The organism is Janibacter sp. DB-40, assembly GCF_029510815.1.
Taxonomy (GTDB): Bacteria; Actinomycetota; Actinomycetes; order Actinomycetales; family Dermatophilaceae; genus Janibacter.
Genome location: NZ_CP120360.1, coordinates 397,702 through 510,437, shown reverse-complemented (window position 1 = coordinate 510,437; position 112,736 = coordinate 397,702). Strand labels below are relative to the sequence as shown.

At 71.3% G+C, this 112,736-nt stretch carries 107 protein-coding genes, 2 tRNA genes, 1 pseudogene and 1 riboswitch (2 of these 111 only partly in view); of the genes and pseudogenes, 42 read left to right on the top strand and 68 right to left on the bottom strand.

Annotated elements, in window-relative coordinates; genetic code table 11:
• Positions 1–504 carry the 3' end of a 2-oxoacid:ferredoxin oxidoreductase subunit beta gene (locus PVE36_RS02470; RefSeq protein WP_277454352.1) on the top strand. The gene continues 597 nt to the left of window position 1, outside the view, so only the last 504 of its 1,101 coding nucleotides appear in the window; its start codon lies beyond the left edge, outside the window; the stop codon is at positions 502–504.
• A gap of 194 nt (positions 505–698) precedes the next feature.
• Here the strand turns inward: PVE36_RS02470 and PVE36_RS02465 are convergent, their stop codons facing one another.
• Positions 699–1,994, bottom strand: coding sequence for a D-arabinono-1,4-lactone oxidase (locus PVE36_RS02465; RefSeq protein WP_277454351.1), 1,296 nt, complete (start codon positions 1,992–1,994; stop codon positions 699–701).
• On the bottom strand, positions 1,991–3,148 hold the full coding sequence (locus PVE36_RS02460; protein WP_277454349.1) for an alanine racemase: 1,158 nt from the start codon (positions 3,146–3,148) through the stop codon (positions 1,991–1,993). Before PVE36_RS02460 ends, PVE36_RS02465 begins: the two co-directional genes overlap by 4 nt.
• Positions 3,149–3,338: 190 nt before the next feature.
• Here PVE36_RS02460 and PVE36_RS02455 point away from each other — a divergent pair, with 190 nt between their 5' ends.
• Together PVE36_RS02455 and rarD are read left to right on the top strand one after the other, a co-directional pair.
• On the top strand, positions 3,339–5,387 hold the full coding sequence (locus PVE36_RS02455) for a PhoX family phosphatase (RefSeq protein ID WP_277454347.1): 2,049 nt from the start codon (positions 3,339–3,341) through the stop codon (positions 5,385–5,387).
• Between the two features lie 9 nt (positions 5,388–5,396).
• Positions 5,397–6,335 (top strand): EamA family transporter RarD, encoded by a 939-nt coding sequence (gene rarD, locus PVE36_RS02450; RefSeq protein WP_277454346.1) that lies wholly within the window; start codon positions 5,397–5,399, stop codon positions 6,333–6,335.
• 12 nt (positions 6,336–6,347) lie between these two features.
• Here the strand turns inward: rarD and PVE36_RS02445 are convergent, their stop codons facing one another.
• The 17 genes from PVE36_RS02445 to PVE36_RS02365 all read right to left on the bottom strand — a co-directional run bounded on the left by PVE36_RS02445 (position 6,348) and on the right by PVE36_RS02365 (position 25,878).
• The gene (locus tag PVE36_RS02445; protein ID WP_277454345.1) at positions 6,348–7,358 is read right to left on the bottom strand and encodes a polyprenyl synthetase family protein; all 1,011 of its coding nucleotides are present in this window, start codon (positions 7,356–7,358) and stop codon (positions 6,348–6,350) included.
• On the bottom strand, positions 7,355–8,920 hold the full coding sequence (gene nuoN, locus PVE36_RS02440; RefSeq protein WP_277454344.1) for an NADH-quinone oxidoreductase subunit NuoN: 1,566 nt from the start codon (positions 8,918–8,920) through the stop codon (positions 7,355–7,357). The genes PVE36_RS02445 and nuoN overlap by 4 nt, the downstream gene beginning before the upstream one ends.
• Positions 8,920–10,605, bottom strand: a complete 1,686-nt coding sequence (locus PVE36_RS02435; protein ID WP_277454342.1) for an NADH-quinone oxidoreductase subunit M — start codon at positions 10,603–10,605, stop codon at positions 8,920–8,922. The genes nuoN and PVE36_RS02435 overlap by 1 nt, the downstream gene beginning before the upstream one ends.
• The gene (gene nuoL, locus PVE36_RS02430) at positions 10,605–12,521 is read right to left on the bottom strand and encodes an NADH-quinone oxidoreductase subunit L (protein WP_277455738.1); all 1,917 of its coding nucleotides are present in this window, start codon (positions 12,519–12,521) and stop codon (positions 10,605–10,607) included. Before nuoL ends, PVE36_RS02435 begins: the two co-directional genes overlap by 1 nt.
• A 42-nt stretch (positions 12,522–12,563) precedes the next feature.
• On the bottom strand, positions 12,564–12,863 hold the full coding sequence (gene nuoK, locus PVE36_RS02425) for an NADH-quinone oxidoreductase subunit NuoK (protein ID WP_277239136.1): 300 nt from the start codon (positions 12,861–12,863) through the stop codon (positions 12,564–12,566).
• Complete coding sequence (locus PVE36_RS02420; protein ID WP_277454338.1) at positions 12,860–13,681, bottom strand: NADH-quinone oxidoreductase subunit J; 822 nt, start codon at positions 13,679–13,681, stop codon at positions 12,860–12,862. Before PVE36_RS02420 ends, nuoK begins: the two co-directional genes overlap by 4 nt.
• Positions 13,678–14,328, bottom strand: a complete 651-nt coding sequence (nuoI, locus tag PVE36_RS02415) for an NADH-quinone oxidoreductase subunit NuoI (protein WP_277454337.1) — start codon at positions 14,326–14,328, stop codon at positions 13,678–13,680. The genes PVE36_RS02420 and nuoI overlap by 4 nt, the downstream gene beginning before the upstream one ends.
• Positions 14,321–15,724 carry an NADH-quinone oxidoreductase subunit NuoH gene (nuoH, locus tag PVE36_RS02410; protein WP_277454335.1) on the bottom strand — a complete coding sequence of 468 codons (1,404 nt, stop codon included), beginning with the start codon at positions 15,722–15,724 and terminating at the stop codon, positions 14,321–14,323. The genes nuoI and nuoH overlap by 8 nt, the downstream gene beginning before the upstream one ends.
• A complete protein-coding gene (locus PVE36_RS02405; RefSeq protein WP_277454334.1) occupies positions 15,721–18,090 on the bottom strand; it encodes an NADH-quinone oxidoreductase subunit G in 2,370 nt (789 codons plus the stop codon). The genes nuoH and PVE36_RS02405 overlap by 4 nt, the downstream gene beginning before the upstream one ends.
• Positions 18,087–19,412 carry an NADH-quinone oxidoreductase subunit NuoF gene (nuoF, locus tag PVE36_RS02400; RefSeq protein ID WP_277455737.1) on the bottom strand — a complete coding sequence of 442 codons (1,326 nt, stop codon included), beginning with the start codon at positions 19,410–19,412 and terminating at the stop codon, positions 18,087–18,089. Before nuoF ends, PVE36_RS02405 begins: the two co-directional genes overlap by 4 nt.
• Before the next feature lie 5 nt (positions 19,413–19,417).
• The gene (gene nuoE, locus PVE36_RS02395) at positions 19,418–20,281 is read right to left on the bottom strand and encodes an NADH-quinone oxidoreductase subunit NuoE (RefSeq protein WP_277454333.1); all 864 of its coding nucleotides are present in this window, start codon (positions 20,279–20,281) and stop codon (positions 19,418–19,420) included.
• Positions 20,281–21,633 carry an NADH-quinone oxidoreductase subunit D gene (locus PVE36_RS02390; RefSeq protein WP_277454332.1) on the bottom strand — a complete coding sequence of 451 codons (1,353 nt, stop codon included), beginning with the start codon at positions 21,631–21,633 and terminating at the stop codon, positions 20,281–20,283. The genes nuoE and PVE36_RS02390 overlap by 1 nt, the downstream gene beginning before the upstream one ends.
• A complete protein-coding gene (locus tag PVE36_RS02385; RefSeq protein WP_277454331.1) occupies positions 21,633–22,487 on the bottom strand; it encodes an NADH-quinone oxidoreductase subunit C in 855 nt (284 codons plus the stop codon). The genes PVE36_RS02390 and PVE36_RS02385 overlap by 1 nt, the downstream gene beginning before the upstream one ends.
• A complete protein-coding gene (locus PVE36_RS02380; protein WP_277454330.1) occupies positions 22,484–23,071 on the bottom strand; it encodes an NADH-quinone oxidoreductase subunit B in 588 nt (195 codons plus the stop codon). Before PVE36_RS02380 ends, PVE36_RS02385 begins: the two co-directional genes overlap by 4 nt.
• 18 nt (positions 23,072–23,089) lie before the next feature.
• Entirely contained in the window at positions 23,090–23,452 is a 363-nt protein-coding gene (locus PVE36_RS02375; protein WP_185990642.1) for an NADH-quinone oxidoreductase subunit A, read from the bottom strand.
• An 81-nt stretch (positions 23,453–23,533) separates the two neighbouring features.
• The gene (locus tag PVE36_RS02370; protein WP_277454326.1) at positions 23,534–24,844 is read right to left on the bottom strand and encodes a geranylgeranyl reductase family protein; all 1,311 of its coding nucleotides are present in this window, start codon (positions 24,842–24,844) and stop codon (positions 23,534–23,536) included.
• A gap of 341 nt (positions 24,845–25,185) precedes the next feature.
• Positions 25,186–25,878, bottom strand: coding sequence for a demethylmenaquinone methyltransferase (locus PVE36_RS02365; protein ID WP_277455736.1), 693 nt, complete (start codon positions 25,876–25,878; stop codon positions 25,186–25,188).
• 40 nt (positions 25,879–25,918) lie between these two features.
• Between PVE36_RS02365 and PVE36_RS02360 the strand changes: the two genes are divergently transcribed.
• Positions 25,919–27,220, top strand: coding sequence for an isochorismate synthase (locus PVE36_RS02360; protein WP_277454325.1), 1,302 nt, complete (start codon positions 25,919–25,921; stop codon positions 27,218–27,220).
• A gap of 19 nt (positions 27,221–27,239) precedes the next feature.
• On the opposite strand, the gene menD is transcribed toward PVE36_RS02360, so the two are convergent.
• From menD to PVE36_RS02325, 7 genes are all read right to left on the bottom strand, one after another.
• Positions 27,240–28,988 (bottom strand): 2-succinyl-5-enolpyruvyl-6-hydroxy-3-cyclohexene-1-carboxylic-acid synthase, encoded by a 1,749-nt coding sequence (gene menD / locus PVE36_RS02355; RefSeq protein WP_277454323.1) that lies wholly within the window; start codon positions 28,986–28,988, stop codon positions 27,240–27,242.
• A complete protein-coding gene (locus PVE36_RS02350; RefSeq protein ID WP_277454322.1) occupies positions 28,985–30,472 on the bottom strand; it encodes a hypothetical protein in 1,488 nt (495 codons plus the stop codon). The genes menD and PVE36_RS02350 overlap by 4 nt, the downstream gene beginning before the upstream one ends.
• The gene (locus PVE36_RS02345) at positions 30,469–30,780 is read right to left on the bottom strand and encodes a hypothetical protein (protein WP_277454321.1); all 312 of its coding nucleotides are present in this window, start codon (positions 30,778–30,780) and stop codon (positions 30,469–30,471) included. Before PVE36_RS02345 ends, PVE36_RS02350 begins: the two co-directional genes overlap by 4 nt.
• A 95-nt stretch (positions 30,781–30,875) precedes the next feature.
• A complete protein-coding gene (locus PVE36_RS02340; RefSeq protein WP_277454320.1) occupies positions 30,876–31,859 on the bottom strand; it encodes an o-succinylbenzoate synthase in 984 nt (327 codons plus the stop codon).
• Positions 31,856–32,260 carry a VOC family protein gene (locus PVE36_RS02335; protein WP_277454319.1) on the bottom strand — a complete coding sequence of 135 codons (405 nt, stop codon included), beginning with the start codon at positions 32,258–32,260 and terminating at the stop codon, positions 31,856–31,858. The genes PVE36_RS02340 and PVE36_RS02335 overlap by 4 nt, the downstream gene beginning before the upstream one ends.
• A 29-nt stretch (positions 32,261–32,289) precedes the next feature.
• Positions 32,290–33,282: a GTP pyrophosphokinase gene (locus PVE36_RS02330; protein WP_277454318.1), complete on the bottom strand. Its 993-nt coding sequence runs from the start codon at positions 33,280–33,282 to the stop codon at positions 32,290–32,292.
• 44 nt (positions 33,283–33,326) lie between these two features.
• Positions 33,327–34,199 (bottom strand): hypothetical protein, encoded by an 873-nt coding sequence (locus PVE36_RS02325; protein ID WP_277454316.1) that lies wholly within the window; start codon positions 34,197–34,199, stop codon positions 33,327–33,329.
• 164 nt (positions 34,200–34,363) lie between these two features.
• Between PVE36_RS02325 and PVE36_RS02320 the strand changes: the two genes are divergently transcribed.
• Positions 34,364–35,320, top strand: coding sequence for a 1,4-dihydroxy-2-naphthoyl-CoA synthase (locus PVE36_RS02320; RefSeq protein WP_277454315.1), 957 nt, complete (start codon positions 34,364–34,366; stop codon positions 35,318–35,320).
• A 77-nt stretch (positions 35,321–35,397) separates the two neighbouring features.
• Positions 35,398–36,822 carry an SLC13 family permease gene (locus tag PVE36_RS02315; RefSeq protein ID WP_277454314.1) on the top strand — a complete coding sequence of 475 codons (1,425 nt, stop codon included), beginning with the start codon at positions 35,398–35,400 and terminating at the stop codon, positions 36,820–36,822.
• 46 nt (positions 36,823–36,868) lie between these two features.
• Here the strand turns inward: PVE36_RS02315 and PVE36_RS02310 are convergent, their stop codons facing one another.
• Positions 36,869–37,447, bottom strand: a complete 579-nt coding sequence (locus PVE36_RS02310; protein WP_277454313.1) for a hypothetical protein — start codon at positions 37,445–37,447, stop codon at positions 36,869–36,871.
• A gap of 104 nt (positions 37,448–37,551) precedes the next feature.
• On the opposite strand from PVE36_RS02310, the gene menE reads away from it, so the two are divergent.
• The gene (gene menE, locus PVE36_RS02305) at positions 37,552–38,745 is read left to right on the top strand and encodes an o-succinylbenzoate--CoA ligase (protein WP_277454312.1); all 1,194 of its coding nucleotides are present in this window, start codon (positions 37,552–37,554) and stop codon (positions 38,743–38,745) included.
• A 21-nt stretch (positions 38,746–38,766) separates the two neighbouring features.
• On the top strand, positions 38,767–39,657 hold the full coding sequence (locus PVE36_RS02300) for a 1,4-dihydroxy-2-naphthoate polyprenyltransferase (RefSeq protein ID WP_277454311.1): 891 nt from the start codon (positions 38,767–38,769) through the stop codon (positions 39,655–39,657).
• Between the two features lie 12 nt (positions 39,658–39,669).
• Here PVE36_RS02300 and PVE36_RS02295 read toward each other — a convergent pair whose 3' ends face one another.
• The 7 genes from PVE36_RS02295 to rsmI are packed head-to-tail and all read right to left on the bottom strand — an operon-like array spanning position 39,670 to position 45,572.
• Entirely contained in the window at positions 39,670–39,993 is a 324-nt protein-coding gene (locus PVE36_RS02295; RefSeq protein ID WP_277454310.1) for a DUF4229 domain-containing protein, read from the bottom strand.
• Positions 39,994–40,000: 7 nt separating this feature from the next.
• Positions 40,001–40,957: a c-type cytochrome biogenesis protein CcsB gene (gene ccsB, locus PVE36_RS02290; protein WP_277454309.1), complete on the bottom strand. Its 957-nt coding sequence runs from the start codon at positions 40,955–40,957 to the stop codon at positions 40,001–40,003.
• Entirely contained in the window at positions 40,954–42,537 is a 1,584-nt protein-coding gene (locus PVE36_RS02285; RefSeq protein ID WP_277454308.1) for a cytochrome c biogenesis protein ResB, read from the bottom strand. The genes ccsB and PVE36_RS02285 overlap by 4 nt, the downstream gene beginning before the upstream one ends.
• Positions 42,537–43,313, bottom strand: coding sequence for a cytochrome c biogenesis protein CcdA (locus PVE36_RS02280; protein ID WP_277454307.1), 777 nt, complete (start codon positions 43,311–43,313; stop codon positions 42,537–42,539). Before PVE36_RS02280 ends, PVE36_RS02285 begins: the two co-directional genes overlap by 1 nt.
• Positions 43,310–43,903, bottom strand: coding sequence for a TlpA disulfide reductase family protein (locus tag PVE36_RS02275; RefSeq protein ID WP_277454306.1), 594 nt, complete (start codon positions 43,901–43,903; stop codon positions 43,310–43,312). The genes PVE36_RS02280 and PVE36_RS02275 overlap by 4 nt, the downstream gene beginning before the upstream one ends.
• 7 nt (positions 43,904–43,910) lie before the next feature.
• A complete protein-coding gene (locus PVE36_RS02270; protein WP_277454305.1) occupies positions 43,911–44,696 on the bottom strand; it encodes a histidine phosphatase family protein in 786 nt (261 codons plus the stop codon).
• 18 nt (positions 44,697–44,714) lie between these two features.
• Entirely contained in the window at positions 44,715–45,572 is an 858-nt protein-coding gene (gene rsmI, locus PVE36_RS02265; RefSeq protein WP_277454304.1) for a 16S rRNA (cytidine(1402)-2'-O)-methyltransferase, read from the bottom strand.
• Between the two features lie 59 nt (positions 45,573–45,631).
• Here rsmI and PVE36_RS02260 point away from each other — a divergent pair, with 59 nt between their 5' ends.
• The 4 genes from PVE36_RS02260 to PVE36_RS02245 all read left to right on the top strand — a co-directional run bounded on the left by PVE36_RS02260 (position 45,632) and on the right by PVE36_RS02245 (position 50,464).
• A complete protein-coding gene (locus PVE36_RS02260) occupies positions 45,632–47,188 on the top strand; it encodes a phospholipid carrier-dependent glycosyltransferase (RefSeq protein WP_277454303.1) in 1,557 nt (518 codons plus the stop codon).
• Between the two features lie 115 nt (positions 47,189–47,303).
• Positions 47,304–48,821 carry a TM0106 family RecB-like putative nuclease gene (locus tag PVE36_RS02255; RefSeq protein ID WP_277454302.1) on the top strand — a complete coding sequence of 506 codons (1,518 nt, stop codon included), beginning with the start codon at positions 47,304–47,306 and terminating at the stop codon, positions 48,819–48,821.
• Between the two features lie 37 nt (positions 48,822–48,858).
• Entirely contained in the window at positions 48,859–49,677 is an 819-nt protein-coding gene (locus tag PVE36_RS02250; protein WP_277454300.1) for a DUF3152 domain-containing protein, read from the top strand.
• A 73-nt stretch (positions 49,678–49,750) separates the two neighbouring features.
• Positions 49,751–50,464, top strand: a complete 714-nt coding sequence (locus tag PVE36_RS02245; RefSeq protein WP_277454299.1) for a Crp/Fnr family transcriptional regulator — start codon at positions 49,751–49,753, stop codon at positions 50,462–50,464.
• 67 nt (positions 50,465–50,531) lie between these two features.
• On the opposite strand, the gene PVE36_RS02240 is transcribed toward PVE36_RS02245, so the two are convergent.
• From PVE36_RS02240 to PVE36_RS02225, 4 genes are all read right to left on the bottom strand, one after another.
• Positions 50,532–50,957: a cupin domain-containing protein gene (locus tag PVE36_RS02240; protein ID WP_277454298.1), complete on the bottom strand. Its 426-nt coding sequence runs from the start codon at positions 50,955–50,957 to the stop codon at positions 50,532–50,534.
• A gap of 71 nt (positions 50,958–51,028) precedes the next feature.
• Entirely contained in the window at positions 51,029–51,934 is a 906-nt protein-coding gene (locus PVE36_RS02235) for an NADP-dependent oxidoreductase (protein ID WP_277454297.1), read from the bottom strand.
• Between the two features lie 98 nt (positions 51,935–52,032).
• Entirely contained in the window at positions 52,033–53,976 is a 1,944-nt protein-coding gene (locus PVE36_RS02230; RefSeq protein WP_277454295.1) for a cation-translocating P-type ATPase, read from the bottom strand.
• 36 nt (positions 53,977–54,012) lie between these two features.
• A complete protein-coding gene (locus tag PVE36_RS02225; RefSeq protein ID WP_277454293.1) occupies positions 54,013–54,249 on the bottom strand; it encodes a heavy metal-associated domain-containing protein in 237 nt (78 codons plus the stop codon).
• A 144-nt stretch (positions 54,250–54,393) separates the two neighbouring features.
• Here PVE36_RS02225 and PVE36_RS02220 point away from each other — a divergent pair, with 144 nt between their 5' ends.
• Genes PVE36_RS02220 through PVE36_RS02205 form a run of 4 tightly spaced genes read left to right on the top strand, consistent with a single transcriptional unit; the run spans position 54,394 to position 58,684 of the window.
• Positions 54,394–55,638, top strand: coding sequence for an MFS transporter (locus PVE36_RS02220; RefSeq protein WP_277454292.1), 1,245 nt, complete (start codon positions 54,394–54,396; stop codon positions 55,636–55,638).
• Positions 55,639–55,687: 49 nt separating this feature from the next.
• A complete protein-coding gene (locus PVE36_RS02215; protein WP_277454291.1) occupies positions 55,688–56,803 on the top strand; it encodes a PQQ-dependent sugar dehydrogenase in 1,116 nt (371 codons plus the stop codon).
• Between the two features lie 46 nt (positions 56,804–56,849).
• On the top strand, positions 56,850–57,656 hold the full coding sequence (locus PVE36_RS02210; protein ID WP_277454290.1) for an HAD-IIA family hydrolase: 807 nt from the start codon (positions 56,850–56,852) through the stop codon (positions 57,654–57,656).
• A complete protein-coding gene (locus tag PVE36_RS02205) occupies positions 57,653–58,684 on the top strand; it encodes an MsnO8 family LLM class oxidoreductase (protein WP_277454289.1) in 1,032 nt (343 codons plus the stop codon). The genes PVE36_RS02210 and PVE36_RS02205 overlap by 4 nt, the downstream gene beginning before the upstream one ends.
• On the opposite strand, the gene PVE36_RS02200 is transcribed toward PVE36_RS02205, so the two are convergent.
• From PVE36_RS02200 to PVE36_RS02190, 3 genes are all read right to left on the bottom strand, one after another.
• Positions 58,620–59,018 carry a hypothetical protein gene (locus PVE36_RS02200; RefSeq protein WP_277454287.1) on the bottom strand — a complete coding sequence of 133 codons (399 nt, stop codon included), beginning with the start codon at positions 59,016–59,018 and terminating at the stop codon, positions 58,620–58,622. The two genes, PVE36_RS02205 and PVE36_RS02200, sit on opposite strands and share 65 nt — an antisense overlap.
• Before the next feature lie 103 nt (positions 59,019–59,121).
• Positions 59,122–60,015, bottom strand: coding sequence for an SDR family oxidoreductase (locus tag PVE36_RS02195; protein WP_277454286.1), 894 nt, complete (start codon positions 60,013–60,015; stop codon positions 59,122–59,124).
• A gap of 121 nt (positions 60,016–60,136) precedes the next feature.
• The gene (locus tag PVE36_RS02190; protein WP_277454284.1) at positions 60,137–61,222 is read right to left on the bottom strand and encodes an aromatic acid exporter family protein; all 1,086 of its coding nucleotides are present in this window, start codon (positions 61,220–61,222) and stop codon (positions 60,137–60,139) included.
• A gap of 161 nt (positions 61,223–61,383) precedes the next feature.
• Between PVE36_RS02190 and PVE36_RS02185 the strand changes: the two genes are divergently transcribed.
• Positions 61,384–61,947: a DUF2231 domain-containing protein gene (locus tag PVE36_RS02185; protein WP_277454283.1), complete on the top strand. Its 564-nt coding sequence runs from the start codon at positions 61,384–61,386 to the stop codon at positions 61,945–61,947.
• Between the two features lie 158 nt (positions 61,948–62,105).
• Here the strand turns inward: PVE36_RS02185 and PVE36_RS02180 are convergent, their stop codons facing one another.
• The 4 genes from PVE36_RS02180 to PVE36_RS02165 all read right to left on the bottom strand — a co-directional run bounded on the left by PVE36_RS02180 (position 62,106) and on the right by PVE36_RS02165 (position 66,466).
• Complete coding sequence (locus PVE36_RS02180; RefSeq protein ID WP_277454282.1) at positions 62,106–62,849, bottom strand: dienelactone hydrolase family protein; 744 nt, start codon at positions 62,847–62,849, stop codon at positions 62,106–62,108.
• 103 nt (positions 62,850–62,952) lie between these two features.
• Positions 62,953–63,747: a dienelactone hydrolase family protein gene (locus PVE36_RS02175; RefSeq protein WP_277454281.1), complete on the bottom strand. Its 795-nt coding sequence runs from the start codon at positions 63,745–63,747 to the stop codon at positions 62,953–62,955.
• A 732-nt stretch (positions 63,748–64,479) separates the two neighbouring features.
• Positions 64,480–65,148, bottom strand: coding sequence for a GAF and ANTAR domain-containing protein (locus tag PVE36_RS02170; RefSeq protein ID WP_277454280.1), 669 nt, complete (start codon positions 65,146–65,148; stop codon positions 64,480–64,482).
• Positions 65,149–65,386: 238 nt separating this feature from the next.
• Positions 65,387–66,466, bottom strand: a complete 1,080-nt coding sequence (locus PVE36_RS02165) for a hypothetical protein (protein WP_277454279.1) — start codon at positions 66,464–66,466, stop codon at positions 65,387–65,389.
• Between the two features lie 405 nt (positions 66,467–66,871).
• On the opposite strand from PVE36_RS02165, the gene PVE36_RS02160 reads away from it, so the two are divergent.
• Genes PVE36_RS02160 through PVE36_RS02150 form a run of 3 tightly spaced genes read left to right on the top strand, consistent with a single transcriptional unit; the run spans position 66,872 to position 69,704 of the window.
• On the top strand, positions 66,872–68,416 hold the full coding sequence (locus PVE36_RS02160; protein WP_277454278.1) for a replication initiator: 1,545 nt from the start codon (positions 66,872–66,874) through the stop codon (positions 68,414–68,416).
• The gene (locus PVE36_RS02155) at positions 68,413–68,625 is read left to right on the top strand and encodes a helix-turn-helix domain-containing protein (RefSeq protein WP_277454277.1); all 213 of its coding nucleotides are present in this window, start codon (positions 68,413–68,415) and stop codon (positions 68,623–68,625) included. Before PVE36_RS02160 ends, PVE36_RS02155 begins: the two co-directional genes overlap by 4 nt.
• Entirely contained in the window at positions 68,622–69,704 is a 1,083-nt protein-coding gene (locus PVE36_RS02150) for a tyrosine-type recombinase/integrase (RefSeq protein WP_277454276.1), read from the top strand. Before PVE36_RS02155 ends, PVE36_RS02150 begins: the two co-directional genes overlap by 4 nt.
• Positions 69,705–69,762: 58 nt before the next feature.
• On the opposite strand, the gene PVE36_RS02145 is transcribed toward PVE36_RS02150, so the two are convergent.
• Positions 69,763–69,838: transfer RNA gene (locus PVE36_RS02145), tRNA-Ala, on the bottom strand.
• 86 nt (positions 69,839–69,924) lie between these two features.
• On the opposite strand from PVE36_RS02145, the gene PVE36_RS02140 reads away from it, so the two are divergent.
• Entirely contained in the window at positions 69,925–71,202 is a 1,278-nt protein-coding gene (locus PVE36_RS02140) for an AI-2E family transporter (protein WP_277454275.1), read from the top strand.
• 44 nt (positions 71,203–71,246) lie between these two features.
• On the opposite strand, the gene PVE36_RS02135 is transcribed toward PVE36_RS02140, so the two are convergent.
• Genes PVE36_RS02135 through PVE36_RS02125 form a run of 3 tightly spaced genes read right to left on the bottom strand, consistent with a single transcriptional unit; the run spans position 71,247 to position 74,199 of the window.
• Positions 71,247–72,107, bottom strand: a complete 861-nt coding sequence (locus tag PVE36_RS02135; protein WP_277454274.1) for a hypothetical protein — start codon at positions 72,105–72,107, stop codon at positions 71,247–71,249.
• A gap of 41 nt (positions 72,108–72,148) precedes the next feature.
• A complete protein-coding gene (locus tag PVE36_RS02130; RefSeq protein WP_277454273.1) occupies positions 72,149–72,802 on the bottom strand; it encodes a GNAT family protein in 654 nt (217 codons plus the stop codon).
• Positions 72,799–74,199 (bottom strand): UTP--glucose-1-phosphate uridylyltransferase, encoded by a 1,401-nt coding sequence (locus tag PVE36_RS02125; protein ID WP_277454272.1) that lies wholly within the window; start codon positions 74,197–74,199, stop codon positions 72,799–72,801. The genes PVE36_RS02130 and PVE36_RS02125 overlap by 4 nt, the downstream gene beginning before the upstream one ends.
• 22 nt (positions 74,200–74,221) lie before the next feature.
• On the opposite strand from PVE36_RS02125, the gene PVE36_RS02120 reads away from it, so the two are divergent.
• The gene (locus tag PVE36_RS02120; RefSeq protein WP_277454271.1) at positions 74,222–74,785 is read left to right on the top strand and encodes a 5-formyltetrahydrofolate cyclo-ligase; all 564 of its coding nucleotides are present in this window, start codon (positions 74,222–74,224) and stop codon (positions 74,783–74,785) included.
• Here PVE36_RS02120 and PVE36_RS02115 read toward each other — a convergent pair.
• Positions 74,782–77,355 carry a penicillin acylase family protein gene (locus PVE36_RS02115; protein ID WP_277454270.1) on the bottom strand — a complete coding sequence of 858 codons (2,574 nt, stop codon included), beginning with the start codon at positions 77,353–77,355 and terminating at the stop codon, positions 74,782–74,784. The genes PVE36_RS02120 and PVE36_RS02115 overlap by 4 nt on opposite strands.
• Positions 77,356–77,398: 43 nt before the next feature.
• Between PVE36_RS02115 and PVE36_RS16175 the strand changes: the two are divergent.
• Positions 77,399–77,539: pseudogene (locus PVE36_RS16175) on the top strand (FmdB family zinc ribbon protein); the annotation flags it as partial.
• Positions 77,540–77,553: 14 nt separating this feature from the next.
• Here PVE36_RS16175 and PVE36_RS16170 read toward each other — a convergent pair.
• The gene (locus PVE36_RS16170; RefSeq protein ID WP_346780649.1) at positions 77,554–77,730 is read right to left on the bottom strand and encodes a hypothetical protein; all 177 of its coding nucleotides are present in this window, start codon (positions 77,728–77,730) and stop codon (positions 77,554–77,556) included.
• Between the two features lie 71 nt (positions 77,731–77,801).
• Between PVE36_RS16170 and PVE36_RS02105 the strand changes: the two genes are divergently transcribed.
• The gene (locus PVE36_RS02105) at positions 77,802–78,233 is read left to right on the top strand and encodes a hypothetical protein (RefSeq protein ID WP_277454268.1); all 432 of its coding nucleotides are present in this window, start codon (positions 77,802–77,804) and stop codon (positions 78,231–78,233) included.
• 112 nt (positions 78,234–78,345) lie between these two features.
• Positions 78,346–78,717, top strand: coding sequence for a large conductance mechanosensitive channel protein MscL (mscL, locus tag PVE36_RS02100; protein WP_277454267.1), 372 nt, complete (start codon positions 78,346–78,348; stop codon positions 78,715–78,717).
• Positions 78,718–78,878: 161 nt separating this feature from the next.
• On the opposite strand, the gene PVE36_RS02095 is transcribed toward mscL, so the two are convergent.
• Positions 78,879–79,310: an Lrp/AsnC family transcriptional regulator gene (locus tag PVE36_RS02095; RefSeq protein WP_277454266.1), complete on the bottom strand. Its 432-nt coding sequence runs from the start codon at positions 79,308–79,310 to the stop codon at positions 78,879–78,881.
• Between the two features lie 142 nt (positions 79,311–79,452).
• On the opposite strand from PVE36_RS02095, the gene PVE36_RS02090 reads away from it, so the two are divergent.
• Positions 79,453–80,475 (top strand): ornithine cyclodeaminase, encoded by a 1,023-nt coding sequence (locus PVE36_RS02090; RefSeq protein ID WP_277454265.1) that lies wholly within the window; start codon positions 79,453–79,455, stop codon positions 80,473–80,475.
• Positions 80,472–81,458 (top strand): arginine deiminase-related protein, encoded by a 987-nt coding sequence (locus PVE36_RS02085; RefSeq protein WP_277454264.1) that lies wholly within the window; start codon positions 80,472–80,474, stop codon positions 81,456–81,458. The genes PVE36_RS02090 and PVE36_RS02085 overlap by 4 nt, the downstream gene beginning before the upstream one ends.
• Before the next feature lie 3 nt (positions 81,459–81,461).
• Here PVE36_RS02085 and PVE36_RS02080 read toward each other — a convergent pair whose 3' ends face one another.
• Genes PVE36_RS02080 through PVE36_RS02065 form a run of 4 tightly spaced genes read right to left on the bottom strand, consistent with a single transcriptional unit; the run spans position 81,462 to position 85,273 of the window.
• Positions 81,462–81,641, bottom strand: coding sequence for a hypothetical protein (locus tag PVE36_RS02080; protein ID WP_277454263.1), 180 nt, complete (start codon positions 81,639–81,641; stop codon positions 81,462–81,464).
• The gene (locus tag PVE36_RS02075) at positions 81,634–82,593 is read right to left on the bottom strand and encodes a hypothetical protein (protein ID WP_277454262.1); all 960 of its coding nucleotides are present in this window, start codon (positions 82,591–82,593) and stop codon (positions 81,634–81,636) included. The genes PVE36_RS02080 and PVE36_RS02075 overlap by 8 nt, the downstream gene beginning before the upstream one ends.
• Positions 82,590–82,874, bottom strand: a complete 285-nt coding sequence (locus PVE36_RS02070; protein WP_277454261.1) for an AAA domain-containing protein — start codon at positions 82,872–82,874, stop codon at positions 82,590–82,592. Before PVE36_RS02070 ends, PVE36_RS02075 begins: the two co-directional genes overlap by 4 nt.
• Entirely contained in the window at positions 82,871–85,273 is a 2,403-nt protein-coding gene (locus PVE36_RS02065) for a DUF4011 domain-containing protein (protein WP_277454260.1), read from the bottom strand. Before PVE36_RS02065 ends, PVE36_RS02070 begins: the two co-directional genes overlap by 4 nt.
• 176 nt (positions 85,274–85,449) lie before the next feature.
• Between PVE36_RS02065 and PVE36_RS02060 the strand changes: the two genes are divergently transcribed.
• The 8 genes from PVE36_RS02060 (at position 85,450) to mnhG (ending at position 92,108) form a co-directional block, all read left to right on the top strand.
• Positions 85,450–85,521 (top strand) — tRNA-Arg (locus PVE36_RS02060).
• A gap of 68 nt (positions 85,522–85,589) precedes the next feature.
• Positions 85,590–85,928 carry a DUF1801 domain-containing protein gene (locus tag PVE36_RS02055; RefSeq protein ID WP_277455735.1) on the top strand — a complete coding sequence of 113 codons (339 nt, stop codon included), beginning with the start codon at positions 85,590–85,592 and terminating at the stop codon, positions 85,926–85,928.
• A gap of 95 nt (positions 85,929–86,023) precedes the next feature.
• Positions 86,024–88,846: a Na+/H+ antiporter subunit A gene (locus tag PVE36_RS02050; RefSeq protein WP_277454259.1), complete on the top strand. Its 2,823-nt coding sequence runs from the start codon at positions 86,024–86,026 to the stop codon at positions 88,844–88,846.
• Positions 88,843–89,286: a Na(+)/H(+) antiporter subunit C gene (locus PVE36_RS02045; RefSeq protein ID WP_277454258.1), complete on the top strand. Its 444-nt coding sequence runs from the start codon at positions 88,843–88,845 to the stop codon at positions 89,284–89,286. The genes PVE36_RS02050 and PVE36_RS02045 overlap by 4 nt, the downstream gene beginning before the upstream one ends.
• Positions 89,283–90,917, top strand: a complete 1,635-nt coding sequence (locus PVE36_RS02040) for a Na+/H+ antiporter subunit D (protein ID WP_277454257.1) — start codon at positions 89,283–89,285, stop codon at positions 90,915–90,917. The genes PVE36_RS02045 and PVE36_RS02040 overlap by 4 nt, the downstream gene beginning before the upstream one ends.
• Entirely contained in the window at positions 90,914–91,495 is a 582-nt protein-coding gene (locus PVE36_RS02035; protein WP_277454256.1) for a Na+/H+ antiporter subunit E, read from the top strand. Before PVE36_RS02040 ends, PVE36_RS02035 begins: the two co-directional genes overlap by 4 nt.
• Entirely contained in the window at positions 91,492–91,758 is a 267-nt protein-coding gene (locus PVE36_RS02030; RefSeq protein ID WP_277238983.1) for a monovalent cation/H+ antiporter complex subunit F, read from the top strand. Before PVE36_RS02035 ends, PVE36_RS02030 begins: the two co-directional genes overlap by 4 nt.
• Positions 91,755–92,108: a monovalent cation/H(+) antiporter subunit G gene (mnhG, locus tag PVE36_RS02025; protein ID WP_277454255.1), complete on the top strand. Its 354-nt coding sequence runs from the start codon at positions 91,755–91,757 to the stop codon at positions 92,106–92,108. The genes PVE36_RS02030 and mnhG overlap by 4 nt, the downstream gene beginning before the upstream one ends.
• Before the next feature lie 214 nt (positions 92,109–92,322).
• Here the strand turns inward: mnhG and PVE36_RS02020 are convergent, their stop codons facing one another.
• From PVE36_RS02020 to PVE36_RS02010, 3 genes are all read right to left on the bottom strand, one after another.
• The gene (locus tag PVE36_RS02020) at positions 92,323–93,207 is read right to left on the bottom strand and encodes a C40 family peptidase (protein ID WP_277454254.1); all 885 of its coding nucleotides are present in this window, start codon (positions 93,205–93,207) and stop codon (positions 92,323–92,325) included.
• 1 nt (position 93,208) lies between these two features.
• Positions 93,209–93,382: riboswitch (cyclic di-AMP (ydaO/yuaA leader) on the bottom strand.
• Between the two features lie 132 nt (positions 93,383–93,514).
• On the bottom strand, positions 93,515–94,237 hold the full coding sequence (locus tag PVE36_RS02015; RefSeq protein ID WP_277455733.1) for a metal-dependent transcriptional regulator: 723 nt from the start codon (positions 94,235–94,237) through the stop codon (positions 93,515–93,517).
• Positions 94,237–95,463, bottom strand: a complete 1,227-nt coding sequence (locus tag PVE36_RS02010; RefSeq protein ID WP_277454253.1) for an MFS transporter — start codon at positions 95,461–95,463, stop codon at positions 94,237–94,239. Before PVE36_RS02010 ends, PVE36_RS02015 begins: the two co-directional genes overlap by 1 nt.
• Positions 95,464–95,506: 43 nt before the next feature.
• Here PVE36_RS02010 and PVE36_RS02005 point away from each other — a divergent pair, with 43 nt between their 5' ends.
• From PVE36_RS02005 to PVE36_RS01995, 3 genes are read left to right on the top strand one after another with little or no spacing between them, the layout of a single operon-like run.
• Entirely contained in the window at positions 95,507–96,262 is a 756-nt protein-coding gene (locus PVE36_RS02005) for a hypothetical protein (RefSeq protein ID WP_277454252.1), read from the top strand.
• A gap of 26 nt (positions 96,263–96,288) precedes the next feature.
• On the top strand, positions 96,289–97,029 hold the full coding sequence (locus PVE36_RS02000) for an SDR family NAD(P)-dependent oxidoreductase (RefSeq protein ID WP_277454251.1): 741 nt from the start codon (positions 96,289–96,291) through the stop codon (positions 97,027–97,029).
• A complete protein-coding gene (locus PVE36_RS01995) occupies positions 97,029–98,330 on the top strand; it encodes a hydroxyacid-oxoacid transhydrogenase (RefSeq protein ID WP_277454250.1) in 1,302 nt (433 codons plus the stop codon). The genes PVE36_RS02000 and PVE36_RS01995 overlap by 1 nt, the downstream gene beginning before the upstream one ends.
• A gap of 287 nt (positions 98,331–98,617) precedes the next feature.
• Here the strand turns inward: PVE36_RS01995 and pdxH are convergent, their stop codons facing one another.
• The 3 genes from pdxH to PVE36_RS01980 all read right to left on the bottom strand — a co-directional run bounded on the left by pdxH (position 98,618) and on the right by PVE36_RS01980 (position 103,433).
• A complete protein-coding gene (pdxH, locus tag PVE36_RS01990; protein WP_277454249.1) occupies positions 98,618–99,322 on the bottom strand; it encodes a pyridoxamine 5'-phosphate oxidase in 705 nt (234 codons plus the stop codon).
• A gap of 98 nt (positions 99,323–99,420) precedes the next feature.
• A complete protein-coding gene (locus tag PVE36_RS01985) occupies positions 99,421–101,454 on the bottom strand; it encodes an acyltransferase (RefSeq protein ID WP_277454248.1) in 2,034 nt (677 codons plus the stop codon).
• Positions 101,451–103,433 carry an acyltransferase family protein gene (locus PVE36_RS01980; protein ID WP_277454247.1) on the bottom strand — a complete coding sequence of 661 codons (1,983 nt, stop codon included), beginning with the start codon at positions 103,431–103,433 and terminating at the stop codon, positions 101,451–101,453. Before PVE36_RS01980 ends, PVE36_RS01985 begins: the two co-directional genes overlap by 4 nt.
• Positions 103,434–103,603: 170 nt before the next feature.
• Here PVE36_RS01980 and PVE36_RS01975 point away from each other — a divergent pair, with 170 nt between their 5' ends.
• From PVE36_RS01975 to serC, 3 genes are read left to right on the top strand one after another with little or no spacing between them, the layout of a single operon-like run.
• The gene (locus PVE36_RS01975) at positions 103,604–104,713 is read left to right on the top strand and encodes a citrate synthase 2 (protein ID WP_277454246.1); all 1,110 of its coding nucleotides are present in this window, start codon (positions 103,604–103,606) and stop codon (positions 104,711–104,713) included.
• 13 nt (positions 104,714–104,726) lie between these two features.
• Positions 104,727–105,590, top strand: coding sequence for a hypothetical protein (locus PVE36_RS01970; protein WP_277454245.1), 864 nt, complete (start codon positions 104,727–104,729; stop codon positions 105,588–105,590).
• A 34-nt stretch (positions 105,591–105,624) separates the two neighbouring features.
• Positions 105,625–106,746, top strand: a complete 1,122-nt coding sequence (serC, locus tag PVE36_RS01965; RefSeq protein ID WP_277454244.1) for a phosphoserine transaminase — start codon at positions 105,625–105,627, stop codon at positions 106,744–106,746.
• A gap of 136 nt (positions 106,747–106,882) precedes the next feature.
• On the opposite strand, the gene PVE36_RS01960 is transcribed toward serC, so the two are convergent.
• The 6 genes from PVE36_RS01960 to PVE36_RS01935 form a co-directional block, all read right to left on the bottom strand.
• Positions 106,883–108,193: an MFS transporter gene (locus PVE36_RS01960; RefSeq protein ID WP_277454243.1), complete on the bottom strand. Its 1,311-nt coding sequence runs from the start codon at positions 108,191–108,193 to the stop codon at positions 106,883–106,885.
• Entirely contained in the window at positions 108,190–108,636 is a 447-nt protein-coding gene (locus PVE36_RS01955) for a MarR family transcriptional regulator (RefSeq protein ID WP_277454242.1), read from the bottom strand. Before PVE36_RS01955 ends, PVE36_RS01960 begins: the two co-directional genes overlap by 4 nt.
• A 246-nt stretch (positions 108,637–108,882) precedes the next feature.
• Positions 108,883–110,364 (bottom strand): NCS2 family permease, encoded by a 1,482-nt coding sequence (locus PVE36_RS01950; RefSeq protein ID WP_277454241.1) that lies wholly within the window; start codon positions 110,362–110,364, stop codon positions 108,883–108,885.
• Positions 110,365–110,400: 36 nt separating this feature from the next.
• A complete protein-coding gene (locus PVE36_RS01945) occupies positions 110,401–111,141 on the bottom strand; it encodes a DUF3027 domain-containing protein (RefSeq protein ID WP_277454240.1) in 741 nt (246 codons plus the stop codon).
• 1 nt (position 111,142) lies between these two features.
• A complete protein-coding gene (locus PVE36_RS01940) occupies positions 111,143–111,538 on the bottom strand; it encodes a cold-shock protein (protein ID WP_277454239.1) in 396 nt (131 codons plus the stop codon).
• A gap of 114 nt (positions 111,539–111,652) precedes the next feature.
• Positions 111,653–112,567 (bottom strand): aldose 1-epimerase family protein, encoded by a 915-nt coding sequence (locus PVE36_RS01935; RefSeq protein ID WP_277454238.1) that lies wholly within the window; start codon positions 112,565–112,567, stop codon positions 111,653–111,655.
• Between the two features lie 83 nt (positions 112,568–112,650).
• Here PVE36_RS01935 and PVE36_RS01930 point away from each other — a divergent pair, with 83 nt between their 5' ends.
• Positions 112,651–112,736, top strand: the 5' portion of a protein-coding gene (locus tag PVE36_RS01930; protein ID WP_277454237.1) for an MFS transporter. Its footprint extends 1,243 nt past the window's final position; 86 of the gene's 1,329 nt are visible here — the first part of the coding sequence; it begins with the start codon at positions 112,651–112,653; its stop codon lies off the right edge, out of view.

The following is a 112,736-nucleotide window of genomic DNA, read 5'->3' as shown; positions in this document are numbered from 1 at the left end:
CACCTCACCGAGGTGCTCAAGCAGGCCGCGGCCCACCGCGGGACGTCACTGGTGGAGATCTACCAGAACTGCCCGATCTTCAACGACGGCGCGTTCGAGCTGATCAAGGACGTCGAGCAGAAGAAGGCGCGGCTGGTCCACCTCGTCGACGGCGAGCCGGTCACCATCGGCGACGAGGGCGAGCGCGAGGTCCTCGTGCGCGGCGAGGGCGGCTCGGTCACCTTCCGCCCCGAGGGCGAGGTCTCCGCCCACGGGCTGGCCGACCAGGTCGTCGTCCACGACGTGACCCTCTCCGACCCGAGCCAGGCGTTCTCGATCAGCCGGCTGGACTCCGAGTCGATGACCCACGTGCCGATGGGCATCTTCCGCGCCGTCGACCGCCCGACCTACGACGACCAGACCCGCGCGCAGGTCGACTCCGCCGTCGACCTCGCCGGCGGTCCCGCGGATGACGCCGACCTGCAGGAGCTGCTCATGGGCAACGACACCTGGACGGTCGAGTAGTCGCAACTGCCTAGGCTCCTGCAGGCCCCTTCGCAACTGCTTAGGCTCCTGTAGTCCCCCCTTCGCAACTGCCTAGGCTCCTGCAGGCCCCTTCGCAACTGCTTAGGCTCCTGTAGTCCCCCCTTCGCAACTGCTTAGGCTCCTGCGGGTCCCCTTCGCAACTGCTTAGGCTCCTGCGAGGGGAGGGAGGGCGGTCAGTCGCCGAGGACGCGGGTGAGGTAGTCGTTCGACAGGACGCGGTCCGGGTCGAGCCGGTCGCGCACCGCGCGGAAGTCGGCCATGCGCGGGTACAGCCCGGCGAGCTCCTCGGCACCGAGGCGGTGCATCTTCCCCCAGTGCGGCCGGCCGGCGTGCGCGGCGACGACGTCCTCGAAGGCCGCGAAGTACGCCCGGTGATCGCCCCGGTGGTACTGGTGCACGGCGATGTAGGCATTCGCGCGCTCGTACCCCGTCGACAGCCAGATGTCGTCCGGGGCAGCGACCCGCACCTCGACGGGGAAGGAGACCGGCTCCCTCCGCCGCTCCACCCAGGCCGCGAGCTCGGTCAGCACGTCCGCGACGGCCTCCCTGGGCACGGCGTACTCGGACTCGACGAAGCGCACCGCGCGCGGCGTGCAGAAGACCTCGTGCGAGGGGCCGGTGTAGGAGCGCCCGGTGAGCGCCCGCGCCGCGATCGCGTTGAAGGGCAGGACCGCTCGCGGTGCCCTGACCAGCAACCGGTTCGCGGCGCCGAAGACGGTGTTGGCCAGGAACTCGTCGTCGAGACGGCGACGCCAGGGCGCGAGCGGCTCGTCCACGTCGTCCCCGACGAGGTCATTGGCCTTGGTCTGCACGCGCCGCGTGCCGGGGAACCAGTAGAGCTCGAAGTGCCGGTGGGCGTCGAAGTGCTCCTGGATCCGGGGCAGCACGGCGTCGAGGGAGTCGGGACGCTCGACGGCGCGCAGCCGGTAGGCGGGTACGCAGGCCAGCTCGATCTCGGTGATGACGCCGAGCGCACCGAGCCCCAGGCGGGCGGCACCGAAGAGCTCCGGCTCGCTCGCGTCGACCCACCGGCTCTCCCCGTCCGGGGTGACCAGCCGCAGCCCGGTGACGGCGCCGGTCAGGCCGGGCAGGGTCGCGCCGGTGCCGTGGGTGCCGGTGGACAGCGCGCCCGAGATGGTCTGGGCATCGATGTCGCCGAGGTTGGGCATGGCCAGGCCGAGCAGGTCCAGGGCCCGGTTGAGGTCGCGAAGGGGGGTCCCCGCCAGGACGCGGACGCGGCCGGTCCCCCGCTCGGCCGAGACCACCCCGACGAGGTGCTCGAGGCTCAGCTGCAGGTCGGTCGGTTGCGCGATGGCGGTGAAGGAGTGACCGCTGCCGACGGGCCGGACCCGGCGCCCCCGCTCCGCGGTGTCGCGCACCATCCCCGCGAGGTCCCCGGCCGTGCGGGGGCGCAGCACCTCGGGCGACGCCGCCACGGTCCCCGCCCAGTTCGTCCACGTCGTGCTCATCCGAAGTTCTTTCCCTCGCCGCGGTAGGTCGGCACGACGTCGACGACCTCGTCGCCGTGCACCACGAGGTACTCGTCGAACCGCTCGGCGAGCTCACCCGCCTTGGCGTGCCGGAACCACACGCGGTCACCGATGAGGAGGTCGCGGGCGGCCTTGCCGCGCAAGGGTGTCTGCACCTCGCCGGCGCCCTCGGAGCCGATGAGCTCGAGCCCCTCGGGGTGGTGCACGGACGGCACTCGACTCCTCCCCGCCGCGCCGGAGGCGATGTACCCACCGGAGAAGACGGTGACGATGCTCCTCGCGGGTCGGCGGACGACGGGAAGCGCGAAGGCGACGGCCGGCTGCGGGCTGAACGCGACATAACCGTCGAAGAGCGTCGGCCCGATCAGACCGGAGCCGGCGGCGAGCTCGGTGAGGGCGGGGTCCGCACCGGTCACCTCTAGCGAGCCGGTCCCACCGCCGTTGACGATGCGAAGGGGGCCGACCACACCCTCGACGGCCCTGCGCACCGCTCCGCGGCGTCGTCGCAGGGAGGCATCGCTGCGGGCCTTGACCAGGCGCACCGCCGCCGAGCTGTCCGGCAGGCCCGCGATCTGGGCGTCGTAGAACATCAGCCCGTCGACGACCAGCCCGGCACGGTGTGCGGCCGCGGCGACGGCGGCCGCACGCCGCGGTGAGCGGGTCGGACTGCGGCGCACGCCCAGGTGCGCCGGGCCGACCCGCAGGGAGGCGTCGACGTCGATGACGACGCGCACGGGGGCCCCGGCGGGCAGCCAGCGGCGGAGGGCATCGACGTGCTCGACGGAGTCCACCGTGATCGCGATCTCCCTGAGCGCCCGCTCGTCCCGGGCGAGCGCGGTGAGCGCGCCACGATCGGTCGTCGGGTAGGCCACGAAGAGGTCCGTCAGCCCGGTCCCGGCGAGCCACAGCGCCTCCGGCAGCGAGTAGGACATGACTCCGGCGAAGCCCTCGTGCGCCAGCGCCCGATCCAGCAGGTGGCGCACCCGGATCGACTTGCTCGCCACCCGGATCGGCCGGCCGGCGGCGCGGCGGGCGAGGTCGGCCGCGTTGGCGTCGAAGGCGGCCAGATCGACGAGGGCGAAGGGGGCGGCCCGCCCACGCGTCGCGCGCTCCCAGGCAGTGGCACGGTTCATGTCCGTCATATTACTCACGGGTCACCTGACTCCCCCCGAACCGCACGGTGCCACCACCACGGACCTCTCGCGTTCGACGAAGCGTCACCTGCCGGTCACCTCGATGCCGCCCGGTGTGGGCCTCGCTTTCCTACATTGCCAGCGTTCACCGTTCCCTCGCCCGGGCGACCGGGCTCTGTCAGGAGATGTCATGACGCCACCCCGCACCGTACGTACGACGCTGCCCCTGCTGACCACCCACCGCGATGGCAGCCGCCAGGCGGCGACGTGCCACTGGAAGTGCGGCAACGCGTGCAGCCAGCCGGTCCCCAACACCTCCACCAACGAGTACTTCGGTGACGTCGTCGGCGCCTCGCGGCGCTCCGTGCTCAAGACCGGCGGAGCCGCAGCCGCTCTCGTCGGGGTGTCCGGCGCCGTGTCCGCGGGCACGGCCCCACCGGCTGCCGCCGCCGGCGCGAGGAAGGCACCCTTCGGCTTCCAGCCGATCACGCCCGTCCCCGCGGGCACCGACGAGGTCGTCGTCCCCGACGGGTTCCAGTGGGCACCGATCATCGCCTGGGGTGACCCGGTCCTCGCCGGCGCCCCGGCATTCGACTTCGAGAACCAGACCGCTGCTGCCCAGGCGGGGCAGATGGGCTACAACAACGACTACGTGGGCGTCCTGCGCAACGGCAGCACCAACGCGGCGGTGCTCGTGACGAACAACGAGTACACGAACAACAACCTGATGTTCCACGGCTACAGCAGTCCGGACGCCATGACGGACGAGCAGGTGAAGATCACCCTCATGGCCCACGGCATGACGGTCGTCGAGCTGACCCGCCGCGACCCGAACAGCAGGTGGAGCTACACCAAGGGCGCCCCGCTGAACCGACGGATCACGGCCGAGACCCCCTTCGCCATCACCGGCGCGGCCCGCGGTCACGAGCTGATGCGCACGAGTGCCGACCCGAAGGGCGAGATCGCCCTGGGCACCATCGGCAACTGCGCCGGCGGCACCACGCCGTGGGGGACGGTCCTCTCGGGCGAGGAGAACTTCAACTCCTACTTCACCCAGCCCGATGGCGCGGCGGGCGACCTCATCGGCCGGGGCGCGGAGCGCTACGGCCTCGCCGGCGGCAGCTCCGCCCAGCACGACTGGGACCGCTTCGACCGCCGCTGGGACCTCACCCGGGAACCGAACGAGGCCCACCGGTTCGGCTGGATCGTCGAGGTCAACCCCTTCGACCCGACGTCCACGCCGCGCAAGCTGACGGCCCTCGGACGCCTCAAGCACGAGGGCGCCAACGTCACGATCAATGCCGACGGGAAGTGCGTCGCGTACATGGGGGACGACGAGCGCTTCGACTACATGTACAAGTTCGTATCGAAGGGCACCTACGTCGAGGGCGACCTCGAGAACAACATGCGGCTGCTCGAGGAGGGCGACCTCTACGTCGCGAAGTTCGTCGGCGACGGGACCGCCGACGGGGAGCACGACGGCACGGGACGGTGGCTGCCACTCGTCGTCGACGGCGAGTCGAAGGTCGAGGGCATGTCCGTCGCGGAGGTCCTGATCTTCACCCGACTGGCCGCCGACGCGGTCGGCCCGACGAAGATGGACCGTCCCGAGGACGTCGAGGTCAACCCGATCAACGGGCGCGTCTACGCCGCGCTGACGAACAACTCCCGACGCGCTCCCGGCGAGGTGGACGAGGTCAACCCCCGCGCCGAGAACAAGCACGGCCAGGTCCTCGAGCTCACCGCGCCCGGTGGCGACCACACGGCGTCCGACTTCGCCTGGAAGCTCGTCCTCGTCTGCGGCGACCCCGCCGACCCGCAGACCTACTTCAACGGCTACGACCCCTCCGAGGTCAGCTCCATCTCCTGCCCGGACAACGTCGCCTTCGACGGTTCCGGCAACCTGTGGGTCGCCACCGACGGGAACAACCTGGGCAACTGCGACGGCATGTACCTCATGCCGCTCGAGGGCGAGCACAAGGGACACCTGCAGCAGTTCCTCTCGGTCCCCGCCTACGCCGAGTGCGCCGGTCCGCTCATCGAGTGGGACGACAAGGTGATCTTCGCGGCGGTCCAGCACCCGGGCGAGGCCGACGGTGCCACCACGACGAATGTCGCCTCCACCTTCCCCTACAAGGGCAACACCCAGCCCCGACCGGCGGTCATCATGGTGTGGCCGCAGGCGAACAAGGGCCGGAAGGGCAAGGGCACGAATGGAACCAGCAGGGCCACCGGCTAGCCTCGGCGTGTGACTCGTGAACGCCACGGGCTCGGCGTCGTGGCCGCCTGGCTCGCCTATGGCATCTGGGGACTCTTCCCGCTGTACTTCCACGCCCTGCGCCCGGCGGGCGCGGACGAGATCCTTGCCCACCGGATCCTGTGGACGCTCGTCCTCTGCGTCTTCATCCTCGTGCTGCGCCGGGAGCTGGTCGACCTGCTGCGCCAGCTGCGCGGCCGGCTCGCGCTCGGTGTCGGGATCGCGGCCTACCTCATCGGCATCAACTGGTTCGTCTACGTCTATGCCGTCAGCACCGGGCGCACGAACGAGGCGGCCCTGGGCTACTTCCTCAACCCGATCGTCACCGTCGCCCTCGGTGTGCTCGTCCTGGGCGAGCGTCTCCGGCGACTGCAGTGGGTCGCCGTCGGGATCGGTGCCGTGGCCGCCCTCTACCTGGCCTTCGCCGGGGGCGGGCTGCCGTGGATCTCCCTGGTGCTCGCCGGATCCTTCGGCGGGTACGGCCTGACCAAGAAGCGACTCGGCGCCACCCTGCCCGCCCTCAGCTCCCTGTCCGCGGAGACGATCTTCCTCGCCCCACCCGCGCTGGGCCTGGTGTGGTGGCTCTCGGCGACCGGCGAGTCGACCTTCACGACCGAGGGGACGTGGCACCTGCTGCTCCTCGTCTCGGCAGGGGTGGTGACGGCCATCCCGCTGCTGCTCTTCGCCGAGGCGGCGCGGCGGATCCCGCTCGTGACGATCGGGCTGATCCAGTTCATCACCCCCGTGCTGCAGCTGATCGTCAGCGTGACGATCCTTCGGGAAGAGCTCAGCGTGGAGCGCTGGATCGGCTTCGCGATCGTCTGGGTCGCACTGTTCTTCCTCAGCGTCGACTCGCTCACCACCGCCCGTCGGCGGCGGCGGCCGTCGGTCGAGGAGGCCGAACCCCTGGAGCCGGTCGAGCCGCTGTGACGGGACGTCGGGTCAGCCGACGCGGTGGACGACGCCGTCCATGAGGGCGATGAGGGCGGTCTTGGCGTCGCCGTCCGGGAGCGGCGCCAGCGCCTCGACGGCCCCGCGCCCGACGGCGAGGGTCTCCTCGCGGGCCGCGGCCATCGCGCTGTGGTCGCGCAGCAGCTCCAGTGCCCGGTCGAGACGGTCCTGGTCCCTCAGGTCCGAGCGGAGCAGCTCCTGCAGCTCGGCATCGGCCGGGTCCGTGGAGGCGAGTGCGTTGAGCACCGGGAGGGTGCGCTTGCCCTCGCGCAGGTCGGTGCCCGGCGTCTTGCCGGTCTCCCCCGACTCGCTCGCGATGTCGATGAGGTCGTCGGCCAGCTGGAAGGCCACGCCCAGCCGCTCGCCGTACTCGGTCGCTGCCGCGACGACGTCCGGGGAGCAGCCGCCGTACATCGCCCCGTAGCGGGCGGCGGTGGCGACGAGCACCCCCGTCTTGTCCGCGAGCACCCCGCGGTAGTACTCACGCGTGTCCTGGCCCTCCGGGCAGGGACGGTCGTCGCGGATCTGCCCGGAGCACAGCCGGATGAAGGTCCGTGCCTGGATCTTCACGGCCTCGGGGCCGAGGTCGGCGATGATGTCCGACGCGGTGCCGAAGAGCAGGTCGCCGACGAGGATCGCGGTCGAGTTGTCGTACCGCGCGTTGGCGCTCGGCGCCCCCCGGCGCAGGTCGGCCTCGTCCATGACGTCGTCGTGGTACAGGCTGGCCAGGTGGGTCAGCTCGACACCCGCGGCCGCGGCGACGACCCGGTCGTCGATCCCCTCACCGAGCTCGGAGGCGAGCATCGTCAGGACGGGCCGGAAGCGCTTGCCCCCCGCCCTGGCGAGGTGCAGATTCGCCTCCGTGATGAAGTCGCTGTCGTTGCGCGCCCGGTCGACGATCAACCGCTCGACCCGTTCCAGGCCGGCCGTGAGCCGAGCGCTCAGCGCCTCGCTCACCTGCGGCAGGGCGAGGGATGGGGTCGTGCTCGGCGTCCTCGTCATCGCGTGATGAGGACGCTGGACTGCTCGGCCAGCTCGAGCAGCGGGCCGGGGAAGACGCCGAGCGCGATGGTCACGACGACACCGACGGTGATGACCACGAGCGACATCGTGGCCGGTGCGGCCACCGCGACCTCCCCCGTGGGCTCGGTGAAGTACATGAGCACGATCAGGCGGACGTAGACGAAGGCCGTGACGGCCGAGGCGAGCACACCGATGACGACCAGGACCGTCCCGGAGAGACCACCGTGCTCCAGGGCGGGCATGAACGCGGCGACCTTGGCCGTGAAGCCGGAGGTCAGCGGGATGCCGGCGAACGCGAGCATCAGGAGCGAGAAGGACGCCGAGATCCACGGGTGCCGACGACCCAGCCCTGCCCACTGGGACAGGTGGGTCGCCTCGGCACCCCTCTCGCGGACCAGGTGGACGATGGCGAAGACCGCGATGGTCGAGATGCCGTAGGCGACGACGTAGAAGAGCACGCCGGTGATGGCCGTGACGTCGAAGGCGATCAGCGCCACGAGGATGAAGCCCGCGTGCGAGATGGCGGAGTACGCGAGCAGGCGCTTGATGTCCGTCTGGGTCACCGACAGCACGGCGCCGACGACCATCGTCAGGGCGGCGATGACGACGACGCCCAGGTCCCACTCCCACCGGGTCGTCTCCAGCCCGACGTAGAACAGGCGCACGAGCGCACCGAAGGCCGCGGCCTTGGTCGCAGCCGCCATGAAGCCGGTGACGGGGCTGGGTGCGCCCTGGTAGACGTCCGGGGTCCACGAGTGGAACGGGACGGCGCCGACCTTGAAGAGCAGGCCGACGATGACCATGGCGACACCGGGCAGGAGCAGGCCCTCGAAGTTGCCGTTCGAGGTGCTCGTCGCCTCCGCGATGTCGGCCAGGTGCAGCGACCCGGCGTAGCCGTAGAGCAGCGCCGCGCCGAAGAGGAAGAAGCCGGAGGAGAAGGCACCGAGCAGGAAGTACTTCATCGCCGCCTCCTGCGAGAGCAGGCGTCGACGTCGGGCCAGACCCGACATCAGGTACAGCGGCAGCGACAGGACCTCGAGCGCGACGAACATCGTCAGCAGGTCGTTCGACGCGGGGAAGAGCAGCATGCCGGCCAGCGCGAAGAGCGTCAGCGGGAAGACCTCGGTGGTCGCCCAGCCCTTCCGGGCGGCCTGCGCCTCGAGGTTCGACCCGGGGCTGGCCGCGCCCATCGGGGTGAACGCATCGGCGGTCTCCCCACCCAGGCGGTCGGCCATGACGAGCAACCCGAGCAGACCCATGACGAGCAGCGCGCCCTGGAAGAAGCGGGTCGCCTCGTCGACGACGACGGTGCCGCCGACGGTCACCCCGACCTGGTCACCGGTCATCAGCACCAGGGCGGCGAAGGAGACCACGACCGTGGCCAGCGCCACGACGACCTGGGCCAGGTGACGCTTCGGGCGGGGCGCGAAGGCCTCCACGAGCACCCCGACGAAGGCGCCCACGAGGAGCACGATCATCGGCGAGAGTGCCCAATAGCTGATGTCGGGCACCTCGAAGGCAGTGGACAGGACGAAAGGCATCAGTGGTCACTCCCGGAGGTCGTGGCGGCGTCGGCCGGCCCGGAGGGTGCGGTCGGGGCGACGTCTGCGACACCGACGATCTCGAGGGTGCGCTCGACGGCCGGGTTGAGCGTGTCCAGCACCGGCGCGGGGAAGAACCCGAGCAGCACCAGCGAGGCCACGATCGGGGCCATGACGACCTTCTCCCGCAGGCCGAGGTCACGCACCGCGGCGGGCAGATGACGGGCAGGGCGGTGGGCGTCGAGGTCCGAACGCACGTAAGGCACGTCCGCGGTGACCGGGGTCTCGCCCCCCGTCGGGGCTCCGGTGTCGTTCCGCAGGACGTCGCCGTCGTCCGGCCCCCCGATGATCGGCGGCGGCCCGGTGAAGATCCGCTTGTACATCAGCAGGATGTAGAGGGCCGCGAGGACGACGGCCCACACGGCGAAGGCAGTCGCGACGGGGTGCCGCGCCCAGGTGCCCGCGATGACGAGGAACTCGGAGACGAAGGGCGACAGGCCCGGCAGCGACAGGCTCGCCAGACCGGCGAGCAGGAACAGCCCGCCGAGCACCGGGGTGACCCGCTGCCAGCCGCCGTAGTCGTCGATGCGCTGACTGCCGCGACGCACGATGAGCATCCCCGCGAGGAGGAAGAGCGCTGCCGTCGCGAAGCCGTGGTTGACCATGTACAGGTTGCTCCCGGCGTGGGAGGCCGAGGTGAACGCGAAGATGCCCAGCACGATGAAGCCGAAGTGGCTGATCGAGGTGAAGGCGATCAGGCGCATCATGTCCTCCTGGCCGATCGCGAGGACCGCGCCGTAGAGCACGGAGAGGACGGCCAGGACGATGACCACCGGGCTGGCCCACTGGCTCGCCTCCGGGAAGAGCTGCAGGCAGAAGCGGATCATCCCGAAGGTGCCGACCTTGTCAAGCACCCCGACGAGCAGCGTGGCGACCGCCGGCTTGGACGCGGCGGCCGCGTCCGGGAGCCAGGTGTGGACCGGCCACATCGGTGCCTTCACCGCGAAGGCGATGAAGAATGCGACGAACAGCCAGCGCCCGGTGCTCGTGCTCAGCTCCAGGCCGGTGAGGTTCTCGACGAGGAAGCCGTCCGCACCGCCGGGTCCCTGGACGTACAGGGCGATGACGCCGACGAGCATGATCAGTCCACCGGCGAGGCTGAAGAGCAGGAACTTCAGCGCCGCGCCGCGGCGGTTGTCCCCGCCGAACATCCCGATGAGGAAGTACACCGGGATGAGCATCGCCTCGAAGAAGACGTAGAAGAGGAAGACGTCAGTCGCGGCGAAGACGCCGACCATGAAGGGCAGCAGCGACAGGAGGAGGGCGAAGTACCCCTTCTCCCGGGCGCCACCCTCGGGGATGTCGTGCCAGGCCGCGAGGAGGCAGACGGGCATGAGCACGAGCGCCATGAGGATGAGCGCGATGGCGATGCCATCGACACCGAGCGCATAGCTGACCCCGAACTGCGGGATCCACTCGTACTGCTCGGCCATCTGGAACTGCTCGCTCGAACCGCGGGTGAAGCTCGTCGCCGTCGCGACGACGCCCAGCAGCAGCGTGAGCAGGGAGACCCCGAGGGCGATCGGCTTGGCCAGAGCGGAGCTGCGCGAGGGCAGCGCCGCGACCACGACCGCGCCGACGAGCGGCACGACGATCAGCAGGGAGAGCCAGGGCATGTTGTCCATCAGTTGATCACCCACAGTGCTCCGAGGAAGGCGACGACGCCCGCGAGCATCGTCAGGGCGTACGAGCGTGCGAAGCCGGTCTGGGCCCGCCGCAACCAGTTCGCGCTGCGCGCGATCCCGCGAGACAGGCCGCCGACGGCGCCTCCGTCGACGACGTCACGGTCGACCTCGAGCAGCCCACGGGTGAGGCTGATGCCCGGGCCCATGAGCAGGATCTCGTTGAGGTCGTCCTGGTAGAGGTCCTTGCGGGCCGCGCGGGTCAGGGGCGAGCCGACGGGCGCCACGACCGGCACCTCGTCGCGACCGTAGACCAGCCAGGCCCATCCGGCACCGACCACGACCACGACCATCGTCGCGATGATCAGCACCGGTACCGGCAGCACGGGCTCGTGGTGCTCCACGTGGCCGAGGGTCGGCTCCAGCCAGGTGGAGATCGGGGCGACCGTGGCCAGGACGAGACCGAGGAAGGCCGAGCCGACGGCGAGGACCATCATCGGGATGGTCATCGTCAGGGGCGACTCGTGCGGGTGGACGTCCTCGGTCCACCGCTTCTTGCCGTGGAAGGTCATGAAGAACAGGCGGGACATGTAGAAGGCGGTGATCCCGGCACCGATGAGGGCGGTCAGGCCGAAGACCCACGGCCGCCAGCCCTCGCCGATGAAGGCCGCCTCGATGATCTTGTCCTTGCTCCAGAAGCCGGAGAAGGGGGGCAGGCCGAGGATCGCCAGCCAGCCCAGCCCGAAGGTGATCCAGGTGATCTTCATGACCGAGGACAGGCCGCCGAAGCGGCGCATGTCGACCTGGTCGTTCATCCCGTGCATCACCGAGCCGGCGCCGAGGAACATCCCGGCCTTGAAGAAGCCGTGGGTGATCAGGTGGAAGATCGCGAAGGCGTAGCCGACCGGCCCGAGGCCGGCGGCGAGCATCATGTAGCCGATCTGGCTCATCGTGGACGCCGCGAGGGCCTTCTTCAGGTCGTCCTTCGCGCAGCCGACGATCGCTCCGTACAGGAGGGTGATCGCACCGACGACGACCACGGCGAGCTGCGCGTTGGGCGCGGCGTCGAAGAGGACGTGGCTGCGCACGATGAGGTAGACGCCGGCGGTGACCATCGTCGCCGCGTGGATGAGGGCCGAGACCGGGGTCGGACCGGCCATGGCGTCCCCCAGCCAGGACTGCAGCGGGAACTGCGCCGACTTGCCGCAGGCCGCGAGCAGCAGGAGCAGGCCGATGCCGGTGACCGTGGCCTCGCTCGCACCGGAGACGGCCTCGTTGACCGCACCGAAGTCGGCGGTACCGAAGGTCGCGAACATCATCGACATCGCCAGGATCAGGCCGACGTCACCGACACGGTTGACGACGAAGGCCTTGTTGGCGGCGGTGGCGTAGGCCGGGTTGTGGTTCCAGAAGCCGATCAGCAGCCACGACGCGAGTCCGACGCCCTCCCAGCCGACGAAGAGCAGCAGGTAGGAGTCGGCGAGGACGAGCAGGAGCATCGACGCCACGAAGAGGTTGAGGTAGGCGAAGAAGCGCCGCTTGTCCGGGTCGTGCTCCATGTACCCGAGCGAGTAGACGAGGATCAACGACCCGACGAAGGTCACGAGCAGGACGAAGGCCACCGACAGCGGGTCGATGAGCAGCCCGGCCGTCACGTCGATCGACCCACCGGGGACCCAGTCGTAGAGCTCGATCGTGGCGGCCCGCTCGGCGGGGTCCTTCGCCAGCAGCGCGACGAAGATCGCCGCACCGATGACGAAGGAGGCCCAGGACAGGGCGGTCGCCAGGAGGGGGCCGAAGGAGTCGGTGAGCCGGCCGCCGAGGAGCAGCAGGGCGGCACCCAGCAGCGGCAGGGCGACGAGCAGCCAGCCGAGGGCGGTGACCCCCGAGGCCGGCTCGGGCGCGGCAGCGGCGGTCACCTGGGCAGCCGTCGCAGACAGTGCGGTGAGCAAGGTGGCTCCTTACAGCTTCAGCAGGTTGGCGTCGTCGACCGAGGCCGACCGGCGGGCACGGAAGACGGCCATGATGATGGCCAGACCGACGACGACCTCGGCCGCGGCGACGACCATCACGAACATCGCGATGACCTGTCCCTCGACGGAGCCGTGCATGCGGGCAAAGGTGACGAAGGCGAGCGACGCCGCGTTGAGCATGAGCTCCACGCCCATGAAGACGATGATCGCGTTGCGCCGCAGCAGGACGGTCGCGCTGCCGATCGCGAAGAGGATGATCGCCAGGTAGATGTAGTTCAGCGGACTCACTGCTGCCTCCCTTCAGGCGTGCTCTCGGAGGCCGTGCGGCCCAGGGACTCAGTGGACCCAGCCGACTCGTCCGTGCGACTTTCGTGCTCGTCGATCTCGGTGTAGCGGGTCGGTGGCGTGACCTGCTCGCGGGCGACCAGCACCCGGTTGAGCGAGAGCTCGGAGATGCTGCCGTCGGGCAGCAGGGCCGGGGTGTCGACCGCGTTGTGGCGGGCGTAGACGCCGGGGACCGGGAGGCCGGCGAGGTGCTCGCCCTCGCGGAAGCGCTTCTCCATCCACTCCTTCTGCGTCGGCTTGGCGATGATCCGCTCGCGGTGGGCGAAGGTCATCGCGCCGAGGGCGGCGACGGTCAGCAGACCGGCCGTGACCTCGAAGAGCCACACGTACTTGCCGAAGACGAGGTAGGCGATGGCCTCGACGTTGCCCGGGTCGGTGTTGACCGCGGTCAGGTTCGGGTCGCCCGTGTAGGTGATCCGACCGACGGCGCCGACGAGCAGGGCGACCAGGCCCAGGGACAGCAGCACGGTCATGAAGCGCTGGCCCTTGAGGGTCTCGACGAGCGAGTCCGAGTGGTCGACACCGACGAGCATGACGACGAAGAGGAAGAGCATCATCACGGCGCCGGTGTAGACGAAGATGTGCACGATGCCCAGGAAGGGTGCCTCCTGCAGGAGGTAGAACGCGCCGATGACGATCATGGTCGTCACCATGCCGATGGCCGCGTGCACCGCCTTGCGGGCGAAGAGCAGCGCGAGGGCCCCCGGGACGGCGACGGCGCTGAGCAGCCAGAAGAGAACGGCCTCACCGGTGCCGGTCATCGAACGTCCTCCGCGTGGTTCCCGGGAGCCACTGCCTCGCCCGTCGGGGTGCTCCCGCTGTCGTCGACGGCGTGCTCGTCGACCCAGGCGCGCTGCTCGTCGGTCGCGGCAGCCACCTTGCCGTTGTAGTAGTCACGCTCGTTCATGCCCTCGACCATGGGGTGGGGCGCGGAGATCATGCCCTCCTGCAGCGGTGCGAGCAGCTGCTCCTTGGTGTAGATCAGGTCGGCGCGGTTGTTGTCGGCCAGCTCGTACTCGTTGGTCATCGTCAGGGCACGCGTGGGGCACGCCTCGATGCACAGGCCGCAGAAGATACAGCGCAGGTAGTTGATCTGGTAGATGTGCCCGTACCGCTCGCCGGGGCTGAAGCGCAGCCCCCGCTCGTCGTCGTTGTCGGCACCCTCGACCAGGATCGCGTCCGCCGGGCACGCCCAGGCGCACAACTCGCAGCCGACGCACTTCTCCAGACCGTCGGGGTGGCGGTTGAGCTGGTGGCGCCCGTGGAATCGTGGCTGGGTCGGCCACTTCACCTCGGGGTACTCCTGCGTGGCGACCTTCCGGAACATCGTCTGGAAGGTCACCCCGAATCCGGCAACGGGGGCGAAGAGGTCCCCGAAGAACCCGCCCTTGGTCTCGTCGTCAGCCACGGTTGTGCTCCTCCTGCTCGGCGAGCGGTGCGCTGGTCTGCCGGGTGCGCGCCGGCGTGGTCTCGATCGCGGTCCCGTCCCGCGGGGTCTCCACGAGTCGCTGGCCGGGCAGCGGCGGGACGGGGTGCCCACCGGCGAAGGGGTCGACCTCGCCGGGGAGGACGTTGGCCTCCTCGATCTCGTCGGCCTTCTTCTCCGCGCGGGTCTCCCAGATCCACATCGCCCCGAAGACGAGCGCGGCGAGGAAGCCGATGATGATCAGCGAGGAGACCGGGAAGGCCCGACCGAGGACGGAGATCGTGCTGTCACCGAAGAAGCCGGCGTCGGCACCGCGGATGAAGGCCACGACGACCACCCAGGCGACGGCCACGGGCATGAGGAACTTCCACCCCAGGCGCATGAACTGGTCGTACCGGGTCCGCAGCAGGGTGCCGCGCAGCCAGACGAAGCCCCACATGAACAGCCACATCTTCAGGGTGAACCACAGCACGCCCCACCAGCCGGTGTTGAACATGCCGTCGCCGATCGCGGCGATGCCGGGGGGCGCCTGCCACCCGCCGAGGAAGAAGGTGGTGGCCAGGCCGGCGACGGTGAACATGTTGACGTACTCACCGAGGAAGAACATGGCGAAGCGCATGCCGGAGTACTCGGTGAAGTACCCACCGACGAGCTCGCCCTCTCCCTCGGCGAGGTCGAAGGGCAGCCGGTTGGTCTCGCCGACCATGGTGATGATGTACAGCACGAAGGACACGCAGGCCGGGATGATGAACCACAGATCCGACTGCGCGGCGACGATCTCGCTCGTCGACATCGACCCGGCGTACATGAAGACGGCCACCAGGGCCAGACCCATCGCGATCTCGTAGGAGATGATCTGCGCGGTCGCGCGCAGACCACCCAGCAGCGGGTAGGTCGAGCCGGCCGACCAGCCACCGAGGACGATCCCGTAGGCGGCGATGCCGGCGACCGCGAGGACGAGGAGCGCGGCGACGGGAAGGTCGGTCAGCTGCAGCGGCGTGGTGTGGCCGAACAGCTCGACCTCACCGCCGATGGGGACGATGGCGAAGGAGATGAAGGCCGCGGAGGCGAACAGGACCGGCGCCAGGGTGAAGATCAGGGCGTCGGCCGCCTTCGGGCGCACGTCCTCCTTGAGCATCGACTTCATGCCGTCGGCCAGGGACTGGAGGAGACCGAAGGGCCCCACCCGGTTGGGACCAGGGCGCTGCTGCATCCGGCCGATCATGCGCCGCTCGAACCAGATCATCAGCAGGACGCTGATGAGCAGGTAGACGAAGAGCATCAGGGCCTTGACGAGCGAGAGCCACACCGGGGTGTCGCTGAAGTCGGCCACCACCGGCTGCTCGGCAGCCGTGGTCAGGATCGTGAGGGTGTTCACGCAGCACCGCCCTTCATCACGGAGACGATCGCTCCGGCTCGCCCGGAGAGACTGCGCACGTCGCAGCTCTCGGAGTTGGTCGGCAGCCACACGACGTGGTCGACCATCGCGCGGATGTCGGCCGGAAGGGTGATGCGCACGTCGTCGGCGGAGACCGTGACGAGGTCGCCCTCGACGATCCCCAGGGACTGGGCCGTCAGCGGGGAGAGGGCCGCACGCGGCGCCTTGGCGGTGCCGGCCAGGAAGGGCTCGCCGTCCTGCATCGTGCCCTTGTCGAGCAGCGGACGCCACGTCGCCAGGACCGCCTCGCCGGCACCGGGCTCGGGCGCGACGGTCGCGGGAACGTCGGTCAGCGGGCCGCTGGCCGTCGGGGCCGCGGTGGCCTCGATGGCGCGCCGGGCCTCTGTGACCGTACGGGTCCCCAGGAAGGCACCCATCGCGTCGGCGAGCATGTGCAGCACCCGGTGGTCCGGCACGGCGTTGGTCTCGAGGGAGACCTCGAAGGGACGAACCCGTCCTTCCCAGTCCATGAAGCTGCCCGCGCGCTCCGCGTGCGGGGCGACCGGCAGGACGACGTCGGCGTGCTCGGTGACGTTGCTCGGGCGCACCTCGAGCGAGACGACGAATGCCCGCTCGAAGGCCTGGCGGGCTCCGGCCGTGCCGATGTCGTCGGCGTCCACGCCACCGACGACGAGACCGCCGATCGACCCGGCACCGGCGGCCGCGAGGATCCCCGCGGTGTCGAGGCCGTCGCCGGTCGGGAGACAACCGGCGGCGATCGCGCCGCGCTCCCCCGCACGACGTGGGATCCACGCGAGGCGGGCACCGGTGGTCTCGGCGAGGCGGGCTGCGGCGGTCAGGGCACCGGGCACGGTCGCCAGACGCTCACCGACGAGGATGGTCGCGCCCTCCTCGCGCAGTGCGGCGTGGGCCGCGGCCAACGACTCCGGTGCGTCGTCGCCAGCCAGGGCGGCCAGCACCTCGGTCTCGGTGCCGGGGGCGGACGGGATGAGGCTGCCGCCCATCTTGGTCAGGCCGCGGGTCGCCATCGGTGCGACCGCGTGGACCTTCAGACCGTGCTTGCGGTACGCCTTGCGCAGCCGCAGGAAGACGATGGGGCTCTCCTCCTCCGGCTCGAAGCCGACGAGGAGGACCGATCCGGCCTGCTCCAGCTGCCTGTACGTCACGCCACCGGTCTGCGGGGTCGCACCCGCGACGTGGCGCAGGAGGACGTCGCGCTCCTCGGCCGAGTGCGGCCGGGCGCGCATGTCGATGTTGTCCGTCCCGAGGACCTCGCGAGCGAGGGTGGCATAGGCGTGGGCGTCCTCGATGCTCACGCGGCCGCCGGTGAGCACGCCGTGCCCCCGGGCGGCACGCAGACCGTCCGCAGCGGCCGCGAGGGCCTCCTGCCACGAGACGACGCGCAGCTCGCCCCCTTCGTCCCGGACCATCGGGAACTCGAGGCGGTCACCCAGGGAGGCCCAGGTGAAGGCCCAGCGGCCCTTGTCGCAGTTCCACTCCTCGTTGACCTCGGGGTCGTTGCCAGCCATGCGACGCAGGACGGTGCCACGACGGTGGTCGCTGCGGATGGAGCAGCCGGAGGCGCAGTGCTCGCAGATGTCCGGCGTCGAGACGAGGTCGAACGGACGCGAGCGGAAGCGGTACGCCGCACCGGTGAGGGCGCCCACCGGGCAGATCTGGACGGTGTTGCCCGAGAAGTAGGACTCGAAGGGCTTCTCCTCGTAGATCAGCACCTGCTGCAGGGCACCGCGCTCCCCCATCTCGATGAAGGGGTCACCGGCGATCTGGGAGGAGAAGCGGGTGCACCGCGTGCACAGGATGCAGCGATCACGGTCCAGCAGGACCTGGGAGGAGATGTTGATCGGCTTGGGGTAGGTGCGCTTGATGTCGTCGAAACGCGAGGTGGGGCGGCCATTGCTCATCGCCTGGTTCTGCAGGGGGCACTCGCCGCCCTTGTCGCAGACCGGGCAGTCCAGCGGGTGGTTGATCAGGAGCAGCTCCATGATCCCCTGCTGGCCCTTGTCCGCGATCGGCGAGGTGTGCTGGCTGCGCACCTGCATGCCGTCGCTGACCGTCATGGTGCAGCTCGGCTGGGGCTTGGGCATCGGCTTGACGTTGCCCTCGCGGTCCGGGGTGGCCACCTCGACGAGGCACTGGCGGCAGGCGCCGATCGGGTCCAGCAGCGGGTGGTCGCAGAAGCGCGGGATCTCGATCCCTGCCTGCTCGGCCGCGCGGATGATCAGGGTGTTGCGGGGGACGGACACCTCCATCCCGTCGATGGTGACGGTGACGAGGTCGGGCTTGGGGTCGGCCCCGGACGTCTGCTTGTCGCTCGTGGTGGTCATGTGGTCACCTGCACAGTCTCCTGGTTGGCGAAGAGCGTCGCGGCCGCTGGCGGGAAGAGCTCGCTGGCCGGCGTGTGGCAGCCGGCCTCGAACTCCTCACGGAAGTACTGCACGGCCGAGGTGATCGGGCTCGTGGCCCCGTCACCGAGCGCGCAGAACGCACGGCCGAGGATGTTGTCGCAGATGTCGACGAGCATGTCGATGTCCTGCTGGGTGCCGCGACCCTCCTCGATCCGGTGCAGGATCTGGGCGAGCCAGTAGGTGCCCTCACGGCACGGGGTGCACTTGCCGCAGGACTCGTGCATGTAGAAGTCGTTCCACCGGCTCACCGCGCGCACGACCGAGACCGTGTCGTCGAAGATCTGCAGGGCCCGGGTGCCGAGCATCGACCCGTGGGCGGCCACGGACTCGAAGTCGAGCGGCACGTCGAGGTGCTGGTCGGTGAAGATCGGCGTCGAGGACCCGCCCGGCGTCCAGAACTTCAGCGGGTGGTTCGGGTCCCGCATGCCACCGGCCAGGTCGATCAGCTCGCGCAGGGTGATCCCCAGCGGCGCCTCGTACTGGCCCGGGTGCTTCACGTGGCCGGACAGGGAGAAGATCCCGAACCCCTGGGACTTCTCGGTGCCCATGTCGGAGAACCACTCTGCGCCCTTGCCGACGATCAGCGGGACGGAGGCGATGCTTTCGACGTTGTTGACCACCGTCGGACGCGCGTACAGGCCGGCGACCGCGGGGAAGGGGGGCTTGAGGCGGGGTTGGCCGCGACGCCCCTCGAGGGAGTCCAGCAGCGCGGTCTCCTCACCGCAGATGTAGGCGCCGGCACCGGCGTGGACGACGATGTCCAGGTTGTACCCCGTGCCGAGGATGTCCTTGCCGAGGTAGCCGGCCGCGTAGGCCTCCTCGACCGCGCGCAGCAGGCGGCGGTAGACGTGGGCCACCTCGCCGCGCACGTAGATGAAGGCGGTGTCGGACCCGATGGCGAAGGAGGTGATGATCGCGCCCTCGATGAGGAAGTGCGGGGCGGCCATCATCAGCGGGATGTCCTTGCACGTGCCGGGCTCGGACTCGTCGGCGTTGACCACCAGGTAGCGCGGTCCGCCGTCGTGCGGCGGGAGGAAGCCCCACTTCATGCCGGTGGGGAACCCGGCGCCACCACGGCCGCGCAGGCCGGAGTCCTTGGTCACCTGCACCAGGTCGGTCGGGTCCATCTCCAGTGCCGAGCGCAGTGCTCGGTACCCGCCGTTGTCCTCGTAGGTGGCCATGGTCCAGGACTGCGGGTGGTCCCAGAACTTGGTCAGGATCGGGGTCAGCTGCGTCGACATCCCGGTCACTCCCCCTTCTCGTCCGTGCTGTCCGGCGGGGTCTGGTCGGAGACGTTGTCCACGTCGGCGGGGACGTGGCGACCGGCCGCCAGGCCCTCGACCTGCTCGCCCGCCTCGTCGGGCGTGGTCGTGGGCCTCGGCTCCTCGTGCTCGTCACCCGGCGCGGTCCATCCCTCGCGACGGGCCACCTCGATGCCGCGGAGGGAGGCGGGGCCGGCCCCGACCCCTTCGTCCGCACGGCCGTCGGTGAAGCCGGCGAGGAGACGAGAGGTCTCCTTGAAGCTGCACACGCGGTCCGGGCCGCGCGTGGGCTTCACCGGCTTGCCCGCACGCAGGTCGTCGACGAGCTCGACCGTCGACTCGGGGGTCTGGTTGTCGAAGAACTCCCAGTTGGTCATCACGACCGGAGCGAAGTCGCACGCCGCGTTGCACTCGACGCGCTCGAGGGTGATCTTGCCGTCCTCGGTGGTCTCGTCGTGGCCGACCCCCAGGTGCTCGCTGACGGTGTCCCAGATCTGGTCGCCGCCCATGATCGCGCACAGGGTGTTGGTGCAGACGCCGACGTTGTACTCACCGCTGGGGTGGCGCTTGTACTGCGTGTAGAACGTGGCCACGCCCGAGACCTCGGCAGCGGTCAGGTCGAGCAGCTGCGCACAGAACTCGATGCCCCGGCCGGTGACGTAGCCGTCGACGCTCTGGACGAGGTGCAGCATCGGCAGCAGCGCCGAGCGCTTCTGCGGGTAGCGCGCGATGATCTCCTGCGAGTCGGCGGTGAGCTGCTCGAGCACCTCGACGGTGTACGGCTCCTTGCTCTCCGACGAGACGTAGAGATAGCCGAACTCGGTCTGCCTGCCGAACTTGATCGACATCAGCGGTCCACCCCTCCCATGACGGGATCGATCGAGGCGACCGCGACGATGACGTCGGCGAGGAAGCCTCCTTCACACATGGCCGCGACGGCCTGCAGGTTGTTGAAGCTCGGGTCCCGGAAGTGGGCCCGGTAGGGCCGGGTCCCACCGTCGGAGACGACGTGGCAGCCCAGCTCGCCCTTGGGCGACTCGATGGCGACGTAGGCCTGGCCCGGCGGGACGCGAAAGCCCTCGGTGACCAGCTTGAAGTGGTGGATGAGCGACTCCATCGAGGTGCCCATGATCTCGCGGATGTGGTCGAGGCTGTTGCCCTGGCCGTCGCCGCCGATGGCCAGCTTGGCCGGCCACGCGATGCGCTTGTCCGCCACCATCGTCGGGCCGGGGTTGTGCTGCAGCTCGTCGGTGACCTGCTCGATGATCTTCAGGCTCTCGAGCATCTCGTCGATGCGGATGGCCCACCGGTCGTAGGCGTCGGCATTGGTCCGGGTGACGACCTCGAAGTCGTACTTCTCGTAGCCGCAGTACGGGTCCAGCTTGCGCAGGTCGTGCGGCAGCCCGGTCGAGCGCAGCACGGGTCCCGTGACGCCCAGGGCGGTGCAGCCCGTGAGGGACAGGACGCCGACGTCCTTGGTGCGACCCTTCAGGAGAGGGTTCTCGAGCAGGATCGCCGACAGCTCGGCGATGCCCTTGCGCAGCTGCGGGATGGTCTCGCGGATCTTGTCGATGGCACCGTGCGGCAGGTCCTGCGCGACGCCGCCGGGACGGATGTAGGCGTTGTTCATCCGCAGACCGGTGATGGCCTCGATGATCGACAGGATGCGCTCGCGCTCACGGAAACCGATCGTCATCACGGTCGTCGCACCCATCTCCATGCCACCGGTGCCCATGCAGATCAGGTGGCTGGAGATGCGGGTCAGCTCCATCATCAGCACGCGGATGGCGCTGGCCCGCTCGGGGATGTCGTCGGTGATCCCGAGGATCTTCTCGATGGCGAGGCAGTAGGCCGCCTCCTGGAACATCGGGGTCAGGTAGTCCATCCGGGTGCAGAAGGTCGTGCCCAGGACCCAGGTGCGGAACTCCATGTTCTTCTCGATACCCGTGTGCAGGTAGCCGATGCCGGCGCGCGCCTCGGTCACCGTCTCGCCGTCGAGCTCGAGGATGAGGCGCAGGACGCCGTGCGTCGAGGGGTGCTGCGGACCCATGTTGAGGATGATCCGCTCCTCGGGGTTCATCCCGAGCTCGCCCATCTCGCGGTCCCAGTCACCGCCCTCGAGGTGGACGACGTAGCCCTCGGCGAGGTCGTCCGCTCCGGGGGTCGAGTGGACTCCGGTGCTCGTGTCGCTGGATGCCATCAGTTGTACGACCTCCGCTCGTCGGGCGGCGGGACGGTGCCGCCCTTGTACTCCACCGGGATGCCACCCAGCGGGTAGTCCTTGCGCTGGGGGTGGCCCGCCCAGTCGTCGGGCATGAGGATGCGGGTCAGCGCGGGGTGGCCGTCGAAGACCACGCCGAACATGTCCCAGGTCTCGCGCTCGTGCCAGTCGGCACCCGGGTAGACCTCGACGATGCTCGGGATGTGCGGGTCGGCGTCCGGGGCGGTCACCTCGACGCGCAGGCGCCGGCCACCGTGGGTGATCGAGAGCAGGTGGTAGGCCACATGCAGCTCCCGACCGGTGTCGTCGAGGAAGTGCACGCCCGAGACGGACATGCACATCTCGAAACGCAGGTCCGGCTGGTCGCGCAGGGCGCGCATCACGGGCACGAGGTCCTCGCGGCCCACGTGGAGGGTCAGCTCGTCGGCGTGGACGACGACCCGCTGGACGAGGTCGGAGCCGGTCGCCTCGGCGAGGGTGTCGACGGCGGCGTCGTACCAGCCGCCGTAGGGACGCGTGGCGGCTCCGGGGAAGGCGATCGGGGCCTGCAGCCCGCCGTAGCCGGAGGTGTCCTGCCCCTGGCGTGCGCCGAACATGCCGACGCGCTGGCCCCGGATGGCCGGCGCGTGGTCCGGGTCGACCTCGCCCACCTCGGGCGACCCGCCGACGTTGGTGTACTCGACCGGGCGCTGGTCACCGGTGAGGCCCTCGGTCGAGGGGTAGTCCTCGTGGGCGCTGCCTGCCAGACCCGGGCCCTCCGGGTGGACGCCCTTGGGCCTGGGGGCGTCGACGTCCTTGCCCGGCTCGTCCGTGGGCTCGTTCTCCTCCGTCATGCCAGCAGGTTCCTTCCCAGGAGGGCCTCGTGGTCGTGGGTCGGGGCCTGCAGCTCGGTCGGGACCGCCTTGAGGGCGGCAGCCTCGGCCGCGCGGACCGCCGCCTCCCGGTTGACTCCCAACGGCGTGTTCTGGACCTGCTCGTGGAGCGTGATGATCGAGTTGAGCAGCATCTCCGGGCGCGGCGGGCACCCGGGCAGGTAGATGTCGACCGGGATGATGTGGTCGACGCCCTGGACGATCGCGTAGTTGTTGAACATGCCGCCGGAGCTGGCGCACACACCCATCGAGATGACCCACTTGGGGTTGGCCATCTGGTCGTAGACCTGACGCACGACCGGTGCCATCTTGTTGCTCACCCGCCCGGCGACGATCATCAGGTCGGCCTGGCGCGGAGTCGCAGCGAAGCGCTCCATGCCGAAGCGGGCCAGGTCGTAGTGCGGGGTGCCGACGGCCATCATCTCGATGGCGCAGCAGGCCAGACCGAATGTCGCAGGCCACATCGACGACTTGCGCATGTAGCCGGCGAGCTTCTCCACCGTCGTCAGCGCAAAGCCCGAGGGCAGCTTCTCCTCAAGTCCCATTTTTCGTCTCCGTCCTCGTCAGTCCCACTCGAACCCGCCGCGACGCCAGACGTAGGCGTCTGCGATGAAGAACGCGTTGAACAGGAAGAGCACCACGGCACCGAGGGTGAAGGCCCCGAGCTCGTCGAAGGCGACGGCGAAGGGGTAGAGGAACAGGGCCTCGATGTCGAAGATGATGAACAGCATTGCGGTCAGGTAGTACTTGACCGGGAACTTGCCACCCTCAGCGGCCTGGGGAGTCGGCTGGATGCCGCACTCGTAGGCCTGTGCCTTGGCGGCGTTGTAGCGAGCAGGTCCGACGACCAGGCTCGTGCCGACCGAGACGAGCGCGAAGCCGAGGCCGAGCGCGAAGAGGATCAGCAGCGGGATGTAAGGGTTCATCGCTGCACGGCCTCGCTTTCTCTCATGTGATGCACGCCACTGACGATCCTAGGGCAGGCGCTCGTCCTGCCTGCAGTGCCCTCAGGCATTGGGAGCCATCCTGGTCAGGAGGCGCACGAGCCGGTCATCGACACCGCCGCCCTTCTCCTCGGGCAGGTTGGCCATGAGCTTGAGCATGAACTTCATCAGCGTCTCCCGGGGCAGCCCGTACTTCGTCGCCAGGCGCATGATCTCGGGCTTGCCGATGATCTTGGCGAACTGCGCCCCGAGGCGGAAGTAGCCGCCGTGCATGTCCTTCATCCGGGTGACGTAGGACTGCAGGACCCGCTCGCGGTCGGCAGCGGTCGGGCGGGCGAGCGCCTGGAGGATCGTCTCCGCGGCGGCGTGGCCGGCCTCGAGTGCGTAGTCGATGCCCTCGCCGTTGAAGGGGTTGACCATGCCACCGGAGTCGCCGACGAGCATCAGGCCGCGGTCGTAGAGCGGCTGGCGGTTGAAGGCCATCGGCAGCGCGGCCGCGGTGATGTCCCCGCTCATCGTGTCGGCGTTGATGCCCCACTCGGGCGGCATCGTCTCGACCCAGCGGCGCATGACGTCCTTGTAGTCGGTGCGGCCGAAGGCCTCCGAGGTGTTGAGCACGCCCAGACCGACGTTGCTGCGGCCGTCGCCGAGGCCGAAGAGCCAGCCGTACCCGGGCATGAGGATCTTCTCCCCCTTCGGCGTCGTCGACCACAGCTCGAGGTGGCTCTCGAGGTACTCGTCGTCGTGGCGGGGGGTCTCGTAGTAGGCCCGCACGGCGACGGCCATCGGTCGGTCCTCGCGCTTCTCGCGCCCCATCTTCACCGACAGCCGTGAGGAGACGCCGTCCGCGGCGACGACGACCGGTGCGTAGTAGGTCTCGCGCTCACCGGTGGCGCGGCCGCGCTGGTCGACGACCTTGGCGGTGACGCCGATGATGCGGTCCTGGTCGTCGAGGATCGGCTCGGCGACGTTGCGGCCCTCGAGAAGGGTGGCGCCGCTGGCGGCAGCGTGGCGGGCGAGCACCTCGTCGAGGTCGGCCCGGGCACGCACCATGCCCTGGCCCGGGAAGGAGGCGACGTCCGGCCAGTCGAGCTGGAGGGTCATGCCGCCGCCGATGATCCGCAGGCCCTTGTTGTGTGCCCACCCGTCGGTCTCCGACATGGGCAGCCCGAGGTTGATCAGCTGGCGGACGGCACGGGGGGTCAGGCCGTCGCCGCAGATCTTGTCGCGGGGGAAGGTGGACTTCTCCAGCAGGACGACGTCCTTGCCGGCCTTCGCCAACCATGCCGCTGTCGCGGAGCCACCGGGGCCGGCCCCGACGACGATGGCGTCGGCGGTGCGGCCATCACCGGCCGCAGGCAGTGCACTGGTCACGAATGGGTTCCTCGAGGGCTTGTGAAGGATTTCACGATCGCGGGGAAGCCTACCTCTCCATGACGAGGCGAACGACACAGGTGAACCTAACCTCGCGGCGTCGCCGGGGTGCCCGATGGCGAAGGGGTGCTCCCCCGCCGGGGCGGGCAGCCCCCTTCGCACCTGTGCAGGACTTTCCCCCGGTTCGCAGCGGTATCAGACCCTTGCGAAGCGGGGGTTTACCGGGTGACCCGATATTCGGGGGGCAGGTGAGGCGACGGGGCCCTACGGCTTCGCCGCTCGGTCCCGTGCTCGCGCTCGGCCGTGCTGCGGGCCTCCCTCGTCCCTCGCTCGGATCCTCGCTACGGCTTCGTCGCTCGGTGCAGCGCGACGATGCCGCCGGTCAGGTTGCGCCACTGCACATCGGCCCACCCGGCCGCGGCGATCGTCGTGGCGAGCTCGTGCTGGGCGGGCCAGGCCTGGATCGACTCGGCGAGGTAGACGTAGGAGTCGGGGTTGGAGCTGAGCGTGCGGGCCACTGGCGGGAAGGCGGCCATGAGGTACTCCGAGTAGACCGTGCGGAAGGCCTTGTTGACCGGCTGGCTGAACTCGCAGATGAGCAGCCGGCCGCCCGGCTTGGTCACGCGCAGGAACTCCCCGAGCGCCGCACCGCTGTCGACGACGTTGCGGAAGCCGAAGGACATGGTCACCGTGTCGAAGGACTCGTCCGCGAAGGGCAGCCGCGTCGCGTCCGCCGCGGAGAAGTCCAGGTCGGGGTACTGGTGCTGGCCCTGGTGGAGCATGCCGAGCGAGAAGTCGGCCGAGACGACGTCCGCGCCCGCCTTGCGCAGCGGCACCGACGAGGTCCCCGTGCCCGCGGCGATGTCGAGGATGCGCTGGCCGGGCCGCGGCTCGAGCGACTGCAGGACGGCCCGGCGCCACAGGCGGGTCTGGCCCAAGGACATCACGTCGTTCATGAGGTCGTACTTCGCTGCGGTCTCGTCGAACATCGCGGCGACGGCCTTGGGGTCCTTCTGCAGGGTGGCGCGGCTCATGTGCACATCCTCGCACCCGCAGTCGTAGGCTGTGGCGGCCATGACATCTCCATCACCCGACGACGTCCCGGGGCCGCTCGGCCACTCCCGACCCGCCCTGGTCGTACGCACCATCTCCGTCCCCGCGGCGCAGGTCGGCGACCTGCTGGAGCTGCTGCCGGAGCCGGTGGACGCGGGCGACATCGTCTCCTGGGTGCGCAAGGGAGAGGGCCTGGTCGGGTGGGGCACGGTCGCGACCTTCCGCTCGCGCGGGTCGGACCGCTTCGCCCGGGCGCAGGAGTGGTGGCGCACGGTCACCGCCGAGGCGATCGTGCGCGACGACGTGGACGAGCCCGGCACCGGACCCATCGCCTTCGGGTCGATGGCCTACTCGTCGCACTCCGGCACCGAGTCCGTGCTCGTCGTCCCCGAGGTCGTCGTCGGGCGCCGCGGTGACCTGGCCTGGGTGACGACGACCACCACCGCCGCCGCGGTCCCGACGGCCGACGAGCCGCTCGAGTCCCAGACCGCCCCCGTGGACCCCGGGGAGGTCGCCTTCACCGACAGCGACCTGACCAAGGAGCGGTGGGCCGCCGCCGTCGAGGAGGCGGTCTCCCGGATCAACGCCGGGGACCTGGACAAGGTCGTCCTCGCGCGCTCCGTGCAGGCGACCGCGGACGAGCGCATCGATCCCCGCTGGCTGCTCACCCGCCTGGCCGAGGACTACGACACCACCTGGGTCTTCGCCGTCGACGGGCTGGTGGGCGCCACCCCCGAGATGCTCGTGCGCCTCGAGCGTGGCCTCGTGACCTCCCGCGTGCTCGCCGGCACCATCCGACGCACCGGTGACGACAGCCACGACCTGGCGCTCGCCGGGTCGCTCGCCCGCAGCAGCAAGGACCTCGAGGAGCACGAGTACGCGGTGCGCTCGGTCGCGGAGGCCCTGACCGACCACACCTCCTCGATCAACGTGCCGGAGTCCCCCTTCGTGCTGCACCTGAACAACGTGATGCACCTGGCGACGGACGTCGCGGGGGTCGTCGACGACAGCTCCACCTCGCTCGCCCTGGCCGCCTCGCTGCACCCGAGCGCGGCGGTGTGCGGCACGCCGACGGCGGACGCCGACCGGGTCATCGCCGAGCTGGAGGACATGGACCGGGGGCGGTACGCCGGGCCGGTCGGCTGGATGGACGCCTCCGGTGACGGCGAGTGGGGCATCGCGCTGCGGTGCGGCTCCTACGACGCGCCCAACTCCCTCCGCCTCTACGCCGGCTGCGGCATCGTCGCCGGCTCCCGCGCCGAGGACGAGGTCGCGGAGTCGGTGGCCAAGCTGCTGCCGATGCGCACCGCCCTCGGCGGCTGACCCGCGAAGGTAGGGGTCCTCACCCCAGGGCCGCGGTGACGGCCGCCCGGGTGCGCTCGCCCGCGGCGCGCCGGGACCCCGCGGCGATGGGGACCCGGACCACGCGGACACCCGTGGCAGGGGTCGCGATCGAGCGGGTGAGGTCCTCAGGGGTCCGGGCGGTCGTGGCGGGCACGCCGTGCGCGGCGCAGAGACCCTCGATGTCCGCGCCCGTCGGCGTGGTGAAGAGCCGGCGCATCGGCCCGGCGTGCTCGGCCGCCCCGTACTCCAGGGTGTCGAAGATGCTGCCCCCGTCGTCGTCGACGACCACGATCGTCAGGTCCGGCACCGGCTCGTCGGGGCCGATGAGCAGCCCGTTGGCGTCGTGGAGGAAGGTCAGGTCCCCGAGCAGGGCGTAGGTCGGCTCGGCGCGGGCCAGCGCCAGCCCGACCGCCGTCGAGACGCAGCCGTCGATGCCGGCCAGCCCGCGGCTGGTCACGGGGTGCACGTCGGCCCGCGGCCGTGGCACGCCCAGGTGCAGGTCCCGGGCGACGCTGCTGCTGCCGAGGAGCACCAGGCTCTCCCCCGGCACCGCGTCGTGCAGCGTCCGGGCGGTCGTGGGCCCGTCGAGGTCACCGGCACCGCCCAGGGCGTCGGCCACCCGGTCGGCGGCCCCCAGCCATGTCCGGGCGAAGGGGGTGACCCCCCGCTCCTCCGCGTCGCCGGCGAGAGCCGAGAAGGGGTGGACGGCGGCGGCCGTGTGCGTGGCATCGGCCCAGCCCGCCGCGCCGGGCTCGGCCGGCGTCACAACCTCGACGCGCACGCCGGGGCGACGGGCGAGGGCCGGGATCGTGCGCCCGAGGGTCGGTCGGCCGATGACGAGGAGACGGGTGGGCAGGTGCGCGTCGACCCACTCGGTGGCGGCGAGGAGCTGCGCACCGTGCGGGAGGACCAGGGGGTGCGTCCCCGGGCCGGGCTCGGCGATGACCGGCGCGCCGTGGCGGGCCGCCCAGTCCAGCGCGGCGGCACGGTGCTCGGCGCTCGGGAGCTCGCCGATGACGACAAGGGTCTGCGGGTCGTGCGCGAGGGGCGTGGCGGCGGCAGTCGTCACCGGGGCGGGCGCCGGCAGGGTCACCCACGGCGTCCCACCCGGGCGGCCGGCGACCGGGTTCACTGGTTCGATGTATTCGGGCGTGTCCAGAGGCGCACGAATACATCGATCCGCGGACGTGTCCGGCGCGAGGGGGTCGCGGTAGGGCAGGTCGAGGTGGACGGGCCCGGCGAGACCCGACCCGCCGAGCGCCCCGGTGGCGGCCGCCCACGCGCGCGCGGCACCGGTGCGCCAGGCCGCGGCCTGGCGGGGCGGGTCCTGCGGGGTCTCCAGCTCGAGGGCGAGCCGGACGTGCTCACCGAAGATGCCGAGCTGGTCGGTCGCCTGGTTGGCACCGACTCCGCGCAGCTCGGGTGGCCGGTCCGCGGTGAGCAGGAGGAGCGGTACCGCGCCGTGGTGCGCCTCGAGGACGGCGGGGTGGAGGTTGGCGACAGCGGTGCCGCTCGTGGTGATGATGACGGCCGGGCGCCGGCTCTCCTTGGCCAGCCCGAGGGCGAGGAAGGCCGCGCTGCGCTCGTCGACCCGCACGTGCAGCCGGGCCCGACCGGAGGCGTCGAGGTCGTGCGCGGCGTAGGCGAGGGGCGCCGAGCGGGAGCCCGGGCACAGGACGATCTCACGCACGCCGAGCCGGACGAGCTCGTCGAGGAGGACGCGGGCTCCGGTCGTCGAGGGATTCACGGGACCGATCCTGCCACTGCCGACATCCCGGCCGGGACCCGCTCGACCGCGTAGTCGATGACGACCGGGTCTCCCCCTTCGCCGTCCAGAAAGGCGTCCGCGCCCTCGCGCCACGACCGCAGCGACGGGTCGTCGCTCTCGTCGACGAGGTGGGCGGTCTGCGCGTACAGCTCGGTGGCGTGCGCGTCCGTCGCCCCGTCGTCGGGCCCGAGGACGTCGGCCACGCGACGCTCGACGGTCACCCAGCCCTCGCGGTCCGGGTTGTCCGCGCCGTCGAGCCCGGCGACGGGGTCCTCGGTGTGCTCGAGGCTGAGGACCGACACGTCGTCGGGGACGTCCAGGCCCGCGACGGGGGCGCCCGCGGTGACGACGTGGGTGACCCGGAAGCGGCTGCGGAACCGCGGGTCGGCGGCGAGCGCGGCGGCGGTGAGACCGCCCTGGCTACGGCCGCCGAGGAGCACCCGGCTGCGTCCGACGGACCCGGTGCGCCGCTGGGCGTCGGCGAGGGCGCGGGTGACGGCCTGCATCGTCAGGGTCTGCTCTCCCGCGGCGAGGAGGACATTGCTGGTGAGGTCCCAGGGGTTCTCCCCCGCCCGGGGTGCGAAGCTCTGCGTCCCCGGCACGTCGACCACCCAGGTCCACGACCCGTCGGCGCGCGGGACACCGACGACCCGGACCCGGGAGCCACCCGAGGTGGGGCCGCTGTCGTCGACGAGGTCGGCGACACTGCGGGGTGCCCGCCCGACCGTCACGGCGTGTGGGACCACGCGCACCTCGTGGTCGGACTCGTCGAGGGCGATCCCCCCGGTCGCGGCGACGACAACCTGCAGTGCCTCCTGCTGCGTGCGCGGCGGGTAGGGCACACCCAGCCGTCCGGACCGCCACCGCAGCCAGGTCCCCAGCGCGGGTGTGCCCCTGCCGAGGCCGATGACCAGACCGTCGAATCCCTCGGCCACGAACGGGACGAGTCCGGGCGCGTGCACGAGCAGCTCGTCGACCTCCTGGCCCAGGCCCAGGCCGAGACCGACGAGGGCGGCCGTGGCGGGAGCGCCGACCATCGGCAGTCGCGGGAGCAGGAGCGGGGTGAAGAGGGCGGCCGCCAGGGCCGTGGTGGGCACGGAAGCGCCGACAGCAACACCCACCGAGGTGGCTGCGACGTCGAAGAGCGCCTCGGCCGCCTGCTCCCCCGCGCGGTACAGCCCCAGTGCCGCCCGGGTCGTCTCGGCGGTGGCGAGCACCTGCGTCGAGACCCCGACGGCGTCGCGGGCACAGTCGAGGACCGCGGCCTCCGCGGCCAGGTACTCGACCGGTGCGACCACGCCCGCGAGGGCGAGAGCGGGCTCAACCGCGGTGGCGCCGACGCGCACCGCGGTCTCGGCCACGTCCCGGCCGACGACCTCCAGGACCTGCGCCCCGTCCTCGAGCTCCTCGAAGGAGACCGCCAGGCCGTGCGTGCCGCCGGTGACGGTGAGCTCGCGGCTCACGGCAGCGCCGGGTCGGGGCGGGGGACTCGCGCCGTCGCGGGGTCCCCGAGCATGGCCAGGTGCTCGGACGCAGCGGCCGCGAGCACCCGCACCGCGGCGGCCGCGCCCCGCAGGGCGGCGCCGAGGGCGGTGAGGTCGGCCGCGTGCGCCGCGACGAGCTCGCGGTGCCGGTCGGCAGCCGGGCCCCGCCACGAGCGGCTCGTACCGTGCGCGGTCCGTGCGACGAGCCCGTCGACGTCGTCGGCGAGGCGCTCCAGACGGAGGGCGAGCGCGTCGAGGTCCTCGAGCAGGAGCGGGGGGATGTCCATGCCCACAGCCCACCGGCTCGCGGGGTGGGCGGGCGCCCCCTTCGCGCCGGTTGTGGAGCAGCGGCGTCAGTCGGCTCGGGCTGTGGACGTGCGCGTCACAGGTGCGCCAGGGCGGCGGTGACGCGGTCGCGCCACCAGTCCAGCCGTGCCGCGGGAGCGGCGTGGGCGGCCACCAAGTCGGGATCGGGCACGACGTCGCGCACGGGCAGCCGGCCCTGCACCGGCAGGAGCGGGTCGGTGGTGACGTCGGCGCCGAGCAGCGCCGCGGTGCCGAGACCGCAGGCGTGGTCGAGCTCGGGCAGCGCCGCGGCGAGCGCCACCCCGGCCCGCAGGCCGACGCTGGAGTCGATCGCGGAGGAGACGACGGCGGGCAGTCCGCAGTCCGCGACGACCTCGAGGGCACGGGCGACGCCGCCGAGAGGTGCGACCTTGACCACGACGAGGTCCGCGGCGCCCAGCCGGGCGACCTCGAGCGGGTCCTCGGCCTTGCGGATCGACTCGTCCGCGGCGATCGGCACGTCGACACCGGCGCGCGCCAGCTCCTTCCGCAGACGGGCGAGGTCCCGCACATCGGCGCAGGGTTGCTCGGCGTACTCCAGGCCGAAGGGGGCGAGGGCCGCGAGCGCGTCGTGCGCCTGGGCGAGGGTCCAGCCGCCGTTGGCGTCGACGCGGATGCGACCGTGCGGACCCATGGTGTCGCGGACCGCGGCGACCCGGTCGATGTCGTCGGACCGGGTCTGGCCGGTCTCGGCGACCTTGACCTTGGCGGTGGTGCATCCGTCGTAGCGGGCGAGGACCCCGGCCACCTCGTCGGCGGGGACCGCCGGGACGGTCGCGTTGACGGGCACCGTGGTGCGCACCGGGTCCGGCCATCCGGTCCACGCGGCCTCGAGTGCCGCGGCCAGCCAGCGGGCCGACTCCTGCGGGCCGTACTCGACGAAGGGGGCGAACTCCGCCCATCCGTGGGGCCCGCGCACCAGTGCGATCTCCCGCTCGGTGATCCCGCGGAACCGCGTGCGCAGGGGCAGGGTGACGACGTGCAGCCCGTCGAGCAGCTCGTCCGGGGTGGGTGCGCTCATCGGTCGCGGCTGGAGAGCACGCAGAACTCGTTGCCCTCCGGGTCGGCGAGCACCGTCCAGGTGACATCGGGGTCCTGGCCGACGTCGACGCGGGCGGCGCCCTTGGTCAGCAGCTCCTCGATCAGCGCGTCCCGGTCCTGGTCGATGTGCGGGGCGAGGTCGATGTGCAGGCGGTTCTTCACCGTCTTGCCCTCGGGCACCGGCGCGAAGACGAAGGTCGGCGGCATCGCCTGCCACGTCTCCACCGTGTCGACGGGGTCGTCGCTCGTGCCGGGCGGCACGACGTTGACCTCGTACTCGTCCTCGAAGCCGAGCTCCCAGTCGAGGACGTCGGCCCACCAGCGGGCAAGCGTCGCGGCGTCCCGCGCGTCCACGGAGATCTGGTACCAGCGAAGTGCCATGGCCCGACGGTAACCGAGGCCGCGACCGGTCAGCCGGTGAACTTGTCCAGCCTGGCGGCGAGCAGGGGGACCCGGTGTGCATTGCCGTGGAGCTCGACGTACCGCTGTCCGTACACCGACAGCAGGGCGTCATCGAGACGGCGGACCGCACCGGGCGGGTAGCGGTACCCCATCCGCGACTCGATGGCCGCGACGTCGACGTCGCGCAGCACCTCGCGCAGCTCGGACAGCGAGGTGATGCCGAGCTCGAGCAGCAGGCTGCTGATCCACGCGTAGTGGTCGGTGCGGGACCAGCCGGCGTCGGTGAACTGGCCGGCGAGGAAGGCGGCGAGGTCGGTGGGGCTGATCCGTGGGTCGTCGTCCGCTCCCTCTGCCGGCGACGTGAGCTCCTCGCGGTGGCGGTCGCGGATGGCGGTGAACTGCTGGTCGGCCAGCTCGAGGAGCCCCGCGGCGAGGGTGAACCGGCGGTCGAAGTCGGGGCCGTGCTCCGCGCTGACGGATCCCTTGTAGCGCACGTCGTGCTCGAACTCCGCCCAGGCGTGCTGGAGCACGGTGCGGATCTGGATCGACGCCTGGGTCCCGGCGGGGATCCCCGGCTCATCGCGCTCCTCGTCGAGGGCGACGAGGAGGTGCCGGCTCGAGTAGCCGAACCGTCCGGCGTCCGCCGTCTCCTGGCCCATGTCGCGGTCCTCACGCACCTCGAGCTGGGACGAGAGCAGCTGGGCGACCGCCGCGACGTCGGAGAGCACGTAGGTGACGACACGGACACCGATCTGGTCGGTGATGTCGGTGAGCGGCTTCGGGTGAGCGAGCCGACCACCCGGCAGACGGCGGGCTGCCTTGCCCGCGAAGGACTCCACCGACTTGGTGCGTCCGGTCACCGCCAGGTAGTTGATGCCCGCGTCGTCGAGCAGCTGGGTCACGAGGGCGACATAGGCATCCGTGACCGCGCGCAGCTCCTCGCGTCCCGCGGCGTATCGCTGGACGGCCCTGCGGATCCGGGTCGACTGCTTGCTCGCCATGGGGACAGCCTGCCTCACATCACCCCCTCAGGCCGCCCGGCACGTCAGCCGGTCGCCACCTCCCCACGGGCGGCATCGGCCGTGCGAGCGAGGTCACGGTAGGTGATCAGCTCGTTGCGGAAGCGGCTCACGAGCAGGCCCGTGTCCCCGAGGACGTACACCCCCGGGGCATCCGAGGGACTGCGCCCGTGCGGCCACTGGCTCCCGCCGACGAGCAGGGCCAGGCTGCGGGAACGCGCCGAGGGCGCCGTGCCCTCGCCCAGCCCCCGCACGAAGGTCCCGTAGCTGAAGGGGGCGCCGGCCCCGGTGAGCGCATTCGCCTTGACGACGGTGTGGACGATCGTCGCCGTCACCTTGGCCGGTGGGACGTCCCGCCACAGGTGGAGCATCCCCTCGTGTGCGGCCGTCGCGAGAAGCCGGCGGTAGGCCGTCAGCAGCTGCCCGGCCAGGATCGGCGCCGGCTCCAGCAGGTCGAGGTGCTCGTCGACGGCGCACGCGAGGTCGCGGCTCCCGAGCGGCAGCAGGCCGGCCTCGAGCGGCTCCCCCAGGGGCAGCGGCTCGTCGTCCAGCGCGTCCAGGGCCTCCTTGCCGCCGACCACGCGCTCGAGCCAGTGGAGCATCTGCTCCTGCGGCTCCTCCCGGACGATGACGCGCTCGACCCGTGGGGGCGGCGCGGGCTCACGCAGGTGCGCCAGCTCGAGGGCGGCACACTCGTAGCCGCTCCCCGAGACCGGGCGGCTCACCGAGTCCACCACCTGGCCGTCGATCAGGACGACCTCGGTCACCGTGCCCAAGCCGCCCTGGGCACGACCGCCCTCCCGGGGCGGCGGGACCCCGTCGAGCCACGGGTCCCTGCCCCATTCATCCTCAGGCTCCAGCAGCCCACCATCCACTCCGTACAACCAGCGCTCGCCCATCGGTCCGTCCTCTCGTCGGTGACCGATCCCTGCGATCGGCCACCTGCCCAGCCCACCGGCTGCGGGAGGCGAGGGGGACCCCCCTTCGCTCGGCTGTGGGGGTCGACGGACCGCCGACGGGGGTTGTGGAGATCGCGCCAGCGGATGGCCATAGGCTCGGCCCCGTGAGCGCACTGGAGAACGTCAGCGAGACCTTCGACCCGCGGGCCTGGGAGGTGGTCCCCGGCTTCGAGGACCTCACCGACATCACGTACCACCGGTCCACGGAGCTCGGCTGCGTGCGGATCGCCTTCGACCGGCCAGAGATCCTCAACGCCTTCCGGCCGCACACGGTCGACGAGCTCTACCGCACGCTCGATCACGCCCGCCGCAGCCCCGACGTCGGTGTCGTCCTGCTCACCGGCAACGGCCCGACGCCGCGCGAGGGCAGCAGCGCGACGACGCAGGGCTGGTCGTTCTGCACCGGGGGTGACCAGCGCATCCGCGGCCGCTCCGGGTACCAGTACGCGAGCGACCCGACCGGCGACGACAGCGTCGCGGGCGTCGACGAGCGCCGGGTCAAGGCCGAAGGGGGCCGGCTGCACATCCTCGAGGTGCAGCGCCTCATCCGCACCATGCCGAAGGTCGTCATCGCCCTCGTCGGCGGCTGGGCCGCCGGCGGCGGGCACTCGCTGCACGTCGTCTGCGACATGACGATCGCCAGCCAGCACGCCCGCTTCAAGCAGACCGACGCCGACGTGGGCTCCTTCGACGGCGGCTACGGCAGCGCCTACCTGGCGAAGATGGTCGGGCAGAAGCGCGCTCGCGAGATCTTCTTCCTCGGCCGCGCCTACACCGGCCAGGAGGCCTACGAGTGGGGCGCGGTCAACGCGGTCGTCGAGCACGCCGAGATCGAGGTCGAGGCGCTGCAGATGGCTCGCGAGATCATGGCCAAGTCGCCGACCGCGATCCGGATGGTCAAGTTCGCCCTGAACCTCACCGACGACGGCCTCATGGGCCAGCAGGTCTTCGCCGGCGAGGCCACCCGCTTGGCGTACATGACCGACGAGGCCGTGGAGGGGCGCGACCAGTTCCTCGACAAGCGCGACCCGGACTGGTCCTCCTTCCCCTGGTACTTCTGATCCCACCCCCTTCTCACCCGTTGGGCAGCCGAGGTCCCGAGGTGTGATGCCGGCCACCGGCGCGTAGGGTGCCCGCCGTGGACGTCGCCCTCACCCTCATCGCCATCGCCCTCGCGATCCTGCTGATCATCAGGTTCAAGGTCGACCCGGTCATCTCGCTGATCGTCTCCTCGCTCTTCCTCGGCCTGTCTGCCGGGGTCGGGCTGGCGGGGACCACCGAGGCGATCACGGTCGGCTTCGGCGACATCATGACCGAGGTCGGTCTGCTCATCGGCTTCGGCGTGCTCATCGGCTCGTTGCTGCAGGCGACCGGGACCTTCCGCCGGCTGGTGGACATCATCGCCGCCCGCGTCGGGGGCCGCCTGCCCTACGCGATGGCCGCTGCGCTGTCGACGATCTTCCCGTCGATCTACGTCGACGTGCAGGTGGTCCTCGCCTCGCCGATGGCCCGGCAGGCCGCGCCGGTGATCAACAAGCGCCGCGGTCTCCCGTGGCTCGCGGGGGCCATCGCCATCGGCATCTTCTCGGGGTACGTCTTCGTCGTGCCGGGGCTGGCGGCCGTCGCCGTCGCCGGGCTGCTCGACCTGCCCCTGGGCACGTACCTCATCTACGGAGCCCCGATCGGGCTGATCACCGCGCTGGTGGTGGCCTTCCTCTTCAAGCTGTTGCTGGCCACCGGCTTCTGGAACGAGCGCACCGACATCGACGAGGACGAGGTCGAGCACCCCGACCACCCGCACCACGCCGCGTGGGAGGCCATCGGCACCGAGGACGAGCACCGGGCGGCGCACGACGCGCACGACCCCGACATCGAGGACCCCGACGCGATCCCGGCCAAGGCACTCCAGATGCCGCTGATCCTGCGCCTCAGCCCGGTGCTCATCCCGCTCGTCCTCATCGCGACGGGCGCCTTCGCCGAGCTCTTCGGCAGCGACAGCGCGGTCATCGCCTTCGTCGGCAATGCCAACATCGCGCTCTTCATCGGCCTGCTCGTCGCCTTCGTCATCGGCCGCCGGACCCTGGGCAGCGACGGGACGGGCAACGCGCTCTCCCACGGCTTCCGCACCACCGGCGAGATCCTGCTCATCACCGGGATCGGTGGCTCGCTGGGCGCCGTGATCAGCGAGACGGGCCTCGACAAGACCCTCGCGGGGCTCTTCTCCGCGGACGCCGGCGCGCCGATCCTCGTCACCGTCCTGCTGTCGTGGTTCATCGCCGCGCTGCTGCACTTCGCCATCGGCTCCGTGTCGGTCGGCGCGATCACCGCGGCCGGCATCATCGCTCCGGTCGTCGCCTCCACCGGGGTCGACCCCGTCGTCATCGCGCTGGCGATCGCCTCGGGCGCGATGTTCGCCCTGCACGTCAACAGCAACTTCTTCTGGATGTTCAAGAGCCTCCTCGGCCTGTCCACCCAGGGCGCGCTGAAGACACTGACCCTCGCGACCTCCCTCGGCGCGGTCGTCTCGCTGCCGCTGGTGCTCGTGGCCAGCATCTTCGCCTGAACCCGGTCACCATCAGGTGGTCGGTTGGTGCGCTTCCCGTCGGTCCTCACCGCACGAGATGACCACCTGATGGCGGGCGAAGGGGGCTGCGGCGCCGCCAGTAGCCCACGAGCGCCACGGTGAGCACCACCGGCCAGGCGAAGAGCGGGGCGTAGGCCAGACCCAGCATGGTCGCCTCGAGCGGCTCCATCCCCGCCGCCGGCGTCCATCCCTCGCGCATCCCCAGCCACACGCTGCCGTACGAGGTGACCAGCATCCCCATGACGACGTACAGCAGCACGGCCCCGGCTCCCCCCAGGGCCATCGGCAGCAGCCGATGGAGGGTCCTGCCGCCGAGGCCCGGGACGAAGGGAGGTACCCGTTCGCCCCACGGCTGGGCCAGACCGAGGCAGAGCAGGGCCCCGGCCAGCTGCAGGGCATCGAGGCCGAGGACGTAGGCGATCCGGGAGCCCTCGGCGCGGTACCAGTCCGCGTCGGCGAAGCCGGTGTCCACCCCGGCGAGCATCGCCAGGCGCCACAGGATCGAGGGCAGGACGCACAGCAGGCAGCCGAGCGCAGCTGCCCGCGCCCACCCCTGCGGCGGCACGCCCACACGGCCGACGGAAGCACAACGTGTCATCCCCATGCGGACGACGCTAGGGAGGCCGACGCGCGCTGACGATGGGGTTGGCCCGACAGGTTTGTGGAGGGGCTCCCCCCGGCGCCCTGTGCATCCGCCAAGATGGACGGGTGCCGATCACCCCGCTCCCCCTGCCCGCAGGCCCCGCCATGCTCGGCGCCCTCCCCACCCTGGAGCGCGCGCTGACCGGTACCGCCCCCATCCACCCGCACTCCCCGGACGAGTCGCCGAGCGTCCCGGACGGGCCGGTCCCCGACGACCTCGCGGTCGCCGTCGCGACCTCCGGCTCGACCGGCACCCCCAAGCTCTCCCTCCTCACCGCCGCGAACCTCATCGCGAGCGCCGAGGCGACCGCCGAGCGGCTGGGTGGCCACGGGCAGTGGCTGCTCGCCCTGCCCCCGCACCACATCGCGGGGCTGCAGGTGCTGCTGCGCAGCATCACGGCAGGGACGACGCCGGTGGTCCTCGAGGCGTCGGGGGCCACCCCCCTTCGAGGCTCGGGCCGGGGGGCTCTCGCACCTCAGGACAGCGCCTTAGCCCTCGTCGAGGCCACGGCGCGGATGCACGGGGAGCGCCGCTACACCTCCCTCGTGCCCACCCAGCTGGCCCGGCTCGTCGAGGACCCGCTCGGGCTGGAGGCGCTGCGTCGCTTCGACGCGATCCTCGTGGGCGGGGCCGTGACTCCCGCACCGCTGCTCGACCGGGCCCGCTCCGAGGGTGTGCGCCTCGTGACCACCTACGGCATGTCCGAGACCGCCGGCGGCTGCGTCTACAACGGCACGCCACTGCGCGACGTCACCGTGCGCACCGGGGACGACGGCGCCCTCGAGATCGGCGGGCCGGTCGTCGCGCACGGCTACCTCGGGCTCGAGACGGACGCCTTCGTCGTCCGGGACGGGCAGACATGGTTCCGCACCAGCGACCTCGGCTCCGTCGACGGCGAAGGGAGGGTCACCGTCCTGGGTCGGTCGGACGACCTGATCAACACCGGCGGGATGAAGGTCACCCCCCGCACCGTCGAGGAGGCGGTCGTCGCGCACGTCCCGGCTGTCACCGGCGCCGTGGTCGTCGGCCTGCCGGACCCCGAGTGGGGCCAGATCGTCGGGCTCGCCGCGGTCACCTCGCCCGGGGGACCGCCGCCCGGTCCGGTGCCCGCGGACGGGCTCGGCGAGATCCGCGAGATGCTGCGGCCGCACCTGCCCGCCCACGCGCTCCCCCGGCGGGTCCTCGTCGTGACGGAGATGCCCCTGCGCGGCCCCGGAAAGCCCGACCGCACCGCCGTGGCGCGCCTGCTCGAGGCCTGATCGCTCGTAGGATCGACCATCGTGGCCTCACTCTCCGACTGGATCGCCGGCGCCCGACCGCGAACCCTCCCCGCAGCCATCGCACCCGTCGTCGTCGGCACCGCCGCCGCGGCGGCGCACCTCAACATCGAGGAGGAGGAGACCGGTGCCGTCCTCGGCTTCGCGCTGCTGGCCCTGCTGGTCTCCTGCTGCCTGCAGATCGGCGTCAACTACGCCAACGACTACAGCGACGGCATCCGCGGCACGGACGAGGAGCGCGTCGGCCCCGTCCGTCTCGTCGGGCAGGGGCTGGCCGCACCGGCCGATGTGAAGGCGATGGCCTTCGCCTTCCTGGGGCTCGGCGGGTTCTTCGGCTTCGCGCTCGTCGCCCTGAGTGCGGCGTGGATCCTTCTGCCGATCGGCGCGCTCGCGATCCTCGCGGCCTGGCGATACACCGGCGGCGACAACCCGTACGGCTACCGCGGGCTGGGTGAGGTGTACGTCTTCATCTTCTTCGGCCTCGTCGCCACGCTCGGCACGCTCTACACCCAGATCGGCACGATCACCCCCATCGGCGTGCTCGGCGCCATCGGTGTCGGATCACTGGCCAGCGCGATCCTCGTGGCCAACAACCTGCGCGACATCCCCACCGACAGCGAGACCGGCAAGACCACGCTCGCGGTCCGCCTCGGCGACGCGGGCACCCGCCGGCTCTACCTCGCGCTCTTCCTCGTGGCCGCCGTGTGCACGCTGCTCATGGCCATCTGGCAGGTCTGGGCCCCGGTCGCCCTCCTCGGGCTGCTCGTCGCTCGGCCGGGGATCAAGGCCGTCAAGGACGGGGCCACCGGCCGGGCACTGATCCCCGCGCTGGGCCTGACCGGCATCGCCGAGCTGGCCTGGGCCGTCCTGCTGGTCGTCCCGCTCGCCGTCTGAGTCGGAGGGGCCTCAGCGGTAGGTCTCTTCCTCGTCCTCCACGGAGGACTCGGCCGCGCGTTCGGTCGCCGTGCGGTCCTGGGCGCGGTCCTCGACGGCCTCGTCGGTGTCGGTCCGGGCGGCGCGCTTCTCCGCCTTGGCGGCACGCCGCTCCTCGATCTGCTGGATCATCTCCGCCCGGAAGGGCTTGAGCACGAACGCCGAGATGACCATCGACGCGATGGCGGCGAGGACGGCCAGCCAGGGCAGCTCGCTGGAGTCCCGCAGGCCGAGCAGCCAGAACAACGCGAGGCACCCGAAGAAGATGAGGAACCGGAGCAGGGTGTAGCGGATCATGTCGCCCTCACTGCGCGTAGCTGTGCATGCCGATGAAGTAGAAGTTCACGACGGTGTAGTTGATGATGATGCACGCGAATCCCGCAACGGCGATCCAGTTCGCCGTGCGGCGTGAGGTGTTCTTCGTCGCCCGAGCGTGCAGGTAGGCGGCGTAGACCGTCCAGATGACGAAGGTCCACACCTCCTTGGGGTCCCACGTCCAGTACGCGCCCCAGGCCTCGCGCGCCCAGATCGCTCCGGCGATGAGCGTGAAGGACCACAGCGGGAAGCCGATGATGTGCAGGGAGTAGGAGAACCTCTCCAGCGACTGGGGCGGGGGCAGCTTGCGCCAGAAGCGCTCGCCGCCGACCTCGCGGTCGCTGAGCAGGTAGAGCCCGCTGACGATGGCGCCGACGGCGAAGACACCGACCGACAGGGTCGCGACGGTCACGTGGATGGGCAGCCAGTACGACTGCAGCGAGGGCACGACCTCGTCGGCCTCGACGTACCAGGCGGTCGAGGCGACCATGAGCAGCAGCGTGACGAAGCCGGTGACGAAGACCCCGAGCCAGCGCAGGTCACGACGGGTCGAGGCCACGCTGAACGTCGCCAGGGCGAAGAACCCCCCGGCGACACTGAACTCGAAGAGGTTGCCCAGGGGGAAGCGCTCGACGGCGACGCCGCGCAGCGCGGCCGAGAGCAGGAGGAGGCCGGCGGCTAGCCACGTGAGGGACCCGGCGATGCCGGCGGCCTTGCGCGCCCTCATGGGCGTCTCCACCGGGGCAGCGGCGTCCGCGCCGGCGACGGCCGCGTCGTCGGCCGGGCCGCCCACGGTCGCCGGGATCCTGGCGTCCGCGTCGGCGCGCTCCCGCACCGGCACGGCCTGCGCGAGGTAGAGGGCGTAGCCGAGCATCGCCACGGTGACCAGCAGCGCGGCGGAGGCCAGTGCGTAGTTGGCGTACTGGGCCAGCATCTCGTTCGTCATGATGTCCTCGATTCTCCCACGAGCCGGTCGCGCACCTCGGCGACCACCTCGGACAGGCCTTCGTCGTCGTCACGGCTCATGCCGCCCACCTCGACCCGCACCCGGCCGTCGGTCTCGACGAGCCGCACGAAGACCCGCCGCCGCTTCACCAGCAGGGTCACGATGAGGCCGGCGAGCGCCAGCAGCGCCGAGACGAGGGTCAGCCCCTGGCCGGGGTCGCTGCGCACGGAGAATCCGGCGTAGCGCTCGATGCCGTCGAAGGTGATCGTGCCCCGGTCGCCGGGCAGCGTCTTGGTCTCCCCGGGCGTGAGCCACAGCCGCAGCTGGTCACTGCCGTCGCTCGTCTCCACCTTGTCCATCGACTCGGTGTCGAGGGTGAAGACGGACTGCGCCTGGCCGTCGGGGTAGAGCTGACCGGTGTAGAGGCTCAGCGCGAGCGCCGGCGCCCGGGTGTCGGGGAAGACCGAGATCGGCCCCTGCTGCGGGTCGATCGTCGCGGTCGGCAGGAAGAGCCCGACGAAGCCGAACTGCTCGGGCTCGGTGGCCGCCCCGACCTTGATCGCACCCGTGGAGCGGTAGTTGCCGTCCTGCGCGAGGAAGGGGGTCGCCCCCTCGTAGAGGACCTGCCCCTCGTCGTCCTTGACGGTGACGACGGGTGCGTAGCCGTTGCCGAGGAGGAAGACGGTCGAGTCCTCCATCTCCAGCGGGTTGTTGACCTTGACGACGTCGGTCGACTCCTTCCCCTCCGCGTCGGTGACCGAGACGTTCGCCTCGAAGTCCCGCGGCTGGCCGAAGGTGCGGGCCGCCGGGTCGCGGTCGTTGAAGTCGGCGGTCATCTCGTCGACCGTGATGGCGAAGGGGGCGAGCGAGGACTCGTCGACGAGCGGGCCCGGCGCCCAGGTGTCGTACCGCGTGACGGTGCTGACGAAGGACTCACCGGAGGGCACGATGACGTCGGCCTTCCAGCCCCACAGGTAACCGACCGCGACGCCGACGATCAGCGCGACCAGACTCGTGTGGAAGATGAGGTTGCCGGTCTCCTTGAGGTAGCCGGTCTCCGCGGAGACGCTGACGTCGTCGTGGCTGGCGACGCGGTACCGGCGCGCACGCAGCACCGTGGTCGCGGCCTCGCGGACCTCCTCGAGGGTCCCGTCCACCTCGCCCTCGGCGTGGGCCTCCAGGCGGGACAGGCGCCGCGGCGCGCGCGGGGGGCTGCCGCGCAGGGCACGCAGGTGGACGGCGGTGCGCGGGACGATGCAGCCGATGAGCGAGATGAACAGCAGCAGGTAGATCGCCGAGAACCACGGCGAGGAGTAGACCTCGAAGGCCCCGAGGCTGTCGAGGATCGGGCCGGTCGTCTCGTGCCGACGGATCCAGTCCGCGGTCCGCCCGGGATCGAAGCTGCGTTGCGGGAAGACCGAGCCGGGCACGGCGCCGATCGCCAGGAGCAGCAGCAGGAAGAGCGCGGTGCGCATGCTCGTCAGCTGTCGCCAGCCCCACCGTGCCCAACCGACGACACCGAGCCTGGGCTGGGTGACCCCCGACGGGGCGGAGGAGGGGCGACTGTCGCGCTCGGCCATCAGATGAGGACCTCCACGTCGCTGATGAGTCGGATCTGCAGCCACTGGTTGATCGCGTCCCAGCCGCCGGTGAGCAGGAGCACGCCGATGATGATGAGCAGGACGGCGCCGAGCACCTGGATCGTCCGCTGGCGCCGACGCAGCCACGCCGACACCGGGGCCCATCGCTCGTAGGCGGCGGCGATCAGCACGAAGGGGGCCCCCAGCCCGAGGCAGTAGGCGACGGCGAGGACGACCGCGCGGGTGGTCGACGCATCACCGGTGAGGTTGAGCGCGAGGACCGCCGCGAGCGTGGGCCCCATGCACGGTGCCCACCCGAGGCCGAACACGGCGCCGAGGACCGGCGCCCCGGCCAGCCCGGTGGCCGGCTTGACCGGCAGGCGGAAGGTCCGCTGCGAGCCCGCGCCCAGGAAGACCAGGGCCATGAGGATGACGAGGACCCCACCGATGCGCATGAGCAGCTCCCGCTGCTCGATGAAGATCCGCCCGGCGGTCGCGACGAAGAGCGACGCGAGCAAGAAGACGGCGGTGAAGCCGAGGATGAACAGCAGCGTGCCCAGGACCATCCGGCCGCGGCTGCGCTTCTCCAGGGCGATGTCGGACAGGCCGGTGACGTAGCCGAGGTAGCCCGGCACGAGCGGGAGCACGCAGGGGGTCGCGAAGGAGACGAGGCCCGCGAGGGCGGCGACGAGCACCGCGAGCGGCAGGGCACCGCCGGTGACCTGGTCGCTCAGCGAGGCGGGGACGGAGGCGAGGGCGAGGAGTGCGGTGCTCATGCGGATTCGGCGAGGGTGTCCTCGACCAGACCCATGAGGGTCGACTCGGTCGTCGCCCCGAGCACGACCGCGGCGATGCGTCCCTCTCGGTCGAGGACGGCGGTCGAGGGCTGGGCGGTCATGGTGCCCTGCATGTCGAGGGAGGTGCTGCCGGTCTCGTCGTAGATCGAGGGCCAGGTGAAGCCCCACGTCTCGGCCTGGGCCCGGCCGGTCGCCACCGAGGACTCACGGTAGTTGATGCCGACGAGCTCGACGTCCTGCCCCTTCAGCTCCTTGTTCAGTGCGACGAGGTGCGGGGCCTCCTTGGCGCACGGCCCGCACCAGCTGGCCCAGACGTTGACGACGACGACCGAGCCGCGGTGGTCGGCGCTGTCCCACGTCGTCCCGTCGAGGGTCTCGCCGGAGAGCTCGACGGGTTCCTTCCGCTCGTCCGGGTCGATCATCGTCACGCTGCCGTCACCGGAGCGGTAGCCGGCGTTCTGGGCCGCGTCCGCGGTGTCGGACGAGGACGAGCAGCCGGCGATCGTCAGGAGGGCGAGGCTGCTCGCGGCGACGACGACGGAACGACGGGTGGGGCGGTGGTCAGTCATCGAGGGGTCAGGCTCCCGGGATCTTCGCGGCCCGGGCGTAGAGGTGGGCCGCGGGCTCGGTGTAGGACACGTCGACGACCTCGTCACCGACGAAGGTCACGGAGGTGAGCGAGGCGAGGTTGCACTGGCGCCGGCGCGGGTCGTGCCACAGGCGACGGCTCTCCAGGGCGCTGCGGATCGTCCAGATCGGCAGCTGGTGGCTGACGATGAGCGCCTCGCGGCCGCGGGCGTGGTCCCGGGCGTCCTCGATGGCGGCCATCATCCGCTTGCTGATCGCGTGGTACGACTCGCCCCACGTGGGCACGGTGGGGTCGCGCACCCACCACCAGCGGCGCGGGTCGAGCAGGAGACGCTTGCGGAAGCGACGCCCCTCGAACTTGTTGCCGGCCTCGATGACCCGGGGGTCGACGACCGCCGTCAGGCCGTGCCGCTCCAGGGTCGGGGCAGCGGTCTCGGCGGTGCGCTCCAGCGGACTGTGCACGACGAGCGAGAGGTCGCGGTCGGCGAGGTGCTCGGCGACGGCCTCGGCCATCTCCCGACCGAGGTCGGACAGGTGGTAGTCCGGCAGGCGGCCGTAGAGGATCTTGTCCGGGTTGTCGACCTCACCGTGGCGCATCAGCCGCACCACGGTGCGCTCCTGGGCGCCCGGCTCCGCCCTGTCGGCGTGCTCGGCACGGGCCTGGCGTGCACCCGCCGCCGCCCTCGCGGCAGCGCGCTCCGCGGTGTCGCCGGTCTCAATGGTGTCGGGGTCGAGGGGCAGGTCGGTGCCGGAGTCAGGCATCGGCTCGGTCATGGCGCGGATTGTCTCAGGTCAGTCTGAGCGGGACCTGTCAGGTCGGTTCGCAGAGGCCCTGTGGGACAGGACGGCGTCGTAGAGCGCCTTCTTGCCGTGACCGGTCGAGGTCGCGACGGCGGCGCAGACGTCCTTCAGACGGGTGCCGCGGTCGTGCCGGGCGAGGACCTCGGCCACTGCGTCCTCGAGGGAGACGATGGTCTCCTCGGCACCGCCGACCACGATGGTGATCTCACCCCTGACGCCCTCGGCGGCCCACTCCGCCAGCTCGGCCAGCCCGCCGCGGCGGACCTCCTCGTAGGTCTTGGTCAGCTCGCGGCAGACCGCGGCCTGACGGTCGGCGCCGAGGCGGTCGGCCATGACCTCCAGGGTGGCCGCGATCCGGTGGGGCGCCTCGAAGAAGACCATCGTGCGCCGCTCGTGGAGGAGCTCCTCCAGCACCCGGCGCTTCTCCCCCGGCTTGCGCGGCAAGAAGCCCTCGAAGCAGAACCGGTCCACCGGCAGCCCGGACAGGGCCACGGCCACGAGCACCGCGCTCGGGCCGGGTGCGCAGGTCACGTGCTGCTCGGCGTCGATGCACGCCCGCACGAAGCGGTACCCCGGGTCTGAGACCGAGGGCATCCCGGCGTCCGTGACGAGGACGACGCGCTCCCCCTTCGTCACCGACTCGAGCAGCTCCGCCGTGCGGGAGGCCTCGTTGTGCTCGTGGTAGCTGACCACCCGCTCGGGCAGCTCCACCCCGAGCTCGCCGGCGAGGCGGCGCAGCCGGCGGGTGTCCTCCGCCGCGACGACGTCGGCGCCGGCCAGCTCCTCCCGGAATCGGGTGCTGGCGTCACGGGGATCACCGATGGGCGTGGCGGCAAGGACGAGTGGCATGCCCACATCCTCCCAAGCAACCGCCGCGGTGCTGCGCAGGCTCACCTACGATGACGGCCATGGATCGCCGTGAGCAGCTGCGTTCCCGGCTGCTCGGGTTCCGCCCCAGCGACGTGCTGTGGGGCTGGCTGGGTCCGCTGCTGTTCGCCCTCATCGGCGGACTCGTGCGCTTCTGGTCCCTGGGGCGCCCCCACCAGCTGATCTTCGACGAGACCTACTACGTCAAGCAGGGCGTCTCGATGCTCGACCACGGCGTCGAGATGAAGTGGAAGGGCGAGGGCGAGAAGGTCGACCCGACCTTCACCGAGGGCAGCACCGATGTCTTCATCACCACCCAGGGCGACATGGTCGTCCACCCACCCGTGGGCAAGTGGATCATCGCCTTCGGCGAGTGGGTCCTCGGACCGACGTCGAGCTTCGGCTGGCGCTTCTCCGTGGCGCTGCTCGGGACGATCTCGATCCTCATGGTCGGCCGGATCGCCCGACGGCTCTTCCGCTCCAGCTGGCTCGGGACGATCGCCGCCTTCCTCATGGCCTTCGAGGGACACCACTTCGTCCACTCGCGCACGGGCCTGCTCGACCTGATCCTCATGTTCTTCGCGCTGGCCGCCTTCGGCGCACTGCTCATCGACCGCGACTGGTCACGACGACGGCTGGCGGAGAAGGTCGCCGCGCTCCCCGCCGGCGTGCGCATGCGCACCGGACCGTGGCTGCTGTGGCGGCCGTGGCGCCTCGTGGCCGCGGTGAGCCTGGGTCTGGCCTGCGGCACCAAGTGGTCGGGGCTGTACTTCTTCGCGATCTTCGGCCTGATGACCGTCTGGTGGGACATCGGGGCGCGAAGGGCGGTGGGCACCCGACGCTGGTTCGGCGCCGGGATCCTCAAGGACGGGGTCCCCGCCGGGATCTCGATGAGCCTGGTCGTCCTCGGCACCTACCTCGCGTCGTGGGCGTCGTGGTTCACCAGCACGCACGGGTACAACCGGTCGTGGGCCGCGGACAACCCCGGCGAGGGCGTGCAGTGGCTGCCCCCCTCCCTTCGCTCGCTGTGGGACTACCACGTGCAGGCCTACGGCTTCCACGACACCCTGACCTCCGAGCACACCTACCAGTCGAACCCGTGGTCGTGGATGGTCCAGTCCCGGCCGACGTCCTTCTTCTACGAGTCGAAGGAGATGGGGGTCGAGGGATGTGCCGTCGACAAGTGTTCCAAGGCGATCACCAGCCTGGGCTCGGTCTCGATCTGGTGGTTGGCGACCATCGCGCTCTTCTTCCTGCTCTACCACTGGGGCATGAAGCGGGACTGGCGCGCCGGGGCGATCCTCGCCGGGTTCGTCGGTGGGTGGCTGCCGTGGTTCTTCCTCCAGCACCGCACGATCTTCACCTTCTACGTCATCTCCTTCCAGCCGTGGGTGATCCTCGCGGTCGTCTTCCTCCTCGGGCTGGCGCTGGGGCCCCGAGGCGCGCCCGAGCGGCGACGGCGGGTCGGCCACCTCGTCATCGGCGCCTACTGCCTGCTCGTGCTCGCCAACTTCGCCTTCTTCTGGCCGGTGTGGACCGCCCAGGTCATCCCCTACGACCACTGGCAGTGGCGCATGTGGTTCCCCAGCTGGGTCTGAACGCTCGGGGGCTCACGGTCGCTGGGCGACCTGCGCCCCCAAGCACCCCCGAACGACCACCCTCGGAACGACCACGCCCGGTCGCTTGTCGGCGCTCCCTCGTAGGGTCGGGACCATGCACTACCCCTTGCTGGACGGCGTCCCCGGCCCCCCGACGATCACCCCGGGTGACCTGCGGACCGGTCGTCGCTGCGAGTTCGGCCTGCTGGTCGAGGCCGACGTCCGACTGGGACGCCGGGACGTGGTGCCCAGCGCGCCCGACGCGGTGCGGGACCGCTTCGGCGCCGCCGGCCGGGAGTGGGAGGCCGAGGTCACCCGACGTCTCACCCTCGAGCACCACGACGGGGTCCGTGACGCCCGCGGGCTCGACCACGAGGCGACCCTGCGGCTGCTCGCCGACCCGAGCGTGCGCCTGGTGCACCAGGCCCCGGTCCGCACCGGCCGCTTCACCGGCCGCGCCGACCACCTGCTGCGCGGCGACGACGGTCGGTGGATCGTCGCCGAGACCAAGTTGGCCCGTTCCGCCCACGCCCACGCGCTCGCCCAGGTGGCCGCCTACGCCGAGGCGTTGCAGGAGGCGGGGGCGCAGGTCGCCCCCTTCGTCCGGCTCTACCTCGGGGACGGGTCGGTCGTCGACACCCCGCTGGAGGACGTCACCGAGGACCTCGCCGCCGTCCGGTCACGGGTCCTCGAGGTGCTCGAGACCCATCTCGGTGAGGACGCACCGGTGGCGTGGGGCGATCCCCGGTGGCGGGCCTGTCTGCGCTGCGACGCCTGCCGGGCCGAGCTCAGCGCGTCCGGCGACGTCGGGATCGTCGCCGGCGTCTCGTCGTACCGGCGGCGCCTGCTCCTCCACGCCGGCGTGACCACCGCCGCAGCGCTGGCGCAGCGCACCGACCCGGTCGAGGGGCTCGAGCCGGAGGACCTCGCCGCGATGAGTGCCCAGGCCCGGCTGCAGCTGGTCGAGCCGACCCGGGACCAGCCCCTCGCCTTCGAGGTGCACACCCCGGCGGTCCTGCCGGAGCCGAGCCCGGGAGATGTCTTCTTCGACTTCGAGGGCGACCCGATGTGGCGCGACGGCCCCGACGACGACCCGGGCCTGGAGTACCTCTTCGGGTGCCTGACCACGGAGGACGGCGAGCGCTTCACGCCGTTCTGGGCGCACGACCGCGCAGAGGAGCGACAGGCGCTCGTCGACTTCGTCGACTGGGTCGGTGAGCGGCGGCGGCGCTGGCCCGCCATGCACGTCTACCACTACGCCGGCTACGAGCAGACGGCCCTGACCCGGCTCACCGCCCGGCACGACGTGTACCGCGACGAGGTCGCCGCCCTGATCGACGACGGCGTGCTCATCGACCTCTACGCGGTGGTGAAGTCCTCTGTGCGCGTGGGCAGCCCGTCCTACTCCATCAAGCGTCTCGAGCCGCTCTACATGGGCGCCGACCTGCGCGACCCGGACGGCGTCACCGGCGGCGGCGAGTCGATCCTCGAGTACCAGCGGTACCGCGACGCCGTCGCCGAGGGCGACGCGGCACTGGCCGCCGAGCGCCTGAGCGACCTCGGCCAGTACAACGAGTACGACTGCCTGTCCACGCTGCGGCTGCGTGACTGGCTCCTCGACAACGCGACGTGAGCCGCACCACCCGTCCCGGGCCTCTACCCTGATGCCCGTGGACTCGTCCGACCTCGCGCCCAGGGACCGTGGGCAGGCACACCGCCGCCGGGTGGGCGTCGCGATCGGGTTGCTCGTCATCGTCGGGGTGCTGCTGGTCACCCTGCGCCCCGACCGGGACTCCGGCGCCGCACCCGTCGCCACGTCGACGACCTCCTCCCCCTCGGCTGATGCCGCCCCGCCGCGGACCCCGTCGACGTCGTCGTCCTCCTCCACGTCCGCGAGCCCCAGCTCGTCGAGCCCGACGCTTCCGGACTACCGGACCACCGGGACCTTCGAGACAGCGCAGGGGTCAGACCGCGTGCGTGGCACGTCCGGCCGGCTGATGACCTACCAGGTCGAGGTCGAGAAGGGATCGGGTGTGGGCGCCAAGGAGTTCGCCACCGCCATCGACGCCACCCTGCGCAACCCCCGCGGCTGGACCGGTGACGGCAGGTGGCGGTTCCAACGGGTGTCGGGGGGCGAGCCCGACCTGATCATCCGGCTCGCGACCCCGGACAGCGTGGACGAGCAGTGCGCCGCCGCGGGAGCCAACACCCAGGGCTACACGTCCTGCCGTGCGGGGCGGTACATCCTGGTCAACCTCGACCGCTGGTACATCGGCGTCCCGCACATCGAGGACCTCGAGCTCTACCGTCACTACCTGATCAACCACGAAGTCGGCCACGGGCTGGGCAAGGGCCACGAGGCCTGCCCGGGCAAGGGCCGGACCGCGCCCGTCATGCTGCAGCAGACCCTCGGCCTCGACGGGTGCGAGGCCAACGCGTGGCCGCGTGACACGAAGGGCGAGCTGGTCACCGGTCCCCCGACGGACTGAGGTCGCGACCACCGGACCTGCGGGGAGGGCCGGCCCCTCCCCTTCGCTGCCTATGATCGACGTGGAGGTGGACGTGAGCCGTACCCAGCTGCCCGTCGTCCGGGCGCACTCCGAGGACCTGTGCGTGGCCCGGGTCCCGATCTTCCAGGGCCTCAGCCACGAGCAGCAACGGGGCGTGGCGCAGCTCGCTCGACCACGCCGCCTGGCGAAGGGGGAGCAGGTCTACGCCACGGGTGAGGCGGCCTCCCTACTGCTGGTCGTGCACACCGGCACGGTGAAGATCTCCCGCGTCAGCGTCGACGGCTTCGAGCACGTGATCCGGGTGCTGCAGCCCGGCGACTTCGTGGGTGAGTCGGCATTCCTCACCGGCCGCAACCCCGACCACTTCGCCACGGCCCTCGAGGCGGCCAGCATGTGCACCTTCCGGCACGAGGACCTGGAGCAGCTCGTGCGGACCCATCCCTCGATCGTCCTGCGGATGCTGGAGGCCGTCAGCCGGCGACTGGGCGACGCGGAGTCCCGGCTGAACGCCCTGCTCTCCGGCGACGTCAGCTCCCGACTGGCCGACTACCTGCTGTCGTTGCCCGGCTCCCCGACCGATGGGGGCACGGCGGTGCAGCTGCCCCTGGCGAAGAAGGACATCGCCTCGCTCCTCGACACCACCCCGGAGTCGTTGAGCCGCCAGCTGCGCCGGCTGCGTGAGTCCGGGGTGGTCACCGGCCGCGGCGCCCGCGGCCTGGTGATCCACGACGTCGACGCGCTGCTCGAGCGGGCCGCGCAGGCCTGAGCACGGGAGAGGCCACGACCGTGACTTCCCACGGCCGCGGCCCCTCCCCTTCGCACCGCGGACTGCCTCAGCGGGTCGGTGGCTGGTCCTCGCCACTCGCCTCAGCGGCGTCGGCCTCGGCCTTCGTGGCGAAGGCGGCGTCCGGCGCGTGCTCCGGCGGCGAGTAGATGGTGTAGAGGACCAGGGGCTCGGTCCCGGTGTTCCGGAAGTTGTGCAGCGCCCCGGCCGGGACGGCGCACTGGTCACCCGCCTCGACCGGGTGACTGGCGTCGGCCAGGTCCGCCGTCCCGGTGCCGCTGACGAACGTCAGGATCTGGTCGCCGTGCTCGTGGACCTCGGCGCCGATCTCCTCACCCGGCGGGATCGTCATGATGACGATCTGTGCGTGCTCTCCGGTCCACAGCACCTGCCGGTAGTGGGGACTGCTCTTCGCGAGGTCCGCGATCGTGAAGTGCTCGATGTTCTCACCGAGTGCGTAGCTCTGGTTGGTCATGTCGTTTCCTTCCTGTCGTGCAGATGGATGGTGGGTGGCTGCGAGTCGCGGCAGTGCTGAGGGGCTGGGGATCAGGGCACGATGACGACCTTCCCGCGGGCGTGCCCGACCTCCACCGCCGCCAGTGCCTCCCGAGCGCGGGCGAGCCCGAAGGTCGCGCGGATCTCGGGGGTGACCACCCCGTAGCCGATGACCGAGGCGATCTTCTCCAGCGACTCCGGGTCGCTCACCCGCCCCGCGCCACCGATCTGCGCCGCGGTGTCCGCGTCCGCGGCGGAGAGGACCCGCTCGGGCGAGACGGCCGCCGGCGCCAGGTCCCACAGCGCCTCGCCACCCACCAGGTCGATCAGCAGGTCCGCCCCCTCCGGGACCAGCTCCTGCACCGCCGCGAGCGCCCCTTGCCCGGCGGGCACGAAGGTGGCGCCGGAGGACTCGACGAGCTCGCGCTCGGACTCGAAGGCGACGCCGATGACCCGGAACCCGTGCACCCGCCCGATCTGCGTGACCAGGTGGCCGACACCGCCGCCGGCCCCCAGCACCAGCAGGCTCTGCCCGGCCTCCAGCTCGACCTGGTGGGTGAGGTCGTAGGCCGTCGTCCCGGCCACGGGGACGGTTGCCGCCACCTCGAAGCCGATGTCCTCGGGCTTGGTGACGGTCGAGGCGGCCGCGAGCAGCGCGTGGTCGGCGAAGCCTCCTTCACCACGGGCCAGGAGACCGAGGACCTCGTCCCCGACCGCGAAGCCCGCCACGTCGGGGCCCACCGCAGTGACGATGCCGGCGGCCTCCCGCCCCATCGGGGCCGGAAGGTCGCGCTCCCGCCCCAGACGGCCCTCCCGGATCTTCACGTCGACCGGGTTCACCCCGGCCGCGCGGACCTCGATGAGCAGCTGACCCGGCCCCGGCTCGGGAGCCGGACGCTCGCGCATCGCCTCGACCTCGGGACCGCCGTACTCGGTGAACAGGTACTGCCTGGACATGGCCTTTCTCCTTCTCATTGATCGCTCGTGTGCTGCTTGCGGGGGCAGGTCGGCGCGCCCTGCGTGGTGCGCCGGGCGCGCCGACCGTGTCGGCCCGGTCACCCAGCGGTGACCACTCGCGCCTCCCGACTCCCGGCCGCGTCGCCCACCGTGGTCGCGGGAGGCTGTGCGGCCCGCTCGCGGCGGGGGCGCAGCAGCCGCATCGCGTTGGCGATGACCACCAGGACCGAGATCTCGTGGACGAGCATCCCGATGGCCATGGTCACGCCGCCGAAGAGGACGCCGGCCAGCAGCGTGGCGACGGTGACGAGGGCGACCACGATGTTCTGCCGCATGTTGTTCACCGTGCGCCGGGCCAACGAGACCGCCTCGGGCAGCTTGAGCAGGTTGTCCTTCATCAGCGCGATGTCCGCCGTCTCGATCGCCACGCCGGTCCCGGCCGCGCCCATCGCCACTCCGATGTCGGCGGTGGCCAGTGCCGGCGCGTCGTTGACGCCGTCACCGACCATGGCCACCGTGTAGCCCTGCCGCTGCAGGTCCGCCACGGCCTGCAGCTTGTCCTCCGGCAGCAGCCCGGCCCGGACCTCGTCGACCCCGACCTCCATGGCCACGGCGCGGGCGACGGGCTCGACGTCGCCGGTCATCATGACGACCTTCCTCACCCCGGCCTCGTGGAGCCGACGGACCATCTCGGGTGCGTCGTGACGGATCCGGTCGGCGACGGCGACGACGCCGATCGCCTGCCCGTCGCGGGTGACCACCATCGGGGTACGACCTGCCTCGGCCAGCCCGGACACCGTCCGAGCCGCAGCAGCGTCGTCGGTGACGCCCTCCATCCGGGCCAGGGCCACGTTGCCGACCCCGATGCGCTGGCCGTCGACGGTGGCCACGATGCCCTTGCCGGCGACCGGCTCGGTGTGCTCCGGCAGCGTGTGCACCGGCATGCCGGCCTCGACGGCAGCAGCGATGATGGGGCGGGCCAGCGGGTGCTCGGACCCGGCCTCGGCACGCGCGGCCAGCAGCAGCACGTCGTCGCGGGTGGTGCCCGGGTTCAGCGTGACCACGTCGGTCAGCTGGGGGCGGCCCTCGGTGAGGGTGCCGGTCTTGTCCACGGCGACCGCGTCGACACGCGCCGAGGTCTCGAGGAACTCGCCGCCCTTGATGAGGATGCCGTCCTTGGCGCCGCGGCCGATACCGGCGACGATCGAGACGGGGATGGAGATGACCAGTGCGCCGGGGCAGGCGATGACGAGCAGCGTGAGGGCGAGCACGATGTCCTGCGTCACCAGTCCGATGACGACGGCGAGCACGATGATCGCCGGGGTGTACCAGGCGGAGAAGCGGTCCATGAAGGCCTGCGTCCTCGCCTTGGCGTCCTGGGCCTCCTCCACCCGGTGGATGATCCGGGCCAGTGTGGTGTCGGCACCCACCCCGGTCGCCTCGACCTGGAGGAGGCCGCCGGTGGAGATCGTGCCGGCGTAGACCTCGTCGCCCTCGACCTTCTCCACCGGGATGGACTCCCCGGTGATGGAGGCCTCGTCGAGGGCGCCGGTGCCGCCGACGACGCGGCCGTCGACGGGCACCTTGGAGCCGTTCTTGACCAGGACGGTCTCCCCCTTCGCCACATCGGCGGCAGGCACCTCGACCTGCTGGCCACCGCGGATGACGACGGCGACCTCGGGGGCCACGGCGACCAGCTCGGCCAGGGCCGAGCGGGTCCGGTTCAGCGTCGCCGACTCGAGGGCGTGACCGACCGCGAAGAGGAAGGTCACCGCCGCGGCCTCCCAGTAGTTGCCCACCAGGATCGCGCCGATCGCGGCGACCGAGACGAGGAGATCGATACCGATCACCTTCGCGGTCGCTGCGTGGTAGGCCTTGATGACCACGGGGGCGCCGGCCACGACCGCGGCGGCGATCATGAGCACGTCACCTCCGAGAGCGGTCCCCGCCAGTCGGTCCAGGGCGAAGGAGGCGAGGATCGCCAGTCCTGACACGATCGGGATCGTCCATCGGGCCTGCAACCGGGTGCGTAGTGCGTCCATGGTGCGTCGTTCCTCTCCGTGCGAGTCGGTCGTGGGTCAGAAGGCGGCGGGGCGGGCCGTGTAGCCGGCCTTGGCCACTGCGGCGACGAGGTCGTCGGTGGTCGCGACCGAGGGGTCGTGGACGACCACGACGCGAGCGGTGGCGAAGTGCACCTTCACCGACTCGACGCCGTCGAGCCGCCCGACCTGCTTCTCGATCTTGGCCACGCAGGAGGGGCACGAGAAGCCCTCTGCCCTCAGAGTGGTGGTCGTGGTGTTGCTGGTGGTGGTCACGGTGTGTCCTTCCCTCGGTGACCGGTCCCTCGTGGGGCTGTCATCCATGAAGTTACGGACGTTCCCGTCCCCGCTCCTTGACCCGGATCAAGTCGGCTACTCCCGGATTGGACGGGGGGTCGCGACGTGCGTCACAGTTCGTCCATGAGCACAGGTGACAGGGTCACGAGCACTCCGCACACCACCGCCGCCGTCCGGTCCTCCACGCCATGGGTGATGCTGGCGATGGCCACGATCGGCTTCGCGGTGAACTTCTGGGCGTGGGCCCTGATCAGCCCGCTCGGTCCCCTCTTCCGCAACACCGGTCGGCTCGGCGAGCTGAGTGAGCTGGACGTCTCGATGCTCGTCGCGGTTCCCGTCGTCGTCGGGTCCCTCGGCCGGATCGTCGTCGGGTCCATGACCGACCGCTACGGCGGCCGGCTGATGTTCCCGGTGGTCTCCGCGCTGACGATCCTCCCGGTGCTGTTCATCGGCTTCTTCGCCCTGGACTCCTACGCGCTCCTGCTGGTCTCCGGCTTCTTCCTGGGGATCGGCGGCACCGTCTTCGCGGTGGGCGTCCCCTTCGTCAACGCGTGGTTCCAGCCGTCGCAGCGCGGGCTGGCGATCGGCATCTTCGGAGCCGGCATGGGTGGTACCGCGATCAGCGCCCTGACCACCGTGTCGCTGTTCGAGAGGGGGGCCGCCCTCCCCTTCGTCATCACCGCCGCGCTCCTCGCGGTGTACACCGTGGCCGCGTGGCTGATCATGCGCGACGCCCCGGGCCGGGTCGCGCCGACGACGAGCATGATGCAGCGCCTCAGGGCCAACATCACCCTCCCCGTGACCTGGCAGGCCGGCATCCTCTACTCGGTCGCCTTCGGGGGGTACGTCGCCTTCTCGGTCTACCTGCCGGCGTACCTCATCACCGAGCACGGCCTGGAGGCCGCGGACGCGTCGATGCGGATGGCCGGGTTCGTCGTCATCGCGGTGATCATGCGCCCCGTCGGAGGGGCGATGGCCGACAAGATCGGCTCGATCCCGGTGCTCGGAGTCGTCTTCGCCGTCACGGCGGTCTGCGCCGCCATCGCCGCGGGCAACCCGCCGCTGCATGCCGGCGGCACCGTCGCCTTCCTCGCGATGGCCGCCGCCCTCGGCGCCGGCAGCGGTGCCGTCTTCGCGCTCATCGCCCAGGTGACCGACCCCAGCCGGGTCGGTGGCGTCACCGGCATCGTCGGCGCCGCCGGCGGCCTCGGCGGCTTCATCCCGCCGCTGGTCATGGGGTTCGTCTACGGCCGCTTCGAGTCCTACGCGATCGGCCTGTGGCTGCTCGCGATCACGGCGGCGCTCACGCTCGCGCTGACCTTCGGTCCGGTGCGTCGGCTCGCGGTGGCGGTGGGGCAGGCGCGCTGACCTGCCGAGGCCATTCCGTCCGGGCCCGAGGGATGACACCGTAGGGGCCATGACCTGTCGTGGACGTGCCGCCGTGGCCGTCGGTGCCCTGACCACGGCCCTGCTGGCCGGCTGCACGTCCGGTGGGGCACCCCCTTCGTCCTCCTCCACGAGCTCCTCGTCCGCGTCCTCATCGTCCGCGACCTCCCCGTCCACGGCCGCCACGGGGGGCGGAGCGGAGACGACGACCGTCGCGGAGGGGCTCGACGTGCCGTGGTCGGTCGCCTTCCACGACGGGACGGCACTGGTGAGCGAGCGCGACTCCGGCGACGTCCTCGAGCTGGACGACTCCGGCGCCTCCCGCGTGGTCGGCACCGTCCAGGCGGCGCAGGCCCGGGGCGAAGGGGGCCTGCTGGGCATCGCCGTCCGCGACGACGTCCTGTACGCGTACCTGACCACGGACTCGGACAACCGGATCGTCCGCCATGTCCTGACCGAGGAGACCGGCGAGCTCGGTCTCGGTGAGCCCGAGGTCGTGCTCGACGGGATCCCGGCGGCGAGTGTCCACAACGGCGGTCGGATCGCGTTCGGCCCCGACGGGATGCTCTACGCGACCACGGGTGACGCCGGGGATGGTGGGGCTGCCCAGGACCTCGACTCACTGTCCGGGAAGATCCTGCGGATGACGCCCGAGGGGGCCGTGCCGGACGACAACCCCTTCGACGGTTCACTCGTCCACAGCTACGGGCACCGCAACCCGCAGGGCATCGCGTGGGACGAGGAGGGGACGATGTACGCGAGCGAGTTCGGGCAGAACACCTGGGACGAGCTCAACGTCATCGAGGCCGGGGCCAACTACGGCTGGCCCGACGTCGAGGGCATCGGTGACGACGAGGACTACGTGGACCCCGTCCAGCAGTGGGAGCCGGCCGAGGCCAGCCCGAGCGGGATCGCGATCGCGGACGGAGCGATCCACATCGCCAACCTGCGCGGGGAACGCCTGCGGCGGGTACCCCTGTCCGACCTGGGCTCGTCCACCGAGCACCTCGTGGACGAGTACGGCCGGCTGCGGGACGTCGTCACCACACCCGAGGGCGAGTTGTGGGTACTGACGAACAACACCGACGGACGGGGCGACCCCGGGCCCGACGACGACCGGATCCTCGAGCGGGACCCGGGCTCCTGACACCGGAGTGACACACGGAGTCGACGCCGACCTCTAGCCTGTGGTCATGACCGACCAGCCCGTCCACAGCTGGCTCACCGACATGGACGGCGTGCTCGTGCAGGAGCAGCACGCCATCGAGGGTGCGTCGCAGTTCCTCTCCGAGCTGGAGCGGCTCGACCGGCCCTACCTCGTGCTGACGAACAACTCGATCTACTCGCGCCGCGATCTGCGGGCCCGTCTGCTCACCTCGGGTCTGGCCGTGCCCGAGGAAAGGATCTGGACCTCGGCGCTGGCCACCGCCCAGTTCCTCTCCGAGCAGGCCACGCGCGACGCGGGCAGCGGCACCGCCTTCGTCATCGGCGAGTTCGGTCTCACCGGTGCGCTGCACGAGGCCGGATTCATCATGAGCGACCGCGACCCCGACTTCGTCGTGCTCGGTGAGACCCGCACCTACTCCTTCACCTCGATCACGCAGGCCATCCGCCTCGTCCTGGGTGGCGCCAGGTTCATCGCGACCAACCCGGACACCACCGGCCCGTCGCCGGACGGGCCGATGCCCGCGACCGGGTCCGTGGCCGCGTTGATCACCGCCGCCACCGGCGTGCAGCCGTACTACATCGGCAAGCCGAACCCGCTGATGATGCGCTCTGCCCTCAACGCCATCGAGGCACACTCCGAGACCACGGTGATGGTCGGCGACCGGATGGACACCGACATCATCGCGGGCATCGAGGCCGGCATGCGATCGACCCTCGTGCTCTCCGGGGTGACGCAGCGCGACGAGGTGACCCGCCACCCCTTCCGCCCGACGTGGGTCGTGGACTCGATCGCCGACGTCGTGCCCATGGTCGAGGAGCTCGCCGCGCGATGATCCTCCCGGTCCCGGTCTCGCTGCTGGACCGCTCCCGGACGCGGGCCGGCGAGCCGGGTGGTGCGGCACTGCGGGACACGGTCGAGCGGGCGGTGCGTGCGGAGGAACTCGGCTTCCACCGGTTCTGGGTGGCGGAGCACCACGCCGTGCCGGGCATCGCCAGCGGCAGCCCACCGCTGCTGATGGCCGCCGTCGCCGCCCGCACCGACCGCATCCGGGTCGGCTCGGGTGGCGTGATGCTGCCCAATCACCGCCCCCTCGTGGTGGCCGAGCAGGCCCGGATGCTCACGGCCCTCCACCCGGGTCGGGTCGACCTCGGTCTCGGGCGGTCGCTCGGATTCACCGCGCCGGTCCGCGAGGCCCTCGGTGTGCACGCGTACTCGCCGGAGCAGTTCGCCGAGGACCTGGCCGCCCTCGTGGACTTCCTCGGCGACACCGGACCGGTCACCGCGATGCCGAAGGGGGCGCCGTCACCGGCGCTCTTCGTCCTCGCCACCGGCTCCGGTCTGGCGGTCGCTGCGCAGCGCGGCCTGCCCGTGGTCGTCGGAGGGCCCGTGGTGTGGGGCGACACCGCGGCCCTGCAGGACTATCGCGACCGGTTCGTGCCCAGCCCTGCCTGCCCGGAGCCGTACGTCGTCGTCAGCGCCGACGTGATGATCGCCGAGACGTCGGCGCAGGCACGGGAGCTCGCCCTGCCGGAGGCCTGGGCCATGGTGGAGTCCCGCGCGACCGGCGTCTTCCCGCCGTTGCGGTCGCAGCCGGCGATGACGCTCAGCGACCGGCAACAGGCCAAGGTGGAGGAGCACCTGGGTCGCGCCGTCCACGGGACACCGGCCGAGGTCGGCGACGAGCTCGCTGCACTAGTCGACCGGACCGCCGCCGACGAGCTGCTGGCCTGGGTGTCGACATACGACCGCGAGGCACAGGAGCGCAGCGACGCCGCGTTGGCCGAGATGGCCGCGGTCAGCCGGCCGTCGGCAGATCACCACCCAGTGCGGCCAGGAAGGCCTCCGGGTCGGACGGGGTGAGGGTGGCGTTGGGGTGCGGGAGCAGGCCGATCGGATCGATCGCCGTGACCGGGTCGTGGAACTCCAGGCACACGGCCCGCTCCCCGTTCGTCGCGAACGTGACGCCACGATCCGCCAGGGACAGGTGCGCCGGTCCGGCCGTCTTGATGAAGGCGAAACCACCGGTGATGGTGGCGTCGGCGATGTTGTCCAGTGACGTGCGCAGCCGCCACGGCCCGAAGTGCACAAACAGCAGGTCGTCGTCGATCGCCGCCCAGGCCGTCCGGGGGGTCACGCCGAAGGGGGCACCGGCCACCCGGTAGGCGCGGGTGAAGGCGAAATCGAAGCGTGTCATGGGCGAGGCTCCTCGATCCGCGCGTGGGCGTCCGTCGTCGTCGGGACGAGCGACGAGGGCTTGGTCTCGTTGGTACGGCGGGCGACGCGATCACCCATGGCCGTCAGGGTGTCGACGAGCCGTCGGGCCCGGGGCGCAGCTCGGTCCGCGCGTGCATCCCCTCGCGGACGTCGCCGTGGCTCCCGGTCGGCAGGGCGCGATTGACCAGTCCCATGAGGCGCGTGGTCGTCGCCGGGGCCAGGCCCGCGACACGCCTCCCGATGTGCGCCATCGGGGTCAGGGTGACCATCGGGTCGCCGGCGAGGACTCCCTTCACCATCCGTCGCGCCGCCTTCTCGGCGTCCATCGCGACGAGCGGTAGGGACGCCCCGGGACCGAACCAGGCGAACTCCGACCCTGCGTCACCGGCGAACTGGGCGTGCAGGTGGGAGCCGGTCCGCATCAGGCCCGGGACGATGGTCGTCGAGGTCACGCCGGTGCCCGCCAGTTCCGCAGAGAGTCCTTGCGAGAAGCCGACGGCCCCGAATTTGGCGCTGCTGTAGGGCAGCAGGTGCGGCACGCTGACCACCCCTCCGATCGAGGTGACCGTCCCGATCCGACCGAAACCGCGCTCCCTCATTCCCGGCAGGACGGCCAGGGCGAGGTTGATCGGACCGCGGAGCATGATGTCGATGGCTTCGTCGAACCTGTCTGCGGTCATCGCATCCACCGGCCCGACCTGGATGATGCCGGCGACGTGGATGGCGACGTCGAGGGGCCCGGTCTCCCCCTCGACGCGGGCGACGAGGTCGGTGACCGCCGTGCGGTCCGTGACGTCACAGACGTACGACCGCACCGTGGCACCTTCGCCTGCGAGCCGGGCCTCCGCCTGCTCCAGCTCGACCGCATCCCGCGCGCAGATGGCGACGTCCAGTCCGCGGCGGGCGAGGTCGCGGGCGATGAGCAGGCCGAGCCCGCGTGATGCTCCGGCGACGAGGGCTGTCCCTGAGCGGCTCACCGCGGGGCTCCGCGGGCCTCGCGTACTGCAGGTGCTTCGCTCATGGCTGGACTCCTGTCACGACGTGTCCTGTGGCAGGGACCTACCCCGTGACCAGCGGCTCTAACGCCCGCGCTACCTCTCAGGACGGCGTCGCCTCGCGCGCCCTTCGGTCCGAGGCGACGTCGTCGACGATGACGGCGATGTGCCGCATGCTCGACAGGAGCGAGCCGTAGAGCGGCCAGGACTCCTTCGGCAGGTCGGCGTCGTCGGACATCTCCCTCGCCAGGGCGGTCAGCCGTCCGTGGATCGGCTCCACGTCCGCGTCCGGGTCCGCGATGGCCCGGCCCGCGTCGCGGACGATGTGGGTCCAGCGCTCGCGGAATCGCTCGTCCCAAGCGCCCTCGGCGTAGGCGGCCTCGTGCAGTGTGCGGGCGAGGTGGCGCAGGTGCGAGATCCCCTCGTCCACTCGAGGCAGGATCTCCTCGTAGCCGACGTCGCGGCCGACCGCGCGCCCGGGCCCTCCCCGTCCCAGCCGTTGCCGGGGATTGGCGAGCCTGCTCTCGCGGGCGAACTTCACCGACTGCCACGCGGTGTCGAGCTCGTGGGTCATTGACTCGGTCTCGCGGCGCCAGGCGTCCGCCTTGTCGGTTTCCCATGACGACGCGAACTCGTCGGCCACGTCGACCAGCAGGTCGCCCATCCGACGGTTGATGCTGTCGACATAGCGTGCAGCCTGCTGGTCGCGCAGTGGGGGGATGACCACCAGGTTGACCGCGACGCCGATCCCGACACCGACGCCCACCTCGATGAGCCGGTCGAGCAGCAGCGGCTGTTGTTCGGTGAAACCGCTGCCCAGGATGAAGACCGCCGTGGTCGCGATCGCCACGCCCTCGTCGCGGATCCACGAGACCCGGGCCCCGGCCAGCCCGACGAACAATGCCAGGGCGAAGGTCCACACGTTCACACCGAGGTAGGCGCCGATCAAGAAGGACAGTCCGACCCCGACAGTCGAGGCCACCGTGGTCTGGATCCCGCGTGACAGTGACCGGTGCACCGTGGCATGGACGGTCAGCAGCGCGGTCCACGGAGCCAGGAAGGGCAGCGCCGAGTCGAGGAGCTTGACGGAGATCCACCACGCGAGTGTGGCGGCCGCCATGCTCTTGAGGATCTGCAGCAGGTCGGTGAGGAACTCGGGACGTCGCACGACCTCTCGCACTCGAAGCATGACTGCGATTCTGCACGATTCGCCGACGTGCCGTGACCGCGGAAGGCACATCCGCGAGCACCACCCCTCCCGCAATCGGGTTGCCCTTTCCGATACCGAGGAGCACGGTGGATTCGAGTGCGCCGATGACGTCGCACCACCGAACTCGTCGAGGAGCAGGCATGGTCACCCACCCAGCAGCACCCACGATCGTGCGATGGACCCAGCGACTCGAGGACGCCGCGGGTCTCGACGGCCCGGTGAAGGCACTGGAGCCACACATCCGGACTGCCTTCGGGTCCGGGACGCGCGGAGCGATCCTGCGCGGCGACTGGCTCGGTCACGCACTCCACCCCGTGCTCACCGACGTCGTCGTCGGGACCTGGATCTCCTCGAGCGTGCTCGACCTCGCCGGCCGCGGCCAGTGGTCGGCCCAGGCCCGGACGCTCGTCGGCACCGGCATCATCGCCTTCGGACCGACCGCGTGGACCGGGTGGGCCCAGTGGTCCGACGCGGGACTCCGCGAGAAGCGGGTGGGGCTCGTCCACGCCGTCGTCAACGCGGCCGCGCTCAGCGCCTATGTCGGATCGTGGACGGCCCGACGTCGCGGTCGTGACCGGGCCGGAGCCCGGTGGGCGCTCCTTGGCGCGGCCGTTTCAGGAGTCGGGGGCTACCTGGGTGGTCACCTGGTCACGACGAGACCCGTCGCCACCCACCATCCCGCCTTCGACGGTCGGGCAGGCTGACGAGGCCGAGCCCGCGACGGCAGGGTCGTGGAGCACCGGACGGTGCAGGAGCGGTTGGGCATGCTCCAGCCGTTGGGACTCATGTCAATGCCACGGGCTGCCCAGGCCGGCGGGTAGGTCTCGATCACTGGGTGGGGACGGGCACCGGTGTGGCCCATCTACGAGGGTGCGTGCGAGCGGAGGTGCTCCGTGAAGAACTCCGCGATGCGCTGACGTGCGTCCTGCGTCGACACCTCGTCGTACCGCTTGCCAGAGACACGGGCGAGGAAGCGGAGGAACAGCGTCTGGTCCTCGGGTGCATGGTCGTTCATTAACCCGTGGCCCGTTCCCGGATAGATCTTCACATCGTGTGGCACGTCGAACTCGGTCAGCAGCCTGTCCAGCCGTTGACCGGCCCGCGCACCCAACGGGGACGTGTCGGCACCGCCGAAGCTCCCGACGACCGGGCAGGCTCGCGGCAGCCAGTCCATGGCGTCCGACGGGCAACCGCCGTAGTTCACCGCGGACGCGTCAAACCCGTGGCCCTCGGCCAGGGCGATGGCGTACCCGCCACCCATGCAGAAGCCGACCACGCGGACGACCCCCGTGCAGCCGTCGTGCTCTCGTAGCCACTGCCGTGCTGCCTCGATGTCGTCGAACGTACGACCACGGCGCGGACCGAGGTCACGCATGATCGTGCGCAGGCAGCGCAGTCGGCTGCCCCAGTAGTACAGGTCAGGTGCGATCGCCAGGAAGCCTTCTCCTGCCAGCCAATCGGCGTGGCTGCGCAGGTCCTGACTCATCCCGGTGAAGTCGTGGATGACGACGACACCCGGCCACGGAGGCGCCGTCGTGGGCACCGCCGTGTACGCCGGCATCAGTCCGTTCCCGGTCGCGATCTCGATCTGCGGTCTCGTCTCCATGGCTCAGTGTCGGGGGTGGCGCCGGCCGCTGACCAGAGGGCGGGGTCGCAGGACACATTCGGGCCGAGAGAAACCTTGGCCGTCCCTCACGCAACGACGGTGTTCACCCGCGCAGCCGCTCGGCGAGAAACGCCAGGACCCGGTCCAGGGCAACCCGGGTCGGATGCCCCGGCTCGTCGACGAGGGAGACCGTGAGCACCGCGTGGGCTGATGGCGCGAGGCCGGCCGCGTTGCCGGGCGAGGAGTCGATCTCGATCCCCTCGAAGGATGTGCCGAGCCTCGCTCGCAGGGTCTCGAATCTCTCCGGAGGGCAGCCGCGGTCGTTGGTGAACCGGAGCCCGAGCACGCGGAGTCCCTCATTCGCTCGATCCGTGATGGTGGAGAGATCCTGGGCATCGAGGCCCAGGGCGGCGCGCCCACGCTTCCCGATGGGCGCGGGCAAGACCGGCTGGCTCATGACCGACGCGAGGACTGACGGTTCCACCGCTGTCGCCAGCGCGAAGCCTCCGGAGAAGCACATCCCGACCACACCGATCCCGGGGCCGCCACACTCACGGTGGGCCGACGCTGCGAGCGCCCGCAGCCACCCGACAACCGGGCTGGTGCGGTCGGCCAGCTTCGTGAACTCGCGTGCCACGCAGACCTGCAGGATCGATCGCAGGACCTCGCGGCCGGTCGCTGGGGCTGCAGGGCGTCCGAACAGGGACGGCAAGTACACGGTGTACCCGGCGGCAATGAGCCGACGGGCGAAGTCGATGACGCCGGGGTGCAGGCCGGGGATCTCGTGGAGCACGAGAACCGCCGGGCCCGATCCACCGCGGAAGACCTCATACGTACGCCGGTCGTGTGCGAAGTCGAACGCGTGGAACTCCGGGCCGATCTGCTCGCTGGGACTCATGCCGGCTGCTCCCGTCCGTGGTTCGCCCAGCATGGTCGCGGCCACGGCCAGCCGCAATGGTGATCGGAGGCCACCGGGGCGAAACACCGGGGGCAGATCGGGAGGTGAGGTCGGAATGACAAAGAGAAACCCCGGCCACAGAACCAGCGTTTCGCTGCTGTGCCGGGGGTCTCCGGTGGTGGAGCTGAGGGGATTCGAACCCCTGACCTTCTCATTGCGAAGGCAATCCGGGGTTGTCCGGCCCCGAGAATCTGTCACGGTGGCCTGCTCTCCATTGCGCCTAGTGGCTGCTGCCATGCACTCGGGGGGCATCCGGGGGGCACGAAGAGCCGCCGACCCGATAGCGGAGCAGCCCCGGCCGGAGCGGACTCGGATCAAGCGGCGAATCGACTCGGGAAGGCATGGGCCGCAGGCGCGGAGCGCGTCCCGGATGGAGCGACTACCGGCCGCTTGAGCCGAGACCGTGGAGGACGGATCGTGTAGCGGCGGGACGACGGATCAAAGGGTGAGGGCGTCTCGGTACCGAACCGGGGCGCCTTCGTCTGTCTGGCCGGTCATGAGTGGGCGGCCGCGAGAACGGCCGCCAGGCCGCATGCGCAGCGGACGCCCGCGAAGCGGGCGGCCAGCGGCGACGGAGTCGCCGCCTTGAGTCAGTGAAGAAAGTCCTCACGTGACGACGTGCGTCAGGGCTACATCGCCAGCAGGTGATGGCCGTCGGCGCCGATGGCGGTATCACGAGTCGGGCAGGTCTGGCAGCTTCTCCCCGGCCACGACCGCGGATGCGACCTCGTGGAGCTTGGTGTTGGAGGTCGTGGACAAGCGGGTCAGCAGAGTGAAGGCGGTGTCGGCCGGCATATCGAAACGCTCCATGACGATGCCTATGGCTTGGCCGATGATGCTGCGAGTGTCCAGTCCGGCCACCAGCGAATCGATGCCCCGCGCAGATGCGATCGCGATGGCGATGTGGCTGGCCAAGGCCGCACCTTCCGCGCGGCTGGCATCGGTGAAGGCGTCCTTCGCGCCCGCGTAGAGGTTGAGGGCGCCCATTTCCTCCTCGTCGGTGAAGAGGAGAAAGGACAGCGCGCTGTGGGCCCCGGCGCGCTCGACCACCTGTGGCCCCCACGTCGGCCATCGTCGGTCGTAACCCAAGCTGGGGCTGTAGACCGTGTGGTGCTCTCGGATGGTGTCGAGGCACGGGCCCTCGCCGTACTTGTACTGCAGCCGGTCGGCCTCGGCGGCCATCGTCCCGGTCGAGGCGGACGTCTCGACCGTGCGGCGCCGCACGATGGACAGCGCGGCGGCGTCTGCGCCCTCGACGTGCGTCAACGCGAGGCGCACCGCGGCCTCCATCGTGGCCAGTGCGTCGCGCTGTCCCTGCATGTCACGGGCGGCGTCGGCCATCCGCGTCGCGAACGAAGAGTCGTTATCCGCAAGCTGAGAGCCACGCGAGGCAACTCCGGGTCGCTCCGTCGCGGGAGGCCAGCCATCGTCCGTGCCGACATCACCACACATCTCAACCTCCGCTGGTGGGTCGCGGACGACCATATCTGACCGGAGTTCCAGCCCATACGCCCGAGTGGGAGACAGCGGGGCTCGGCGGCGTCAGGTGACCTGGGTGCTGAAGGTCCCCGTTGCCTCGTCAATCGCGGTGGGCGTCCTGCCGTTGCCGACGTTCATGGTCTCGCTTGCTGTAGGTGGCTTCGCGAACTTCCTCCTCGCTGTTGAAGTTGGAGCCCAGTCCACCAAACAGCATGCCTAGCGTGGCGGCCATCCACGACAGCTTGGCGTAGTCGAGGAGAGACACCGGGTGCATGAGTTCGGCGCGGAGATGAGCGACGTCGATCACGATCAGACTGAGCCCGAATAGGACCATCGCAATGATGAGATGCATGAGTGCCACGCTGGTGCTCACCATCAAGACCGTGGTCGTGTTGTCCAACGCTCCCTGCCACGGGGATTCGATGTACCGGTGTTTGCTCCACAAGCCGTTGCGGAAGATGAGCCAGCCAGTCAGGAGCGCAGTGACGATGGCGCCGATCAGGAGCAGCCGGGCCGGGTGCAGGGGATCGGCCAACGTCCAGATGGAACTGTAGTAAACGCCGAAAGCGCCCGCGGCCACCGCAGCGGTGATGCTGCCCGAAAGTGCTGGCAGCATCGTTCCGGGTCGATTGCTACGCACCATTCCCGACAGCAGCCGTACGCGGCTCGACCACCCGGGCAGCACGACATATGCGGTGTCGTCGCGTCCTTGCCCGGGATCCCGGCGTGCCCTGGTGAAGCCGGCCGTGGACTTGATGGATTCCACCAATGGTGGCTGAGCGGGACCTTCCTTGGCCGAGTCGATCAGGGCCACCAGCAGCCTTCTGAATCTCGGATGCAGGCGAAAGGCACCCATCGCCGGCATCGATACCAAGGCGGCTTGGTTGGTGTCACTGACCTCGCACAACAAGAGTTCGTTGTTGTGGTACCGCGGAAGGTCGGTCAGGTACACGATGTAGTCCCACCCGTACCGGCTTCTCAGCTCTGGGGCCTTGTCCATCAGAGTGACGTGGCCATCTGGGGTCAGTGGCAACGTTTCCTTGCTGATGTTCACGTCCCAGTCGGCATCTTCGAGGCGTTCTGCCAACTCGTGCCTCAGATCGTCCGCGCTCGCCTCGGCGGCGCGTTCCGGCACGCCTGGGTCCGCCATCAGCCCGACAACCTTCTTGTCTGCTCTCATACGTCCCATCTTGGTGGACGTGTGTTGCACCGGGGCAGCGGCAAGCCTGCCATCGTCAGCGCGAAGTCACGGTTAGGTCACGGGTCGGCAAGTAGTGGAGCAGCCAGTGTAGGCGCGGCAGCGTGGGTGCTGCGGATCAACACAGACGCACACACCAACGGGAAGCATCCCCGGGGGTCGGCTCCCCACTTGGGCCTTATGGCTCGCACCCACTGATGGCCGCGACAGAGACTCCTTAACTGGATCCGCACCCGCACCCGCTTTCGGGTGTGCCCGGCGTTGAGCGGCTCTGGAACGTCGGTGACCACGTATCGCCGCTCACCCCACAGTCTGGGTGTGCCGCGCGGATCCCAGAGCCGCACTCACCGGTCCGCGGGGCACACCCTCTTTGGTTGGGAGGGGACAGTGGCCACCACGGACACTCACGCCCCTGCCGCAGGTGAGGACCGCTTCCCCGGCTTCGGTGAGGACGCGCCGCTGGACATCCCCGATCTCAACCACCCCGAGAACGCGAAGCTGATCGCCCAGCGGATGCGCGACGGGAGCATGGATGACTTCTCCCAGGCACTGGGCGCCACCCGCAACTGTGCCCACCCGGTCCGGTTGGCCGGGTCGTCGGTCACCGTCGACACCACGAACGGTGAGATCGTCTCGTCCTTCGACGCGAGTGACCTGCCGTTCGGGGTGCTGCACCGCCCGTGCGGCAACCGTCGCGCCTCGGTGTGCCCGTCCTGCTCACGCACCTACGCCCGCGACACCTACGCCCTCATCCATGCCGGGGTCGCCGGCGGCAAGAGCGTCCCCGAGCAGGTGCGGGACAACCCGCTGCTGTTCGTCACCCTCACCGCCCCCTCGTTCGGGCCCGTCCATGGCCACCGCAGCGGGAAGGCGTGTCGGCCCCGGCGAAGCGACGACCGCACCCGCTGCCCGCACGGTCGACCGTGGTGGTGCACCCGGGTCCACGACCAGGATGACGAGGTCACCGGCGCGCCGTTGTGCTTCCAGTGCCACGACACGGCCTCGGCGGTGATGTGGCAGTGGCACGCCCCCGAGCTGTGGCGACGCTTCACCATCGCCCTGCACCGCGCCATCGCCCACCACCTCACCATCCCGAGCTCGCGCCTGGGCGAGCACGCGTCGATCCAGTACGCCAAGGTCGCCGAACACCAGGCACGCGGCCTGATCCACTTCCACGCCCTCATCCGCCTCGACGGACCCGCCGCCGGCGGCAGCGGTTCGCCCGCTCCCCCATCGCTGGACGGCGACGCCCTCACAGCCCTCGTCCGACAGGTCGTCCCGACCGTCACGACCATTGCCGAACCCGTCGACCACGAGGACACCCCACGAGTGCTGGCCTTCGGGACCCAGGTCGACGTGCGCACCGTCCGCGCCGGCTCGCGCACCGACGACCCGACCGGCCCGCTGACCCCCGACCAGGTCGCCGGCTACCTGGCCAAGTACTCCACCAAGGACTCCTCCGGCCTGCACGGCCACGGTCAACGTCGCCCTCACATCCTCGCCCTGCGCCGGCAATGCGCGGAGATGGCCGCCCGGGCCGCGACCTTCCACGACCAGGACCACGACTACCAACGCATGGGCAAGTGGGTGCACTGCCTGGGCTTCCGCGGCCACTTCGGCACCAAGTCCCGGCGCTACTCCCTCACCCTCGGCGCGCTGCGTCGTGCCCGCTCGCGGTGGCAGGCACTGGCTGCCGAGTCCCGCCGCACCGGCCAGCCCCTCGACACCCGCGACCTCGAGGCCCGGTTGCTCGCCGACGACGCAGAGGAGACCACCCAGGTCGTCGGTACCTGGACCTACGTCGGCGCCGGTTGGCGCGACCACCTCGAGCAAGCCCTCGCCCTGGCCGTCGCAGCCCGCAGCCGCGAATACGAGCTGTGGAAAGCCGAACGCCGCAAGGACCGAGATGCGCTAGACACGAGGGGACGATGATGGAGCACCAGATGCAGGACCAACCGACACCGGCGCTCGAGCGGTTGCTGACCACCGCGGAGGTCGCAGAGGCGCTGCAGATCTCGCCGTCGACACTGTGCCGATGGCGACAGGTGGGTCACGGGCCGCGGGTGACGTGGCTGACCCCCTTCAGCCCGCGCTACCAGCGGGAGGACGTGGCCGCCTGGGTGAAGCGGAGCGCGGCGTGAGCGTGCAGAAGCTGCCGAACGGTCGGTTCCGCGCGAAGCTGAAGAGCGGTCGGGTCGATGTGGCGAGCAAGGTCTTCGACACCCAGCGGGAGGCCAAGGAATGGCTCGCCCGCGAGCGTGCGGCGCTGGCAGGTGGGGTCGATCCCCGGGCCGGTCGGCAACGCGTCCGCGTCCTCGTCGTCCAGTGGCTTCAGGTGCGGTCCACGACCGTCGCGGCCAAGACCTACCGGACCGACCAGGACCTGCTGCGCCTGATGCCGACGAGCATGCTGGCACTCCACGTGTCCGCCGTCTCCGGACGGGAGGTCGCGCGCTCCTTCGAGGCGCTCCTCGCCGACGGTCTCGCGGAGAGCTCCGTGCGGCGGTTCCGGGCGAGCCTGTCCTCCTTCTTCACCTGGTGCGTGCGGGAGAAGATCGTCGTGGCCAACCCGGTCACGGGGGTGCGTGTCCCCAAGCAGTCCGGCGAGGTCGAGGAGATGGACCCGTTCAGCGAGGAGGCGCTGGAGGCGGCCCACGCGGAGTGGTCCGCGCTCTCGCCGCACCTGGCCGACCTGATGCTAGTGCTGGCGTGGACCGGGTTGCGCTGGGCCGAGGCCCGGGCGATGCGGGTCGAGGACGTCATGCAGGTGCCCACGCCAGGACTGCTGGTGCGCCGATCCCAGCCCGAGGGGCACTCGATCAAGGGCACCAAGGGCCGACGATCCCGACGGGTCCCGTTGGCCAACCGGATCCTACCGATCGTCCAGCACCTGAGCGAGGGCAAGCACCAGCGGGACCTGCTCTTCACGACCGAGCGCGGCGCCCAGCTGCACCGCTCGGCGGTGCTCCGCAGCCTGAAGTGGCCGACGACCGGCCAAGGCCGTCGGGTGCACGACCTGCGGCACACGGCGGCCTGCCTCTGGCTGAGCCGCGGCGTGGACCCGGGCACGGTCCAGGCATGGATGGGACACGAGTCGATCGCGACCACGAACCGGTACCTGCACTTCCTCGGCACAGGTGCCGATCGGGCCGGCCTGGAAAGGCTCAACACACCGTCGGGGGGCACCCGGGGGGCAGATCGGGAGGTGAGGTCGGAATGACAAAGAGAAACCCCGGCCGCAGAACCAGCGTTTTCGCTGCTGTGCCGGGGATCCCGAGTGGTGGAGCTGAGGGGATTCGAACCCCTGACCTTCTCATTGCGAACGAGACGCGCTACCAACTGCGCCACAGCCCCAAGAACGTCCGCAACCATAGCACCGGCCCTGCCCCCCACCGCAATTCCGCGGACTAGAGTCGACCCAGCCGACCCCGAGGAGCCGCATGTCCGCCAAGCGTCGCCTGAGAGGACTCAGGCTGCCCAAGGCCTCTCGGTGGGTGCCGAGCCTGCCCGCGCGCCGCGAGGACCCACCGATCGTCATCCGGACGGCGCCCGAGTCCGACGACGACGTCACCGCGGTGCCGGCGACCGTGCGGGCCCTCTCGGAGTGGGCGTGGCGCTCCCTGATCATCGCCGTCGCACTCGTCGCGGTCCTCAAGCTCGCCACGATCCTGGCCCAGGTCGTCATCCCCGTCGTCGTCGCGCTGCTGCTCGCCGCCCTCCTCGAGCCGCTCTTCTGCCGGCTGCGGATCATCCTCCCCAAGGGCGTGGCCGCACTCATCACCGTGCTCGGCACCCTGGCCGGCATCGTCGCGCTCTTCAGCTACGTCGGCAACCAGTTCGCGACCCAGGTCGGCGACATCGTCGACCAGGTGTCCAAGGGGTTGTCCCAGTCACGGACGTGGGTCGAGAGCACGTTCGGCCTCAGCGAGGCGCAGCTGACGGGGTGGTTCGCCGAGCAGTGGGCCACGATCTCCGAGGGCGACCGCCTGTCGAACCTGGCCGCCCAGGCCGGATCCGTGCTGGGTCAGGGACTCACCGGTTTTCTGCTGGCGATGTTCACCCTGTTCTTCTTCCTCTACGACGGGCCCGGGATCTGGGCCTGGGCCGTGCGGCTCTTCCCCCGCGCCGCCCGGGCCAAGGTCCTCTCCTCGGGGGCGATCGCGTGGCACCAGCTGAAGGCATTCACGCGAGCGACGATCCTGGTCGCGGGTGTCGACGCCCTCGGGATCGGCCTCGGTGCGCTCGCCCTCGGAGTTCCCCTGGCCTCGGGCATCGCCCTGCTCGTCTTCATCGGCGCCTTCGTGCCGATCGTCGGAGCGATGGTCTCCGGGTTCATCGCCGTGCTGCTCGCCTTCGTCGCCAAGGGGCCGGTCACCGCCCTGCTCATGCTCGGCGTCGTCGTCGCCGTCCAGCAGATCGAGCAGCAGCTGCTCCAGCCCCTGCTGCTCGGCCGCGCCGTCCGGGTCCACCCGCTCGCGGTGATCCTCGGTATCGCGACCGGCATCATCCTCGGCGGCGTCATCGGCGCGCTGATCGCCGTGCCCCTGGTCGCCGTCCTCAACGCCGTCGGGCACAACCTGCTCGACCCCGACCCCGGGGACGTGGACGACCCGGAGCAGCTGACCACGGACAGCGAGGACGCCGAGATCGCCGACGACCTCATGCAGGCCGAGGAGCGTGCCGAGATCAGGCCCGGGGAGAGCCCCTACTCGACCTGACGGTGCTCCCGATGCCAGTGGACGAAGGGGTGGTGTCGCCCGGCTCAGGCCCAGCCGGCGATGGCCGGCAGGTCCTCGTCCTCGACCTCGATGACCTGCGGGACGTCACCAGCCGGTGCGGGCGCCGGTGACGCCGGCACGGGTGCGGGCTCGGGACGCTCGGCCTTGGCCTTCATCGTGTACATCGGGCGCGGCACGGGCGTGGGCTGCCAGGTCCCCGGCTCGGGCTCGGCGACGGTGGCCACCGGCTCGACGACGACCTCCTGGTCCGGAGCCTGGTCCTGGGCGACGTCGTAGACACGGGTGCTGCGCGCGGCGGGCGCCGCTAAGGGCGGTGCGGTGCGCGCAGGGGCTGCGGGGCGGTTCGGCGCCACCGGACGCTCGGCGGGCGGGGCCACCGGACGCTCGGCACGCGGCGCGGTGTCCCGACGAGGCTCCACGCGGACGCGGCGAGCGGCGGCGCGCTCGGCGACGACGGACCGGCGCAGCCAGACGAAGGCGACGACGGCCCCGGCCAGCGGTACCCCGATCGTCCACCAGGGCAGCGGACCGAGGACCGCGGCGACCGCGGCGACCGGCACCAGCGTGATCATCGCCAGCAGCGTCAGGCCACGCAGTCGACGCGGCGCCCCGCCGACCTGCTCAGCACGAGCGGGCGTGGCCTCGGCGTGCTTGACGGTGACCTCCGGGCGGGCGGCCCGGGTCGGGGCGACGGAGTAGGAGCGCGGCGTCGGCTCGGCGGCCCCGCGACCCATGCGGTGGTCGTCCAGGACACGCATGGCGGCGGAGAAGCGATCGACCGAGCGGACCGTGGAGAGGTGGTCGCGGCGCTTGATCCAGTACTGGAGCAGATAGACAGCCCAGATCGCCACGACGAGGACGAAGATCAAGCTGCTTGGCTGCACGGGGACAACGCTAGGCAGGAAGTCACGCAGCGTGGCGCAAGTTACTCGGTGTGTCGCGTTTGTGACTGCTGATATTCATGTGACAGACGTGCCGTCAGCCCTCCCCGGCCGACTTCCTCGGCCACGACGGCGAAGGAGCGGTGGTCCCGCCAGCTGCCGCCGATGTGCAGGTACGAGCGTCTGGTGCCCTCGTCACGCATCCCGAGCTTGGCCGCGACCGCCAGGCTGGCGGTGTTGTCGGGGATGATCTCGAGCTGGATGCGGTGCAGCGCACGGCCCCTCGGGTCCATCAGGTGGTCACCGAGCATCGCGACAGCGGTGGGCGCGATCCAGCGTCCGGCGACCTCCCGCCCGACCCAGTACCCGAGGCTGCCCGAGCGCAGTGCGCCCTCGACGATGCCGCTGGCGGAGACCATCCCGACGATCTCGCCCCCGACGACGATCACCAGGCTCAGTCCCGTCCCCGCCCTGGCCTCCCGCGCCAGAGCGCGCACGTAGCCGGAGAAGTCGCGTCCCAGGTCCCGGCGCGGCCGTCCGCCCGGCGGGGCCGTCGGGTCCCACGGGGACAACCAGGTGGCGTTGCGGGAACGCAGGTCGAGGAAGGCGCGGCGGTCCCCCCTTCGCAGCGGACGCAGGACCACTGGCTCCCCCTGCGGGGTGGCCCCGGTGAGGAGGAGCTCCCGACGTCGGGTCACCGCGCGGGCAGCTCGGTGCGGCCGGTCAGGCGCGCACCGGCCTCGATCTGCGCCGGCTCGGCGGCGACGACCTCCACGTCACCGACGGCCGTGACGTCCGCGCCGAAGGTGACCTCCCCCTCGACGGCGAGCGAGGTGCACTCCCGCAGGGACGGCGGGCCGTGGGGGAACCGCTCGTCGAAGTCGGAGATGAGCTTGTAGTGGTCGTCGAGGGAGATCCGCGGCTCGGCATGATCGATCCGGGAGACGACCCGGGACTGCTCGTCGAGCTCGAAGACGTCGGAGCGCAGCAGGAGCAGCTCGTTGGTGGTCTTCACCGGCCGGAAGCGCGTGCGCGGCACCCGCAGCGCGACGCTGCCCTCGAAGGCCTCGACGGCGGTGCCCATTGCCGACTCGATCTGGATGACCTCCGGGCTGTCCTTGCGCCGGGGGTCGACGGTCTTGCGGTTGACGATGATCGGCAGCCCGAGCACCCCGTCGCGCTCGCGCATCAGCTCGTCGAGCTCGTCCAGCCCCACCCACAGGTTGTTGGTGTTGAACCACTGGTGGCGGCTGGTGTCCTGGAACAGCTCCTGCTCCTCGTCGGCCACCATCGCCGACTCACGCAGGATGATCCGGCCGTCGGACTTGCGCACGGCGACGTGCCCGCCCTTGCGGTCGTTGAGGGTCCGCTCGGCGACCTCGGCGGCGAAGGGGATGCCCTCCGCGAGCAGCCACGCGGCGATGTCGGGGTCGCAGGTGGCGCCGAGGTTGTCGGCGTTGGAGATGAAGGCGTACCGGTACCCCGCCTCGCGCATCTGCTGGAGGAGACCGGAGGCGGCGAGCGAGACGTAGACGTCCCCGTGGCCCGGCGGGCACCACTCGAGCGAGGGGTCCTCCGGCCAGGAGACCGGCGCCAGGGTCTCGGCGTCGAGCTTGGGCTCCATGCTCTGCAGGAAGTCCAGCGGCAGGTTCTGCTGCGCCAGCTGCGGGTACCGCTCGAGGATGCCCAGCGAGTCCGTGCGGGTGCGGGGCGTGTTCATCAGCACCAGCGGCGGGCGGGAGCCGTAGCGCTCCTCGAGACCGACGAGCTGGCGGGCGATCACGTCCAGGAAGGTCAGTCCGTCGCGGGCCACGAGCGCGGACTTCGCACCGCTCATCCCCATGCTCGTGCCGAGCCCGCCGTTGAGCTTGACCACGGCGACCTTGGCGAGCGCCGCGCGTCGCTCCTCGTCGTCGACCTCGATGGCGGCCAGCTCGGGCACGTCGACGAGCGGCTCGATCGTCTCCTCGGGGATCGTCCCCTGCGCGCCGTCCGCGAGCTGCTGCCAGTAGTCCTCGAAGACGGCGATCGCCCGCGGATCGATCCCGCGCTCGGTCATCGTACGGACAGCCTCGTCACGACCCTCGACTCCCATGGCGCCACCTTACGATGCCGTCATGGACCGCGCCGAGGAGACGAAGGTGGAGACCCGCCGCCGCCTGCGGGCGCACCGGCGCCAGCTGGTCGCCTTCCGTGATCTCGGCGCCGACGCCGAGGCGATCGCGGCGGCGATCAGCGGGGCCACCCCCTTCGAGTCCGGCACCGTCCTGTCGTACGAATCGCTGCCCCACGAGCCGCCGACGGCGCAGCTCAACGCGGACCTGCGGGCCGCCGGCCACCGGGTCCTCGTACCGATCACGCTGCCGGACTGGCGGCTGGAGTGGTGCGACCTCGCTGACCCAGGGCGAACCCCGCTGGGGGTCGACGCCCCTGCGACGGCCGACATGGCGGTCGTCCCGGCGCTGGCCGTCGACACCAGCGGCACGCGCCTGGGACAGGGCGGCGGCTGCTACGACCGGGTCCTGCCGATGCTGCCGACCGGCGCCCCGGTCCTCGTCCTGCTCCACCCGGGCGAGCACACCAGCGAGCCGCTCCCACGCGATCCGCACGACGTCCCGGTGACCACGGTCGTCACCGCCGCCGGCATCACCGACGCGACCGCCCCCCTTCCGCTCGGCTAGTCCTCCTCCGGCACGAGCGTGAGCGTGTCCTCCGTCGCCTCGACGACGGCCTCCCGACTGGACGGCCACGGGAAGGTGCGCCCCTCGAGCCAGGCGTCGACCTGGTCGTCGTAGTGGCTGCTGAAGGGGTGGCCGGAGTTCCCGGTCTGGTTCACCCACCGCGAGCGGTCGAGGTCGCCGAGGTCGACGACCATCCGCATCGACGGCGCGGCCGTGACGGCGAAGCCCTCGGAGGCGTCCCAGGCCATCGCGTTGACCGTCGAGGAGCTGCCGCCGACGGGGTGGGGTCCGGAGTTGACCAGCGAGCGGATCACGCCGGGGACGCCCTCGCCGCCGAGGACCTGGTGGGCGAAGGTGACGCCGTGCAGCTGGCCCCACTCCCAGCCCTCCGGGTCCTTGCCCATCCTGCTGGTCAGCTCCAGCCGGGCGTCGACGAGCGCCTGCCGCAGCACCTCGTCGCGGTTCTCGATGATGCCGGGGGTCGTGCGGTTGTCCCACCACTGGCTCGACGGGTTCTCCAGCAGGCCCTCGACGGCCAACCAGTGCTGCGAGCTCCCGGCCGCCTGAAGCTCGGCGGGCAGGTCGTCGTTGAAGGTGATCTCGACGACCTGGCGCCACACCGAGTTGAAGTACGCGGCGGCCGCCGAGCTGTGGCCGCCACCGGCCAGCTGGCTGCGGTCCCACGTGCGCAGCAGGTCCTGCCCGTCACGGGTGAAGTCGTCGACCTCGACCTCCAGCAGGGCGGGGACCAGCGCGTCGGCGAGCCCGTTGTGGGTATCGAGCTGGATGCGGGCCATCTTCTTCGGGGAGACCTTCTCCTCGCTCGTGAGCAGGTCGTCGATGCGTTGTGAGCGGTAGCCCATGTCCCACTCCGTGGTGAGGAAGGGGGTGCGGCTCGGCGTGACCTGCTGGTTGGCGGTGACGATGTAGCCGTCGTCGGGGTTGAGCACCCACGGCATGTCCTTGAAGGGGACGTACCCGTCCCAGTCGTAGTCGGAGTCCCAGCCCGGTGCCGGCGACCAGCCGGGCGGGTCGTCCCCGACGCCCTTGCGGATGGGGATCCGACCCGGCGCCTGGTAGCCGATGTTGCCCTCGGTGTCGGCGTAGACGAGGTTCTGGCTCGGGACGGCGAAGTCCTTCGCCGCGGCCCGGAACTCCTCGAAGTTCGTCGCGGAGTTCAGCCCCAGGATCGCGTCGCCGGTCGCGCTCGGGGTCAGCGCCGTCCAGGCGAGGGAGACCGCGTAGCTGGTCGTGGCGCGACCCTCGACGTCGACGTCCTGGCCCGCGGCCGCGGCGGCGGGGACGACGTCGGACAGGATCGGCCCGTGGCCCGTGGAGCGGACGGTGATCTCCACGTCCTTCCCGCCGGCGACCTCGATCGTCTCGGTGCGGGTCTCCAGCGGCGTGAGCTCGCCGTCGCGCAGGTACTCCCCGTCGGTGACCTGCTCGAGGTAGAAGTCGGTGACATCGGGGCCCAGGTTGGTGAACCCCCAGGCGATGGACTGGTTGTGGCCGATGACAACCCCCGGCACCCCGGCGAAGGTGTACCCGGAGACGTCGATCGGGCAGGCGTCCCCGACATCCCGGCAGTGCAGGCCCATCTGGTACCAGATGCCCGGCATGCTCACGCCCAGGTGCGGGTCGTTGGCGAGCAGCGGTTCGCCGGTCGTGGAGCGGTCCCCGTCGACCACCCACGAGTTGGAGCCGATCCCCTGCCCCTTCCCCAGCAGGGCGGGGATCGCGTCGATCGCCGCCGCGGTGTCGGCCACGGCCGAGCGGGCCTGCGGCGTCGAGGCCGGCCCGTCCGACGTGGGCGAGGAGGAGAACGAAGGGGGTCGCGCCCCCTTCGCCGTCCACTCACTCCCGGACAGGATCGGCGCGTGGCGGTCGGTCGGGTACTTCGGGTAGAGCTGCTCGATCATCGGCGTGGCGACCTTGCCGTCGAGTGCCGCGCGGGTCAGCTCACCGTCGTAGTTGCCGCGCAGGTCCCAGGCCATGGCCTTCAGCCAGGCGAGCGAGTCGACCGGGGTCCAGTCCTCGACGCGGTACTCCGGGAGGGAGAGCGCCAGGACCGAGTACTCCATGCCCATGGCGGAGGTCGAGCCCTGGTCGTCCAGCCAGGCGTTGACCCCGTCGGCGAACGAGTCGAGGGCCTGACGGGTCTCCGGTGCGAGCAGGGGCAGCTCCTGCTCGGCGACCCGGCGCCAGCCCATGGTGCGGATGACCTTGTCGGTCTCGACGCCCGGCTCGCCGACGAGCTCGGCCAGCCGTCCGGCGGTCACGTGGCGGCGCATGTCCATCTCGAAGAAGCGGTCCTGCGCCTGCACGTACCCCTGCGCGCGCATGAGGTCGCCCATCGTGTCGGCGTAGATGTGCGGGACCCCCCGCTCGTCGCGCCGCACCTCGACCTCGCCGTCGAGGCCCGGGACCTCGATGGTCCCCGTCGTCTGCGGGAGCGGACGTCGGCCCTGACCGACGACGACGACCGCCAGGACGACGGCGACGACGACCACGAGGCCGACGAGCGCGAGCAGGGCGCGGCGGAGTCTCCGGACGGTGGTCGTGGTCACGGTGTGAGCCTAGGCCAGCGACCGGCATATACTCAGCGACGAAATGCCTACTTATGCCTATGCCTGCACCGAGTGCGGCCACCAGTTCGATGTCGTGCAGTCCTTCAGCGAGGACTCGCTGACGACCTGCCCCGAGTGCTCTGGCCGTCTGCGCAAGCAGTTCAACGCGGTCGGGGTCGTCTTCAAGGGCGGCGGGTTCTACAAGAACGATTCGCGCTCGGACGCCGGCTCGTCCCGCTCGTCCGGGACCTCGAGCGAGACGAACGGTTCGTCGGGCGACTCCTCGAGCTCGTCGTCGAGCGACTCGTCCGGCTCCGGGTCCTCCTCGTCGAGCTCCTCGTCCTCGGGCAGCGGTTCGTCCACAAGCTCGACCACCTCGAGCGCCGCCTCCACCACGAGCTGACGCGCGCGTCCGGGTCGGCCGCCGCGCTCCTAGCGTCGGCGGCATGGCCACCTCACGTCTCGCCGCCCACCTGCCGTCCCTCTTCGGGCCGTCCCGGCGTGCCGCCTGGCGGCTGTCGCTCGTGCGCCGCGGCCTCGCTGCCGGCGCGATCCTGCTCGCCCTGCACCTGACCCTCGGCTCGGCCAGATCCCCTGCGGCGTCTCCGCAGGCGCGCACTGCGAGCGGCCCGGTGGTGACCCTGCCGCTGGCCGCCCCCGCCGGCCGGCTCGACCCCGGCGATGCGGTGGCGGTCTACCTTCCCGGGCAGGCCCGGCCCGTGGTCACCGGAGCGACCGTCATGGCCACGCCGACCTCCTCGGGTGCGGTGCCGACGGTGGGGGTCTCCGTGGCGGCCACGGACGTCGGGGAGCTGGTGCAGCAGATGACGCCGGAGGCCGGTGGCCGCTCGGGCTTCGTCGTCGTCCGGGACGGGTGAGTGCGAGGACACGGCCGTTGCGGACGCGACCGGGGCGATCCTGAGTCAGAATGATCGCAGTGCTGATCATGTGATCAGCGTTCACACCCACACATCACGGAGGTACCCATACATGAAGGGCTTCAAGGAGTTCCTGCTCCGCGGCAATCTCGTCGAGATCGCGACCGGTCTGATCATCGCCACGGCGTTCGCCAGCGTCGTCGCGGCATTCACCAACTTCCTGCTCGAGATCATCGGCAAGCTCACGGGCGGTGCCGACTTCAACTTCGACGAGATGGAGATCCTCGGCTTCCAGACCTTCGGGCCCTTCCTCACCGCGCTCGTCGCCTTCATCATCATGGCCGCGGCCGTGTACTTCGGTGTCATCAAGCCCTACACCGCCATGCGTGACCGGTACTTCATGAAGGAGGAGGAGGAAGCCGTCGAGGAGCAGGTCCTCCTGCTCCGCGAGATCCGCGACTCGCTCAACGCCGACAAGGCCTGACCCGGCCCGTACAGCCGCGAAGGGGGTCGGTCACCAGTTCGGTGACCGACCCCCTTCGCGCTGCCCGGGCCGGGCAAACCCAAGCCCACTCCTTCGCAGGAGCCTAGGCTCCTGCAACATCCGGGCCCCACCCCCTTCGCAAGAGCCTAGGCTCCTGCGAATCAGCGGACGACGGAGCTGAGCAGCAGGCTGGTCTCGCTGTTGACGATGCCGGGGATGCCACGTATCCGACGCAGCAGGTCGTCGAAGGCGGCCAAGTCGCCGCAGGACATCTCGGCGACGAGGTCCCAGCCCCCGTTGGTCGTGTGCAGCGCCTGGATCTCGGGAAAACCTCGCAACTCACGGATCACGCGGTCCGTCGTGCGGCCCTCGACCTCGATGGAGCAGACGGCGCGCACCTCGGAGGCCTCGGCGGGGTCGCGCACGCGCACCGTGAAGCCGACGATGACGCCGTGGGCGGTGAGCTTGTCGATGCGTGCGGTCACCGTCGCCCGGGAGACCCCGAGCTGCTCGGCCAGGGCCGAGATGGGTGCACGGCCGTCCGTGCGCAGGGCAGCGATGAGGCGCTTGTCGAGGTCCGTCGGGCGGTACATGCGCATCATGCTAATTCGACCCGCACAGGATGCGCACGTGTTGCACACAATTCGAACATTTCTGGTCTATCGCGTGCAGAACGAGAACTCTAGCCTGATCTGAACGGGCGGGAGACCCCTGCCGAGCGACGAAGGAGAGACCATGACGCAGTTCCTCGATGTGCCCAACATGAGCCGTTGGATCCAGCGCGACGGCGCGGAGAACGTCCTCGGGACCATGACGAGGTACGTCGAGGACGACTTCACGCGGTGGACCAGCTTCGACAAGACGCCGCGCATCGCCAGCCACACCCCCTTCGGCGTCATCGAGCTCATGCCGACCTCCGACAACGTCACCTACTCCTTCAAGTACGTCAACGGCCACCCGCTCAACCCCAGCCGCGGCTTCCAGACCGTCACGGCCTTCGGCATGCTGGCCGACGTCGACAACGGCTACCCGGTCTTCCTCTCGGAGATGACCCTGCTGACCGCGTTGCGCACCGCCGCGACGTCGGCGCTCACCGGTCGGGTCCTCGCCCGTCCCGACTCGCGGGTCATGGCCCTCATCGGCACCGGGTCGCAGGCGGAGTTCCAGTCGCTGGCCTTCCGCGCGGCCATGGGGATCGAGGACCTGCAGATCTTCGACACCGACCCCGCCGCGATGGCCAAGTTGCGCCGCAACCTCGAGCCGCTCGGCTTCCGGATCACCGAGGCCGCCTCGACCGCCGAGGCCGTTCGTGGCGCCGACATCGTCACCACCTGCACGGCCGACAAGCAGATGGCGACCATCCTGACCGACGACATGGTCGAGCCGGGCGTGCACATCAACGCCATCGGTGGCGACTGCCCCGGCAAGACCGAGCTCGAGGCACAGATCCTCACTCGCTCCCGGGTCTTCGTCGAGTACCCGCCGCAGACCCGCATCGAGGGCGAGATCCAGCAGATGGACCCCGACTTCCCGGTCGTGGAGTTCTGGCAGGTGCTCACCGGCCAGGCCGAGGGCCGCACCTCGGCGCAGGAGATCACCGTCTTCGACTCGGTCGGCTTCGCCATCGCCGACTTCGCCGCACTGCGCTGCGCCCGCGACGCGACCGCCGACCTGCAGACGACGATCGACCTCGTCGCCGACCCGCAGGACCCCAAGGACCTCTTCTCCCTGGTCAACTCGCTCAAGCCGGTGGGATGAGCAGCGCCACCGAGATCCGCAGGACCCCCGTACCCACACAGACGGCGAGCGTCCAGGCCCCGGCCCGGGTCGTCCTCGTGCGGCCCCGCCACTTCACGCCGAACCCGATGACTGCCGGGGACAACGCCTTCCAGTCCCTCCTCGCCGAGGGCCCCCGGGTGGTCGCCGCACGGGCCCACGACGAGGTCACCGCACTGGCGAGGGCCCTCTCCGGTGCCGGCGTCGGGGTCTCGGTCTTCGACGACCGCACGACACACACGCCCGACAGCGTCTTCCCGAACAACTGGTTCTCCACCCACCCGGACGGGTCCGTGGCGCTGTACCCGATGTACGCCACGAACCGGCGCACCGAGCGTCGCGCCGACATCATCGAGGACCTCAAGCGCACCTTCGTCGTGCGACGGGTCATCGACTACTCCGCCGCCGAGTACGACGAGCAGTTCCTCGAGGGGACGGGCGCCATGGTTCTCGATCACGACGCCCGGCTGGCCTACGCGTGCCGGTCCAACCGGCTCTCGCCCGAGCTGCTCGCAGACTTCTGCGCCGACCACGACTACGACCCGGTGCTCTTCGACGCCGTCGACGAGCGGGGCGTGCCGGTCTACCACACCAACGTGCTGATGTCGGTGGGCACACGGCTCGCCCTCATCGGGTCCGGGATGATCCCGGACCGCGAGCAGCGCGAGACCGTGCTGCGCCGTCTGCACGAGTCCGGCAAGACCGTCGTGGAGCTCAGCCCGGAGCAGGTCCACCGCTTCGCCGGCAACTGCATCGAGCTGACCGGTCGTCGGCGTCACCTGGGTGACCCCGACCGGGTCCTGGCGATGTCCACCACGGCGGCCGACTCCCTTCGCCCGGACCAGCTGGCGGCCATCCGGCGCTCCTGCCGGGTGCTGACCGTGCCGATCCCGACGATCGAGAGTGCCGGCGGCTCGGTGCGCTGCATGATCGCGGGCAACCACCTGCGCCCCCGCGTGCGCTGAGTCCTACTCGTAGTGCGGCGGCCGCTGCTCCTGCAGCCAGCGGTCGTGAGCGTCCTCGTCCGCCGGGACCTCGCCCCAGCCGCGGTCGGTGTCGTCGCTCGTCTGGTCCGTCCGGCGGCGGCGCGCACGCCGCACCGCCCGCGGGGGCTGCTCCCGCTCGGGCGGCGTCTCCTCGTCACCCATGCTGCTCGTCCTCCTCGATCGCCTCTCGCACGGCACGCTGCACCTGCGCCTCCTGGCGCGCGGGGTCGGCGAAGATGTCCACCGTCCACAGCCGCAGGTGGTGCCAGCCCAGGTCGATGAGCCGCTCGACGAGGATCCGGTCGCGCTGCCGGGTGGAGGCCAGTCCCGCGTAGCCGGGCCCGTCCACGTCGACGGCGACGAGCATCCGTGAGGGGTCGCGCGGGTCGGCAATGGCGATGTCGATGCGGTGATCGCCCTCCCCGACGTCGGTGTGGACGACGAGGCCGCTGGCACGCAGCCGCTCGACGAATCCGGCGAGCAGGGGGCTGAGCTCCTCGGCGGCGGACCCGGTCGCGGCTTCCCCCTCCTCGATGCTCGTGAGGAGGGTGCGCAGCGCGCGGTGGCCGGCCTGGTCGGGCTTGTCCCTGAAGTCGTCCGGGGAGAACGTCGTCACCCAGGTGGCGGCACGGCGGGCACGGGTCGCGGCGAGCAGCACGAGCTGCTCCCCCAGCGGGCCGCTGAGTGCCCCGAGGCGGTTGATGACCGCCCCCTGCGGGGTGCGGCCGAAGCCCACGGAGACGATGGTGCGATCGCGCTGCTCCCGCTGCCACCGGTCGGCAGGCTTGGCGATGAGCGGCTCGTGGAGTGCCGCGGCCGCCGCCGCCAGTGACCGGTCCGAGGCGAGGAGCTCGGAGATCGCGTGGGTGATCTCCTCGGCGTGGCGCCGGCCGAAGGTGACGATGCCGAGCGAGTGGCGCTGGTGCTGCTGCAGGTGGGCGCGCACGAGCGCGAGCACCGCCTCGACCTCCGAGGGCGTGGTCTCGACCAGCCCGGTCCGCTCGTCGAGGATCCCCCTGCCCTCCACGTGGACCACGCGCACGTCCTCGCGCTCGCGCGGCGTCGGCGGGTGCACGACCTCACCGGCGGCGGAGTCGCCCAGAAGGGGGGTCACCCGCGGGCGCGGGTAGGCGCTGTCGCGCAGGGCCTGCGTCGGCAGGACCTCGGCGGCGAGGTCGGCGAGCGACTGCTTCGGCGCGGGCGGTGCGGAGACTCCCCGTCGGCGCTCCACACCCGGGGCGGGAGCTGGCCGCGGTCGCCGATGACGAGCAGCTGGCTGCCGCGGGCGATGCCGGAGAGGGCGCGGGCGAGGGTGGTCCGGGAGGCGTCGTCGACGATGACGAGGTCGAAGCGCTCGCGCAGCGGCAGCACCTGCCCGACGACGAAGGGGGTCATGGCCCAGGCGGGCGCGACGGCCCGCAGCAGTCCGCCCCAGCGATCGGCGACGGCATGCCACGGGGGCGGGGCAGCCGGCCGGCCTCGGCCTCGGCCACCTGCCGGGCGACGGACCGCATACCGCGCCCGACCCGGTGGAAGTGCTCGCGCTGGCGCGCGACGATGCGAGCGGCGTTGGCGCCCAGGCTCGCCCGGTCGGCCTCGACGAAGGTCCGCAGGGCCTCGTCGAGGTGGCGGCCGGTGACCGTGCCGTACCGATCGTCGCGGCTCGCCTCTGCGAGCACGGAGGCCCACCAGACGAAGCGCACCTCGTCGCCGACGGCGGCAGGCTCGACGCGGCGGGCCGCGAAGTCGTCCACGAGCTCGCCCAGCCCCCGGGCCCGCAGGTCGTCGAGGTCGTCGATGACGTCGGGCACGGCCCGAGCGCCGGCGGCGTCCTTGGCAAGGTCGTCGAGGCGCCGGTCCAGCTCGTCCCACGGGGTGTCGAGCAGACGACCGCCGGACGGGGTGTCGCCGAGCACCGCACCCACGTGGGTCAGGTCCGCGTACACGCGCTCGTAGGCACCGTGTGCCCGGTCGATGTCCGTCGGGATCCGTGGCCGGCCGCCTCCACCGGTCAGGCGTGACCAGCTGCGCCGCTGGGTGGCCGCGAGTGCCAACGCAGCGTGCAGGTCGGTGGGTGGGCGCCCCGGGCGCAGGAGCCTGCCCGCCTGGCGGCGCAGGCGGTATCGCTCGAAGACACCCAGGGACTCGCCGTGCGCCGGTGTCCCGGCGGGGGCGGTCGCAGCGAGCAGGTCGTCCAGCGGGGTGTCGAAGACCTCGGGGCGGAAGACCTCGAGCGTGTCGCGGATCTCCTCGATGCCGCTGAGGAAGCGGCCGTAGTCGGCCGGGCAGGCCGCGCGGGGCTCGGCGATGTCCGCGAAGACCTCACGCAGGGTGCTGCGCAGGCGGGCGAGACTCCCTTCGCTCCCCCGCAGCCGCTCGACGGCGGCCAGGACGTCGTCGACGTCGTCCTGGGTGTGCAGGCGGGCGCCGGCCCACGGCTGCTCCTGCCGGCCCGCGCGCCAGGCGCGGCGGGAGGCGACACCGGTCATCTGGGTGACGAGGGCGTCGCGGGCGGCGGGGTCGATGGCCTCGAGGACGGGTCCGGTCAAACGGACCCGGGAGCGGGGCGCCGGACGGCGGGTGCCCAGGGTGACCATGGCGTCGTGCGCGTCGGCGATGGAGACGCCCCACGGCTCGCGCTTGGTGTGGGTCGCCTCGGTGTGGCCCTCGAGCAACCGGGCGGCCTCGGCGGCGCGGCGCCCCGGCGCAGCGAAGTGTCCCTCGCCCTCCGGCGGGCGGGCCGGCCAGCGGGCGGTGATCACGGCCGGGTCGACCTCGGCGGCGGGGTCACTCACGTGGAGCAGCAGGTCGGACAGGCCGGAGAGCTCCAGCTCGGCGTGGACGCCCCGGATCGGGGCGACCTTCTCGCTCAGGAGGAGGACGTTGCGGCCTCGGGCGGTGGCCGCTGCGATCGTCGCGGCCACGAGCCGGGCGGCACCGGTGCCGGGGGGCGCGTCGACGAAGAGGCTCTCCCCCGCCGCGACCCGGTCGAGGACGGCCTGCTGATCGGCGGTCACGTCGCTGACGGCGGTGTCCGCCGTGCTCACCGGCTCGCGCTGCGCGGTGATCGGCCGTCCCGTGAGCAGCGCGCGAAGGGGGTCGGTCCGGGGCAGGCGACCCGAGTCGGCGAGTGCGGAGACGTCGGCGAGCGCCTCGGCCTTGCCGTAGGGGAAGGAGCCGATGACGATGCGCGGGGTGATGTGCAGCCCCGGCAGGTCGGCGCAGCGCGCCTCCAGCGCCTCGTAGACGGGCGTGGGGTTGAAGCCGGGGCCGTCCCCCCGGCCGAGGGCCACGAGCTCGTCCCCGTCCAAGTCGAGGTGCAGCGCGCCCCGCAGGTAGGTCACCAGAGCAGGGTTCAGCTCGACGCGGTCGGCGAGGTCGAGGGCGAAGTCGGGGCCCGGTCGCAGGCGACGCAGGGCGGCCCGGCGCAGCAGGATGGGCGCTATCGGACGCTCCTCCTGGCCGGGGATGTCCCAGGAGGCCGTGCCCATGGCGAGGAAGCAGGTGCGCACACCGTGCTCCTCCTCGATCGCGTCGACGTGCTCGCTGAGGGTGCCGGCGGCCCGCTGGGCGCGCAGCAGGGCGCCCGGCTCGCGCACGAGATCGGACAGGCGGGCGTCCCGCCCGGACAGCAACATGGCCACACCGCCGGGGTGGGCGCTGCTCAGGTCCACCACGTGCGGGTCCCGGGCGGGCCAGATCAGGGTGTTGGGCCCGCCGAGCTCCGAAAGTTCCCGGCGCAACGGGGTCAGGGCTGCCGGGACCGGGGCGGGGGTCGTCGGCTGCTCGGTCACGGGGCAACGCTAACAACGACGGCGATGATTCATCGGCAGGACCGGACCGGTGAGACGGGCCTGTGCCGCAGGGGAACTGCCCGGTCGGGTGACCACGCTCGCCCGCTCCGACCCCCTCGGCGGTGCGTCGCAGCGCGCGCGAGGCAGTTACCCTGTCCGAGGCGCTTCGGCGTCGTGCCTCCGTAGCTCAGGGGAAGAGCACTTCTCTCCTAAAGAAGGTGTCGCTGGTTCGAATCCAGCCGGGGGCGCTCGTGGCCCTGCGACCGCGTCGACGAGGACAATGGTCTGACGACGATACGAAGGAGGCGTGAGCACGATGTTCACGAAGAAGGGCGACGCAGCGGTTCTCGACAAGCTCCGTGGGGCTCCGGCGCCCTACGACGAGCTCGGCGAGCGACTGCACACCATCATCCGGGAGAGCGCGCCGTCGTTGGAGCCGATCGTGCGGTGGGGACTGCCGTTCTACGTCAAGGACGGCCAGGACGTCTGCTACATCAAGCCGGACAAGGAGTACCTCGCGTTCGGCTTCGGCGAGGTCGTCAACCCCGCGCACGAGGACGGCGCGCACATGCACCCGGTCGCGTGGACCATCACCTCACTCGACGACGCGACCGAGGCGCGCATCCGCGCGCTCGTCCAGAAGGCGGCTTCCTGAGGCGCCCGACGGCCTGACCGCAGGGGGGGAGCCAGAGAGCGAGGGGCCAGCCGGTAAACTACGATCCCGTCCCCGGACCACCTCGAGAGGCCCTCGTGACCCTGCTGCTGCTCGCGCACTTCGCGGCGGCAGCGGTGGCGCCCGGATTGGCCAAGGTCATGGACCGACGGTCCTTCCTGGTGCTGGCGCTCGTCCCGGGCGCGGCCTTCGCGTGGCTCGTCGCCCAGACCGCAGTCGTCTCCGACGGTGGCGTCATCACGGAGAACGTCACGTGGGTGCCCTCGCTCGGCATGAACTTCGCCTTCCAGCTCGGGACGCTGCAGTGGCTGCTCGGCCTGATCGTCAGCGGTGTCGGTGCCCTCGCCCTGGTCTACTGCGCCTGGTACTTCCGACGGGACGACCCCAGCCTCTGGCGCTTCACGAGCGTCTTCACCGCCTTCGCCGGCGCGATGTTCGGACTCGTGCTCGCCGACAACCTGCTGGCGCTGTACGTCTTCTGGGAACTGACGACGATCTTCAGCTACACCCTCATCGGCCACAACCCGGTGCGCTCCGCCAACCGGCGCTCGGCCACGCAGGCGCTGCTCGTGACCACCTTCGGCGGGCTGGCCATGCTCGTCGGCACGATCATCCTCGGTGAGACCTCCAGCTACTCGATCAGCGAGATGCTCGCCGATCCGCCGGCGGCCGGCACCCTGACGACCGTCGCGGTCGTGCTCGTCCTCGTCGGCGCGCTGACGAAGTCCGCACAGATCCCCTTCCACTTCTGGCTGCCCGGTGCGATGGCCGCACCGACCCCGGTCAGCGCGTACCTGCACGCGGCCTCGATGGTCAAAGCAGGCATCTACCTGATCCTCCTGCTCGCGCCGATCCTCGCCACCACCCCCGGCTGGCGCATGCTGACCATCGGGCTGGGCATCGGCACGATGATCATCGGAGCCTGGCGCGCCCTGCAGCAGGACGACATCAAGCTCCTGCTCGCCTACGGCACCGTCAGCCAGCTGGGCATGATGACCGCGCTGTCGGGTGTCGGCAGCAAGGCGGCCGCCCTGGCTGCGCTCGCGCTCGTCCTCTCGCACGCCCTGTTCAAGTCCACCCTCTTCTTCACCGTCGGCATCATCGACAAGGGGACCGGCACCCGTGACCTGACCGAGCTGCACGGACTCGGTCGTCGCCTACCGGTCCTGGCCACCACCGCCACCATCTCGGCGGCATCGATGGCCGGACTGCCCCCCTTCATCGGCTTCGTCGCCAAGGAATCCTCCCTGGCCGCCGCCGTCGAGTCCGTCGCCGCCCCCCTCGGCACGTGGGGTGGGCTCTTCCTGGTCATCGGGCTCGGTATCGGCAGCACCATGACCGTCGCGTACTCGGCCCGCTTCATCTGGGGTGCCTTCGTCACGAAGTCGACGACGGGCGCCGCCCCCAGCCCCACCCCCTTCGCCGCCTCGAACGCACTGCTCATCGCCCCGGTCGTCCTCGCCACCCTCACCGTCGTCGAGGGCTTCATGGGCGGTTGGCTCACCGAGGCCTTCACCCCCCACGTCTCGACGCTGCCCGGGAGCACCCCGGAGGAGCTGGCGCTGTGGCACGGCTTGACCCCCGCCCTCGGGTTGTCCACCCTGGCCATCGGCGCCGGTGCGCTCCTCTTCGTCTGGCGGGCCCCCTTCGCCCGCTTCCAGTCCGCCCTCCCCCGCGTCGTCGACGCCGAGCGGGTCTACCAGCGGTTCATGCGGGCCCTCGACCGCTTCGCCGTCGAGATCACCGCCCTCTCGCAGGGCGGGTCGCTGCCGACCTACCTCGGCACGATCTTCGGCGTCGTCATCTTCCTGCCCGGCATCGTCGCCGCCTCCACCCTGTCCGGCTCGTCGGTGCGGCCCTGGGACAGCCTGACCCAGGCCGTCGTCGCGTTCTTCATCATCGCCGCCACCATCCTCGCCGTCCGATCGCGCAACCGCCTGCAGTCGGTGATGTTCGTCGGCCTCACCGGGTACGGGCTCGCGCTGCTCTTCCAGGTGCACGGCGCGCCCGACCTGGCGCTGACGCAGATCCTCGTCGAGACCTTCTCGCTCGTGCTCTTCGTCCTCGTCCTGCGCAAGCTGCCCACGGACTTCCGGCGTCGCCCCCGCAGCACCCGCCGTCCCTGGCTGCGGTACTGGCGCATGCTCCTCGCGGGCGCCCTCGGGGCGTCGGTGAGCATCCTGACCGTCGTCGCCGCCAACGCACGGGTCGAGGCGCCGATCTCCAAGGCGTTTCCCGGGGAGGCGTACGACTTCGGCCACGGCCGCAACGTCGTCAACGTGACCCTCGTCGACATCCGCGCCTGGGACACCCTCGGCGAGATCACCGTCCTCGTCGCGGCCGCCACCGGCATCGCCAGCCTCGTCTTCCTCCGCTCCCACGAGATCGAGCGCACCTGGACCCGTCGCGGCGACTACGAGAAGACGGTCGCCTCGACCCTCTCCCGCGAGCGCCGTTCGGTCATCCTCGAGACCGCCACCCGGCTGGTCTTCCACGTGATGATTGCGCTGTCGCTCTACCTGCTCTTCGCCGGGCACAACCAGGCCGGCGGCGGCTTCGCCGGTGGCCTCACCCTCGGGCTCGCCCTGCTCGCCCGGTACCTCGCCGGAGGACGCTACGAGCTCGACCACGCCGCCCCCGTCGGCGCCGGTGCCGTGCTCGGCGCCGGCCTGGCGGTCTCCGCGATGGCGGCGCTGCTCCCCCTCGCCTTCGGCGGGACCGTCCTGCAGTCGTACGTCGTCGACGTGACCGTGCCGGTCTGGGGTGACGTCAAGTTCGTCACCGCCCTGGTCTTCGACATCGGCGTCTACCTGATCGTCACCGGCCTCGCGCTCGACGTCGTGCGCTCCCTCGGCGCAGGCGTGGACCGCCACACCGAGGAGGACCGGATCGCCGCATGAACGCCATCGAACCCAGCCTCACGCTCGTCATCGTCGCCGGATTCCTCGTCGCCGCCGGGGCGTACCTGCTCCTCGAGCGCGCGCTGACCCAGGTCCTGCTCGGCATCGTGCTCGCCAGCAACGGCGTCGCCACCCTGTACCTCGTGGCCTCCGGGCCGGCGAAGGGAGCGCCCTTCGTCGGTGCACGCCCGCCGGAGGAGATGAGCGACCCCCTCCCCCAGGCGATGGTCCTCACCGCGATCGTCATCGCCCTGGCCTCGGTCGCCTTCGTGCTGTCGCTGGCCTACCGGCAGTGGCGCATCACCGGTAGCGACGACGTGCCCGACGACGCCGAGGACGAGCTGATCAAGCGGCTCGCCGAGCGTGACCAGACCTCCAGCACCTACGACCCGGACACCCAGTCCACGACCGAGGCCGAAGAGGAGGACGCCACCGCATGAGCATGGTCAACGTCCTCCCCCTCCCGGTGCTGCTCCCGCTGCTCGGCGCCGCCCTGACCCTCGTGGCCCGCCGCTCCCAGCGCGCCCAAGTCGCCATCAGCCTGCTCGTCCTCACCGCCAGCCTCGGTGTCGCGGTCCTGCTGATGTGGCACACGCACTCCGAGGGTGCGATGGCCCTGTGGCTCGGCGCGTGGCGGGAGCCCCTGGGCATCACCCTGGTCGCCGACCGGCTCTCGGCGCTGATGCTGCTCGTCAGCAGCTTCGTCATCCTGACCGTGCTCGTCTTCGCCATCGGCCAGGGGGTCGCCGACGGAGACGAGGACTCACCACTGGCGATCTACTTCCCCACCTACCTCGTCCTCTCGGCCGGCGTGTCCAACGCCTTCCTCGCCGGCGACCTGTTCAACCTCTTCGTCAGCTTCGAGATGCTGCTCTTCGCGTCCTTCGTGCTGCTCACCCTCGGGGGCAGCGGCACGCGGATCCGCGCGGGGACCACCTACGTCATCGTCTCGATGGTCTCCTCCTTCCTCTTCCTCGTCGCCATCGCCGGCGTGTACGCGGCCGCCGGCACGGTCAACCTCGCCCAGCTGTCCGTCCGCCTGCCGGAGATCGACTCGACCGTCGCGCTGGCCCTGCAGCTGCTGCTGCTCACCGTCTTCGGGATCAAGGCCGCGATCTTCCCGATGTCGGCGTGGCTGCCGGACAGCTACCCCTCCGCGTCCGCGCCGGTGAGCGCGGTCTTCGCCGGGCTGCTCACCAAAGTCGGCGTCTACGCGATCATCCGGACCCAGTTCCTGCTCTTCCCGGACTCGTCGCTCACCATCCTGGTCATGGGCGCCGGGCTGGTGACCATGATCGTCGGCATCCTCGGGGCCGTGGCCCAGCCGGGCATCAAGCGCATGCTCTCCTTCACCCTCGTCAGCCACATCGGGTACATGCTCTTCGGCGTGGGGCTGGCGACCGAGGCGGGACTGTCGGCCGCGGTCTACTACATCGCCCACCACATCACCGTGCAGACCGCGCTCTTCCTCATCGCCGGCCTGATCGAGCGAGCGGGCGGCTCGACGATCATCGACCGGCTCGGTGGGCTCGCCGCCGGGGCACCCGTGCTGGCCTTCCTCTTCTTCGTCCCGGCGATGAACCTCGCCGGCATCCCGCCCTTCTCCGGCTTCGTCGGCAAGGTCGCGCTCATCCAGGGCGGCGTCGACGTCGGCGGGGTGACGGCGTGGCTGCTCGTCGGCGGCTCGGTCGTCACCTCGCTGCTGACCCTCTACGCCATCGCCAAGACGTGGAGCTACGCCTTCTGGCGCCCGCGGACCGAGGGCGCTGAGCACCACACGCTCGAGATGCCCGCCCTCACCCCCTCGTGGGGCCGGCTCAGCGACGCCATCGGCGCCACGGTGGCCGCGCAGCGCCCCCAGACACCGATCACTCCGCCGACCAAGCCCGTCGCGGTGCGTCGCGACATGCCGCCGGCGATGCTCGGCGGGGCCACGGCCGTCGTCGTCTTCAGCATCGGGCTGTCCGTCTTCGCCGGGCCGCTCTTCCGATACACGGACGCGGCCGCCGAGCAGATGATCTCCCGTGACTCCTACGTCCAGGTCGTGCTGCCGAAGGAGGAGGGACGATGAGCCCCCGCCGGATCGGTCAACGCATCTCCTCCCGCGCCCGTGGCGGGTTCCAGCCACGCGCCATCATCGCGCTCGCCGTCATCTGGGTCCTGCTGTGGGACCGGATCACCATCGGCAACGCCGTCAACGGTCTGATCATCGGTGCGGTGATCACCCAGATCTTCCCGCTGCCGTCGATCCAGTACTTCGGTCGGATCCACCCCTGGCCCCTGGTCGTGCTCACGACCCGCTTCTTCGTCGACCTCGTCAGCGCGGCGATCGAGGTCAGCATCGCCACGCTCGACCGGCATCCGCCCAAGGGCGGGTCGATCGTCGAGGTGCAGCTGCGGGTGCGCAACGAGCTGTACATGACGATCATCTCCGCGCTCGTCTCGCTGGTCCCCGGGTCGATCGTCGTCGAGGCCCGCCGAACGGCCAACGTCCTCTACGTCCACGGCTTCCACGTCACCACCCCCGAGGGGCTCGAGGAGCTGCGCGAGGACGTCCTCGCGGTCGAGACCCGCGTCGTGCGCGCCCTCGGATCCCCGGAGGAGCTCGCGGCCGTCAATGACGAGACCACCGCGAAGGAGGACGCATGAACATCATCCTCGGCCTCGCCATGGGGCTGCTCCTCGCCGCATCCGGCCTGACCCTGACCCGCGTGGCCCTCGGCCCGACCAACCTCGACCGGGCCCTGTGCCTCGACGTCATCATCGTCATCGTCACCGGCATCCTCGCCACCCAGATCGTGCGCAGCGGGGACGCGGCAGCCTTGCCGATCCTCGTCGTCTTCAGCCTCACCGGCTTCGTCGGCTCGGTGTCCGTGGCCCGCTTCATGGGCCGGAAGGAGGACGTGGAATGACCTGGGCCACTCTCTTCGACATCGCCGGGGCGATCTCGCTGCTGCTCGGCGCGCTGCTCGCGTTCATCGGCGCCGTCGGCCTGGTCCGCCTGCCCGACCTCTTCGCGCGGATGCACTCCGCGACGAAGCCGCAGACCCTCGGCCTGCTGCTGATCCTGCTGGGACTGGCCCTGACGGTGCGCACCTGGGCCGCCGTGGCCACGCTGCTCATCGTCATCGGCGCCCAGGGCCTGACCGCCCCCGTCGCCGCGCACATGCTCGGCCGCTCGGGTTACCGCAGCGGCGTCACCGAGGACGACCTCCTGCACATCGACGAGCTCGGCGACGCCTACCGCCGCATGCAGCGATAGGGCTGCCCACCACGTCAGGTGGACGAAGGGAAGGGGTCGCCCGGCTCAGGCCGACGTCCGCACCGTGCACCCGGTGGCGGGAACGGATCCGGTCGTGCGGACGTCGCGCCAAGGGCGATCGCTTTCCTTCGTCCGCGCTGGCGTCCGGTCGCCCCGGGACATGACGAAGGGGGCGAAGGGAGAGTCTTCCCTTCGCCCCCTTCGCTGAGGTCGATCAGACGCGGCCGTAGCCGGAGACGCCGCTGAAGACCGGTCGGATGCTGACGGACTTGCCGCTGCGCGGGGAGTCGATCATCATCCCGTCACCGACGTAGATGCCCATGTGGTACGCGGGCGCGCCGAAGAAGACGAGGTCGCCCGGCTGCGGGTCGGACACCGGGGTGGCCATCTGGCGCTGCGCCTCGGTCGTGCGCGGGAGGGAGATGCCCGCCTTGGCGAAGACGTACTGGGTGAAGCCGGAGCAGTCGAAGCCGGAGGGGGTGGTGCCGCCGTAGACGTAGGGCGTGCCGATGTACTGCTTGGCGATGCCGATGACGCCACCGGAGGACGGCGCCGGGGCGGGGGCCGGGGCGCTCGGCTCGGACGAACCCTGCGAGGGGGCCTGACGCTCCTGCGAGCGGCTCGGGGCCGACTCCTGGCGCTCCTCGGCCTGCTCCTGGGCCTCCTGCTCCTGGGCGGCCTGCTCGGCAGCGGCCTCCTGCTCACGCTCCGCGGCCTCGCGCTCGGCGCGCTCGCGCAGCTCCGCCTCGGTGGGGCCAGTGGGCTTGGCGACGGGCTCGACGGCGACCTTGCCGAAGGACTCGGTGGCCTTCTCGGAGGCCTTCGCCGCGGGAGCGGTCACGGCCGCGGTCTGCTCGAGCGCCGTGACGGCCCGGTCGGAGGCGTTGGCCTGCACGGCGCTGACGGCCTGCGGCGCGGGCACGGTGTCGACGGGGCTCGCCTGCGCGGGGATGGCGATCGCGGCCACGAGGCCACCGGATGCGGCGATGACGGCCGATCCCTTGGCCAGTGGCGTGCCGGCCTCGGTGATGATCTGGCCGAGCTCGGTGGCCGGGTTGTAGCGACCGGGGGCGCGGTGGCGCCCGACGTTGTGGGACACAGTTGTCTACCTCTCCCGCCTACGAGGTCAGCTGTCGGGTTCGGGCCAGAGGTGCGGCCCGGTCCCGTGGCGGCAGGTCACCGTGGTGACCCGTCTCCGCGGGACTTCACCCCGAGGGGCATCTGCGATGCCCCGATGTGGGTCCCCCGCTCCTGCCAAGCGGTGTTCGTCAAAGCCCGTCAGTCGCGGTGGCAGGACTCGGCGCCGCTCGACGGATCCGCCCAGGGGAGGCGGACGCCCCGACCGTACATGGAGATCACGGGGATGTCACGCCACGGTCACGGAAGGTACCGGACGCGGTCAGGAGTCACCGCGCGACGGCCTCGACGAAGACGTGGTCGGCGACCTCGCGGGGCAGGGCCACTGCATCGGCGACGTCCGCGCCGTCGCGCTGGACGAGGATCCGGTCCTCGTCGTCGAGCGAGACCTGGACGACCACCCCGGGACGCAACTGCGCCTCGGTGAGCAGGGTCAGGGCGTCGGTGTCGACCTGGGCCGGCTCGCCGATGCGGCGTACCCGGACGTCCCCCACGGGGCCCGACTCCACGGCCACGCTCAGGCTCGTCATGCCCTCCAGGTAGTCGTCGACCTCGTCCTCACCGCTGAGCAGCTCGTCCAGACCCGGGATCGGGGTCCCGTAGGGCGACTCGCGGTGGTCGGGCAGGATCCCGAGGATCTTGCGCTCCACCCGCTCGCTCATCACGTGCTCCCACCGGCAGGCCTCCTCGTGGACGTGCTCCCACTCCAGGCCGATGACGTCGACGAGCAGGCGCTCGGCGAGGCGGTGCTTGCGCATCACGCGCGTCGCCAGCTGCTGGCCCTCGGCGGAGAGCACGAGCTGGCGGTTGGCCCCCAGGCTGACGAGGCCGTCCCGCTCCATCCGGGCGATCGTCTGCGAGACGGTCGGCCCCGAGTGGCCCAGACGCTCCGCGATGCGGGCACGCATCGGGGGGATGCCCTCCTCCTCGAGCTCGAAGATCGTGCGGAGGTACATCTCCGTGGTGTCGATGAGATCCTTCACAGGCTCCATCATGCCTTGTCCGTCCAGCGTCCGGGCCCGTCCGCGGGGCCGCCCACCCGCTCCCGATCGGCCCGGGAGACGAACACCCTCGCCCACCCCAGACCGGCGAGACCGACGACCCCGAGCGAGACGGCCGCGGCGGGCAGCGAGACCAGCGCGGTGACGGCGCTCAGCCCGAGCGACCCGCTCGCGTTCCCGGCCTCCCCCATGAGCCGCCACGCCCCGAGGAACTGGGCCCGGTCCTGCCGCGGGGCGGCGTCCGCCCCGAGGGTCATGACGATCCCCGCACCGAGGCCGTTGCCGATGGCCATGACGAGCGCGACGGCGAGCAGCGCCCCCTTCGTGTCCGCGAGGGGCAGCACGAGGAAGGAACCGGAGACGATGACCAGCAGCCCGGTGACGACCCAGACCCGGCCCAGACGATCCATCGCCCACCCACCCGGGTAGACGAGGAAGAGCTCCGCAATGCCGGCCACGACGAAGATCTGCGAGGAGTCCACGCCGTCGAGCCCGATGTGGATCGCCCACAACGGGAGGACGACGAGCCGGGCGGCGCGCAGGGCGGAGATGACGAGGACGGCGATCCCCTGGGTCAGCAGCAGTCGCACGTGCCGGCGCACGACGCGAAGCACCGCGGAGTGCGGCTCCGCGGCGCGGGCGCGCTCGTGCTCCCCCGTGAGGTCGGGGCTGGCCACGACCGTGACCAGCGAGGCCGCGGCGAGCACCGCCGCGACCGCGTACGCACCCTGCAGCCCCATCGGCCCGATCGCGAGCGCGCCGAGGGCGGGTCCGAGGAGCAGACCCGTGCGCATGGACCCGCCGAGCAGCGACATCCCCCGCGCGAGCCGCTCGCCCGGCAACACGTCGATCATGAAGCCCTGCCGGGCAAGGAAGAAGGCGCTCGACGCGAACCCGCTCGCGAGCAGGGCGAGCGCCATCAACCACAGGCTCGGCGCCCAGCCGGCGACCACCAGTGCGACGACGTCGATCATCCCGGCGCGCACCAACGTCGCCCGCTCCCCGATCCGCGCGACGAGCGAGCCCGCCGGCAGCACCCCGAGGAGCTGGCCGACCCCGGTGAGCGCGACGACGAAGGCGGCCGTCCCCAGGTCGGCGCCGAGCTCGTCCGCACGCAGCGCGGCGACCGGCATGACGGCACCCATCGCTCCGGCGGACAGCAGGGTGGGGCCGAAGGCCGGGATGGCGATCCGCCGCCAGGCGAACTCGTCGGTCACGGGCCCGTGTCCCCCTTCGTGGTCTGGTCGATAGGTTGGCGTGGTGCACACCACAGCCACGCCGACGATCGTCCCCGACCGCCGAGCCGGCCCGCCCGGGTGCGGCAACGGCGGCTGGGTCAGCGGGATGCTCAGCGAGCGTCTCGAGGACCTCGTCCCGACCGATGGGGGCCCGACCACGGTGACGGTACGCCTCAGCGCCCCCACCCCGCTGAACCGCCCGCTGCGGTGGGAGGTCGACGGCACCGTCGACGAGCCCGACGAGCTGGCCGTCCACCTCCTCCACGGGGAGACCCTCCTCGGGACCGCCCGGCGCACCGGGGAGCCGACAGCGGAGATCCCGTCGCCGGTCACGCTCGAGGCTGCACGGACCGCCGCCGCGACCTTCGACCCGGCCGGACACCCCTTCCCCGGCTGCTACGTGTGCGGCCCGGACGCGCCCGAGGGGCTGCACGTGTACGCGAGCCCGGTGGCCTCGCGACCGGGCCTGCTCGCCTCCCCGGTCACCCTGAGCGAGGAGGGCCTGCCGCCGGTCCTCGCCGCCCTGGACTGCCCGGGGGCCTTCGCCTCGGGGATCGACGAGGACCCGCTGCTGCTCGGTACCTTCGTCGTGTCGGTCCACGCCGACGTCCCCCGCGACCGGGAGCTCGTGGTCACCGCCTGGTCCACCGGTCGCGAGGGCCGCAAACGCTGGTCGGGCACGGCTTTGCACGACGGCGACCGGCTGCTCGCGAGCGCCGCCGCGACGTGGATCGCCGTCCCGCGCGACCTCATCCCCGGAACCGCACCCGCAGCCTGATCCCCCTTCGTCACCGAGGAGTCCCCATGTCCCGACCGCTCGCCCTCGTCACCGGCGCCAGCTCCGGCATCGGCGCCGCCACCGCACGAGCCCTCGCCGCGGCCGGCCACGAGGTCGTCTGCGCGGCCCGTCGCACCGACCGGATCAGCGACCTGGCCACCGAGATCGACGGTCGCGCCGTCACCTGCGATGTCACCGATGCCGACGACGTGGCCGCCCTCGTCGAGGAGATCGGGGGCCGCCTCGACGTCCTCGTCAACAACGCCGGCGGCGCGTACGGCCTCGACCCGGTCGCCTCGGCCGACATCGAGGACTGGCGCACGATGTACGAGGTCAACGTGATCGGCACCCTGCGCGTGGTCCAGGCGCTGCTGCCCGCGCTCGTCGCCGGCGAGGGGATCATCGTCAACGTCGGCTCGACCGCCGGGCGGATCTCCTACGAGGGCGGCGCGGGGTACACCGCCGCCAAGCACGGCCTGGCCACGATGACCGAGACGATGCGCCTGGAGCTGGTCGACCAGCCGGTGCGCATCACCGAGATCGCACCGGGCATGGTCCACACGGAAGGCTTCTCGCTGACCCGGTTCAAGGGTGACGCCGAGCGCGCCGAGAAGGTCTACGAAGGCGTCGCCGAGCCCCTCGTCGCGGAGGACGTCGCCGATGCCATCACCTGGATGGCCACCCGCCCGCCGCACGTCAACGTCGACCTGCTCGTGATCAAGCCCCGCGCGCAGGCAGCCCAGCACAAGGTCCACCGGGAGTCCTGATGACCACACGACCGAGCCCCTCCACCCCCGAGTCCGTCTTCACCTATGCCGCGCCGAAGCTGAAGTTCGGCCCCGGCTCCGTCGCCGAGATCGGCCACGACGTCGCCGCCCTCGGCGCGCGCACCGTCCTCGTCGTCACCGACCCACAGCTGGTCGCGACCGGCCACCCGGAGCGGGTGGCGCAGGCGCTGCGATCGGTCGGGCTCGTCGCGGAGGTCCACGACTCGGCCGCGGTCGAGCCGAGCGACGCGTCGCTGGCCACGGCCGTCGAGCGGGCGAAGGGGGCGCCCCGCCCCGACGTCGTCGTCGCCGTGGGTGGCGGGTCGGCCATCGACACGGCCAAGGCGGTCTCGCTGCTGCTGAGCAACCCCGGCGAGCTCATGGACTACGTCAACGCACCGGTCGGGGGCGGTCGGGCGCCGGAGCACCCGGTGCTGCCGGTCGTCGCGGTCCCGACGACCACCGGCACGGGCAGCGAGTCGACGACGATCTGCGTCCTCGACGTGCTCGCGGCCAAGGTCAAGACGGGCATCAGCCACGAGCGGCTGCGGCCGGTGCTCGCGGTCGTGGACCCGGAGCTGACCGCGACCCAGCCGCCCGGCGTCACCGCCTCGGCCGGGATGGACATCCTGTGCCACGCCCTCGAGTCGTGGACGGCCCGCCCCTACACCAGCTACGAGCACAAGAGCGCCGAGCAGCGGGTGCCGTACTGCGGCGCGAACCCGATCGCGGACATGTACGCGGAGCGGGCGATGCGGCTGCTCGCCGGCGCCTTCCGGTCGGCCGTCGCGGGCGAGGAGTCGGCGCGGACCGACATGGCCCTGGCGGCGACCTTCGCTGGGATGGGCTTCGGCAACGCGGGCGTGCACGTGCCGCACGCCAACGCCTACCCCGTCGCCGGCCGCGTCCACGACATCGGCTCGGACTTCCGGCCCGCGGGCTACGCCGCGAGCGAGGCCATGGTCCCGCACGGGATGGCGGTCGCCTCGACGGCACCGGCGGCCTTCGAGATGACCTTCGGCGCCAACCCGGAGCGGCACCTGACGGCGGCGGCCTGGCTCGACCCGCAGGGCCTCGACGCGGACGTCGCCCCTCCGCAGCGGCTGCCGGCCGTGCTCCGCCGGCTCATGCGCGACATCGACCAGCCCTCGGGCCTGGCGGAGATCGGCTACACCGACGCGGACGTCGACGGCATCGTCTCCGGGACCATGCAGCAGCAGCGCCTGCTCGCCACCGCCCCGCGCGAGATCACCGAGGAGGACATCGCCGGCGTGGTCCGGGCGTCGATGCACCACTGGTGAGGTGGATGGCCCGCTGTGGGTTCCGCGGGTGGAGGATCGCGCTCGTCCTTGGCGCACCGCCCGGACTCGTTTGGTCTGCACCGAGCCTTGTCATGACGGTCCGGGCGGCGGCCTGAGTCGGACGAACCCGACCCTCCACCCGCTCCAGCGGTAGCGGGCGATGTGTGGTGTCCGTCCGACTCAGGCCGAAGTCCGCACTCTGCACTCACGCGGCGGATGTACCTGCTCGTGCGGACTTCGCGCCAAGGACGGGCACCATCCGTCGCCCGCGGACGCGCCGGACCGCGTCAGGGTTGCAGGCGCTCGACCCGCCAGGCGCTCGCGTCGTCGAGGCCGCCGTCGCCCACGCGGGTCCAGCGGAAGCGGTCGTGCAGCCGGTTGCTGCGGCCGGCCCACGCCTCGAGCTCGTCGCAGACGATCCGCCAGCCGCCCCAGAAGTCCGGTCGCGGCACGTCCTGCCCCTCGTAGCGCGCCTCGATCTCGGCCCATGCCCGCTCGAGCGGGCCACGGCCCTCGACCGGCTGCGACTGGTTCGAGACCCACGCACTGAGCTGCGAGCCCCGCGGCCGGTCGGTGAAGTAGGCGTCGATCTCGGCGTCCCCCACGCGCTCGGCCCGCCCGCGGAAACGGATCGCGCGGAACATCGAGGGCCAGGTCAGGGTCGCGGCGATGACGGGGGCGGCCTGCAGCTGGCGGGACTTCGTCGACTCGAGGTTGGTGACGAAGCCCGGCCCGTCCGCGTCGAGGAAGCGCATGAGCACCGTGCGCACGTCCGGGCGGCCGTCGGCATCGACCGTCGCGACCGCGAAGGACAGCGGCTCGGGCACGTCACCGCGGTCGACCTGCCGCGCGCGGGCGGCGTCGATCCACGTCGTCACCAGGGCGAAGGGGGCAGCCGGCACCTCGTCCTCGGTCAGCCCCTCGCCGGAGTAGTCGACGTGGTCCGGGTTCGGCGGGGTGCGCGGGATGATCCCGTCCGGGGAGTCACTCATGGCGCCAGCGTACGGCGGTGGCTTCGAGACGCTTGCTGCGCAAGCTCCTCAGCCAGCGTTGAGACGCTGCGCACGCTCCTCAGCCGGCGTGGCAGGGCTCAGCGGTGGGTCGCCTCGACCAGGCGCGGGGTCAACCACGTCCAGACGCTCGCCGCGCCGGCCGGGGAGTAGTGCACCGTGTCCTCGTAGAGCTGGATGCCGTTGACCTCGCCGGTGTAGCCGTCGGCACACAGTGCGCCGTGCAGGTCGAGCACCTCGCGGTCGACGCCGGCGGTCGGCTCGGCGCCGGCTCCCTCCCCCTTCGCCCACGCGGTGACGGTCTCGTTGACCCAGGCGATGTTGGCCGGGTCGGAGATCGGGCCGGCGAACTGCCGCAGGGCGGGGTCGAGCTTGTTCGGGTCGACCTGCCGGCACGGCATCGTGGCGACCTGCACGTCGGTCACCCCGGCCCCCTTCGCCCGCTGCTCGATGTCGGTGAGGGTGCGCTTGATCAGCTCGGCCGCCTGCGGGCTGCGGGACTCGACGAGCTCGCCGTCGACCTCATGGTCGCCGAGGAACTGGACGCCGGGCAGCACGAGCAGGCTCTGCGAGCCGGCCTCCTCGACCTTCGCCGGCCACCCGCTGCGCCACTCGTCGCAGCCCTGGTACTCGGCCATGGGCTCGCCGTCGGCGACGAGCGGGGCGTCGATGAGGTCGCACCCGATCCGGGCCTGGTTGCTCAGCGTCACGCCCGGGTAGTCCTCGCCGCGCCAGCCCTTGGCCAGGGAGACCCCGACGGAGTCGCCGAGCAGGGCGATGTCGACCGGCGGGTCGGCGCGGGTGAACTCACCGTCGGAGGCGACCAGCGGCGGGACGTCGAGGTCGGCCGTGCTCACCGGTCGGGTGACGGTGAACGCGGCGAGGACCGCCACGGCGACGGTCCCGGCCACCGGCACCCACCACACCGGGACACCACCACGACGGGCTCGTCGACCACGACGCCCGGCCGGGCGCCGACGCAGGCGGTCGGGCAGGAGCACCCCGAAGCCGTGCTGGAGCACCGGGACCTCGAGCCACCTGAAGGAGACGAAGGCGACGACGACGGTCACGGCCAGCTGGACGAGGACGGAGACCGCGAGCGGCAGCGCCTCGAGCGCCGGGCCGAGCCAGAGGTGGATCGGCCAGTGGTAGAGGTAGAGCCCGTAGGTCATCTGGCCCAGCAGCGCAGCCGGCGCCCATCCGGCGATGCGGTTGACGAGCATCGGGCGCGGGTCGGTCGCGGTCAGCCCCATCATCCCGGCGCCGACCGCGAAGAGGAGCATGCCCCCGCTCGTGAAGAGCCACTCGCTGCGCGCCCCCACGACGAAGAAGGCCGACAGGGAGATGGCGAACCCGAGCACACCGATCACCTGCGTCATCGGGAGCGAAGGGCGCCGCCCCAGTCGCCCGCGATGGTCCCGTCCGATGAGCACGGCCATGGCGGCGCCGACGAGCAGGGCCTGCGCGCGGGTGTCGGTGCCGTAGTAGAGGCGCGAGAAGTCGACCCCGGAGCCGGCGAGGTGGGCGGTCCACCACGCGGACGCCAGCGCCAGCCCGGCCACGACGACGAAGCGACCGGTCCGGCTGCGCCGGAAGAGCAGGAACAGCAGCGCCACCAGGGCCGGCACGAGCAGGTAGAACTGCTCCTCCACGCCGAGGGTCCACGCGTGCCGCAGCGGCGAGGGGTTGCCGACCTGCTCGAAGTACGCGTCCTCCTGGCTGATCAGGCGCCAGTTCTGCACGAAGAACACCGTCGCGAGGACGTCACCCGCGTCGCGGTGCCGGTCGGCCGACCCCGCGAAGAACCCCGAGACGAGGATCGCGGAGCAGGTGACGAGCAGCGCGGGCAGCAGTCGCTCGGCCCGGCGACGGTAGAAGCGCAGGACGTCGATGGTGCCGTTCTTGGCGAACTCGGAGATGAGAAGTCTGGTGATCAGGTACCCGGAGAAGGCGAAGAAGTGGTTGATCCCGACCCAGCCGCCGACGAGTGCCGTGACGCCGAAGTGGTAGAGCAGCACGAGGACGACGAAGAGCCCGCGGTACCCGTCCAGGGCCGCGAGCCGTTGGGTGCCGGCGGAGGTGGTCAGCCCCCCGGTGATGCGGGTCAGGCTCATGGAGCCGCCTGCTCGTAGTTCTCGCTGACCCGGCCGAGGAGGTGGTCCCAGATCATCGGGGTGGCCTCGGGCGAGAAGTGCAGGTAGTCGTTGAAGACCTGGATGCCCTCGATCGAGTCCTGGTAGCCGTCGGAGCACAGCGCCCCGTGCAGGTCGATCAGCTCGACGTCGTCGTGACCGGCGGCCCATTCCTCGAGGAGGGCATTGATCTGCTCGGGCTCCTTGTACTCCTGCACGACCTGCGGGCTGGAGTCGAAGATGACCCGGAACTCCTCGGGGATGGACTCCTTGACCGGCTTGCGGCAGGGGACGTTGACCAGTTGCACCTGCTCGGCGCCGGCCGCGATCGCCTCGTCGTGCACGGTGTCGAGCCGGTCGGTGATCAGCTCGAGGTAGGCCTCGTCGTCGAGCCACAGGCGCTCGCCGTCGACGACGTGCGGCACGGTCAGCAGCGGTGAGGCGAAGACGAGCAGGACCTCGTCCCCGGCCTGCTCGAACTGCTGCGGCCACTCCTTCTTCATCGTCACGCACTCGGGCTGGTTGCCCATCTGGAAGCCCGGCGCCCAGCTGATCGGTGCCGCCAGCAGGTCACACCCCTCCTTGGCGTAGTTGTGCACGGTGACGCCGGGGAAGGCCTCCGCCGGGAAGCGGTCCGCGAGGTAGTAGGGGACGGAGTCGCCGTAGACACCGATGCGGGCCGGCTCCTTCGGCTCGTACTCCGCCTGGCCCTCGACGAGCTCCGGGGGCGGGCCGGCCGGGACGGCGGCGACCGGCGGCGGACCCGCGGGCCCGGGCGCGCTCTGCGCGACGGCGAAGCCGGTGCCGGCGAGGACGACGACGGGCGTCATGACGGCTGCGGCGGCGCCGGATGCGGACCGAACCGACGGGAAGAGGCCGCGCACCCCCTTCTTGATGACGGGACGCTCGACGTAGGTGTAGGACAGGTGGGCGATGCCCACCGTCAGCGCTGCACACACGGCGAAGTTCACGACGGCGTTGCCGGTGAGGCGGTCGTTGCCGAAGGCCAGCCAGATCGGCCAGTGCCACAGGTACAGCCCGTACGAGAGGCGACCGGCGTGGGCGAGCGGCCGCCACCCGAAGACGGTGTGCACCCAGCTGGGGCGGTCGTCGACGCATGCGATGACGAGCAGCGCCGAGCCGAGGGCGAAGAAGAACATGCCGCCGGCGTTGAACATCCAGCCCGAGTAGGGCCCGACGAGGAGGAACGAACCGACGCTGGAGGCCACCCCGATGATCCCGGCGGCCATGACGACCGGCCGGGAGAAGGTCGGGATGCGGCCGGTGGCCCCGGGCGCCAACCAGACGCCGAGGGCCGCCCCGATGAAGAGCGCCTGCGCGCGGGTGTCGGTGCCGTAGTAGACGCGCGGGTAGTCGCTCGCGTCGTGGAAGCCGACCATCGCGGTCCACACCGCGCTCGCCACGGCCCCGAGGAACAGGACGAGGGTGATCAGGCGGCGTGAGCGCGCGAGCACCATGAGACCGAGGATGACGAAGGGGACGAAGACGTAGAACTGCTCCTCGATGGCCAGCGTCCAGGCATGGCGAAGGGGGGAGGCCCCGCCCTGGGTGCCGAAGTACTGGTCCCCCTCGCCGATGAGGCGCCAGTTCATGACGTAGCCGAGGGTGGCGAGCACGTCACCGCCGATCGCGCGCCGCACGGTCTCGTCCGCCCAGAGCAGCGCGTAGGTGACGATGAACCCGAGGACGAGGAAGAGCGCCGGCAGCAGCCGACGGGCGCGGCGCTTGTAGAAGGCGAGCGCATCGATGTCGCCGCGCGTGACCTTCTCCTCGACGAGGATCCGGGTGATGAGGAAGGCGGAGAGGACGAAGAAGAGGTTGATGCACACCCACATGCCCGCGAGCTGGTCCACACCGAAGTGGTAGGCCATGAAGCAGAGCATGAACAGGCCACGGACGCCGTCCAGCGCCGGGCTGTATCCCAGCCGTGAGCGTGCCACCCGCGCTCCTGTCGTCTCTCTCGTCCGTGATCCCCGCCGACCGTCCCCGGCGCGCCGTCCGTGTGGGACTCGGGGAATGCTACCGGCAGGTCGTCTCGGGGACAGGGGCGTGCGTCACAGGGCGGAGAGTGCACAATGGGCGCTGCAGACGCTGAACTGGAGGCACCACCATGTCCGACACCGATGTCAAGCACGGGCTCGAGGGCGTCATCGCCTTCGAGTCCCGTATCGCCGAGCCCGACAAGGCCGGCGGAGCCCTGCGGTACCGCGGGGTCGACATCAACGACCTCGTGGGCAAGGTCTCCTTCGGGCGGGTCTGGGGCCTGCTCGTCGACGACTCCTTCGACCCGGGTCTGCCGCCCGCCGAGCCCTTCCCGCTCCCCGTGCACAGCGGTGACATCCGGGTCGACGTGCAGTCCGCGCTCGCCCAGCTCGCACCGCTGTGGGGCTTCCGCCCGCTCCTCGACGTCGACGACGCACAGGTGCGCGAGGACCTCGCGCGCGCGTCCGTCATGGCGCTGTCCTTCATCGCCCAGTCCGCGCACGGCCAGGACAAGCCGATGGTCCCGCAGTCGCGCGTCGACGAGGGCAAGAACATCGTCGAGCGCTTCATGATCCGCTGGCGCGACGAGCCGGACCCCAAGCACGTCGAGGCGATCGACGCCTACTTCACCTCCGCCGCCGAGCACGGGATGAACGCCTCCACCTTCACCGCCCGCGTCATCGCCTCCACCGGCGCCGACGCCGCGGCATGCCTCTCCGGCGCGGTCGGGGCGATGTCCGGCCCGCTGCACGGCGGCGCACCCTCGCGGGCGCAGCACATGATCGAGGGGGTCGAGCGCACCGGCGACGCGACGACCTACGTCAAGAACGCGCTGGACAACAAGGAGCGCCTCATGGGCTTCGGGCACCGCGTCTACCGCGCGTACGACCCCCGCGCCGCGGTCCTGCGCGACACCTGCAAGCGGCTGGGAGCACCGCGCTACGAGGTCGCCCTGGAGCTGGAGAAGGCCGCCATCGCCGAGCTGGCCGAGCGCTACCCGAACCGCACGATGGAGACGAATGTCGACTACTGGGCCGCGGTCCTGCTCGACTTCGCCGAGGTCCCCGGCGACATGATGACCCCGCTCTTCGTCTGCGCCCGCACGGCCGGCTGGTCCGCGCACGTGCTGGAGCAGAAGCGCACCGGCCGCCTCATCCGCCCGAGCAGCAACTACATCGGTCACGGTCCGCGGGCGGTCACGGACGTCGCCGGCCACGACCAGCTGCCCACCACCTGACCGAAGGATCGCCGTGCGCCTGACCCCACCACTGCTCGCCGCCGCCCTCGCCCTGACCATCGCAGGGTGCGCCGACGAGGCGGGTCCGGGGCCGACCGCAGCGCAGAGCGAGCCCGCGGAGTCCGGGCAGTCGACGCAGACCCCGACCGCGGAGGAGTCGTCCGACCCCTCCCCCGCCGGCGAGCAGACCTCGCCGGACTCCGCGACGCAGGAGGCGCCGGCTTCGACGCCGACCAACACGGGCAAGCCCTTCGACCCGGAGGAGTTCACCACCCGGCTCGAGGCAGCCGTCGCCGAGACGCCGACGGTGGACGTCGACGTCCGGGTCCAGATGGACGAGGCCATGAGCGCCACCGCGAAGGGCGAGCAGGACCTCGCCCGCAACGCCCTCAACATGCAGGTGGACCTGGGCGGACATCAGCTGGGTTACCTGCTCGTCGACGGTCAGTACTACCTCGCGCAGCCGCCGAAGTGGGTCCCGGTCGAGAAGGACTCCGACGACCCCATGGTCGAGCGAACCCTGCAGCAGATCCAGATCCTGAGCATGCGCAACCAGCTCGACGCCTTCACGGCCGGGGTCGAGCAGGCCGGGGTCAAGGGCAAGGAGAAGGTCGACGGGGTCCGGACGACGCACTACACCGCCAAGGTCGACTCGCAGCAGGCGCTGGCCGAGCTCGGTATGGACAAGGCCCCGGGCACGGCCGACGCCATCCTCTACGACATCTGGCTCGACGACGAGGACCTCATCCGCAAGATGTCCTTCTCGGCCAACGGTGTCACCGCGGTGGTGACCGCCGGGGAGTGGGGCGCGCCGGTGAGCATCAGCACGCCGAAACCGTCCGAGATCGCCGAAGCGCCGGAATCCGGGACGCCCTGACCCCCACCACCGCTCGTGGGGGACAATCCGTGGCGTGAGCGACCAGATCCGCATCCCGACCGCCCTCCTCCCCCGCGACGGGCGCTTCGGCTCCGGCCCGTCGAAGGTGCGCCCCGAGCAGTTCGAGCACCTGCAGCAGATCGCCACCACGGTCATGGGCACCTCCCACCGGCAGGCCCCGGTCCGCTCGATCGTCGGCTCCCTGCGCGAGGGACTGGCTGCGCTCTTCGACCTCCCGGACGGTTACGAGGTCGTCCTCGGCAACGGCGGGGCCAGCGCGTTCTGGGACATCGCCACCCTGTGCCTGGTCCGGGAGCGCTCGCAGCACCTCGTCTTCGGCGAGTTCTCCGGGAAGTTCGCGACGGCCGCCGCGCACGCCCCCTTCCTCGCCGATCCGAGCATCCGCTCGGCCGAGCCCGGGTCGCTGACCCTCGCGGTTGCCGAGGCGGGCGTCGACGCCTACGCCTGGCCGCACAACGAGACCTCGACGGGCGTCATGGCGCCGGTGGTGCGCCCCGAGGGCGCCGACCCGGACGCGCTCGTCCTCGTCGACGGGACGTCTGGTGCCGGCGGGCTGCCCGTGGACATCACGCAGACCGACGCGTACTACTTCGCCCCGCAGAAGTCCTTCGCCTCCGAGGGTGGGCTGTGGTTCGCCGTGCTCAGCCCGGCGGCCGTCGCCCGCGCCGAGGAGCTCGCGGCCACCGACCGGTGGGTCCCCGCCTTCCTGTCGCTGACGAGCGCGATCGACAACTCCCGCAAGGACCAGACGCTCAACACCCCGGCGATCGCCACGCTCGCGCTGATGGACGACCAGGTGCGGTGGATGAACGAGTCGGGCGGGCTGGACTTCGCCACCGCCCGGACGGCCGATTCCTCGACCCGCGTCTACGACTGGGCGACGAAGGGGGCGCACACCACCCCCTTCGTCGTGGACCCGGCGGCCCGTTCGCAGGTGGTGGCCACGGTCGACTTCGATCAGGAGGTCGACGCGGCCGCCATCGCGGCGGCATTGCGCCGCAACGGGATCGTCGACGTCGACCCCTACCGCAAGCTCGGTCGCAACCAGCTGCGGATCGGGATCTTCCCCGCGGTCGACCCGGAGGACGTCTCGGCGCTGCTGGCCTGCATCGACCACGTGGCCGACCGCATCTGACGCCGCAGGTGGAGGCCGCAGGAGCCTATGCAGCTGCAGGTAGGGGCGTGCAGAGGCTAGATCAAGGCGGCGACGGCCGCGACGATGACGAGCGCGAAGAGCACGAAGAGCGTCATGTTGCGCCGGAATCGCGGGGTCATCGGGCCGCGACCTCGGCGGGGGCATCGGGCGCCGCCTCGGCAGGGACATCGGGCGCCGGGCGGGTGACGCGCAGGTGCGGGCGTCGGGTCGAGGAGTAGCTCACCCGGACATTCTCGTGCCTGACCATCCAGCGGGCCACGGCGGCCAGCGTGATCCCCACCGCGATCGCGCCGACGCCGACGGTCCACCGGGGCCCGAGCACGTCACCGATGACACCGATGATTGGGGCGCCGATCGGCTTCCCGCCGACGAAGAGCGCCATGTACAGGGCCATGACGCGTCCGCGCATCGACGGGTCGCTGCGCATCTGCACCATCGCGTTGGCGGTGGTCGTCGCACTGAGCGCCGTCATGCCGCACGCAGCGAGGGCGATGGCGAAGGTCCAGTAGGTCGGGGCGAGCGCTGCCGCGGCGGAGGCCACGGTGAACCCGGTGAGCGAGATGAGCAGGACCCGCAGCCGGGGCTGGTTGCGACGGGCGGCGATGAGCGCGGCGCTGAGCGAGCCGACGGCCAGGATCGTGCCGAGCAGGCCGAAGCCCTGGGCACCACGGCCGAAGACCTCGGTGGCCATGAGCGCGATCGTGATCTGGAAGTTCAGACCGAAGGTGCCCAGCACGAAGACGAGCAGCAGCACGAGCAGGATGTCGGGGCGGCCGCGCACGTAGCGCAACCCCTCACGCACCCCACCGCGACCGGTGGCCCGTGGCGCCGGGCTCAGCTCGGCGGGCCGCATCAGGCTCAACGCGACCATCACCGCTCCAAAGGATGCGGCGTTGAGCAGCAGCGCCGGGCCGGACCCGAAGGCGGCGATGACCACACCGGCGACACCGGGCCCGGCAAGGCGGCCGAGGTTGAACGAGGCGCTGTTGAGCGCCACGGCGTTGGCCAGCCGGTCCATCGGGACCATCTCGGAGACGAAGGACTGGCGGGCCGGGTTGTCGAAGGCGGTGGCCAGGCCGGTCGCGAGGGCGATGAGGTAGAAGTGCCACAGCTGGGCTGCCCCGGTGACGACGAGGACGCCACCGACGAGCGCGGCGAGGCCGAGCATCGCCTGGCTGATCATCAGCAGTGTCCGCTTGGGTACGCGGTCGATGACGGACCCGGCCCACGGCGCGAGGACCAGCATCGGCAGGAACTGCAGGCCGGTGACGATGCCCAGTGCCGTCGCCGAGTGGTCGGTCAGATGGGTGAGCACGACCCAGTCCTGGGCGACACGCCCCATCCAGGTGCCGGTGTTGGAGACGACCCCGCCGGCGGCGTAGATGCGGTAGTTGCGCACGGAGAGGGAGGCGAAGGTCGGGCTCATCGGGCGGCGATCCTCCGCAGGATCTCCGTCGCCTCCACGAGGGTCGCCTGCTCGTCCGCGGTCAGCTCCTGCACGCGCTCGGACATCCAGCGACCACGCTGGCGGCGGATCTGCTGGAGGGAGGTGCGGCCGGCGGCGGTGAGCTCGACGAGGACGCGGCGGCCGTCGCTCGGGTCGTCGTGGCGCTCCACGAGGCCCTCGTCGACGAGGCAGCCGACGGTGCGGGTCATGCTCGGTGCAGAGACTCTCTCGACGTCGGCGAGCTCGCGCGGTGTCAGCGGCCCGCCCTCGAGGCGGGCGAGCACGCTGAGCTGGTGCGGCGCGATCTCGTCGGCGCTCTCGAAGCGGATGCGCCGGCTGATGCGCATGCACGCCAGGCGCAGGTCCTCGCTGAGGGCACTGACCCGCTTGGGGGTGAGTGTTCGGGTGGTGGTCTGGGTCAACGGGCTCCTTCCGACCGGCATCACGTTAGCAGAACTCATTACGTGTGCTAACTATTCCGGAGAAGTGCATGTTGGCTCCAGGCTTCTGCGAGGACCAACACCCGCCTTCGCAACTGCCTAGGCTTTTGCGAAGGGGGGAAGGCGCACCCGACCGCACCAGTCCGGAAACGAGATCAGGTGGTCGATTCGTGCGACTCCGGTGGCCGGGAGTCGCACGAATCGACCACCTGATGGGGTGGCCGCGGCTCAGCCGACGCCGAGCAGCCCCTTGATGGGGTCGATCGCGAAGTAGAGCACGAAGAGCACGGCGACGAGCCACATGAGCGGGTGGATCGCGGAGAACCTGCCGCGCACGATCTTGATGAAGACGTAGGTGACGAAGCCGGCCCCGATGCCCGCGGTGATCGAGTACGTGAAGGGCATGAGGATGATCGTCAGGAAGGCCGGGATCGCGATCTCCAGGTCGTCCCAGTCGATGTCCCTGACCTGCTGCATCATCAGGAATCCCACGAGCACGAGCGCCGGCGTCGCGGCCTCGTAGGGCACGACCGCGACGAGCGGCGAGAGGAAGGTCGCGAGCAGGAAGAGGATGCCGGTGACGACCGAGGCCAGACCCGTGCGGGCCCCCTCGCCCACACCGGAGGCGGACTCGATGTAGCTGGTGTTGGACGAGACCGAGGCGGCACCACCGGCGGCCGCGGCCAGGGAGTCGACGACGAGGATCCGCTGCGAGTTCGGCGGGTTGCCCTCCTCGTCGAGCAGGTCGCCCTCGGCGCCGACGGCGACCATCGTGCCCATCGTGTCGAAGAAGTCGGCGAGCAGGATCGTGAAGACGAGCAGCGACGCGGAGACGATGCCGATCTTGTCGAAGGACCCGAGCAGGCTGAAGTCACCGAGGAGACCGAAGTTCGGCGGGTCGACGACGTTCGTCGGGATGCTCGGGACGTTCAGCCCCCACCCGGTCGGGTTGACCATCTCGCCCTCGGCGTTGGTCTGGCTGCCGATGGTGAAGGCGGCCTCGACGATGATCGCGAGGATCGTCGTGCCGAGGATGCCGTAGAGGATCGCGCCGCGCACCCCGCGCACGTGCAGCGTGACGATGATGAAGAGGCCGACGACGAAGACGAGGAGCGGCCAGCCGGCGAGGAAGCCGCCGACACCCAGCTCGCCGAGGGGACCCCCTTCGGCCTTGCGCACGAAGCCGGCGTCAACGAGGCCGACGATGGTGATGAAGAGGCCGATGCCGACGCTGATGGCCACCTTCAGCGGGGCCGGCACGGCGTGCAGCACCGCCTTGCGGAAACCGGTGAGCACGAGCGCGAGGATGATCAGGCCCTCGAGCACGACCAGACCCATGGCGTCGGCCCAGGTCATCTCCGGCAGCTTGGCCACCCCGAAGGCGACGAAGGCGTTGAGCCCCAGCCCGGCCGCGAGCGCGAGCGGGTAGTTCGCGACGACGCCCATGAGCAGCGTCATCACGCCGGCGACGAGGGCGGTGGCCGCCGCGACCATCGCGAGGTTCGGCTCGTCACCGCCGCCGAGGAACCCACCCGTCGAGTCGGCCTGGGTACCGATGATCAGCGGGTTGAGGACCACGATGTAGGCCATCGTGAAGAAGGTCGCGACGCCACCGCGGATCTCGCGACCGATGGTGGAGCCGCGCTCGGCGATCTTGAAGTGGCGCTCGAGGACGGAGCCCTCGGTCGAGGGGCGCGCAGGGGTGCTCATGGGCGCCAATCGTAAGCGCGGTCGCGGTCCGACCCGTCAGAGGGCCTCGACGACCCCGTCGTCGAGGATCGGGGTGCCGACCTTCTCCGGCTCGGGGGCCGGCATGTCGACCTCGGAGTGCGCGCCGCAGCCGTGGTCCTTGCTGACGACGCCGCCGTCGCTCGGGCTCCACTCGTTGGCGCAGACACCGAAGACCCGGCGCAGCTCGCCGGGCATCGGCAGGAAGAAGCCGCACTCGCCGCAGGGGGCCGGGGCCTTGAGCGCGACCTCGGCCTTCGGGCCGTGCTTCCCGTCGTACCAGCGCTGGGCGGCGGCCTCGCGGCCCTCGGCGGAGAGCACGCGGGTACGGCCGAGACCGAGCTCCCAGAGGGCGACGGAGTCGACGTCCTCCTCGCCGGTGGCCTCGAAGCCCGCCTCGAGGTAGGGGTCGTCGTCGACCTTGGGGGTGACGTCACCGGGACCGACGTCGCCGGGGGCGAGGCGCTCGGACCACGGCAGCCACTCGGGGGCGAGGATCGCGCCCTCGCCCGGCAGCAGCTGGGACTCGCACACGGTCGCGGCCTTGGCGCGCGGGACCCGGGTGACGGTGACGGCCCAGCGCCAGCCGCCGTACCCGGGCAGGGTGGCCTCGAACCAGTGCGTGCCGAGGCGGTCGGCGTCGAGGGTGAAGCCGGCGTGCTCGCCGACACCCTCCCCCTTCGTCGCCTCGAGGAGCTCGCGCCGGGCGGGCTCGACGGCCGCCTCGAGGACGCTGTCGGTCTTGGTGCGGGGTGGCATGTCAGCCCTCCAGGTCGTCGGCGACGCGGCGCAGCACCTGGGCGAGCTTGGCGCCCTGGGCCTTGTCCGGGTAGCGACCGCGACGCAGTCCGTTGGAGACGTTGTCGAGCAGCTTGATGACGTCCTCGACGATGCCGACCATCTCGTCGGCCGGCTTGCGGTCACGCTGGCGCAGGTTCTGGGCCACGCTCGGCGGGGCGTCGAGGACGGTCACGGAGAGCGCCTGGGCGCCGCGGCGTCCCTCGACGATCCCGTAGTCGACGCGCGTGCCGCCCTTGATGGTCGACGTGCCCTCGGGCAGGGCGTTGGCGTGGAGGAAGACATCCTCGCCGTCGTCCCCGGAGATGAAGCCGAAGCCCTTCTCCGCGTCGTACCACTTGACCTTGCCAGTGGGCACCGTGCACCTCGTTGCTCGATAGTTCGTACTCGTGCTCAGGAATGGGTGCGCGTCGTCGGCGCACCCGTCACAAGGTTAACCCGTGGTGCTGCCCGGACCCCAACGGCGAGGGGGTCAGCCGACCTCGATGCCCCACTGGCCGGTCCAGGAGTCCCCCGGCCCGAGCGTGACGAGCCCCTCCCCCGAGCCGAAGGCGTCCGGCGGGCAGGACAGCGGCTCGACGGCGATGCCCGGGGCGTGCCCCTCGGGGCCTGCCGGCGTGGAGCGTCCGGTGAAGACCTGCACCCAGTCCAGCCCGGGCCCGCCCCACAGGCGCGTCGTCCGGTCGGCCTCGAGGGTGACCGTCCAGGAGCCGTCCGCGCCCCGCTCGAGACCGGTGTAGGCGTTGTCGATCTCGCGGTCGCCGAGCCCGTCCCCACCGCGCAGGTCGAAGGGGGAGTCCCCCACCTCGTGCGTCCCGACCGGCAGCTTGCGGTCGGGGTCGACGAGGACGACCCGGTCGGCGGGCACGGTGAGGCGCGCCTGCTGCGCAGGCGTGGCGCCGAGGGCGAGGTAGGGGTGGGCGCCGTAGCCGACCGGGGCGCTGTCCGGGCCGACGTTGGTGATGGTGGTGGAGCAGGTCAGCCCCCGCGGGTCGACCTGCCAGGCGACGCGCACCTCGAGGGCGAAGGGGTAGCCCGGCCGCGGGTGCACCGTGTGCCCCAGGACGATCCGGCCCTCATCGCGCTCGCTCGGGCGGAAGGACTCCCACCGCACGAGCCCGTGCGTGGCGTTGCCGGTGGAGCGCTCGGTGATCGGCAGCTCGTGGTCCCGGCCGGCGAAGCGGTAGCGACCGTCGCGGATCCGGTTGGGCCACGGCACGAGCAGCTGCCCGCGCCCGGCCGACGCCATCGCCTCCCGCGGGTACCCGGCCACGACGTCGACGCCGCCGACGGTGAGGGTGCGCAGTCCACCGCCGGCCTCGACGACGACGGCCTCGGTCCCGCCGCTCGTCAGCTGCCACTGGGTACCGGAGGGAGGGAGTGCCATGTCCCCAACATAGGCCGCGGGCCGCTCCCGCGCGCCGGGGAATCAGGTCGCCGGCCGTCGGCGGGGTGGGAGACCATGGGGCAGTGGTGACCACCTCCCTTCCCCGTGACGTGCCGGCCCGCGACATCGGTCCGGGCGTTCGCGGCTTCTGGCACGCCCTGCCGCGGGA

Coding starts and splice junctions, on each gene's coding strand:
- mnhG (WP_277454255.1), top strand. CDS start 91,755: ATGACCTGGGCCACTCTCTTCGACATCGCCGGGGCGATCTCGCTGCTG.
- nuoE (WP_277454333.1), bottom strand. CDS start 20,281: ATGTCGATCAAGTTCGGCAGGCAGACCGAGTTCGGCTATCTCTACGTC.
- PVE36_RS02170 (WP_277454280.1), bottom strand. CDS start 65,148: ATGGCCGACGCCGCCCGTGACATGCAGGGACAGCGCGACGCACTGGCC.
- PVE36_RS02235 (WP_277454297.1), bottom strand. CDS start 51,934: ATGTCCAGGCAGTACCTGTTCACCGAGTACGGCGGTCCCGAGGTCGAG.
- PVE36_RS02345 (WP_277454321.1), bottom strand. CDS start 30,780: ATGGACATCCCCCCGCTCCTGCTCGAGGACCTCGACGCGCTCGCCCTC.
- PVE36_RS02260 (WP_277454303.1), top strand. CDS start 45,632: ATGGATCGCCGTGAGCAGCTGCGTTCCCGGCTGCTCGGGTTCCGCCCC.
- PVE36_RS01950 (WP_277454241.1), bottom strand. CDS start 110,364: ATGAGCACCCCTGCGCGCCCCTCGACCGAGGGCTCCGTCCTCGAGCGC.
- PVE36_RS01960 (WP_277454243.1), bottom strand. CDS start 108,193: ATGAGCCCGACCTTCGCCTCCCTCTCCGTGCGCAACTACCGCATCTAC.
- PVE36_RS02000 (WP_277454251.1), top strand. CDS start 96,289: ATGTCCCGACCGCTCGCCCTCGTCACCGGCGCCAGCTCCGGCATCGGC.
- PVE36_RS02340 (WP_277454320.1), bottom strand. CDS start 31,859: ATGAGCGCACCCACCCCGGACGAGCTGCTCGACGGGCTGCACGTCGTC.
- PVE36_RS02120 (WP_277454271.1), top strand. CDS start 74,222: ATGGACCGCGCCGAGGAGACGAAGGTGGAGACCCGCCGCCGCCTGCGG.
- PVE36_RS02445 (WP_277454345.1), bottom strand. CDS start 7,358: ATGACGAGGACGCCGAGCACGACCCCATCCCTCGCCCTGCCGCAGGTG.
- PVE36_RS02285 (WP_277454308.1), bottom strand. CDS start 42,537: ATGGCCGAGCGCGACAGTCGCCCCTCCTCCGCCCCGTCGGGGGTCACC.
- PVE36_RS02330 (WP_277454318.1), bottom strand. CDS start 33,282: ATGGCGAGCAAGCAGTCGACCCGGATCCGCAGGGCCGTCCAGCGATAC.
- PVE36_RS02230 (WP_277454295.1), bottom strand. CDS start 53,976: ATGGACGCACTACGCACCCGGTTGCAGGCCCGATGGACGATCCCGATC.
- PVE36_RS01995 (WP_277454250.1), top strand. CDS start 97,029: ATGACCACACGACCGAGCCCCTCCACCCCCGAGTCCGTCTTCACCTAT.
- PVE36_RS02015 (WP_277455733.1), bottom strand. CDS start 94,237: ATGGAGCCTGTGAAGGATCTCATCGACACCACGGAGATGTACCTCCGC.
- rsmI (WP_277454304.1), bottom strand. CDS start 45,572: ATGCCACTCGTCCTTGCCGCCACGCCCATCGGTGATCCCCGTGACGCC.
- PVE36_RS01975 (WP_277454246.1), top strand. CDS start 103,604: ATGTCCGACACCGATGTCAAGCACGGGCTCGAGGGCGTCATCGCCTTC.
- PVE36_RS02125 (WP_277454272.1), bottom strand. CDS start 74,199: ATGGGAGTCGAGGGTCGTGACGAGGCTGTCCGTACGATGACCGAGCGC.
- PVE36_RS02310 (WP_277454313.1), bottom strand. CDS start 37,447: ATGGGGATGACACGTTGTGCTTCCGTCGGCCGTGTGGGCGTGCCGCCG.
- PVE36_RS02280 (WP_277454307.1), bottom strand. CDS start 43,313: ATGAGCACCGCACTCCTCGCCCTCGCCTCCGTCCCCGCCTCGCTGAGC.
- PVE36_RS02295 (WP_277454310.1), bottom strand. CDS start 39,993: ATGATCCGCTACACCCTGCTCCGGTTCCTCATCTTCTTCGGGTGCCTC.
- PVE36_RS02405 (WP_277454334.1), bottom strand. CDS start 18,090: ATGACCACCACGAGCGACAAGCAGACGTCCGGGGCCGACCCCAAGCCC.
- PVE36_RS02080 (WP_277454263.1), bottom strand. CDS start 81,641: ATGGGTGACGAGGAGACGCCGCCCGAGCGGGAGCAGCCCCCGCGGGCG.
- PVE36_RS02420 (WP_277454338.1), bottom strand. CDS start 13,681: ATGACCGGCACCGGTGAGGCCGTTCTCTTCTGGCTGCTCAGCGCCGTC.
- PVE36_RS02055 (WP_277455735.1), top strand. CDS start 85,590: ATGTTCACGAAGAAGGGCGACGCAGCGGTTCTCGACAAGCTCCGTGGG.
- PVE36_RS02460 (WP_277454349.1), bottom strand. CDS start 3,148: ATGAACCGTGCCACTGCCTGGGAGCGCGCGACGCGTGGGCGGGCCGCC.
- PVE36_RS02455 (WP_277454347.1), top strand. CDS start 3,339: ATGACGCCACCCCGCACCGTACGTACGACGCTGCCCCTGCTGACCACC.
- PVE36_RS02210 (WP_277454290.1), top strand. CDS start 56,850: ATGACCGACCAGCCCGTCCACAGCTGGCTCACCGACATGGACGGCGTG.
- PVE36_RS02325 (WP_277454316.1), bottom strand. CDS start 34,199: ATGGGCGAGCGCTGGTTGTACGGAGTGGATGGTGGGCTGCTGGAGCCT.
- PVE36_RS02240 (WP_277454298.1), bottom strand. CDS start 50,957: ATGACCAACCAGAGCTACGCACTCGGTGAGAACATCGAGCACTTCACG.
- PVE36_RS02095 (WP_277454266.1), bottom strand. CDS start 79,310: ATGTACCGCCCGACGGACCTCGACAAGCGCCTCATCGCTGCCCTGCGC.
- ccsB (WP_277454309.1), bottom strand. CDS start 40,957: ATGACGAACGAGATGCTGGCCCAGTACGCCAACTACGCACTGGCCTCC.
- PVE36_RS02035 (WP_277454256.1), top strand. CDS start 90,914: ATGAGCCCCCGCCGGATCGGTCAACGCATCTCCTCCCGCGCCCGTGGC.
- nuoF (WP_277455737.1), bottom strand. CDS start 19,412: ATGTCGACGCAGCTGACCCCGATCCTGACCAAGTTCTGGGACCACCCG.
- PVE36_RS02085 (WP_277454264.1), top strand. CDS start 80,472: ATGAGCAGCGCCACCGAGATCCGCAGGACCCCCGTACCCACACAGACG.
- PVE36_RS02205 (WP_277454289.1), top strand. CDS start 57,653: ATGATCCTCCCGGTCCCGGTCTCGCTGCTGGACCGCTCCCGGACGCGG.
- PVE36_RS02365 (WP_277455736.1), bottom strand. CDS start 25,878: ATGAGCCGCGCCACCCTGCAGAAGGACCCCAAGGCCGTCGCCGCGATG.
- PVE36_RS02090 (WP_277454265.1), top strand. CDS start 79,453: ATGACGCAGTTCCTCGATGTGCCCAACATGAGCCGTTGGATCCAGCGC.
- PVE36_RS02045 (WP_277454258.1), top strand. CDS start 88,843: ATGAACGCCATCGAACCCAGCCTCACGCTCGTCATCGTCGCCGGATTC.
- PVE36_RS02200 (WP_277454287.1), bottom strand. CDS start 59,018: ATGACACGCTTCGATTTCGCCTTCACCCGCGCCTACCGGGTGGCCGGT.
- PVE36_RS02360 (WP_277454325.1), top strand. CDS start 25,919: ATGACATCTCCATCACCCGACGACGTCCCGGGGCCGCTCGGCCACTCC.
- PVE36_RS02140 (WP_277454275.1), top strand. CDS start 69,925: ATGTCCGCCAAGCGTCGCCTGAGAGGACTCAGGCTGCCCAAGGCCTCT.
- nuoN (WP_277454344.1), bottom strand. CDS start 8,920: ATGCCTTTCGTCCTGTCCACTGCCTTCGAGGTGCCCGACATCAGCTAT.
- PVE36_RS02215 (WP_277454291.1), top strand. CDS start 55,688: ATGACCTGTCGTGGACGTGCCGCCGTGGCCGTCGGTGCCCTGACCACG.
- PVE36_RS02030 (WP_277238983.1), top strand. CDS start 91,492: ATGAACATCATCCTCGGCCTCGCCATGGGGCTGCTCCTCGCCGCATCC.
- mscL (WP_277454267.1), top strand. CDS start 78,346: ATGAAGGGCTTCAAGGAGTTCCTGCTCCGCGGCAATCTCGTCGAGATC.
- PVE36_RS02375 (WP_185990642.1), bottom strand. CDS start 23,452: ATGAACCCTTACATCCCGCTGCTGATCCTCTTCGCGCTCGGCCTCGGC.
- pdxH (WP_277454249.1), bottom strand. CDS start 99,322: ATGAGTGACTCCCCGGACGGGATCATCCCGCGCACCCCGCCGAACCCG.
- PVE36_RS02070 (WP_277454261.1), bottom strand. CDS start 82,874: ATGACCCCCTTCGTCGTCGGGCAGGTGCTGCCGCTGCGCGAGCGCTTC.
- PVE36_RS02390 (WP_277454332.1), bottom strand. CDS start 21,633: ATGGCATCCAGCGACACGAGCACCGGAGTCCACTCGACCCCCGGAGCG.
- PVE36_RS02380 (WP_277454330.1), bottom strand. CDS start 23,071: ATGGGACTTGAGGAGAAGCTGCCCTCGGGCTTTGCGCTGACGACGGTG.
- PVE36_RS02465 (WP_277454351.1), bottom strand. CDS start 1,994: ATGAGCACGACGTGGACGAACTGGGCGGGGACCGTGGCGGCGTCGCCC.
- PVE36_RS02105 (WP_277454268.1), top strand. CDS start 77,802: ATGGCCACCTCACGTCTCGCCGCCCACCTGCCGTCCCTCTTCGGGCCG.
- PVE36_RS01935 (WP_277454238.1), bottom strand. CDS start 112,567: ATGGCACTCCCTCCCTCCGGTACCCAGTGGCAGCTGACGAGCGGCGGG.
- PVE36_RS02175 (WP_277454281.1), bottom strand. CDS start 63,747: ATGAGTCCCAGCGAGCAGATCGGCCCGGAGTTCCACGCGTTCGACTTC.
- PVE36_RS02180 (WP_277454282.1), bottom strand. CDS start 62,849: ATGGAGACGAGACCGCAGATCGAGATCGCGACCGGGAACGGACTGATG.
- PVE36_RS02155 (WP_277454277.1), top strand. CDS start 68,413: ATGATGGAGCACCAGATGCAGGACCAACCGACACCGGCGCTCGAGCGG.
- PVE36_RS02435 (WP_277454342.1), bottom strand. CDS start 10,605: ATGGACAACATGCCCTGGCTCTCCCTGCTGATCGTCGTGCCGCTCGTC.
- PVE36_RS02040 (WP_277454257.1), top strand. CDS start 89,283: ATGAGCATGGTCAACGTCCTCCCCCTCCCGGTGCTGCTCCCGCTGCTC.
- PVE36_RS02190 (WP_277454284.1), bottom strand. CDS start 61,222: ATGCTTCGAGTGCGAGAGGTCGTGCGACGTCCCGAGTTCCTCACCGAC.
- PVE36_RS02275 (WP_277454306.1), bottom strand. CDS start 43,903: ATGACTGACCACCGCCCCACCCGTCGTTCCGTCGTCGTCGCCGCGAGC.
- PVE36_RS02270 (WP_277454305.1), bottom strand. CDS start 44,696: ATGACCGAGCCGATGCCTGACTCCGGCACCGACCTGCCCCTCGACCCC.
- PVE36_RS02335 (WP_277454319.1), bottom strand. CDS start 32,260: ATGGCACTTCGCTGGTACCAGATCTCCGTGGACGCGCGGGACGCCGCG.
- PVE36_RS02165 (WP_277454279.1), bottom strand. CDS start 66,466: ATGAGAGCAGACAAGAAGGTTGTCGGGCTGATGGCGGACCCAGGCGTG.
- PVE36_RS01985 (WP_277454248.1), bottom strand. CDS start 101,454: ATGAGCCTGACCCGCATCACCGGGGGGCTGACCACCTCCGCCGGCACC.
- PVE36_RS01945 (WP_277454240.1), bottom strand. CDS start 111,141: ATGCCACCCCGCACCAAGACCGACAGCGTCCTCGAGGCGGCCGTCGAG.
- PVE36_RS02220 (WP_277454292.1), top strand. CDS start 54,394: ATGAGCACAGGTGACAGGGTCACGAGCACTCCGCACACCACCGCCGCC.
- PVE36_RS02385 (WP_277454331.1), bottom strand. CDS start 22,487: ATGACGGAGGAGAACGAGCCCACGGACGAGCCGGGCAAGGACGTCGAC.
- PVE36_RS02185 (WP_277454283.1), top strand. CDS start 61,384: ATGGTCACCCACCCAGCAGCACCCACGATCGTGCGATGGACCCAGCGA.
- PVE36_RS02255 (WP_277454302.1), top strand. CDS start 47,304: ATGCACTACCCCTTGCTGGACGGCGTCCCCGGCCCCCCGACGATCACC.